Here is a 115,343-nt window from a genome sequence, read left to right as displayed (position 1 = left end):
CAGCTGGCGGGTGACTTCTTCCGCCGCTTCCAGGTTGGTCTGGAGCGCAGTGTCCTCGATGTTGTGCTCACGGGTCGATTTGCCCGAGTTCACGTCGATGGAGACGAGAGCTTCCGTCTGGTTGATGACGATATAGCCACCGGACTTGAGCGTCACCTGAGGCGAGAACATCGCATCGAGCTGCGGCTCGACGCCGTAGCGAATGAACAGCGGCGAGGCGTCGCGGTAGGGCTGGACGTTCTTGGCATGGCTCGGCATGAGCATGCGCATGAAGTCCTTGGCCTCGCGGTAGCCTTCCTCGCCAGCGACGAGCACTTCGTCGATGTCCTTGTTGTAAAGGTCGCGGATCGAGCGCTTGATCAGGCTGCCTTCCTCATAGACGAGGCTCGGCGCCGTGGACTTCAGCGTCAGGTCGCGCACATTTTCCCAAAGGCGCATCAGATATTCGAAGTCGCGCTTGATCTCTGCCTTGGTTCGGCTTGCGCCGGCCGTGCGCAGGATCACGCCCATGCCTTCCGGCACCTCCAGCTCGGAGGCGATCTTCTTCAGGCGCTTGCGGTCCGTCGGCTGGGTGATCTTGCGGGAGATCCCGCCACCGCGGCCGGTGTTCGGCATCAGGACGGAATAGCGGCCGGCAAGCGACAGATACGTGGTCAGGGCCGCGCCCTTGTTGCCGCGTTCTTCCTTGACGACCTGCACCAGAATGACCTGGCGGCGCTTGATGACTTCCTGGATCTTGTACTGGCGGCGCGACTGGCGGCGGACCGGCACTTCTTCCATGGCGTCTTCGGCGCCGACCGTATCGACGGTATCTTCGCCATCATGATCATGGTCGTGATCATGATCACCGGCGTCATGGTCGCCGTTCTCATGTGCGTCGTGATTGCCGTCTGCGTGGGTGTCAGCCTCATCACCGGACGCGTCTACCGCGTCTGCGGATTCGGAAACCGTGTCCTCTGCGCCCTCGACATTCGCGGCCTTGGCCCGACCGCGCGAACGTGACCGGCTGCGCGGCTTTGCCTTTTCTTCGGTGTCGTCGCTGTCGAAGCCGGAGCCTTCTTCTTCCAGAAGCGCCTGACGGTCGGCGACAGGGATCTGGTAGTAATCGGGGTGAATTTCACTGAAGGCGAGGAAACCGTGCCGGTTTCCGCCATATTCGACAAATGCAGCCTGGAGGGAAGGTTCTACCCTCGTGACCTTTGCCAAGTAGATGTTTCCGCGAAGCTGCTTTCTGTTGGCGGCTTCGAAATCGAATTCCTCAACCCGATTGCCACGCACGACCACAACCCGGGTTTCCTCCGGGTGGCCTGCGTCGATCAGCATCTTGTTTGCCATGAACGATTATCTCCACGGCAGCCGCTGAGGTCGCGCAAAACCTGCGCGTGTCGCTCAATGCGAAGGCGGTTGCCGTACTGGTTTCAAAGAAAGAGAAAGGAGGGCGTGCGCCGGGCGCGGACGAGCAATCGGCAAGAGCGGCCGCCGAAGCGGGGCCTGTCCTTGTTCCGAGTGCCATTTGCATCGCGCGATCCTTCAGGGGCAACGCAAGCCCTTGTGTTAAGTCGTTGTCACCTGCATGGAATTCTGAGGTCGTCCGGGAGCCGTCCTGAAACGGTGCCCATGGTCCGCATCCATGCGCCACGGATTGGCCGCCCTGCTCCTGCTGCCCCTCTGCTGAAATCGACTTTGAAAAAAATCTGCAGGCGGGCGCAATAAAGGGTCGATGCCGGGTTCAGTGCGATGTGTTCCCGCCGGTTCAAGGGCGGTCGCGAACCGCGACCACTTCGGGGACGCTAGGGAAGGATGGCCTCATCCTGCTCCCTGACTGCTCCCGGTCTGTCACGCTCGGACAAGATGACATGTGGAAAGCTCTTCCATTCCGTCATCAGGGAAGGTATCGGCACTGGACCGAAATCCGTAAGGTACTTTTACGGTCCAAACTTCCCGTTTGCAAGCAATGTGAACGCTGTGGGACGTTTTAGAAGTTGATCCCCCCGGCCAACCTGATAGGTGAGGGGGCAAACAATGCCAGCAATTGCACGGTAAAATGGCGGTAAGCTGTGAAAAAACGGGCCTAAAGCCCTTTGTCTCCATTCCTTTTGGCTGTTTGGCATTTGTGCTGACGGTTCTCCTTGGCGTGCTTTTTTCAGCCCTCGGAGCATCCCTTCCGGCCTATGCACAGGACCCTCAGAATGCACCCGCCGTGGTGGATGCGCGGGTTGCAGGTGATGATGTCCGCACCCGAATCATTGTCGATCTGGAACGCCAGGTGAATGTTGCGATCTCGGCTCTTGCCGATCCCTACCGGCTGATCATCGATCTTCCCCAGGTTCGTTTCGAGCTTCCAGAAGACGCTGGCAGCGAGGGACGGGGGCTGGTGTCCGCCTGGCGCTTCGGCCTGTTTGCGGCGGGCAAGTCCCGCATCGTTGTGGACGTGACCGAGCCGGTCGCCGTCGACAAGACCTTCGTCATTCCGGCCGTGGATGGTCAGCCCGCCCGCCTCGTGATCGATCTGGTGAAGTCCAACCGGGAAACGTTTCTGAAATTTGCCAGCTCCAGCCGGGAGGCGCTGCATCAGGGCGCGACGTCCTCTAAGGCAGACCGGATCGAGACGGATGAAAAGAAGATCCGTCCGGTGATCGTGCTGGATCCAGGGCACGGCGGCATCGATACGGGCGCGCGCGGCGTGGACGGAACGCTGGAAAAGGCCGTGGTTCTGGACTTCTCGAGCATTCTGAAGCGGAAGCTTGAGGAAACCGGACGCTACACGGTCCACCTGACCCGCGAGGATGACACGTTCATCCCGCTCAGCCAGCGCGTTCAGATCGGCCACGATCTGGCGGCGGATCTGTTCATTTCCATTCATGCGGATTCCGTGCGCCGTGGCGGCGAGACCGTGCGCGGCGCGACGGTCTATACCCTGTCTGACAGAGCCTCGGACAGTCTTGCCGGTCAGATCGCGGAAAGTGAAAACAGCTCCGATATCATCGCCGGCGTGGTGCTGGCGGATGAGCCTGCGGAAGTAACGGACATCCTGATCGATCTGGCTCGCCGTGAATCGCGCAATTTCTCGGTGTTTTTTGCCCGAACCCTGGTGGATGAGCTGAAGAGCGCCGTGCGTCTGATCAACAACCCGCACCGCTCCGCAGGTTTTCGGGTGCTCAAATCCCATGATGTGCCCTCGGTCCTTGTCGAACTGGGCTATCTGTCAAACGAATTTGATGAGAAACTGCTTGTGTCGGACAAGTGGCGTGAGCGGATGGCAGATGCGATGGTGGAAGCCGTCGATGCCTTCTTCCGCATGCGGGTCGCGCAAGGCGCGGGACAACCCGCAGCCAACTGATCTGTTTGATGTCTTGCGTATAATGAGAGACGGCTTCGCCTCAGCATCGCCATATTGGTGGAAGAGGAAGGCTTTAATGAAAAGTTACGGTTGGGGGCGGTGCGTTCCGCTAGGTTCTTGTGCTATGGGACCCCCAGCAAACCCGGTCTGGGAAAGACGAGCCCGCGCATGAAATTTCTGGTTAAATTTTTCGGCTATCTGTTTGGGATCGGCACGGCCCTTGGCCTGGTGATGGCGGCAGGTCTCTGGATCTATCTTGAGCACCTGACACAGGATCTGCCCGATTACACGGCGCTGAAGAACTACGAGCCGCCGGTGATGACGCGCGTCCATGCTGCCGATGGCAGCCTGATGGCCGAATATGCCAATCAGCGCCGCATGTTCCTGCCGATCCAGGCTATCCCGGACATGGTCAAGGAAGCCTACATCTCTGCGGAAGACAAGAATTTCTACCACCACATGGGGATCGACCCGGAAGGGATCGCCCGTGCGGCCGTCCGTCTGGTCCAGAACATCGGTACGGGCCGCCGTCCGGAAGGTGCGTCGACGATCACCCAGCAGGTCGCGAAGAACTTCCTTCTGACCAACGAACTCTCCTATGAGCGCAAGATCAAGGAAGCGGTTCTGTCCCTGCGCATCGAGCAGGCCTACACCAAGGACGAGATTCTCGAGCTCTACCTGAACGAGATCTACCTGGGCATTGGCGCTTACGGTGTTGCCGCGGCCTCGCTGCTCTATTTCGACAAGTCGGTTCACGAGCTGACCCTGGAAGAGGCTGCCTATCTGGCGGCTCTGCCGAAGGCGCCGAACAACTACCATCCGTTCCGTCAGCGTGATCGTGCAATTGCCCGCCGCAACTGGGTGATCGACCGCATGGTCGAGAACGGCTATGTGACGGCTCAGGCTGGTGAGGAAGCCAAGGCCAAGCCGCTGAAGGTGACCCCGCGCGAAACCGGCACCCAGCTTCTGGCTGCCGAGTACTTCACCGAGGAAGTGCGCCGTGAAGTGGCCTCCATCTTCGGTGAGAAGCGCCTCTATGAAGGTGGTCTTTCCGTTCGCTCCACCATGGATCCCCATCTTCAGGTCATCGCCCGCAAGGCGCTGATGGATGGGCTGATGCGCTTCGATCACGAGCGCGGCAGCTGGCGTGGTCCGGTCCAGACGATTGAACTGGGCGCTGACTGGGGCGCGGATGTCGGCAAGGTCGAAGCCTTGTCGGATCTGCCCGAGTGGAAGCTGGCCGTCGTTCTGGAAAGTGGCTCGTCCCAGGCCAAGGTCGGCATCCAGCCGTCTCGGCTTGTCAACGGCAAGCTCTCCGACGAGCGCGTGACTGCTGATCTGTCTCTGGACGGCATGAAATGGGCCCGCATCAAGGGCCGCGCACCTTCTGCGGTTTCGGAAGTTCTGAACCGCGGTGACGTGGTCTATGTGGAAGAGAGCAAGGTTGCTCCGGGCGCATATGAACTGCGGCAAATCCCGAAGGTCTCCGGCGCCATCGTCGTGATGGATCCCTATACCGGCCGCGTGCTGGCCCTGTCCGGCGGTTTCAGCTTCGCGCAGAGCGAGTTCAACCGTGCAACCCAGGCCCATCGCCAGCCGGGCTCGTCGTTCAAGCCGTTCCTTTATGCTGCCGCTCTCGACAATGGCTATACGCCGTCGTCGGTGATCATGGATGCGCCTCTGGAAATAAGCCAGGGACCAGGACTCGGCACATGGCGTCCGCAGAACTATGCGGGCAAGTTCTATGGCCCGTCGACCCTGCGGACCGGCATCGAACTGTCGCGAAACGTCATGACCGTGCGTCTGGCGCAGGACATGGGCATGCCGCTGGTCGCCGAATACGCCAAGCGCTTCGGCATCTACGACAACATGCTTCCGGTTCTGTCCATGTCCCTCGGGGCAGGGGAGACGACCGTGATGCGCATGACCGCAGCCTATGCGACCATCGCCAATGGCGGGCGCCGGATCCAGCCGACCCTGATCGACCGTATTCAGGACCGGTATGGCCGCACCATCTACAAGCATGACAGCCGCATCTGCGAGACCTGTTCCGAAGATGACTGGCATGGCCAGGCTGAACCGGAACTGATCGATGACCGCGAGCAGGTGCTCGATCCGATGACCGCCTACCAGATCACCTCGATGATGGAAGGTGTGGTCCAGCGCGGTACGGCAACTTCCGTCAAGGTTCTCGGCCGTCCGGTCGCCGGCAAGACCGGCACGACCAACGACGAGAAGGACGCCTGGTTCATGGGCTTCACCCCGGATCTGACCGTTGGCGTCTATGTTGGTTTCGATACGCCCAAGCCGATGGGCCGCGGGGCAACCGGTGGACATGTTTCTGCGCCGATCTTCGTGGACTTCATGAAGGAAGCCATGGCTGGCAAGCCGCCGGTCGAGTTCCGTGTCCCCAAGGGCCTGCAGCTGATCCCGATCGACCGCCGTACCGGTCTGCGGGCCTCTGCCGGCGCACCGGGATCGATTCTCGAAGCCTTCAAGCCGGGCATGGCACCGCCGGACAGCTACTCCGTCATTGGCTTCCAGGACGAGATGGGCGTACCGCGCACCGTGTCTCCTGAGGCAGGTCAGGCGGTTCTGAGCGGAACCGGCGGTCTCTACTGAGGCCTTTCCGGATCTTGCGGTTTACAAGGGCGTCTGCCTGCGGGTAATGTCCGCCACCAATTGAAGCCCGGTTCAAGGCCGGGCTTCTTTTCATTCAGCCCTGAGGGGCTGGTCTTTTCAGCACTGAAGCGAGGTATCCGATGCGCGCCGAAATGCAAGGCATCGTCGACGAAATCAAGCAGGCCATAAGCCTGCTGAGGAGGCATCTTTGACTGGGATCAGGCCCTTGTCAGACTAGCCGAACTCAATGCCCTCTCCGAGGATCCGTCCCTTTGGAATGATCCGTCCAAGGCGCAGAAGCTCATGCGTGAGCGTCAGCAGCTTGAAGACGGCATCAATGGGGTCCGTGGTCTGGAGCAGGACCTTGCCGACAACATGGAGCTGATCGAACTCGGCGAAATGGAAGGCGACAAGGACGTCGTCCAGGAAGCCGAGGAAGCCCTGCGCGGACTTGAGAAGCGCGTGCGCTCGCTCCAGCTGCAGTCGCTCCTGTCCGGCGAAGCCGACGGCAACGATGCCTATCTGGAAATCAACTCCGGGGCTGGTGGCACCGAAAGCCAGGACTGGGCTTCGATGATGCTGCGCATGTACCGCCGCTGGGCTGAACAGCACGGTTACAAGGTGGATGTGCTGGAATTCCATGATGGTGAAGAAGCGGGCATCAAGTCTGCGACCCTGCAGATCAAGGGTGAGAACGCCTATGGCTGGCTGAAGACCGAATCCGGTGTTCACCGCCTGGTGCGAATCTCTCCCTATGACAGCCAGGCGCGCCGTCACACCAGCTTCTCCAGTGCCTGGGTCTATCCGGTGATTGATGACTCGATCGAGATCGACATCAACGAAAGCGATTGCCGTATCGATACCTACCGCGCGTCTGGTGCCGGTGGTCAGCACGTCAACACGACCGACTCGGCCGTGCGTATCACGCATATCCCGACGAACATCGTGGTTCAGTGCCAGACCGAGCGTTCCCAGCACAAGAACCGTGCAACCGCATGGTCGATGCTGCGCGCGCGCCTCTATGAGGCCGAGCTGAAGAAGCGCGAAGAAGCGGCCAACAAGGAAAACGCTTCCAAGACCGATATCGGCTGGGGTCACCAGATCCGCTCTTACGTCTTGCAGCCTTATCAGCTCGTCAAGGATCTGCGCACTGGCGTCGAAAGCACCTCGCCGTCCGACGTTCTGGACGGCGATCTGGACCAGTTCATGGAAGCGGCGCTGGCTCAGCGCGTGTTCGGCGGCGAAGCTGCCGAAGTGGCTGACATCGACTGATCAGGCCCTTGAGCTTTGAAAAATGAAAAAACGGCGCCGGATGATCCTGGCGCCGTTTTTGTTTCTGGGAACCTCAAAGGTCAGAGATAGGCTGCGAGCCGATCTCCGGCACGCACAAAGGGCTCCGGGTCCACCGCCGTGTCATCCACGCGCACCTCGTAGTGGAGGTGGGGGCCGGTGGAGCGGCCGGTGGTGCCGACATTGCCGATGACGTCGCCAGCAGTCACATGATCACCTTCCAGCACCAGGAAGCGGCTGAGGTGGCCGTAGCGGGTCACCAATCCATTGCTGTGACGGATCTCGACCATCTTGCCATAGCCGCCGGAGTAACGGGCCTTGATCACCGTGCCGGGCGCTGTCGCATAGACCCGTGTGCCGGACGGAGCCTTGAAATCCATGCCCGTGTGCATGGCGATGCGGCTGAGGAACGGGTCAAGGCGCGGGCCGAAGTCGCTGGAGATCTGCTCGCTTTCCAGCGGGCGGGCTATCGGCAGGCGGCGCGCAGCATTCTTCAATCTGGCGAGCTGGACCAGGGATGCTTCCGCAGTCTCGACCCGGTTCAGGAAAGCCTCATCCTGATAGGGGACAAAGGGACCGCCGACGTCTGCAGCAGGGGCGGGAATAGAAGGCACTGCCGACATGGCAGAGGCAAAGCCGACGCCGAGCGGGCGAGTTTCCTTCAGGATACCTTCGATCTGCCTACGGGTGGCGCGGGTGAGGGCGGTCAGGACCACGGCGCTTTCCGCATCCATCGCGGCGATGTCGTCCTCGACCTTGCCGAGCGCTGCCTGCTTGTCCTTGGCGGAGGAACCCGGGGCGGAGGAACCCGGCTGAGCGGCATTTTGCTGTTCATTTGCCGGTATCGCGCCGAAGGGCGTGGAGCCGCGCAGACCGAGAGCCTTCATCGGATCATCGACGAGCTCTGCCTCGCCGCCCATGGCGGAGCCTTCTTCCTTCAGGAAATCGGCGCCTTCCTCCTGAAGTGCCAGCAGAGGCTTCGGGCTCGGCAGGGTGCTTGTGTCCGGCATCAGAATGCCGTTGCTTTCTGCCGTCTGGATCAGTTTGGAGACGATCTCGTGCCGCTTGCTGAGCGCCTGCTGACGGCGGATCAGGTCTCCGACCCGCAATTCCACGGTTTCCCTGTCCAGGGCCTGACGGCTGTTCAGCCTGTCGATTTCAGCGCGCAGCCGGTCGATGCGGTCCTGATAGCTGTGCTGCAGGAGATCGATCCGGTTTGTCTCTGCCTCGACAACCGATTGGTACCAGAGAGAGGAGGACGCTCCGACAGCGCCCAGAAGGGCGAATGCGGCAACCGCTGCAAGAAGGACCTTCCTTTGCCGGACCATCTTTCGGGGCGTGGCCGCGGCCGGCTTTGCAAAGGCGTGAGGCTGCTGCTGTTGCCGTTCCGCCTGCTGTCCGGTCTCTCTTTCATGTGTACGGTACACAGTCAACGGACTACCCATTTCTTGGTGGTGTCTGATTGCCGTTGATTAGAGAGTGTTAAGGTTAATTTTCTTCTTAAATGACGTGCGGACGATCACCTGAAGATCAAAAAAGGGAACGCCGATACCGCCGGCGTCCCCTGTAATATTTCTCAGGATGTTCTAGAGATTTCAGAGCTTTGCTGCAGCTTCCAGAACCTCTTCGGCGTGGCCCGCCACCTTCACTTTCCGCCAGACACGAGCGATCTCACCCTTGGAATCAATCAGGAAGGTGGAGCGTTCGACGCCCATGTAGGTCTTGCCATACATGGATTTCTCAACCCACACGCCATAGTCCTGACAGGTGGCTGTTTCAGGATCGGAGGCGAGGCGAACGGTGAGTTCGTGCTTGGCCTTGAACTTGTCATGCTTGGCAGCGGTGTCCGGCGAAATGCCGATCACGGTGATGTTCTTTGCGGCGAACTCGGCACTCAGGCAGGAGAAGGAGAGGGCTTCCTTGGTGCAGCCCGGGGTGTCGTCCTTGGGGTAGAAATAGACCACGACCGGATGACCGGAATAATCCGAGAGGCGCAGGGTTTTGCCTCCGTCTCCGTCCAGTTCAAAACCCGGAGCCTTCTGCCCCACGGTCAATTCGGTCATTTTGCCTTCCTTCCGTCACAGTCAAGAGTTTTATGCGCGGGATACAAGCCGCTTTGCACACGGTGCCAATCGCTTTTTCATCCGGCCTTCAGTTATCTTAGAGCCTGGATCGGCCGATTCAATGTCTGCGCCGTTTCCTTGCCGGATCTGGTGGCTCTTGACCAGATTTGCAATGACCCTGCCGTACAGGACAGGTGTCGCAGAAGAACAAAGCTGGCCTCAGGGCCTTTGAGGAAATTCAGGGCTTTATGGAAAACGGTGTGACGGAAGAGGACAAGAGGATAGGACGTAAACGCGTCCGTCCCCGCGTGTCCCACTGTCTTTGCGTTTTCCTGCTGCTCTTCAGCGGATTTCTCGCCTGGCTGTTCTTCGGTGGTCCGGTTCATGTGCCGGCGCTTGCCCAGTTTCTGGCCTCCCAGGTCAGCAAGAACGGGGTTGAGGTCTCTGTTGCCGATGCGTCGCTCGATTTCACCTTCGGCGATGGCGTTCTGGTGGTGCTGCGCGATGCGGAGGTCAAGGTGCCAGGCGATGTCGGCACCGAGGTCATTCTTCCCCGCATCGAAGCGCCCGTCGATATTTCTGCTCTTTTGACCGGAACCATTTCCTTCTCGAAGCTTGAGCTCGAGCGCCCCCGGATCATTCTGGATCTGCCGGAGGAGCAGCGCGCGCTTCCGGCCATGGGCAGCCTGATGGAAGCGGTCGACAGGGTCGGCGCCTTGATCGAAACCGATTTTACCCGGCGCGACCTTGAACTTGTGGAACTCCACAATGGCGAGGTCGATTTCCTCGGGTCCCTGCCTCGTTCGATCAAGGGCATCGATGCCACCATTCGCCGCAACCCTCAGGAAGGCTTGAGGGCGAAGGCGACCGTTGCCGGCCGTTTTGGTGCCTGGGATCTTGAAATGGTGCGCACCTCAGGTGCCGATCACAACCGGCGGCGTCTGGCCCTTCTTGTCCGGGACATCACGATGGGGGAGTTGCTCGACCCTGAGCTGGACGTGAAGTCCGGCACTGGGCTCGGGCTGCCGCTGTCTGTCCGGTTCGAGAGTTTCTTCTCGGAGAATGGCGAGTTTGAAAGCTCCAACTTCGTCGCCCGAATGACGGAAGGCTGGTTCCAGCTCGGCAAGACATCCGTGCGCTTTGACGATGTGGCCTTCGCCCTGAAGTGGAATGCGGGCGATCCTTCTGTCGAGATTACTCCTTCCCATATCAAGTACCGCAACACCCAGCTGAATTTCACAGGGCAGGCCCATCCGGCTGCTGCCCTTGATGGAACCTGGGATGTGGATCTCGGCACGTCCTGGGCCCAGTTCGGCTCCAGTGACGTGAGCGAACAGCCGATTGTTGTCGATGATATCGAGGCGAAGCTGAACCTGGATCCCAAGGAACGGCTTTTGAAAATCAACCAGCTCGCGCTCAAGGCCGGCAATGCGGAGCTGTTTGGCGTCGGATCCGTGGATCTTCAGGAAGACGGTCCGTATCTGGCTGTCGCCGTTGAGGGCAAGGATCTGTCCGTCGGTCTGGTCAAGCAGGTCTGGCCGATCACGATCACGCCGCCCGCCCGCCGCTGGATCATCGACCGGGTGCAGGATGGCTTGATCGGCCATTTCAGCCTGGATGCCGCGATCCGTCCGCCCGCATTCAACTCTGCGGATCCGGATCCGGGCTGGGCAGGAAACGACCTGACCATGTCGATGAGCTTCACCGGCGGCAAGATCGATGCGATCGGGGAAGTGCCTCCGATTGAGGATCTTGATGGAACTCTCAAGATCGAGAACGAGGTGCTGACGGTCGATGGTGTCGGAGGCAAGGCCCAGGCAGCAGACGGTGGCCTTGTCCAGCTGCCTGAGGGCCAGTTCAAGATCCTCCATCTGCGCGAGAAGGACGACAAGGTCGGCGTGATCGATCTGAAGTTGGACGGCAGCGCGCGCGACATCGGCTGGATCTTCAATCAGGCGCCATTCGGTGTCCTCAACCGTGTGGACTTATCTCCGGACGGCTTAAGCGGGACGGGCGCAGTTCAGATGAAGGCCGAGTTTCCGCTCAACCGGAACCTCGCTCTGGATGAGGTGGACTGGTCGGCACAGGCCGAATTCAAGGGATTTTCCACTTCCGAACCGATCCGTGGTCATCTTGTCTCCAAGGCCGCTGTCACCCTGAATGCGGACCGCAGCCATGTGGAAATCCAGGGCAAGGGCCAGCTGGACGGGTTGCAGGCGGATATTGACCTTCTGCTGCCGCTGGAGGGCTCCAAGGTCAAGGCCCGGCAGGGTGTTGTGGTCAGTGTCTCTGCGAAGCAGCTCAAGGAGCGCGGCATCGATCTGACCTCCTTCCTCAGCGGTGAGCTGCAGGTGACCGTTTCGGAAGATGCGGGAAAGCAGACTTACGACATCGATATGGCCAAGGCTTCCATCAAGCTCGCGGCGCTCGGATGGGAAAAAGGCTCCGGCGTTCCGGCCAAGGTCAGCTTCAAGCTCGCGGATGCGGATGACAAGCGCGTCCTGCAGGATCTGGAGCTTGTCTCCGAAGGCGTCGATATCAGCGGCACGATCACCCTGTCCTCGTCGGGGGAACTGGAAGAAGCGACCTTCTCCAGGTTCCAGTTGCGGGCAGGCGATGACGCGGCCCTGACCGTCCGGCGGGGCAATGCGGGACGTTACCGGGTCAACATGACCGGCTCGGAATTCGATGCGCGTGGTCTCATCCGCAGCCTCGGCAAGACCAAGGCCGAAGATGACAAGATCAAGGACTTCTCCAAGGGTCTTGTCATCAACATCAATCTCGACCGCGTCGTTGGTTTCAACAACACGCGGATCGACAAGTTTGCCGGACTGGTGGAAACCAGCAAGGCTGGCCTGAAATCCGCGGATCTGACCGGGCTCGTTCAGGGCCGGACGGCCTTCCGGTTCGGTGTCGGCGACGCAGGTGGTACTGGCGTGCGCACCGCCGAAGGCGAGTTTGATGACGCTGGTGCGGTTCTCCGTTTCCTCGACACTTATGACCGCATGCGCGGCGGGCGCGGACGCCTGCACGCCACCGCGACCAAGGGTGACAATTGGGATGGCACGGTCGATATCACGAACCTGTCCATCACCGAGGACCCGGCGATCCGCAAACTGGCCGAGCGTCCGGACATCCTGCGCTATCGGGATCAGGGGGCAGTCGTTGGCAACAGCAACCGGCCGAGCAACGTCAACCGCGGCGGGGAGGCATCCTTCGACACGCTCAATCTCGCCTTCAGCCGGGACGGCGAGACCGTCACCATCACGCGCGGGGCGCTCAAAGGGGCGGTGCTTGGCGGAACGGTCAGTGGCACCATGAACCTTTCCTCCCAGTCGCTGGATCTGACCGGCACCTTTGTTCCCATCTACGCGCTGAACAACATCTTCGCCAACATTCCCATACTGGGCTTTGCCCTTGGCGGTGGCAGCGGTGAGGGCCTTATCGGCGTGACCTACCGCGTGACCGGACCGATGTCCGATCCGGTTCTCTCGGTCAATCCGATCTCGGCGATCGCCCCGGGCATCTTCCGCAAGATGTTCGAGTTCCAGGGCTCTCAGTAGCCCTGACAGATCTCTGCCAGACATGAAAAAGGGAGGCGCAGTGGCCTCCCCAATTCACGGTGTTCTGACAGCTGTCCGGTTCAGGCTTCCGCTCAGGCCGGGCGCACCAGAACGTGTTTCTTCTTGCCAAGGGACAATTTCACGACGCCTTCCTCGGTCAGGTCGGCAAGCGTGATCATGCGCTTGTCATCCTGCTCCGCCTTGTCGTTGATCCGCACGGCACCGCCCTTGATGTTGCGGCGGACGTCGCCGTTGGAAGCGCACAGGCCTGCATCGACAAAGGCGCTGAGGATACCAAGGCCGGCTTCCAGAGAGGCGCGCGGGATCTCGATGGTCGGCAGGCCTTCGGCCATGGCGCCTTCCTCGAAGGCCTTGCGGGCGGTTTCGGCAGCCGCTTCCGCCGCTTCCCGGCCATGGATCATCGCGGTCGCTTCGGTCGCAAGAACCTTCTTCGCTTCGTTGATCTCAGAGCCTTCCAGCGCGGCAAGGCGGGAGATTTCGTCCAGCGGCAGGATGGTGAAAAGCTTCAGGAACTTCTCGACGTCCGCGTCTTCCGTGTTGCGCCAGTACTGCCAATAGTCATAGGGCGACAGCTGTTCGGCATTGAGCCAGACGGCACCGGCAGCGGTCTTGCCCATCTTGGCGCCGGAGGAGGTGGTCAGCAGCGGTGCGGTGAGGGCGAAAGCGTCAATGCTTTCCTTGCGGCGGATGAGATCCACGCCCGAAAGGATGTTGGACCACTGGTCAGAACCGCCCATCTGCAGGCGGCAGCCGGTCTTCTGGTAGATTTCCAGATAGTCGTAACCCTGCAGCAGCATGTAGTTGAACTCGAGGAAGGACAGATGCTGCTCGCGTTCGAGGCGCAGCTTGACGCTGTCGCGCTGGATCATCTGGTTGACCGAGAAGTGGCGGCCGATGTCGCGCAGGAAGTCCATGTAGTTGAGCTTCAGGAGCCAGTCCGCATTGTCCATCATGATGGCATCGGCCGGACCGTCGCCGAAGGTCAGCAGCTTCTCGAAGATCTTCCGGATGCCGGCCTTGTTCTCTTCGATCGTCTCGTCGGAAAGGACCTTGCGGCTTTCGTCCTTGCCCGTCGGGTCGCCGACGCGGGTGGTGCCTGAGCCCATCAGCGCGATCGGACGGTGGCCGGTCTTCTGGAGCCAGTAGAGCATCATGATGGTGACGAGGGAGCCGGCATGCAGGCTCGGCGCCGTGCAGTCGAAGCCGATATAGGCTGTGACCGTTTCCTTGCACAGCAGGTCATCGAGGCCTTGATGGTCGGAAAGCTGGTGCAGGAAGCCACGCTCTTTCAGAACCTTCAGAAACTCGGACTTGTACTCGCTCATCGTCTTCTCATTCCCATGACGGCATGCCGGGGCGCTGGCGGCGTCCAGACGTTCAAAACACACGGCTGTTGAGCCAAAGCCTGCCTATATCGGATGTGACGGCAAATTTCATCGGGTTGAGGCAAAAAAAGCCGGGAAGGAGGTGAAGCCGTAATCGAAGGTTGCGCATTCTCCCGCCGGCACTATGTCTGAAGGCACAAGTGGCATCAGTCTCAAGCGTTTCTGGGAGGAACAGAATGGGCAAGCGGATCGTATTTACCGGCGGCAGCGGCAAGGCCGGGCGTCATGTGGTGCCCTATCTGATGAACCAGGGTCACGAGGTGTTCAACCTCGATCTGGTGCCGATGGAGCATCCGGGCGTCAATACGCTGATCACCGACCTGACGGACAGTGGCCAGACGTTCAACGCCCTGTCGATGCATTTCGGCTTTGAGGGACTGGAAACCGGCAAGGGACCTGCGCCCGTTGATGCGGTGGTGCATTTTGCCGCCGTGCCGCGCATCCTCATCCATCCGGACAATGTCACCTTCCAGCGCAATGCTGCCTCGACCTACAATGTGATCGAGGCTGCCGTGAAGCTCGGCATCCGCAAGATCATCATTGCCTCGAGCGAAACCACCTATGGTGTCTGCTTTGCGGAAGGGGACAAGGACTATCACGCGTTTCCGCTGACCGAGGAATACGATGTTGATCCGATGGACAGCTATGGTCTGTCCAAGGTCGTCAACGAGAAGACCGCCCGGGCCTTCGCCATGCGTTCCGGGGCGGACATCTACGCGCTTCGAATCGGCAATGTGGTCTCGCCGGAAGACTACGCGAACTTCCCCGAGTATCTGGCAAACCCGCCCATGCGCAAACGCAATGCCTGGAGCTATATCGACGCCCGTGACCTGGGGCAGATCGTGGATCTGTGTGTCCGTAAGGATGGTTTGGGGTTCCAGGTCTTCAATGCGGTCAATGACACGATCACGGCGCGAGAACCTGCCCGGGAGTTCCTCGCCAAATACGCACCGGGCACCCCCGTCACGGGCGAGCTTTCCGGCCATGACGCTCCGATCAGCAACCGCAAGATCCGGGAAGTGCTCGGTTTCAAGGAAGAGCACAACTGGCGGAACTATGTGCCGGAAACAACCAAGGGCTGACTTCGCCTGAAGGGGCGAAGACATGATTTGGGCGGGTGAAACGCTGTCAGGTTGCACTGCACCTTGAAAAGACGGGCAGGGAGGATCATCCTCAAGTTCCGGACATGAGTTCCGGGCTCTCTATCCTCCTCCCGGAATTTCCTGATGACTGCTGATACTTCCCGCCGCCTAGCCCGTAGCCATGGTCTGATCTGTGGCGATATGGCCCCAGGCGCCCGCAACACCATTTGTGATGTTCCCGGCGTGCGCGTCGGTCATGTGACCCAGACCCAAGGCAATCTCAGAACCGGCTTTACGGCCCTGGTGCCTCATCAGGGCAACGTCTTTCGCGACAAGCTTCCCGCCGCCCTCGAAGTCATCAACGGCTTCGGCAAGAGCGCGGGCCTGATGCAGGTCGAAGAACTCGGCACGATCGAGACGCCGATCCTTCTGACCAACACTTTCGCAGTCGGCACGGGCATCAATGCACTGATCCGCAGGGCGATTGCGGAAAACCCGGAAATCGGCCGCTCCACTGGAACGGTCAATCCGGTGGTGATGGAGTGCAACGACGGCTATCTGAGCGATATTCAGGCCATGGCTTTGACAGAGGCTGATGCCCTCGCGGCGATCGCGGTGGCGGGCGAGGATTTCGAACAGGGCAATGTAGGGGCCGGCACGGGCATGAGCGCCTTCGGCTTCAAGGGCGGGATTGGGTCTGCCTCACGGGTGTTCGAGATCGGCGACAAGCCGCATGTTCTTGGGACGCTGGTTCTGGCGAATTTCGGCCGTCCCGGTGATCTGACCCTTCCAGATGGCCGAAAGCCGCATCCTGCCGACGCGCGCCAGACAGAAGAACGCGGATCGGTGATCATCATCATGGCAACGGATGTGCCTATGTCGACCCGGCAGCTGAAGCGCGTCGCCAAGCGGGCAGGGGCAGGTCTCGGACGGCTGGGCGCCTATTACGGCAATGGCAGCGGCGATATCGCCATGGCCTTTTCCACCGCCGGCCGGATCCAGCATTACGAGAACGTGCCCATTCTGGAGCGCAAGGTGCTCTGGGAAGAGCTGATCGATGTCCTGTTCAAGGCCGCCGCAGAAACCACTCAGGAAGCGGTGCTGAATGCCATGATTGCAGCCGATCCGATGAAGGGATACCGGGGCCACAAGCGCCCGAGCCTGCGGGACTGGCTGTTGCCGGGGTAAGGCGCTGTTCAATCAACGGAAGTGGAGCCGTCGAGACTGTTGGAAGTTTGAGCAACTGAATAACAAAAAGGCCGGGCAAATGCCCGGCCTTTCCGTTTGCCGATCCGAATGGGATCAAGCGGAGTAGTACATGTCGAATTCCACCGGGTGCGGCGTCATTTCGTAGCGCATGTTTTCTTCCATCTTCAGGTCGATGAAGCTGTCGATGAAGTCGTCATCGAACACGCCGCCGGCCTTCAGGTACTCACGGTCTGCATCCAGAGAGGCGAGAGCTTCGCGCAGGGAGCCTGCAACGGTCGGGATCTCGGCCAGTTCTTCCGGCGGCAGGTCGTAGAGGTTCTTGTCCATTGCGTCGCCCGGGTGGATCTTGTTCTTGATCCCGTCGAGGCCAGCCATCAGCATGGCTGCGAAGGCGAGGTAAGGGTTCGCGGTCGGATCCGGGAAGCGGACTTCAACGCGCTTTGCCTTCGGGGAGGACGTGAACGGAATACGGCAGGAAGCCGAACGGTTGCCCGAGGAATAGGCCAGCAGAACCGGTGCTTCATAGCCCGGGACCAGACGCTTGTAGGAGTTGGTCGACGGGTTGGTGAAGGCGTTCAGCGACTTGGCGTGCTTCAGGATACCACCGATGTAGTACAGGCACATTTCGCTGAGGTCGGCATAGAGGTTGCCGGCGAACATCGGCTTGCCGTCTTTCCAGATGGACTGGTGGCAGTGCATGCCCGAACCGTTGTCACCGAAGATCGGCTTCGGCATGAAGGTTGCGGTCTTGCCGTAAGCGTGAGCGACCTGGTGAACCACGTACTTGTAGATCTGCATGTGGTCGGCGCAAACGGTCAGGGTGTTGAACTTCACACCCAGCTCGTGCTGAGCAGCAGCCACTTCGTGGTGGTGCTTTTCAACGGAAACGCCCATTTCAGCCATGACGGTCAGCATTTCAGAACGCATGTCCTGGCAGCTGTCGATCGGCGGAACCGGGAAGTAGCCGCCCTTGACGCGCGGACGGTGGCCCAGGTTGCCGGTTTCGTATTCGGTGTCGAGGTTGGACGGCAGTTCGTCGCTGTCGAGCTTGAAGCCGGTGTTGTACGGCTCGGACGCGAAGCGGACGTCGTCGAAGATGAAGAATTCAGCTTCCGGGCCGAAGAAGATGGTGTCGCCGAAGCCGCCGGACTTGACGTAGGCTTCTGCCTTCTTCGCGATGGAGCGCGGGTCGCGGTTGTAGGTTTCGCCGGTGCGCGGATCAACGATGTCGCAGACGATGACCAGGGTGGTCTGTGCGAAGAACGGATCCAGGTGCGCGGATTCCGGGTCGAGGATCAGGGTCATGTCGGAGGCGTCGATTGCCTTCCAGCCAGCGATCGAAGAACCGTCGAATGCCACGCCTTCAGCGAACATGTCCTCGTCGACGAGGGTCACGTCCATGGTGACGTGTTGCAACTTGCCGCGCGGATCGGTGAAGCGAAGGTCAACGAACTTTACGTCCTTTTCCTTGATCAGGCTAAGCACGTCAGAAGCAGTGGTCATCTTGATATCCATCCCTTGTGGTTATCTGCTGTGATCGTTTTGGTTCAACCCGGTCCGCTGCCGCTTGAGCGGGTGTTCTCTTGGGAGGCAGGGTGAACCGGGCGGGGTGGCCGGATCGGCCGGTTGATCGGGATCAGATGGCGTCTTCGCCGGACTCGCCGGTACGAATGCGCACTGCTTCCTCGATATTCGAAACAAAAATCTTGCCGTCGCCGATACGGCCGGTCTGAGCGGCGGACCGGATGGCTTCGACAGCCTTTTCCACCATATTGTCGGTCAGCACAATCTCGACTTTCACCTTCGGCAGGAAGTCGACAACATATTCAGCGCCACGGTAGAGTTCGGTGTGGCCCTTCTGGCGGCCAAAGCCCTTGGCTTCGGTCACGGTGATGCCCTGAAGGCCAACCTCCTGGAGAGCTTCCTTCACTTCATCCAACTTGAAGGGCTTAATGATCGCCTCGATCTTTTTCATCACCTTCTGTCTCTCTCCGAATTTATTGGCCGAATTGTCTGGTTGGATCCGGTTTCCCGGGCCTTGGTACGCTGGAGGCGCATCGGCATCCTGTGCACGGCCTGATCATTTGCACAAGCCGTGCCAACTGTAAGATCGGTACGAAAACGCCGAAAAAAGGGGCATTCCACAGGCATCATGCTTCGGCTCAAAATCGTTTGCCGGGTGAATTGTGATTAGTTTGTGAGCATTATGGTCATTTAATGTGCAGTTTTGATGTAAGTGCCTGCCGGACTCAGCAAGAAATGGGTCCGTCCAGCTTTTGCGGGATATCTGAGGTGGCCGATGCCTGAGGTTGCCGAATGGGATCTTTTCATGCAGCCGCATCAAGCGTAGGCAGAAGGGGCGGGCCATGTGGCGGAGCTCGCAGGATAGATGAATAAGGCGGAAGCGATGGCGGATCTTTGGACAGACGGAGCCTCTGGCGGTGGTGCAAGCCCTGCGGCAAAGTTGGGCGCCAATGGCGGCAACGAGCTGCTGACACCTGCCCAGATGGCGGAAGCTGACCGTCTGACCATCGCCTCGGGGATTTCCGGCATCACGCTCATGAATGCGGCAGGAGAGGCTGTCGCCAATGCGGCGCAGTCCATGCTGACCGCAACGGATCTTCCCAACGTCCTGATCTTGTGCGGGCCGGGCTACAATGGCGGCGACGGTTTCGTCGCGGCCCGCCTCCTTCACCAGCGGGGGCTCGAGGTCAAAACCCTGCTTCTGAAAAAGCCCGGATCGCTCAAGGGGGATGCAGCACTCGCCTTCGAGGAAATGCGCGAGGCAGGGGCGCCCACTTGGCAGGCTCTGACGCCGGCGTCCCTCAAGAAGGGGCTCTCTGAGGCGGATCTCGTGATTGATGCCTTGTTTGGCGCCGGTCTGGACCGTCCCCTTGAGGGCGGCATGGCCAAGCTGGCGGAGATGGTCAATGCGGGCGGGGTGCCTGTCCTGGCGGTCGATCTGCCCTCCGGGGTCAACGGGGCGGACGGATCTGCCGGAGGCGGTGCGATCCAGGCGGCCAGATCCGTGACCTTTTTCCGGCTGAAGCCGGGGCATCTGCTGTTTCCGGGCCGTTCCTATTGCGGCGAAGTGGATTGTGCCCAAATCGGAATCCGGCCGGCCGTGCTTGAGGAGATCGTGCCGGAGCTGACGCTCAATGATGACAGGCTCTGGTGTTCTCATTGGCAGGAGCCGGTCGTCAGTGGTCACAAGTATGATCGCGGTCATGCCGTCGTCTTTGGCGGCCCCATGCATTCGACGGGGGCTGCAAGGCTCGCGGCAGAAGCCGCGCTTCGGGCAGGGGCCGGGCTGGTAACCCTTGCCTGTCCGCCCTCTGCGCTCATGGTCAATGCCTGTCATCTGACCGCAATCATGGTGCACCCCTTGCGTAAAGGGGAGGCCGGGGAGGCTGAGGGGGAGGAAGCCGGTTCTGCCGGGCCGATCCGCGATCTCCTGTCCGACAAGCGGCTCAATGCGGCGCTGATCGGTCCGGGGTTTGGCGTTGGTCCGCAGACGCGTGAATGTGTGATGGCCGTGCTTGGATCCGTCGAGACGGCCGTTCTCGATGCGGATGCGCTGACCTCCTACAGCTCCTCGCCGGAAGCCCTGTTCTTTGCCATTGCCGGATGCCGGGGCTCTGTTGTCATGACGCCGCATGCAGGCGAGTTCCGCCGTCTGTTTCCGGACCTCTTTTCCCTCGACAAGCTGTCTGCTGCCCGTCAGGCCGCCCAGCGGAGCGGGGCCGTGGTCGTGCTCAAAGGGGCGGATACGGTCATCGCGGCGCCGGATGGGCGGGCGGCCATCAACAGCAACGCACCTGCCTGGCTGGCAACGGCCGGATCGGGGGACGTGCTTGGGGGTATTGTTCTGGGGCTTCTGGCTCAAGGCATGCCGGGCTATGAGGCGGCTGCCATGGCTGTCTGGATGCATGGCGAGGCAGGAAGCGAGGCTGGTCCCGGTCTGACCGCGGAAGATCTGCCCGCCAGTTTGCGTCCGGTCATACGCCGGCTTGTGGAAAAGGCCGGGCAGGGGCGCAAGGAAATCCGATGAATGGTCTTGTGAACCAGAAAGCGCCGGTGCTATAGAGGCCCCGCTTGCGCATCGGGCTTCATCGCCCGGTGAAACGGGCATGCGGATGTGGCGGAACTGGTAGACGCACTGGATTTAGGTTCCAGCGCCGCAAGGCGTGGGGGTTCGACTCCCTTCATCCGCACCACTTTTTCCCGAGCCTTTGCCCTTCCTGCCGCTTGAGCGCGTTGGGTGATGCTCGGCACGGACCCGGCGTGATGGCCTAAGTTTCCCTAAATTCTTGTCTTCCAATGATGGCCATGACTTCGACGGCCGTCTCGGACACTCTATAGAAGATGCTGTGAACGCCACAAAGGCTGCGCCTGTAGCCAGGGCGAATGTGGTCTGCTGACGGATAAAGATAGGGATTGCCGCAGAGCTGATCAAAATGCTTGAGCAGCATGTCGTAATATAAATCGGCGCGTTCCTCTCCCCATTGTCGATAGCCGAATTCATAGATTTCGGCGAGGTCTCTGGCAGCACTCTTGCTGAGCGCGAGCCTATATCTCTGCGGCATTCTTGAGCCTTGCCTTGATCCCGGCGCGGATCTGATCCGGTGTCTGGTCTGCCGGGCCGCTTTCTTCAGCCGCAATCAGTTTCTTGCGGATCTGCTCCGTCTCCCTTGCCCTGCGGATCAGGTCGTTGATCACTTCGCTCTTGCTTGCATATTCTTCGCTTTCGACCTGCTCCTTCAGCCATTCGTCGTTCGGCCGGGTCAGGGAAATGCTTTGTCTGGACATAGCTGGTATTCCCGATGCTGGTTCTGAAGTGGTGTGAAGATACACCCAAAATGCACCATGCCTCAATCTGACTTCAAACAGGCGAGGACAAGGGCCCGCTATGGTTTGGCGGGAGTTGGCTATCCTGTGGTTGTATCTACACTTGGCTGGATGCGTTTGCGTTGAATATCGGGCAGGGGGCAACTTGAGGACTTGGCTGCTGCGTTGCAGCAACATTCTCTGTTCCTCCGGCCGGTCCGGCTAATCATCGGGCAGGGCTGTTTTTCGCCTTTTTCACGGGGCTTTCGCCCGTCAAAACCCTGCTCTGCCCTTGACACTTCCGGGGGGACGCTTTATCGCGCTCACATCGTGCGTCTTGGGCTTTGTTCAAGGCGTGCGCTGCCCTTTAGAACGCTTCTGTGAAAAGGGGAGCCGGCAGCGCGGCACACGCGATTCCATAGAAACAAACATCCGGGGCGGTCAGCCGCTACGGACCGAGGACGAAGCAAAACCCATGCAGGTAACCGAAACCCTCGCCGAGGGCCTCAAGCGAGAGCTTAAGATCGAAATCCCGGCTGGCGATCTGGCCGCCAAGCTTGATTCCTATCTGGACGACATGAAGTCCAAGGTACGTATCAACGGCTTCCGTCCGGGCAAGGTGCCGGTTGCGCATCTCAAGAAAGTCTACGGCCGTCAGGCCATGGCAGAAATCCTGTCGAACACCATCCAGGATTCCAGCCAGAAGGCTCTTGAAGACCGCTCCGAGCGTCCGGCTCTGACCCCGGCGATTGATCTGACCGACGACGAAGCTGAAAAGATCCTGGCCGGCGCTGCTGACCTGTCTTTCACCATGTCCTACGATGTCCTGCCGGAATTCGAGATCGCGGATTTCTCCTCGATCGAAATCGAACGTCCGGTGGTCGAGATCGCTGACGAGGAAATCGACAGCCAGATCGCAGAAATCGCGAAGAACAACGTGCCCTTCGAGCCGAAGAAGGTGAAGGCGAAGGACGGTTTCCGCGTGACCATGTCCTACCTCGGCAAGATCGACGGTGAGCCTTTCGACGGCGGCGCTGACGAAAACGGCCAGCTGGTTCTCGGCTCCGGCCGCTTCATCCCGGGCTTCGAAGAGCAGCTCGTCGGCGTGAAGACCGGTGAAGAAAAGACCATCGAAGTCACCTTCCCGGAAGACTACCCGGCTCCGAATCTGGCCGGCAAGGTTGCGACCTTCGACATCGTCGTCAAGGAAGTTGCAGCTCCGGGCGAAGCCAAGATCGATGACGACTTCGCAAAGGGCCTGGGCCTCGAATCCCTCGACCAGCTGAAGGAAATCGTCCGCGGTCAGGTTGAAGGCCAGTTCGGCATGATGACCCGTCAGCGCGTGAAGCGTCAGCTTCTCGACAAGCTGGACGAAGTCTACTCCTTCGATCTGCCGGAAGGCTTGCTGAACTCCGAGTTTGATTCGGTCTGGCGCCAGGTCGAAGAAGACATGAAGCGGAACGGCAAGTCCTTCGAAGACGAGGACACCACCGAAGAAGCTGCGAAGGCTGACTACCGCAAGATCGCTGAGCGCCGCGTGCGTCTCGGTCTGGTCCTGTCCGAAGTTGGTGAGAAGAACAACGTTCAGGTCACCGACGAGGAAATGCAGCGCGCTCTCTACGACCGCGTCCGTCAGTTCCCGGGCCAGGAAAAGCAGGTCTTCGACTTCTACAAGAACAACCAGCAGGCTCTCGCAACCCTGCGCGCTCCGATCTACGAAGAGAAGGTCGTCGACTTCATCCTTGGCCAGGCCAAGGTGACCGACAAGTCCGTCTCCAAGGAAGAGCTGGAGAAGCTGGTCGCTGACGAAGACGACAACGCCTGATCTGGCGGTTCGTCACCTAAAAAATCAGCGGACGCGCCTTTGGCTTTAACCTTGCCTTCACGGCGCGTCTGCGATGACTTTGCGAATGAGGCGACATCCCCTATGTAAGGGATGTCGCTTTTTTCGAGTCAGGCGCTGGGTCGCACCGACGTGACCGGTTCCGCTCCACTTCCTGAAGTCAGTCTGTGCCGCGGCGGGTATGGATGTCTCAAAGCATATGGATGAAGTATGAAGGATCCTGTCGAACTCTACATGAACACTCTCGTTCCGATGGTTGTCGAACAGACGACGCGCGGCGAGCGGGCCTTCGACATCTATTCGCGCCTTCTCAAGGAGCGGATTATTTTCCTCACCGGTCCGATTGAAGATCACCTGGCGACGCTCGTGTGCTCGCAGCTGCTGTATCTGGAATCGGAAAATCCGAACAAGGAAATCGCGCTCTACATCAATTCGCCCGGCGGTCTGGTGACCTCGGGTCTGGCGATCTATGACACGATGCAGTTCATCCGCCCGGCGGTATCGACCCTTTGCATCGGTCAGGCGGCTTCCATGGGCTCGCTGCTTCTGGCAGCTGGCGCCAAGGATTCGCGCTTCTCACTGCCGAACGCCCGGGTCATGGTCCACCAGCCGTCTGGCGGGTTCCGTGGTCAGGCTGCCGACATCATGCTTCATGCCCAGGAAATCCTGAAGATGAAGCGCCGGCTCAATGAAATCTACGTGAAGCACACGGGCCGTTCTCTCGATGAAGTCGAGGAAGCACTCGAGCGCGACAATTTCATGACCGCTGAGCGGGCCAAGGAATTCGGCATTGTCGATAATGTGATCACCGATCGCGCCAGCCTCGGCGCCTGATCAGTCTCACGATTTGTCCACGGATGGTCTGCCGTCCGTGGACAACGCAAGGATCGTCCGGATACCGCGGCTTTTCAGGCTTCGCCTTAAACCTATATTGATTTTTAGGGGCGAAGCATGGACACATCGGGAACCGTGATGTTGTATAATCGGTCCGCAGCGGCACTTTCGAGCCAGATTGCCTAAATTTGGCTCGATCTAGACAGATAAGGGAGGTTCGCCTCCTCTTGAACTCGGGATTGAATAAATGACAAAGGCCAGCGGCAGCGACTCCAAGAACACGCTCTACTGCTCGTTTTGCGGCAAGAGCCAGCATGAAGTTCGCAAGCTGATCGCCGGCCCGACTGTTTTCATCTGTGATGAATGCGTCGAGCTGTGCATGGACATCATCCGCGAGGAGAACAAGTCTTCTCTGGTGAAGTCCCGCGACGGCATTCCGACGCCACAGGAAATCCGCAACGTCCTCGATGACTATGTCATCGGTCAGGGCAGCGCGAAGAAGGTCCTGTCGGTCGCGGTTCACAATCACTACAAGCGCCTCAACCACGCCTCCAAGAACAATGACGTGGAACTGGCGAAGTCGAACATCCTGCTCGTCGGTCCGACCGGCTGCGGCAAGACCCTTCTTGCCCAGACCCTGGCCCGCATTCTGGATGTTCCCTTCACCATGGCGGACGCAACGACCCTGACCGAAGCCGGTTACGTGGGTGAAGACGTCGAGAACATCATTCTCAAGCTGCTCCAGTCCGCCGACTACAACGTCGAGCGTGCTCAGCGCGGCATCGTCTACATCGACGAAGTGGACAAGATCAGCCGCAAGGCCGACAATCCGTCCATCACCCGCGACGTGTCGGGCGAGGGCGTGCAGCAGGCCCTGCTGAAGATCATGGAAGGCACCGTTGCCTCTGTTCCGCCCCAGGGTGGCCGCAAGCATCCCCAGCAGGAGTTCCTGCAGGTGGATACGACCAACATCCTGTTCATCTGCGGCGGTGCGTTCGCAGGTCTCGACAAGATCATCTCCGACCGCGGCACCCAGACCTCGATTGGCTTCAAGGCTCAGGTCCACGGACCGGAAGACCGCCGCATCGGCGAACTCTTCACGCTGCTGGAGCCGGAAGATCTGCTGAAGTTCGGCCTGATCCCGGAATTCGTCGGCCGTCTGCCGGTCATCGCGACCCTGGAAGATCTGGACGAAGAAGCCCTGGTCACCATCCTGACCGAGCCGAAGAACGCCCTGGTCAAGCAGTACCAGCGTCTGTTCGAGATGGAGTCGGTCGAGCTGAGCTTCCACGACGAAGCGCTCAAGGCGATTGCCCAGCGGGCGATCGAGCGCAAGACTGGTGCCCGCGGGCTGCGGTCGATCCTCGAAGCCATCCTGCTCGACACCATGTACGAGCTGCCGGGCCTCAAGGGCGTCAAGGAAGTTGTGATCTCCGCGGAAGTGGTCAAGGGCGAAGCGCGTCCCCTCTACATCTACGAAGACCGGGAAGAAAGCTCCGCAACGAGCGCCTGATCGGGCACTTCGCGCAGCGTGAACCGGTGATCCGGATTCCTTGCAAGGATTTGAAATGCCGCCTCCGGGCGGCATTTTTTATGGGAAAACGGCAAATTCCGCCGGGTTTTCCACGGGCTTTGGAGTCGTCAACAGGCTGGGTGACTGAGTTTGTGCACTCTCCTTGACACCGGGCAGGCAGGTGTCCACCTAATAAGGCAACGTGACGGCTAAGCGTTCTGGATTCATGCCCATTCGGGGTGGTCCGGTTCGGCCTTCGCGGGCACCTCCCGCCCGCTGCCGTCTGAAAGTATCCCGAGCCGCCACTTCAGATGGGACCGGGATGCGCAGAGAAAGGAATGGAAATGAGCGAAACAGAAATCCGCTCTGTGGATGAAGACGGTACCGCCGTCTATCCTGTGCTGCCCCTCCGCGACATCGTCGTCTTCCCGCATATGATCGTGCCGCTGTTCGTCGGCCGCGAGAAGTCCATAAAGGCTCTCGAAGAGGTCATGACGACGGACAAGCACATCCTGCTCGCCACCCAGGTGAATGCCGCCGATGATGATCCGAACCCGGATCAGATCTATGAGGTCGGCACTCTGGCCACGGTTCTGCAGCTCCTGAAGCTGCCGGACAACACGGTCAAGGTCCTGGTCGAGGGCGGCGCGCGTGCGCGGATCGACAGCTACTCCGACCGCTCCGACTATTACGAAGCAACGGCCACGGTTCTCCCTGAGAAGGACAATGAGAACATCGAGGTCGAGGCACTGTCCCGTTCGGTCGTGGCCGAGTTCGAGAACTATGTGAAGCTGAACAAGAAGGTTTCACCGGAGGTTCTTGGCGCGGTCAACCAGATCGAGGACTATTCCAAGCTGGCAGACACCATTGCCTCGCACCTGGCTATCCGGATTCAGGAAAAGCAGGAGATCCTGGCGATCGTGTCCGTGGCCGAGCGTCTTGAGCGTATCCTCGGCATGATGGAGAGCGAAATCTCCGTCCTGCAGGTGGAAAAGCGCATCCGCTCCCGTGTCAAGCGCCAGATGGAGAAGACCCAGCGCGAGTACTATCTGAATGAGCAGATGAAGGCCATTCAGAAGGAACTTGGCGACGGCGAAGATGGCCGCGACGAGATCGCCGAACTGGAAGAGCGGGTCAAGAAGACCAAGCTGTCCAAGGAAGCCCGTGAGCGCGCGGCTGCCGAAATCAAGAAGCTGAAGCAGATGAGCCCGATGTCGGCGGAAGCCACCGTCGTGCGCAACTACCTCGACTGGCTGGTCGGCATTCCGTGGGGCAAGAAGAGCAAGGTCAAGAATGATCTGGCTCTGGCCGAAAAGGTGCTTGATACGGATCACTATGGCCTGGAGAAGGTCAAGGAGCGTATCGTCGAGTATCTCGCCGTGCTCAGCCGCGCAAACAAGCTGAAGGGTCCGATTCTGTGCCTTGTCGGCCCTCCCGGCGTCGGCAAGACCTCCCTCGGTAAGTCCATCGCAAAGGCGACCGGCCGTGAATTCGTCCGCATGTCCCTTGGCGGCGTGCGTGACGAGGCCGAGATCCGTGGTCACCGCCGCACCTACATCGGCTCGATGCCCGGCAAGGTCATCCAGTCAATGAAGAAGGCGAAGAAGTCCAACCCGCTCTTCCTGCTCGACGAAATCGACAAGATGGGCATGGACTTCCGTGGTGATCCGTCCTCTGCGCTTCTGGAAGTGCTGGATCCGGAACAGAACGGCTCCTTCATGGACCATTACCTCGAGGTGGAATACGACCTGTCGGACGTGATGTTTGTCACCACGGCCAACACGCTCAACATTCCGGCTCCCCTGATGGACCGTATGGAAGTGATCCGCATCGCCGGCTACACAGAAGATGAGAAGGTGGAAATCTGCCGCCGTCACCTCATTCTGAAGGCCGAGAAGGATCATGGCCTGCGCGACGGGGAATTCTCGATCACCGACGAAGCCCTCCGTTTCGTGGTTCGCCGCTACACCCGTGAAGCGGGCGTGCGTAACCTTGAGCGCGAAATGGCGACCCTGGCCCGTAAGGCGGTCAAGGACATTCTCATGACCGAAGCAAAGTCGATCACTGTCGATGAAGCCATGGTCGAGAAGTACCTCGGCGTGCCGCGTTACCGCTATGGTCAGGCGGAACTGGAAGATCAGGTCGGTGTCGTCACCGGTCTTGCCTGGACGGAAGTGGGCGGCGAGCTGCTGACCATCGAAGGCGTCATGATGCCCGGCAAGGGCAAGATGACGGTCACGGGCAACCTGCGCGACGTGATGAAGGAATCGATTTCCGCGGCTGCATCCTATGTGCGCTCGCGTGCGATCGACTTCGGCATCGAGCCGCCGCTGTTCGACAAGCGTGACATTCACGTCCACGTTCCGGAAGGGGCAACCCCGAAGGATGGTCCGTCTGCCGGTATCGGCATGGCAACGGCCGTGATCTCCACCTTGACCGGCATTCCGGTGCGCCGGGATGTGGCCATGACGGGTGAAATCACCCTGCGCGGCCGGATCCTGCCGATCGGCGGTCTGAAGGAAAAGCTGCTCGCGGCTCTGCGCGGTGGCATCAAGAAGGTGATGATTCCGGAAGACAACGCCAAGGACCTGGCGGACATCCCGGACTCGGTGAAGAACCTTCTCGAGATCATCCCGGTTTCCGGAATGGACGAGGTTCTGAAGCACGCTCTGGTTCGGGTTCCGGAGCCCATCGAATGGGACGAAGCCCAGGCAGCTGCCGCTGAGAAAGCCGCCAAGAAGGCCGCTTTGGAGGACGAATCGGCGGGCATCATTGCCCACTGATTTTCCCCTGAACCTGTGAACAAGTGGAAAGCCCCGGCAAAACCGGGGCTTTTCTTTTGAATAATCCCAAAAAATGGCGGTTTTCTGCGAAAAAATGACTTGCGTTGGCGGCGATTTGGGCCGACTTTCCGGCAACGGCGCCGATGGGAATCGTCGGCCAATTGCCGTTTCTTAGAAAGGTATCTGCTATGAACAAAAACGATCTGATCGCAGCCGTCGCAGAAAAGACCGGCCTCACCAAGGCTCAGGCTGGCGAAGCTGTCGACGCTACGTTCGACGCCGTCACTGAAACCCTGAAGGCTGGCGACGAAGTCCGTATCATCGGCTTCGGCAACTTCTCCGTTTCCGAACGCGCTGCCACCGAAGGCCGCAACCCGCGCACCGGTGAAACGATCCAGATCCCGGCTTCCAAGACGCCGAAGTTCAAGGCCGGCAAGGGCCTCAAGGACGCTGTGAACGCCTAAGGCTGTTCAACGGGCTTCCATGCCTTTTTAACCCCGCGTACGTCTGTACGCGGGGTTTTTTGCTTTCCAGAGGCCTTTGGAATTTCGAAACTCGGTGACCATTCAGGACGGGTGTCCAGAAGGGGGTCGAGAAGGGCACCCGTGCAGCGCTGTTACCAGTTGTTCAGAACCAGCTCGCCTTGAGCAGAACAGCTATAGAAACCGGCCGTTGGCCCGAATGCGTGAGCCAGTGCAAGGGCGACCGCAGGTCTTGCGCCCATTTCAGGAGAGTGGCCAGCACCATTGCCCGTCATGTCCGTGGACGTCAGGCCCGGGTCCACGGCATTCACCTTGATGCCGTCACGCGCCAGTTCCTTGGCAAGCTTTACGGTCAACATGTTCAATGCCGTCTTCGATGCACAGTAGCCAGCGAATCCGACCCCCCAGGTCTCGCTTCGCATGTCCAGGGCATCATTCAGCGAACTGAGGCCGCTGCTCATCATCACGATCCGGGCAGCTTCTGACTTCCTCAGCAGCGGCAGAAAGGCCTGAGTGACGCGCAGCGCGCCAAACACATTGGTCTCGAACATCTGCCGCATCTCGTCGATAGATTCTTCTGCGAGAGACGGCGGCGGCCCATACATCAGGCCGGCGTTATTGACGAGAATATCCAGACTGCCATTTGCCTGCTCGAGCGTCGCCACGGCGGAGGAAACACTGGCGGGATCCGTGACGTCGAGCTGTACAGCCTGTGCCTTGATCCCTTCGTCTTGCAGTTGGCGCGCGGCGGCTTCCCCGAGCGCGAGCTTTCGGCAGCCGAGCCAGACCACCAATCCATTCTTGCCGAGCTGCCTGGCGATGGCGAGGCCAATGCCCTTGTTTGCACCTGTAATGAGAGCGGAGGAAGGTGTCATTGATATGCCTTGTCGATTTCAGTTACGATGAAAAGGCATATACTACGATTTTCGTACTATTCAATCTTCGTATTTTGCGATGAGCTCCGTCAGGCGCAGGAAGGTTGCGCGATCATCGCTATCGAGCGCATCAAGCATCGCTCTGCAAGAGGCGCGATATCCGTCCATGTAACCGGCAACAGCCTCCTGACCGTTGGGGGTGATCGTCAGAGCGACAGACCGGCGATTGGCTTCAGGGCGCTGCCTTTCAATCATGCCGCGGCGGACCAGACGGTCAGCGGAAGAGGACATGGTAGTCATCGCGACCTGAAGGTGCCGGGCAACGTCACCCAGGCTGCATTCGGGGCGCTCGTTGATGAACAAGAGTGCCTGAATATCGAGCGCATTGAGCGCGTTCTGCAGGGCTGCGGCTGCCTCCGCGACCTTGAAGCGGCGGGTGAACCGTTCAAAGGCGATGGCAAGTCTTTCAGTTTGTTCAGGTGTCGGTTCTGTCATTCCGGAGTTAAAGCATTTCTGCCAGGCAAAGGTAAGTCATGGGTGCGAGCATATCCTGAAGTGAAACCCCACTTGCGACCCGGGAAGGCGGACGTTTCGGCAGGCGATTTCTCCTGTCTGATCCTTGTCGGAAGATAAAAAAATGCCCGGTTCAGAACCGGGCAGTGGGGGTAGTGGCCCGAAAGGTCAGGCCGGAGGAGACGCTGAAAAGGGTGGCTGGGCCTGATGGCCCAGCTGTTCACGTGGGCTTGTCAGCTTTTCACGTGAGCTTGATCGTGTTCTGCAGGGCTTCGCCCTTGGCCAGGCGGTTGATATTTTCTGCCATGGCGTGGCGGCGGCGGTTGACCGTGCCGTGGGTCCAGCCGGACATGTGCGGCGTCATCACCACATTGTCCAACTCGTGGAACGGATAGGCCGATGGATGCGGGTTCGGATTGCTGCCGTCCGGATAGACATACCAGGTGTCGATGATCGCGCCGCCGATCCGTTTTTGCGAAAGAGCCTCAAAAAGCGCCTTTTCGTCGATCACAGGACCACGGCCGACGTTCAGAACCGTTGCATCCGGTTTCATGGCGGCGAAAATATCCGCGTTCACAAGGCTTGCGGTCTCGGCGTTGAAGGGCAGGGTGTTGACGATCACGTCTGCCTGACCTGCAAAGGCCTTCAGATCCGACAGGGCAAAGGCTTGATCGAACAGGCCGGTATCTTGCGGCGTGGACCGGTTCGCAACAATGACCTTCATGCCGAAGGCCTTGGCCCGGGCAGCAATCGTCTTGCCGATATGGCCGAAGCCGATCAGGCCGATGGTCTGGTCGCCAAGCTCCGTGCGCAGGGCATCCGTGCCGCCGGACCGGTAGGCCCAGTCGCCCTTGCGCAGGCGTGCGTTCGCATCGGCCAGCGGCACATGGCGCAGAAGCAGTGCCGCCATCACATATTCCGCAATGGCTGCATCATGACCGAAGCAGTTGCACAGGGTCGTGCCTGCAGGAACAAGCGAGAGGTCGATGCCGTCATAGCCCGCGCCCGGAAGCTGATAGAGCTTCAGCGTATCGGCCACCGGCATGCCGGCGGCAAGCTGGACGCCGATGATCACGTCTGCCGCAGCATAGGCTGCGCGGTCTTCCGCACGGGTCAACGCGTCGGGAAGCTCGATGATCTCATGAGGCTCCGACAGGAGTTCGGCAAAACCCGGCACGAAACTGCAGGCATTCTGGCCGTGGAACACGATTTTCATGGAAAAGTCCCTTCTCGGGAATTGAATTGGGAAGGCAGGGCTCAGTCGTTGAAGGCGAGCTGCACCTTCATGGATTGGCTGCGGTCGGAGGCCAGCTTGAAGGCCTCGTCAGCCTGTTCTGCCGGAAGGGTGGCAGAAATCAGAGGCGAGAGATCGACAGCGCCGCTGGAGATGAGCTGTACGGCCCAACCGAATTCAGCGTCGAAGCGGAAGCTGCCCTTCAGGTTGACTTCCTTGGCAACGACCATGTTGAGCGGCAGCGGGATGTCGCCGCCGAGCCCGACGGTGATCAGCGTGCCCCCGGGCCGAACGACCTCAAGCGCAGTCGCAAGCGCCTTGGCACTGCCGGAACATTCGAACACCACGTCGAACAGGCCCTTGCGTTCACCGAAGGGGGCAAGCGCATCCGGGGTCTGAGCCAGATTGAAGGTCTGGCTTGCACCAAGTTTGGAGGCAATGGCCAGCGGCGCATCGGCCAGATCCGAGGCTGCGATCTGGGCTGCCCCTGCATGGCGTGCTGCGGCAATCACCAGGTTGCCGATCGGCCCGCAACCGGAGACCAGAACGGATTTTCCGAGCAGCGATCCCGCGCCGGCAACCGCATGGAGGCAGACGGCAAAAGGCTCAGCACAGGCAGCAAGACCGAGGTCGAGCGTGTCCGGCACCTTGTAGACCTGTTCTGCCGGCAAGGTGACCTCGTCGCGGAACAGGCCCTGCATATGGGGAAAGCGCATGGCGCTGCCGAAAAACCGCATGTCGAGGCACTGGTTGCGCTGGTCGCGCAGGCAGAAGTGGCAATGATTACAGGGCATGCTCGGATTGACGGCAACCGGATCGCCCGCCGCCACACAGGTGACGCCGGCACCGGTCTGCAGGATCCGTCCGGCCACCTCATGGCCGAGAATCATCGGTTCCTTCAACCGGATCGCACCGAAACCGGCGTGGTGATAGTAATGCAGGTCCGAGCCGCAGATGCCGCCTCGGGAAATCTGGACGCGGACTTCGCCCGGACCCGGCTCGGCAGCGGCAGGCCGCTCTTCAAGACGAAGGTCATGGGGCTGGTGAGCAACGATTGCACGCATGATGACTGCTTTCTGGAGACCTGACCTGTTCCACGCGCCGGGCTGTCAAGGGCGGGGAACAGGGACAGGCTTTGAGACCGGACGGCTTAGAGGACAGAAATCATTCCGCCGTCGACGTAGATGATCTGGCCGCTGACATAGTTGGAGGCCGGGGAGGCGAGGTAGACGGCGGTGCCGACCAGCTCTTCCGGCTTGCCCCAGCGGCGGGCCGGCGTGCGGCCCTTCACCCAGGCGTCGAACTGCGGATTGTTGATCAGGGCTTCGTTCATGTCGGTGAGCATGTAGCCTGGGCCGATGGCATTGACCTGGATGCCATGCTCGGCCCATTCGGCGGTCATGGAGCGGGTCAGCATCTTGATGCCGCCTTTGGCCACCGTGTAGGGGGCAACCGTGGCGCGGGCCAGTTCGCTGGTCAGCGAGCCGATGTTGATGATCTTGCCGCTCTTGCGGGCGATCATGCGCTTGGCAGCTTCCCGGCCGACGACGAAGGCACTGGTCAGGTTGGTATCCATCACCCGCTGCCATTCTGCCGTTGAAAGCTCAACGATCGGCTTGCGCAACTGGATCCCGGCGTTGTTGACGAGGATGTCGATGGCGACACCCTCCCGGTCGAAGGTTTCGAAGACATCGACCACGGCCGCTTCATCGGTCACGTCGAAGGCGGCCGTGCGCACGCTGTAGCCCTTGGCGCGGAGGTCCTCGGCAGTGGCCTCCAGGCGGCTGGCATCGACCCCGTTCAGGACTAGGGAGGCGCCGGCTTCCGCCAGACCTGTTGCGATGGCAAGCCCGAGGCCGCGCGAGGAGCCGGTCACAAGGGCCGTGCGGCCGGTCAGATCGAAGATGTTCATGGCATATCCAGTAAGGTTAGCGGCATCTCTGGATCAGAGGACCGACGTGCGGCCGCTCAGATCCGGACGGTCGAAGAAGGACGGCAGCAGCTCGACGCCGAGGCCCGGGCCCTCCATCGGATAGACGTAGCCGTTTTCGATCTTCGGGACAGCCGTTACCAGCTCGTTGTACCAGCCGCGGTAGAAGGCACGCACGGATTCCTGGATCAGCGTGTTGGGCTGGCTGAAGGACATGTGAATGGCGGCGGCAAAGCCGACCGGGCCGATGCAGTCATGCGGGGCAAACGGGCGGTGCCAGGTTTCGGCGAGCGCGGCAATCTTGCGCCCTTCGGTAAGACCACCGGTCCAGCACAGATCGACCATGACCACATGGGTGGCATTCTGGTCCAGCATGTCCTTGTAGGGCCAACGGGAGCCGAGGGTTTCACTGGCGCAGGTCCACACATCTGTCGACGCCGCATATTCCCCAAGTGCCTGAGGCGAGTTCATGCGGATCGGATCCTCGTACCAGGTCGGGGAATAGGGCTCCAGCGCCTTGGCGATCTTCTTGGCGGTCGGCAGGTTCCAGAGCGAATGGAACTCGACCATGATCTCCATCTTGTCGCCCACGGCCTTGCGGATCTTCTCGAAAGGCTCGATGGCGGTCTTCATCTGCTCGGCCGTGATGTACTGGCCGCGGGTTTCCTGGGCATGGGGATCGAACGGCCAGATCTTCATGGCGGTGATGCCCTGTTCCAGCAGGTTCTCCGCCAGTGCATCCGCGCGGGTCATGAAGCCGACCAGATCCTCGTAGGGGCCTTCATCATCGCCCAGGTTCCAGTTGGAGACCGGCTTGATGTTGTTGGTGCGCACATAGCGGTAGCCGGCACAGGTGTTGTAGACGCGGATCTTGTCCCAGCACTGGCCGCCCAGCATCTGATGCACCGGCAGGCCGCAGACCTTGCCGAAGATGTCCCACAGGGCAATGTCGATGGCAGAGGCCGCTCGGTATTCGGCACCGGTCGAGGACTGGGCCATCGGCAGCGACACCATCTCCTTGTGCAGGGCTTCGATGTGCAGCGGGTTCTTGCCCAGCAGGCGTCCGGACAGGGTGTCGTGGATGTGTGCCTCGACGGCGCCCGCGCCATAGAAGGTTTCGCCAAGGCCGGTGATGCCCGCGTCGGTTTCGACATGTACCCAGAGAACGTTGGCGAATTCTTCCAGGCGGTAGGTTTTGATTGCAGTAATTTTCATCGGAAGGCTCCGGAGCACATCAGCGTGCAAGATTCGGGAGGAAGAGCGAGATCTCAGGGAAGGCCAGCAGCAGGGCCAGCATGAAGAGCTGGATCAGGATGAATGGCCAGAGAGCCCTGTAGATCACGGGAAGGGTGATGTCGGGGGGAGCCACGCTTCGCAGATAGAAGGCAGCCGGACCGAAGGGGGGCGACAGGAAGGCGACCTGCATGGTCACGGAGAAGAGCACGCCGAACCAGACCGGGTCGTAGCCGAGCACCGTGACGATGGGCACGAAGATCGGCATGCAGAGCAGCAGGATTCCGATCCAGTCCATGAACATGCCGAGCACGACGAAGATTGCCATCATCAGCAGAATGGTCAGGAAGGGCGAGATGTTCAGGCCAAGGATCACATCGGTGACAAATTTCTGACCGCCGGACAGATTGTAGATTGCCACCATGACGGCCGCGCCGAAGGTCACCCAGAGGATGATGCCGCAAGCCCGGAGCGTCTGGGTCAGTGCCTGGGCAAGCATGGCCACGGTCAGTTCGCCACGTACCGCAATGATCACGATGGTCATGCCGACTGCGATGTTGGCTGCTTCCGTGATCGAGGTGATACCGCCGTAAATACAGCCGAACACGGTCAGGATCAGGATGCCCGTCGGCAGGACGCCGCGCAGGAAAGCCGAGAGCTTGAACGGCTCCTGTTTGACTTCTACCGGCTTGGGGGCCGCATTCGGGTCCAGCCAGCAGCGCACGGCGATATAGATGAGATAGAACAGGGCCAGCAGGAAACCGGGCAGGAATGAGCCCAGGAACAGCTTGTGCACCGAGACGTCAGCCGTCAGGCCATAGACGATCAGAACGATCGATGGCGGGATCATGGTACCGAGCGAACCGCCCGCACAGACGATGCCGATGGCAAGGTTGCGGTCGTATTTCAGGCGCAGCATCTGGGGCAGGGCAACCAGACCGAGAAGCACGATTTCGCCGCCGATGATGCCGCTGATGGCAGCCAGCAGAACGGAAATGACCAGCGTCACATAGCCGATGCCGCCGCGCACCCGTCCGAAGACGCTGTTGAGCGCATCATAAAGATCTCTCGCCAGCCGGGAGCGTTCCAGTAGCGACGCCATCAGGATGAACATCGGCACGGACAGGAAGCTGTATTCGGTGGCAAGGCCGTAGACGGTCTTGTGCGCGATGGCCAGGACCGGCAGGCCGAACTTCAGATAGGCAACCACCATGGCGAGCGAGCCGGCGGCAAAGGCCAGCGGTACGCCGATGGCCATCAGGGTGAAGATGCCCAGAAGCAGGATGATGGAAATTGTCAGGATGGTCATGGCAGCCTCAATCGATCCGGTCGCTGCCTGGCCGCGGATGCTGGCTGGCGCGCAGGAAGTTGACGATTGCAAGGACAGCCATCAGACCTGCCGCAACGACGACGAAGGGTTTGACGATGGCCGGGATGGGCGGGTTCCACGCAGTGCCGAAACGCTCGAAGGTGACGAGGGCACGCCAGGCTGTGGGCGCGCCGAAATAGGCAAGGCCACCACAGAAGACCAGCGTGGAAAGCAGCGTAATGAGGTCGAAGAAACGGCGGACGAGGCGGGGCACCGCATCGTATATCACCGAGATCCGCAGGTGATCGTCGAGTGCCATGACATAGACGCCGGCGATCAGGTAGACGATCGCGGACAGGAACAGGGCCATTTCATTGACCCAGATCGTCGGGCTGCCGAAGATATAGCGCACTACGACCTCGTAGAGCGTGATCGCAACAATCACGAGCAGGGGCGAGGCTAGCAGGGCCGCTTTGGGACAGAGTTTGTGGTCTGAATTCTCGGAGGGAGCCGGCATGAAATCCTCGTCGGTCTGAAGGTCAGTGGACGGCCGGAACGGTCTGCCTTGGTCCGCGCAATGGGCCAGAGCCAAGGGCCGGCATTGAGAGCATGGACAGGCACATGTGCTTCGAGCGCACTGTTGCAGGGCAGAATCCGGACGCAAGCGGGCCAGCGGCGGAGTTTCAGGGCCGCCGGCCCGCGTCTTCAAGGGCGGTTAGCCCCCACAGTCAGTTCTCGGGTCAGTCGAGGATGCCGAGCGACTTCATGTAGGCAACGTGGGAATCATAGGCTGCCTGTGCTTCCGGGCTGCGGGTTGCCCAGTCTGCCCAGACTTCCTGAGCCACCTTGCGGAAGGCCAGACGGTCTTCCTGGCTCCAGTCCTGCAGGGTCACACCGGCTTCCTTCAGCTCGGAGGCTGCCTTGCGGTCGTTGATTTCCGACTGGGTCGCCACTTCGATGGCGATGGTGTCGATCGCAGACTGCAGGATGTCCTTCTGGCTGTCCGAGAGGCTGTTCCACTTGTCGAGATTGACGGTCACATGCTCAATCGGCATGGAGTGGAAGCCGGGATATGTAGCGAACTTGCCGACATCATAGAGGCCGAGGCCCTTGTTGACGGCGAGGGTGGATGCATCCGCACCAGAAACCGTGCCGGTGGTCATGGCGGTGAAGACTTCACCGAACGGCATCACCACGGGGGCAGCGCCCAGCTTCTGGAAGATCTCGGATTCCATGCCGGGAGGAGAGCGGAACTTCCAGCCCTTCAGGTCATTGATGCCAGCAAGAGACGTGCTGGAGCCGAGGGACTCCGGCGTTGCGACAAAGGTGCCGATCAGGTGCATGTTGAACTGTTCGTAGAGCTTGTTGGCAAGCTCCAGTCCACCAGCATTCTTGTACCAGCCGAGGATCTGATAGGGGGTGGAGTAACCGCCCATCACGTCGCCGTAGAACTGGAAGGCCGGATTCTTGCCGGTGACATAACCAGCGCCGGTCGCGTCACCATCGATGATGCCGGTTGCGGCAGCTTCAAAAGCTTCGGACGACTTGATCACGGAAGAATCCGTCAGCATCTCGACCTGGAGCGTGCCGTTGGACATTTCGTTTGCGAGCTCGGCAAAACGCAGCAAGGCCTTGCCCTGAAGCGACGATGCGCTGTGGTGCGTCTGGAAGCGCAGGGTGGTCGCATCCTGCGCAAAGCCGGATGCGGGAATGACGGTGGCAAGGCCAAGCGCAAGCGCTCCGGCAAGACCGGTGCGGAACAAATTCATTCTGATTTCCTCCCATTTCAACAATGAGGAGCTTTCTACGGCGCCTCATTAATATGTCGTGAAATATCACGACATTTTAAACGCCGCAAGCGGGCGCGGCTTCCATTGGGGAAGGAGGAGGAGGGTGTGGCGGTTAAGTATTTGAGATTGTACGGATAAATTGGATTGAAATTGACGAAGTCAAAAATGCCGGAGGGGACATGTGAGCGGGGCCTGGCTTCCGGAAATGCCGCCTGTTTGGACTTGATCCGACTGCTCGGGGCAACCGGTGCCGCGCCATCACCAAGCGAGGGAGGGGCAGACGCGGGCCAGGGCGGTTATTAGAGCGTGACAAACGGCTCGATGCTGCAGTCGAGCAGGGAGGGATCGATTTCCTTTTCGATCACGTCGAACATGGAGTTGACGAATTCGATCAAGGCATCGGAGGCTGAGACGGCTTCCTCCACATGCCGGTTGGCAATGGCATTGAGCACGGCAAGGTGATGGTCGACCGTGCCATCCAGGCTGAAATTGCCGGAGGTGTGGTTGTGGTGGATCCAGCCGATCCGGCGGAAGATCGTGTGCAGGGGCCTGAGGGTGTGAACCAGAAATGGCTCGTTTCCGGCTGTTAGAATCAGCGTGTCGATGCGCCTGTCGAAATTGTTGAAGTCATCGATGGTGATTGTCGACCGGCGCTCCCGGATCACCCGCGCCAGATGCAGCATCTGGTTGCGCTGGGCCGGGGAGGCGTTTTCAGCAGCCAGCTTGATGACGAAACGCTCGAGGTCCCGGCGCAGGCGCAAGAGCATCCGCTCGCGGGCAAGGTCGATCGGTGCGATCTGCAGACCGTGGCGGGGGCGGATATGAATGAGCGTATCTTCCGCAAGTCTTCCGACCGCCTGATGAACCGGCGTGCGGCTGATGCCGGTCAGGGTCTGCAGGTCCTGGATGGAGAGAAACCGCCCGGGGCTGAGTTCGCATTTGACGATCAGGTCTTCGAGCCGCTCATAGGCCTGTTCGAACAGATTGACCGAATTCCGGCGCTTGGGTTCACTGGCCTCCTGATCAATGGCATCTTGTGGCTTGGAATCCTTGCGGGGGCGGGCCATTGGTCCGAATATCCTTATCCTGTCGGACCCAGGGCGACTTCGTCCTCCGTCCAGTCATCTGTAAAATATCGTGATATTTTATATGACGTTGCTGCCCTCTGTCAAAACAGGGGTGTGACCATGGACACCTGATGGGAGATCCATGGGACGGTCCTCTTGACGTGAATTCGATTTCCCTGCCAGCAGACTCCTCTTCGGCTCCTTGACACCCTTGCGGCCCGTGCCTAAGTGTTTGTCGTTCTCAGGGCGGGGTGTAATTCCCCACCGGCGGTGAAAGCCCGCGAGCGCCGTTCTCCGGAACGGGTCAGCAGACACCGGTGAAATTCCGGGGCCGACGGTTATAGTCCGGATGAAAGAGAAAGCAGTCACGTGCCTGTCCGGCGCGAGGCTGCAGGCGTGCTCTGGGATCTTGTCATTTGGAAAAGGATTCAGAGCCATGACAAAATCCCCTACCTTTGCCTTCATCAAGGCTCGCTGGCATGCAGAGATCGTTGATCAGGCCTATGCCGGCTTTACCCAGCGCCTTGCCGAGCTGCTTCCGGCTGCCAAGGTCGAAAGCTTCGATGTGCCTGGCGCTTTCGAAATGCCGCTCCTGGCCAAGAAGCTGGCTGAAACCGGCCGCTTTGCCGGTATCGCAGCCTCCGCACTCGTCGTCGACGGTGGCATCTACCGCCATGACTTCGTGGCCCAGGCCGTCGTGTCCGGTCTCATGGATGCCCAGATGGCGACCGGCGTTCCGGTCTTCTCCGTCTCTCTGACGCCGCATCACTTCCAGCCGAAGGATGAGCACGAGAGCTTCTACCATGCGCATTTCGTGCATAAGGGCCGCGAAGCAGCGGATGCTGCCGTTCAGGTCTATGAGCTGAATGAGCGGGTGTTCGGCGCTTCGGTCAGCGCTGCGGCCTGATCTTGAAGCGGACAGGAATTTGACGGACTGCCGCCTGGCAGTCCTGACCACACTCTAATAGGCGCGTTCCGGTGAGACCGGGCGCGCCTATTTTGCAATCAGGACCTTGATACCCCGATGCTCGAATTCCTTTGCGGCGGCGTCGGAGATGCCGTCATCGGTGATGAAGGAATGAATGAGCTCCAGCGCCCCGAGCCGGGTAAAGGACGACCGGTTGATCTTGGTGCTGTCGGCCACGAGATAGACGTGGCTGGCCGCGCGGATCATCGCTTCCTTGAGCTGCAAATCGGCAAAGCTCGGATAGGTGAGGCCTGCATCCAGAGCGACGCCGGCGGTGGCCAGGAACAGCTTACCGGCAAAGATCGAGCGGAAATATTCAACCGACTTGTCGCCGGACAGGGAAAGAGTGGGCGGCTTGAACTGACCGCCCGGCATATGCACTGCGTTGCCCGGAACGGATCCGAGAATGACGGCGATGTTCAGCGCATTCGTGATCACGGTCAGGTTGCTGCGGCCGGTCAGGCGCAGGGCCACTTCGGTGGTGGTGGTGCCTGCATCCAGGATCAGGGTTTCGCCATCGGCCACCTGATCGGCGGCCAGTGCGCCGATCTTGCGCTTGCGGTCCATGTTCTCCTGATGATGGAGGGACATGCTGGCCGATTGGGTGCGCACGGAGTTGAGGTAGGCGCCGCCGTGCTCGCGGGTGATCTGGCCGTCGCGTTCCAGCCGCTCCAGATCCTGCCGGATGGTCGCCTCTGAAACCTCGAAGGCGGCCGACAGGTCGCGTACACGGGCTGAGCCTTCTTCCTCGATCCATTCGAGAATGCGCTGGCGCCTCGGTTCTGCCAGGAGCCGCACCGTATTTTCGTTGCGGTCCGCGCTGTGTTTCTCGTTCACTCTCATGCCCCTTCGGCCTGCAGGCATCGGCCCGCCGCACAATGAACCCTCCTACTCTCAAACCTTATGAGGAGCAAGAGTTCCGGCTTTTGCCGACTATCGGCTTGCCGCTGCCTCCTGTGACAAGGCAACGCGGGTTTGCAACCGGCTTTGTGCCTGGTCGATGACGACGGCCGCGATGATCACGAGCCCCTTGATGACCATCTGCCAGAAAGAGGAGACCCCCATCATGATCAATCCATCAGACAGGATGCCGATGACGAAGGCTCCGACGATGGTGCCGCCGATGCGGCCGCGCCCGCCGGACATGGAGGTGCCGCCCAGAACCGCCGCCGCAATGGCGTTCAGTTCGAAGAACTCTCCCGTTGCCGGGTGGGAGGCCTTGAGCTGGGACGCGATGATCAGGCCGACGAGCGCTGCCATCAGTCCGGAGAACATGTAGACGAACATCTTCACCCGCCTGACGCGGACGCCGGAGAGAGCTGCGCCCCGCTCATTGCCGCCGACCGCATAAATATGACGGCCAAGTGGTGTGCGGCTGGCGATGTAGGAGGCGGCGATTGTCACGATGATCAGCATCCAGATCATGACCGGGATGCCCAGGAAGCTGCCTGCGCCAATTTCAGGGAAGCTCGAGGAGCCATAATCTGCCGTGCCGTTCAGGTTCGGAAAGGTCCGGCCTTCGGAGGACAAGAGAGCGGAGCCTCGGGCCACATAGAGCATGCCCAGGGTGGCGATGAAGGGGGCGACGTTGAACCTTGTTATCAATGTACCGTTGATCCAGCCGACGAATATGCCGACGAGGCAGACGATCAGCATCACCTCAAGGGTATTGAACTGGATGGACCAGCCGAGGCCGACATCGATGCCATTGAGCAGCAGCCAGCCGGCGACCATGCCGCAAAGCCCGACGACCGACCCGACGGACAGGTCAATCCCGCCTGTAATGATGACGAAGGTCATGCCGATGGCGAGGAAGGCATTGATCGCGACATGCTTGGAGACGAGAACCGCATTGGCGGTGCTCAGGAAGTTGGGCGCGGCGAAGGAGAAATAGGCCAGCACCAGGATCAGGGCCACAAAGGTGCGGGCCTTGAGCAGAAGCAGAAGCCAGTTGATCTTCTGCGGTGCCGGCGCGGCGGTTGCGGTGGTGGCGGTCATGCTGCGTGTCCCTTTTTGGTCTTGTCCGGCGTGGCGGCAGCAATCACCTGCGCAGCATCAGCGCCCTTCTGGAATTCACCGGTTACCCGGCCGTCGGCCATGACGAGAATGCGGTCGGAAAGCCCCAGAACCTCTTCCAGGTCCGAGGTGACGAAGATGATGCCAATGCCCTCGGAAGCGAGCTGGCGCATGGTCCGGTAGATCTCGGCCTTGGCCCCGATGTCGATGCCGCGCGAGGGCTCATCCATCATCAGCACCTTCGGTCCGGTCATCAGCGCCTTGCCGATCACCACTTTCTGCTGGTTGCCGCCCGACAGCGAGGAAACCGGGTTTTCGGGGCTCGCGACCTTGATCGTCAGGCGGCGGATATAGTCGCGTACCCGGTCAGCCTCCGCTGAAAGGCTCATGTGGAAGATCCGGGTGAAGCTCTTCAGGGACGACAGGGTCAGGTTCTCGCGGATCGACATGATCTGCACCAGGCCGTCGCGCTTGCGGTCCTCTGGCACCAGGGCTATGCCCCGGGCGATGCGCCTGTCGACGGAGGCCTCCCGCATCTCGCGGCCCTCGACAAAGAAACGCCCGCCAGAACCCGGATGCTGGGCCATGACGCATTCCAGGAATTCGGACCGGCCCGCACCCATCAATCCGTAGACGCCAAGGATCTCGCCGGAGCGCAAGGACAGGGACACATCATCCACCAGCCAGCCGCCGCCCATCTTGGGCAGGGAAATGTTTTCTGCCCGGAAAACCTCTTCGCCGAATGCGTGACCCGTGCCCTGGGAATAGTCCTTGGATTTCTCGCCGATCATGGCGCGGACGATCCAGGGAATGTCGACGCCTTCCATGGGACGCGATCCGGTGATCTCGCCGTCGCGCAGAACGGTGATGTAGTCGCCGACCCGGATCAGTTCTTCCAGGCGGTGGGAAATATAGACAATGCCGACGCCCTGGGCCTTCAGCTCGTCGATGATGCGGAAGAGCACTTCCACCTCAGCAGCTGAGAGGGCCGATGTGGGTTCATCCAGAATCAGGATCCTGGCGTCTTCGGCCAGGGCCTTGGCGATCTCGATGATCTGCTGCTGGCCGATGCGCAGGAAACCGAGCCGCATTTCCGGATCAATGTCCTGTTCCAGGCGCCCCAGCAACTCGCGGGTGCGGCGGACAACGGCGCCCTTGTCGATGTCGAAGCCGAAACGCAGGGGCTCGCGGCCCATGAAGACATTCTCGGCCACGGTGAGATCGGGAAAGAGGTTCAGTTCCTGAAAGACGATGCCGATGCCATGGGCTACCGCGTCATCCTTGTGGCGGAAGTGAACGGCTTTGCCACCTATCAGGATCTCGCCTTCTGTCAGGTCCTCTACACCGGCAATGACCTTCATCAGGGTCGACTTGCCTGCGCCGTTTTCACCGACCAGCACATTGACCGCGCCCATGCGGATGTCGAAGTCGACGCCCTTGAGGGCGCGGGTGCCCGGATAGACCTTTACCGCACCGCGGATCGACAGGCCGACCGGATGCTCCGCAGAAGGGACGGGCCCGGTCATGGCAGGACCTCGATCTTCGAGGGGGTAACGGTGAACTCCTCATCCGCTTTCTTGAGCGGCACGACACCGGTGAAGCGGACCGTGCGTCCGGTCAGATCTCCGTCCGGAACGGAAATGCGTTTGGACAATTCGTCATTGATCGCCCGGCCGAGCTTGGCGAATTCGATCTGGTCGCGGAAGTCGTCGAAATTGTAGAAGGCGGCAATGTCACGCATGGCCGATCCCTTGATGACCGGGCCAAGCTGCACCGTCACATCCTGCTGATTGTCGCCATCGGTATCGAGGCCAATCCAGCGGGCGCGGCTGTCGAGCTTTGCGCTGACCACCTTGCCTTCTCCCTTGACCGCAAAGTTCCAGGCAGCGCCGGCGCCAGCTCCCCGGTTGCCATGAGCCTTTCCTGCTGCATCAAGACCACCGGCAAGGGCCTTGCGCAGGTCGGGAAGGGGCAGGGCGGTGTCATTGACGAGGGGAAGAAGCTTGCTTTCGAACGTGTCGGCAATGCGCTGGGCCGTGCGGGCATCGTCGCCCGAGGCATCTGCCGCGATTGCCTTCTCGCCTTCGGGTTCGTTCTTGACGATCTTGCATCCGGCAAGCGCAAGGCTCGCTGCAAGCCCGAGCGCAAGCAGAGGAAACGGTTTCATGCGGTCACCCTGAGAGTAAGGTCCGGGTCGATAAGGTCCGGTGCACGGGAAGACCCGTGCACCGGATGGTCTGGGCTGCGGCCAAAGTGTGCAGCCAGATCAGTTGCTCAGGGCAAATGTCTCGAGTTTCGAGGCGTTGCTGTCGTCGATCAGGACGCAATCCATGAGCTGCTTCTCATCAAGGCCGGTGGAGCCGCCCTTCAGGTACTTGTCGGCCTGGGTAACGGCGAGCTGGGCCTGGCTGTAGGCTGGCTGCAGCACGGTGGCCTTGATGCCACCGGCCAGAATGGAATCGCGCACGTCGTTGGAGCCGTCGAAGCCGACGACGATGACATCCTTGCGGCCCGCAGCTTCAAGAGCTGCCCAGGCGCCCATGGCCATGGTGTCATTGCCGGAAATCACGCCCTTGATCTCCGGATTGGCCTGCAGCATGGATTCCATCACCGCGTAGGCTTCGGTCTGGGACCAGTTTGCGGTCTGCTGGGCGACCATCTTCAGGTCCGGATACTGGTCGATTACATCATGATAGCCCTGGCTGCGAATGCCGGCGTTGGTGTCGGATTCCTTGCCCAGCAGCTCGGCATACTGACCGCCTTCGCCCATCAATTCGACGAACTTCTCGGCGCCCAGCTGCGCGCCCTGATAGTTGTTGGAGACGATCTGGCTGACAGCAACGCCGGTTGCCGTGATCTCGCGGTCGATCAGGAACGAGGGGATGCCTGCGTCCTTGGCCTTTTGCACGGCGGAGACGGAGGCGTCAGCACCGGCATTGTCGAGAACGATTGCCTTCACGCCAGCCGCAATGGCGCTGTCGAACAGCTCTGACTGCTTGTTGGCGTCGTCATCATGGACGAGCACCATCGTTTCATAGCCAAGTTCCTTGGCCTTGGCAGCAGCGCCGTCGGCTTCCGCCTTGAAGAACGGGTTGTCATGGCTCGGGGTGATGATGGCAATGGTGTCCGCGGCAACCGCAAGGCCGGGGGCGACCCAGGCAACGCTGAGCGCAAGCGCGGACGCAAGAAGAATGCGATTGAGTTTCATTGGTAGTCCTCCCAGAAATAACGACGCCTCCCTGACGCCGTCCTCCGGGGCGTAATCCTTGATGAAATTGACGCTATGTCAACATATTTCCTTTCGATTTTTTTCGTTTCTGAAAAAAGTAAAGATTTTCAAGTGCTGACGGCTGGTTGTGGTCGCATGGCTTTTACTCTCTCATGAATGGAGGTGTGCTGCTCCTCTGGGTGTGTTGGCTAAAGTCGACGCGCGGCGAGGCGCGTGTCTTCCGGTGAGGCGGTGGTCATGCTCTGGAATGCTGCGATGCGGAAATTTTCGCGATTTTTGGCCGCTTTCGGTGCGGTCTGCATTTTTTCTCCAGCTATTATTTGGGTCGAGATGTGGAGGCTGGGCGCTGACATTTTTGTTTATGGGCGTCATTTGCGCTCGGTTGTCGCAGACTGCCTTTCAGGTGTTGATTGTTAGGCGGGAAGTGTGATGGCGTGAGGAAGCTGGAGTGATCTGCCTTGTATTCTTTCGATTTTCTTTGAAATAAGCAAAATTTGCGATTTTATGCCGCGCTGCATTATTTCTAATGTACGAAAATTTCAGGATTATTTTAATTTCGTTAATTGAATCAGATGTTTGAGGGCTATTGAAATTTTTGCATTCAAAAACAATAGACAGGCAAACGAAAATAATCGAAAGTCACCGCGATCTGGGAGGAGAATCTTGCATGAGTAACGCAGTGCGTAAAAAGATGACGCTTGGGGTTGTGATCGGCAGCCGGGCCTTCTTCAGTCCTGCCCCCTGCAAAGCGGCTCGCGATGAAGTTCTCGCGCAACTGGAAGCTCTCGGCGTGGATGCTGTCATTCTGCCCTTTGAGGCAACGGCGAACGGAGCGGTTCAGTCAATCGAGGATGCCAAGCTTTATGCGGATCACTTCCGCAAGAATGCAGAGCGCATCGATGGCCTCGTCATTTGTCTGCCCAACTTCGGCGATGAAATTGCGGTCGTGGAACTGGTCAACCGGGCCAGATTGAACGTCCCGATCCTGCTTCAAGCCTCCAACGACGAGAATGACAAGGTCAGCGTATCGCAACGGCGCGATGCCTGGTGCGGCAAGATTTCCGTCACCAACAATTTCTTCCAGTACGGAATTCCCTTCAGCGAGACATCGAGCCACACGATGGACATTTCGAGCGCCGCCTTCCGTGCGGATCTCGAGAAGTTCGTGTCGGTTTGCCGTGTGGTGGGTGGTTTGCGCGGGGCTCGTCTTGGTGCGATCGGTGCCCGGACAGCCCCATTCCAGACCATGCGGTATTCCGAGAAGCTCTTGCAGCAGGCCGGTGTCACCGTCGTGACGGCTGATATGTCCGAACTGATCGGGCGTGCGTCGAGCCTTTCGGCGGACGATGCGGACGTGGCGGCGATCATCGCCAAGATCCAGGGCTACGGCAACGTTCCGGCGCATATCACCCGCGATCAGCTCGCCACACAGGCCCGCTGGACCGTGACAGTGAACCGCTGGATTGCTGAAAACGAATGTGACGCGAGTGCGATCCAGTGCTGGCGGTCGCTGCAGGACAATTTCGGCTGCGCGACCTGCGTGACCATGTCCATGATGGGTGAGGACCTGATGCCGTCGGCCTGTGAGGTCGACATCATGGGGGCGCTGTCCATGTATGCGCTGGCTCTGGCCTCCAAGGCGCCTCCGGCCATTCTTGACTGGAACAACAACTTCGCCCACGAGCCGGACAAGGTCGTGTCCACCCATTGCGGCAACTTCCCGAGATCCTTCATCGGCGACACGCCTGAAATCGCGGAGCTCGACGTTCTGGGTGAAAGCATCGGCCGGTCCAAGTGCTTCGGCGCGGTCAAGGGCAAGGTCAGGGCCGGAGAGATGACCTATTTCCGGGTGTCTTCTGACGACACGGCCGGTCATCTCAAGGTCTATCTGGGCGAGGGGGAGTTCACCGACGATCCCTATGGCATGGATGGCGGAATTGCAGTCTGCCGGGTGCCGCGTCTGCGCCAGCTGATGAATTTTGTGACCCAGAACGGTTTCGAGCATCACGTTGCGATGGTCCGTGGCCATCACGCTCCCGTTCTCAATGAAGCTCTCACGCGCTACCTGGGCTGGCCGTTTTACGACCACGATACGCCGCCCGAACCCCAACTTTTCCATCCCCGGAGGTTCTGATGACAGACCGGTCCAACACGGTTGCCACCATCAGGGACAATGCACTGTGGATGCGCCGCAAGGCCTTCACAATGGTCTACAACAAGCAGCTCGGTCATCCGGGCGGCGACTTCTCGTCCATCGATGTGCTGGCGACGCTGTTCTTTGGCGTGATGCGCTTCGACCCGGCCAACCCGCGCAAGGCGGACCGCGACCGCTTCGTGATGTCCAAGGGCCATGCGACCGGTGCGCTTTACACCGGACTGTGCAAGGCCGGCTTTTATCCGGAAGAGCTTCTGGAGACCTACATGGGGCCGGGCTCGCGTCTGAACGGGCATCCGAACCGCCAGTATCTGCCGGGCGTTGAGGCCAACACCGGGCCGCTGGGCCATGGTCTCCCGATTGCAACGGGCATTGCCATTGCCGGTCAGATCGACGGCGCCAGCTACCGGACCTTTGTGCTCACCGGCGACGGCGAGTTGCAGGAAGGCTCCAATTGGGAAGCGGCCATGACTGCCGGACACAGGCATCTGTCGCACCTGACCGTGATCGTGGATCGCAACAGGTTGCAGCAGGGGCAGGGCACCGAGGAGACCTCCCGCCTCGATCCCCTGCCTGAGAAGTGGCAGGCCTTCGGCTGGGATGTCTTCGAAGTGGATGGCCACAATCACGAATCCTTGCTGGATGTTCTTGGCGCAGCGCCGGGGGATAAGCCGCGCTGTGTGATTGCCAACACGGTCAAGGGTAAGGGCGTTTCCTTCATGGAAAATCAGGCGAAATGGCATCACGGCGTTCCGGATGCAGAACAGTTCGCGCAGGCAATGGAGGAACTGGTCTGATGGCTCACGCAGCACCTTCCCCAGCAGGCTACAAGGATTGCCGCAATATCTGGGCCTCGACGCTGGAAAAGCTGGCCGAGGAAGATCCCCGGATCGTGGTTGTCGTCAATGACTCCATCGGCTCGTCCAAGCTGAATGCCTTTGCATCCCGCTTTCCGGAGCGGACCGTCAATGTCGGCATTGCCGAACAGCTCATGGTCGGCGTCGGCGCGGGCCTTGCCAATGGCGGCAAGATCCCCTTCGTCTCCGCTGCGGCCTGCTTCCTTACCGGCCGTGCCCTTGAGCAGATCAAGGCGGATGTTGCCTATTCCGGCTACAATGTGAAGCTTGTCGGCCAGTCGCCGGGAATTGCCTATGGCGAACTGGGCGCGACCCACCATTCCATCGAGGACCTGGCCTGGCTGCGTCCCATGCAACAGATCGCCATCGTGGTGCCTGCTGACAGCTGGGAAACAGAACAGGCTCTTCGCTGGGCCGCGACCTATGACGGACCAGTCTTCATCCGCGTCTCGCGCATGCCGGTGCCGGATCTCGACATTCCGAACCGGGTCTTCGAGCCGGGCAAGTCGGAACTGGTGCGCGAGGGCTCTGAAGCAACGATCATCGCCAATGGCACGACCGTGCATCTTGCCGCCGCAGCGGCCGATCTTCTGGCTCAGGAAGGTCTTTCGGTGCGGGTCGTCAACATGGCGACCGTGCACCCGATCGACGAGACGGCCCTTGAGGCAGCTGCCCGGACGGGTCTGATCCTGACGGTTGAGGAAGCCAGCATTCGCGGCGGTCTTGGCGGGGCGGTTGCCGAATGGACGGCGGAAAATCATCCGGTCCGGGTGGAGCGCATCGGCTTTGACGGGTTCCGGTCCACCGGCTCCGTCGACTATCTCTTCGAGCAGGCCGGTCTGTCGGCAGAGGGAATCGCGGCGCGTGTGCGCGGTGCGGTTGGACGGAAATGAACCTGATCCTCGCCATCGATCAGGGCACGACCAACACCAAGGCCGTGCTGTTCGACCAGCATCTCTCGGTGCTGGATCGTGCGAGTGCACCTCTCAAGTCCACCTATCCTGCGGGCGGGTGGGCCGAGCAGTCGGCTGACGATATATGGGCCTCTGTTGCTACAGTCATTGCGACCATTGTGGAGCGCAACAGCGGATCTCCCATCGATGGCATTGCGATTGCCAACCAGCGCGAGACCCTTGTTGTGTGGGATGCCAAGACCGGTCACCCCATCGGCCCGGCCATCGTCTGGCAGTGTCGCCGCACGGCGAAGGTCTGCGCGGAGCTGGAAGCTGCTGGCCATGGGGCCGTAGTGCTGGAGCGCACGGGCCTTGGCATCAATCCGCTGTTTCCAGCCTCCAAGCTCGGTTGGGTCATGGCTAATCGACCAGAGGCTGCCGCGCTGGCAACTTCCGGGTATCTGCGTGCGGGAACAGTTGATGCCTGGCTTGTCTACAAGCTGACGGGCGGGGCGACTTTTGCCACGGATCACTCGAATGCGTCCCGCACGATGCTGTTTGATACGGCGAGCCTGACCTTTTCGCCGGAGCTTTGCGCAATTTTCGGTGCGCCCCTGTCTGCGCTGCCGGAGCCGCGTGCCTCCGATGCAGGTTTTGGCGTGACTGCGGAAGGGACGACTGGTCTGCCTGCGGGAACGCCGATCTGCGCGGTCATGGGCGACAGCCATGCGGCGCTCTTCGGCCACGGAGTAACCCAACCGGGCGTTGCCAAGGCAACCTTTGGCACCGGTTCGTCCCTGATGGCGCTGACGCCGGAACGGGTGGTCTCCAGCCATGGACTGTCCGGCACCATCGGCTGGAGCTGCCAAGGTCAGACCCACTATGCCATCGAGGGCAACATCACCGTTTCTGCCCAGGCGGCGGAATTCACAGCACGCATGCTTGGTGCAGGAAGTGCGGCGGCCCTGTCTGATCTTGCCCAGACTGTGCCTGACGCAGGCGGGGTGACATTCGTCCCGGCGCTTGCCGGGCTTGGCGCTCCCCACTGGGACGACAATGCGCGCGGCGTCGTGGCCGGTCTCTCGCTTGGGTCGGAGCCTGCTCATGTGGCGCGCGCGACCTGTGAGGCCATTGCCCATCAGATTGCCGATGTGTTCGAGGCGATGGAGCAGGATGCCGGGCACCGGTTTGACACCTTGCGGGCGGATGGCGGTGCCTCTGCCAATGACTGGCTCATGCAGCTTCAGGCCGACCTTCTGGGCCGGACCGTCGTTCGCAGCGACATGGCTGAAATTGGCGCGCGTGGAGCCGCCGCCATGGCACTCAGATCTCTGGGAGGAGATGTGCCAGGCGTTCAGGACTCGGGGCAAGCCTTTGAGCCTCAGATGAAATCAGCAGACCGGCAGCGGGCCAGAACGATCTGGCGCGAGGCGGTCACCATGGCCCGGTACGGGCGGAATTGAGCTGATCGGGGCGAAGGAGCGCCCCGTTGAGAATGGATGATCACGCACAGCGGGAAGGCGCTGTTGTGACTTGGGAGGAAATCATGATGAGAAGCAAGTTCCTTTGCGGTGCGGCCCTGCTTGGCGCGGCAACCATCTGTGCGACCGCTGGTGTTCAGGCGCAGGAAATCAATTTCTGGACGATCAACTTCTCGAACCAGGCCGCTAACAAGGCGCTGGAATCGATCGCTCAGGAATTTGAAGCCAAGCATCCGGGCGTTGATGTTGTCTTCACCCAGCGCGCTGTCGATGAGCACAAGACGGCCCTGCGCGTTGCGGCAGGATCCGACACCGGTCCGGATATCTATTTCAGCTGGGCTGGCCTCGGTCTGGGCGGTGAATATGTGCAGGCGGGCATGTCCGTGCCGCTCGACGACTATTACAAGAAGTACAACTGGAAGGACGAACTGCTTCCGACCGCCGCAGCCTTCGCCGATGATTTTGCCGAAGGCATGCATGGCGTGCCCTTCACCTTCAAGGGTGAAGCGCTCTATTACAACAAGACCCTGTTCGAAAAGGCCGGTATCACCAAGGAGCCGGAAACCTATGAAGAGCTTCTGGCAGCCGCCGGCGCACTGAAGGAACAGGGCATTCCAGCCATCACCTTTGGCGGAACGGTCAACTGGCACGTGATGCGCCTGATGGACGTGATCCTTGAAACCAAGTGCGGCGCCCAGACCCACGACGACCTGATGGCGATGAAGGCCAGCTGGTCCACGACGCCATGTGCTGCAGATGCCTTTGCCGAGCTGAAGACCTGGTCCGACAATTACTTCCTGAAGCCGTTCATGGGCATCAGCCAGCAGCAGTCCTTCAGCCTGTTCGTTGCCGGCCGCGCGGCAATGATGCTGGAAGGCAACTGGCTGGTGCAGCAGCTCTCCGAAGCATCCGATCTGAACAACTACGGCCTGTTCCCGTTCCCGACCGGCACCAAGCGTCTCTACGGGTTTGCTGAGTACAACTATGTCAGCAGCAAGTCCAAGAACCCTGATCTGGCCGCTGAATTCCTCGACTATTTCATCTCGACCGACGTTCAGCAGCGCTATCTCGGCACCATGGCGACCAGCTCGATCAACTCCAAGGTCAAGTATGAAAACCAGCGTCCGCTGGAAGTCGAGTGGAACGAGATCTTCGGCGCCTATGACCAGATGTTCGTGAACGGGGATCAGGCTTTCCCGGGCAATGTGACCACCGAGTATTTCCGGGTCATCAACGAAGTCGCCTCGGACAACATGGAGCCGAAGGCAGCCGCCGACGCCCTGCAGTCGTTCATCGACAATCTCTGATTAGGTCTCGGACCGGGGCAGTCTTTCCGGATCGCCCCGGTCCCCGAACGACAGAAAGGGAGCGGACTTCATGTCAGCCTTGTTTCGGAAGATGGAAGACCGTCCCTGGCTCTTCCTGGCTCCGGCTGTGATCGTCTATGCCGTTTTTGCTCTCTGGCCGATGGTCGACGTCACGATTGTCAGCTTTCAGAAATGGAACGGGCTGGACGCCAACCGGCAGTTTGTCGGGCTGGCGAACTACCAGTATATCTTCCTGCAGGACCCGGTGTTCTGGACGGCTTTCATCAACACGGTGATCTGGACGTTCTTGTCCCTGATCTTTCCGCCAGCCATCGGGCTTGCACTTGCCATTGGCCTGAACCGGGAGATTGCCGGTCGTTCTGCCCTGCGCGCCGTGTTCTATCTACCGGTCATCATCGCTCCCATCGCTGTCGCGACCATGTGGCGCTGGATGTATGACCCGTTCTTCGGCCTCTTCGCACAGACCCTGACGGAATGGGGTCTGCCCGTTCCGGATTTCCTCGGCCAGAAGGACACGGCCCTTTACTACGTGTTCGTCGCCTATGTCTGGCAGCAGGTCGGTTTTTCCATGGTGCTGTTCCTGGCCGGTCTTCAGAGTGTTGATCGTTCCCTGGTGGAGGCCGCGCAGATCGACGGGGCAGGGCGCTGGAAGATTTTCCGCCATGTGACCGTGCCCGCGATCATGCCGACGATCACCATCGTCCTGGTTCTGTCCCTGATCCATTCGCTCAAGGCCTTCGATATCGTCTACGGCCTGACTGGCGGCGGTCCCGCTCAGTCGACACAGATGCTTGCGCTCTGGGCCTTCTCCCAATCCATGAAGGCATTCGATTTCGGACGTGGCGGCGCGGTCTCCGTGGTGCTGCTGGTCATCACCGTTGCGATCGTCATTCCCTATCTGCGCTGGTCGATGAGCCGGGAGGTTCACGAATGAGAGATCATCTCAACACCATCCGCAAGGATCCTTTGCTGCTTGTCCTGTGGCTTGCGCTGATCTGCTTCGCGGTGATCTGGATCGCCCCCTTCGCCTTCATCGTTTTCACGTCGCTGAAGGGCAATGGCGAGATCATGAGCACGGGGCCCTTCGCCTTGCCCACAGAACTGCGACCGGACAATTATGATGTCGCGTGGAACCGTGGTGGCTTCAGCCGGTCCTTCTTCAACTCCGTCTTCGTCAGTGCCGTGAAGGTGCCGCTCGGCATCGCCCTGTCGGCAATTGCCGCCTATGCCCTGGCCAAGATGCCGGGCAGGTTCAACCGGCTGGTTTTCCTGCTGATCGTGTTCGGCACGATGATCCCGTTCCAGGTCATGCTGGCGCCGATCTTCACGCTGGTGAACAAGATGGGACTGGTGGACAGCTATGCCGGTCTGATCCTGCCGTATCTGGCCTTCGGCGTGCCTTTCCAGGTGTTCATCCTGCACAGTTTCTTCCGGGGTGTGCCGAAGGAGCTGTCCGAGGCCGCCCTGATCGACGGGGCAGGGCACTTCACCATCTTCCGCCGGATCTTCCTGCCGATTTCGCTCCCCATTCTGGCGGCGCTCTTCATTCTCGACTTCGTCGCGACCTGGAACGAGTTCGCCATGGCTCTGGTGATCATGCAGGACCAGTCCAAATGGACCCTTCCGCTGGGACTGATGTCGTTCCAGGGACAATTCTCGAATGAGTACGGACAGCTGAATGCGGCCATCGTGATCACGGTGCTGCCGGCAGTGCTCGTCTATCTCATCTTCCAACGTTACTTCGTCTCCGGCTTGGCCGCAGGCGCCGTCAAAGGGTAAAGAGGTCAAAATGCCAGCTCAAACAGTCGAAAAGTGGGATATCTTCGAAGCCGCCTTCGAAGGGCCAAGCGAAGGCAATCCCTATCTCGATGTCGCTTTTGATGCCGTGTTCCGCCACAAGGCCCGCGAGATCCGTGTTCCGGGCTTCTACGACGGCGAGGGAACCTACCGTCTTCGTTTCATGCCGGAGACCGAAGGGGACTGGACCTTCGAGACCCGTTCAAAGACGCCGGCGCTGAATGGCAAGACCGGCAGCTTCTCCGTCACCGCGCCGTCCGAGGGCAATCATGGCCCCGTGCGTGTGCGCAACAAATTCCACTTCGCCTATGCGGATGGAAAACCGTTCCTGTCTTTTGGCACCACTTGTTACGCGTGGACCCATCAGCCGCTGGAAGAGCAGGAAAAGACGCTCGAAACTCTCGCCAAGACGGGTTTCAACAAGATTCGTATGGGCGTCTTCCCGAAGGACTATCCCTATAACACCAACGAGGCGCTGCACGACGTCTATGAAGTGGTGAACGGGAAGCGGGACTTCGATAAGCCGAACTATGACTCCTTCCGTCATTTCGAAACCCAGATCGGCAGGCTGCGCGATCTGGGGATCGAGGCGGATGTGATCATGTTCCACCCCTATGACCGCTGGGGCTATTGCGACATGAGCGAGGAGCAGGACTATCGCTTCGTCGCCTATATCGCGGCGCGGTTCGCCGCCTACCGGAACCTTTGGTGGGCGCTGGCCAATGAATATGACTTCATGATCGACACCAAGCCGATGGAGCGCTGGGACCGGTTCTTCCAGATCCTGGAAGAAGACGATCCTTACCGCCACCTCAAGTCGATCCACAATGGCCATGCGGATGCCAATTATGATCACCGCAAGCCCTGGGTCTCCCATACCTGCATTCAGAATCCGAATGTGAAGAACACCCAGGTCTGGCGCAACACATGGGGCAAGCCGGTCATCAATGATGAGCCGGAATATGAAGGCGACATCATCCAGTGCTGGGGCAACCTGACACCTGAAGAGCTGACGCACCGGTTCTGGATCACCATGATGCGCGGGGGCTATGCCGGTCACGGCGAGACCTATTCTCATCCGGATGACCTTCTGTGGTGGGCAAAGGGCGGCGTTCTGCATGGGGAGGCCTGGAAGCGCATCGCCTTCCTACGCCAGGTGCTGGAAGAAGACGTGCAAAATGGCTTCGAGCCGATCGGCCCCGAGAACCTTTGGCCCTGGCACCGGATTTCCGGCGCAAAGGATGGCGATACGACCATCATCTATTTCGGCGAGCATCAGCCCGTCATCTGGACCCTCGGTCTTCCCAAGGTCGATGGCAATTATCAGCTCGATCTGATCGACGTCTGGAACATGACGATCACCCCGCTGGAAAAGGTCAAGGCCCCCGAGAACCATCCGATCCGTCACGGCGAAATCATGCGTCCGCGTGAGCCGGATGCAGCTTTCGCCGTCGAGCTGCCCCGGCGGCCGTATCTCGCAGTCCGTTGCAGAAAACTGAGCTGAGCCATGTCCCACGTAGATATTCGCGATCTCCGCAAGTCCTATGGCACTGTGAATGTCATTCACGGCATTGACGTGGACATCCAGCAGGGCGAGTTCGTCGTGCTGGTCGGGCCGTCTGGATGCGGGAAATCCACGCTCCTGCGGATGGTGGCAGGTCTGGAGGCTATCAGCTCCGGTTCGATCTCCATCGGAGGCCGTGTCGTCAATGACGTGGCACCGAAGGACCGGGACATCGCCATGGTGTTCCAGAACTATGCGCTTTATCCGCAGATGACCGTGGCCCAGAACATGAGTTTCGCTCTGGAACTCGCTGGCGAGAGCAAGGATGTCATTGCCGGGAAGGTGGGCAGGGCAGCCGAGATTCTCGGTCTGAAACCCTTGCTCGACCGCAAGCCGTCTGCCCTGTCCGGCGGACAGCGCCAGCGGGTGGCCATGGGCCGGGCGATTGTACGCGATCCGCAAGTCTTTCTCTTTGACGAGCCGCTGTCGAACCTGGATGCAAAGCTGCGCGTCCAGATGCGCGCCGAAATCAAGGGCCTTTGCGCCCGTCTCGGCACGACCACAATTTACGTCACCCATGATCAGGTGGAAGCCATGACCATGGCGGACAAGATCGTGGTGCTGAACGGCGGCAAGGTCGAGCAGGTCGGGGCGCCGCTGGAACTCTATGATCATCCCCGCAATGTGTTCGTGGCCGGGTTCCTTGGATCTCCGGCAATGAACCTCTGGCCGGTCGAAGCGATCGCCGGTGGCTTGAAGCTTCCGGGCGGAAGCATCCTTCCCCTGGACGGGCGCCATCCGCTGCCCCAGCCTGGTACGAAGCTGACGCTCGGAATTCGTCCGGAATCACTCTTGCCGGTAGCGGATGGTCCGATCCGGGCGAAGGTTGCCCTTGTTGAACCGACCGGTGCAGAAACGATTGTCGCTGTCACGGTTGGAAGTGAAACCGGTACGGTGCTCCTGAAGGAGCGCTTCTCTATGCCCGTTGGAACGGACATTGGCCTCGCGCCGGTGGCTGGCAGCCTTCATCTCTTCGATGCCGCCACAGGAATGGCTCTTCCGGTCAAGGCATCCTGAGGCTTCCTCCCGAAGAATTGCACTGCCGCCGGACCTGCCTGCGGCAGCGCAGCTTTTCTGCAAGGCAAACACCGGGGCAAGGAGCATGGGGATGACTCGGGAAGCGGGCCCGAGCTTGCGGGCTTTGCGAGCGGCGTCAGGGACATGTCGAAGCCTTCGCGGGCCGGTTCAGGCAAGTTTGTTAGCCTGTTGACAAGTTTGGAGATCCCTCTTGCACTGAAAGCGGAAACCTCCTACAAGCGCCTCACTTGAACGCGAACGCGTCAGGGCGATTAGCTCAGTTGGTAGAGCGCCTCGTTTACACCGAGGATGTCGGGAGTTCGAGTCTCTCATCGCCCACCATTCCTTCCCCTTGAAATCATTGAATGTTGTTGCGCTGCAAGGCGTTGTGCCTGTTTGGCGTGACAAGTCTGCAGTGGTTTGCGTGAGGTGAGACGAGTGCCGTCTAGGGCTCTGCCCGGCATTTAGAGACGGGCCGGGCTGTCGTAGCCGCGGTGCAGGGCAGCGCCTCAATCAAAGCCGGGATCTGGCCGGTTTGCTCGCGCTGCTTTTAGCCAGATTTTCCTGCCGCCTAGGCATGGCAGATGGGTTGAGACGCTCCCGGATCGGGAGCGTCAGGATGTGTCCTTGTCATCTCGCTGGAGCGTTGACTAGGCGAGTTCGGGCTGACGTCTTTCGGTTGCCGCGTGCATGAACGGCAAGGTGCTTGACTGTACCGGTTCCTTGCAGGCCCGGTAGGCATGAACCATCCGTGATACGCCTTCCTCGACCGTGATGCGGGATTGCCAGCCGAGCAGGGACTTTGCCCGTTGTCCTGAGCCGACAAATCCATGCACGTCAAAACTCCGCGGGCCGGTGTGCCGGATCTCTGCATTGGTACCGGCCAGGCGGACACTCAGCTCGGCAAGTTCCGTCAGGCTGGTGCCGGTGCCGGAGGTGAACTGGATCGGTTCGGGAGCTTTCCTTTCCTGTTCCACCAGATGGATCAGCCGGACGATGCCATCGACGACATCGTCCAGATAGTTGAAGTCGAAGACATGGCTGCGGCCTTCGACGGAGAGCGTGCGGCCTTCCACAGCGGCGCGGGCGAATGCCGGAACGACCCGGTCCGCGTGGTCGCTGATCCGGCCATAGACATTCGAAAAGCGCATGATGCCAGCCGTCAGCCCGGCATCCCGGGCTGCTTCCATCAGTTCTTCTCCGGCCAGTTTCGAGCGGCCATAAACATTCATCGGTCGTCTTGCGGTTGTTTCGTCCGCCAGATGGATTTCATGGGGGCCATAGACCTCCCGGCTGCTGCCAAAGAGGACGAAGGGGCGGCTTGTGGCGGCCAGGGCCGCGTTCAGCACATTGCGGGTGCCGCCGACATTCACCTCTTCGCACAGGTCGGGGAATTGTTCGCCCCAGAGCACGCGGGAGACCGCCGCCAGATGAATGATCCCTGCACAGCCTGAAACGGCATCGGTCACCGTCTCGATGTCGCGTGTGTCGCCGCGCCAGGAGGCCGTCGTGTCTGCTGCGCTGTCCAGTCCGCGAACCTCCCTGCCGTCCGCCTTGAGGGCGTCAATGAGTGCTGATCCGATAAGTCCTGAGCTTCCTGTGACGAGAATGGGACGTGCCATGATGTTGTCCATAGGTAGATGTGCGGAATGCGGGTCGCCTACCTTGCGTGCCGTTGGTTTTCTTGAAAGCAGAAATCATGCCGGTTTCAGAAACCTGAGGCGGGGGAGGTTTCTGCCATGGCCAATCTCAGGTTTTACCTCAGGGGCTTCTGGCGCGAGGCATTCCTCAGGGCAAATTTTGTCCCGTTACACTGGGAAATAAACTCCAGTCATCTGGTTCGGACCGGCAGCTTTTTCCTGCCTGCAACTGCTTCATCGCAGCGGGAAGGGCGGATTTGCGCCAAGTGGATCTGGCATGCCGGTTGCAATGCTTGCGTGCGGCCAATCCGGCTGTTTTTTGGTGCGATCTTGGCGATAACCATTTCTGCCTCCACATCTGTGGTGACTTCCTATTCTGGTATGATTTCGTCGAGCGGATCGGCCACGGATGGGATTTATGCAGAAACATCCGCAACAAGTGACCCGGCAGCTGCTTCCACAACCGCTGCGGTCATGACCACGTCCAGCCCGCTGCTCAGCTATGATGTCTTGCTGGCGCAGCAGGAAGCCGACCCGGATGTGGACTATATCAAGACGCTGACTTCGACCCAGATCCGCCAGCTCAGCAAGACGGATATCGCAGCTCTGTCCAGCGCACAGATTGTTGCCTTGTCCGCGCGCCAGCTGGCTGCGCTGACGAACACGCAAATCACCGCCCTGAGCACGTCCCAGATCGAGGCGTTCCAGCCGACCCAGATCGGCAATCTGACCAGTTCCGCCCTGAATGCCTTTTCCGCAGAGCAGTTTGCGGCCCTGTCCGCGTCGGATATCGCCAATCTGTCACAGGGGCAGCTGCGCGCCTTGCCGACGAGCAGGCTGACGAGCTTTTCTCTGGACCAGTTTTCCGCCCTGACGGAAACACAGCTTTCGGTCTTGTCGACGACGCAGATCCGGGGCCTGACGACGACCGAGATCGGGGCGCTGACGTCCACGCAGGTCGGGCGCCTTGCTGCCACCCAGATGCAGTCCCTGACGGCGGCCCAGATCAAGTCAATGAGTGTTGATACCCTTTCGGCGCTCACCACCACACAGTTCCGCAGCCTGAGCAGTCTGGCTGTCGCGAGCCTGACCACCGCTCAGTTTGCGTCCCTGACTGCGAACACGATTGCCGCCCTGACCACTACGCAGGCCAAGGGCCTTGCGGTCTGGGAAATGGCGGCCTTGACCAGCGAGCAGCTGTCGGGCCTGTCTCAGACCCAAATTGCCGTCATGTCCAGCCGTCAGGTCCAGGCCCTGACTGTCGAGAGCCTTGGCAGCTTGAGCCGGACGCAATTGTCCGGCCTGACCGCAAGTCTTGTCGGGTCCCTGACCGCAACCCAGATTTCGAGCCTTTCGGCCTCGCAGATCGGCGGATTTTCCAATGCGCAGGTTCTCGGACTGACGTCTGCGCAGGTTCCCTACCTGTCCGATAGCCAGCTTAACGCCCTGACCTCCACGCAGTTCGGCCGGCTGACCACCTCTGCCATCGCTGCGCTCAGCGGGCAGCAGGTTTCGGGCCTGAGTGCCCAGCAGCTCGGCGCCCTCAGCTCTGTTCAGATCACGGCCCTGTCGGACACGGCGATTGCGGCCCTCACGAGCACGCAGATCAGTGGTCTGACGACCACCCAGACGCAGGGGCTGACCGCCGCCGATCTTGCCAGTTTCAATGCCCTTCAGTTTGGAGCGTTGACGGACGGCCAACTGTCTTCCCTGACGGCCAATCAGATCAGGTCGCTGGGTGAAAACCAGATCGATACCTTGACCGGAAGCCGACTAGCGGCTCTGAATTCCGCGGCATTTGCTGGTTTGTCGGCAAAGCAGGTTTCCTATCTGGACCAACAGCAACTGGCCTCCCTCAGCACAGCGCAGCTGCAGGCGATCACCGCAACCAGTTTTGCTGCCTTGTCCCCCACGCAGCTTGCGGCTTTCGATGCGACTCAGATCAGCCGCATGAGCAATGCCCAGGTCAAGGCCCTCACTGTGCCTCAGCTGGAGAGCCTGACCACGAGCCAGCTGGGCGGACTGAGACCTGTTCAGGCCGCAGCGATCACGGCGACGGCGATCAAGACGCTTTCTCCGGATCAGCTTGGCGCTTTGACGACCAGTGCGATCCGCTATCTGGCCGTTCCTGCGATCGGAGCCCTGACCACCGAGCAGGTGCAGGGACTTTCCGGGTCCTTCCTGTCTTCGCTTTCCGGATCCCAGCTCAGAGGGCTTACCGGAACGTCCATGTCCTTGCTGGACAAGGAGCAGCTGGGATCCCTGACCGCCAGTCAGCTTGGAGAATTGGTGACCACGCAGATCCGCGGACTGACTGCGGATCAGGTCGGTGCCTTCAGCCTGGACCAAATTGCAGCGTTGAGCACCACGGCCATCGGTTCCCTGTCGAATGCACAGGTCTCGGCGCTGAGTGTCACCCAGTTGGCCGGGATGAGCACGACGCAGATCTCGTCTCTGTCCGGGGGCGCCATAGCCGGTTTGTCCAGCGATCAGTTGGCGGGGCTCAGTCTTGACCAGATCGCCTCCCTGACGACTTCGCAGATCAAGAGCCTGACCAAGACCGAAGTCTCCGGCCTGTCCGCAAGCCAGTTCCAGGCCCTGACGACGCAGCAGATTTCGGCCCTGGCTGTCAACGCCTCCGGGCTCACCTCGGAGCAGGTCGCATCTCTTTCCGGTGACCGGCTCGCAGCCCTGTCAGCCACGGGCATTGGCGCTCTTGGCGCCAGTCAGATCAGCGCATTGAGCGGCGAGCAGCTCTCTGCCCTGACGGCCGCACAGGTCAAGGGCTTCTCGAGCCTCGCCATCGGTTCCTTGAGCAAGAGCCAGTTCGATGCCCTGGGCACGACCCAGATCTCCGCTCTGCTCGGGGCGCATGTCGCCGGGCTAACCTCACAGCAGATCTCTGATCTGAGCGCGGGACAGCTGTCTGCGTTTTCGAGTGCCGCGCTCGGGGCGCTGAATGCGGGACAGACCGAGCTGCTCACTCCTGAGCAGGTGGCCGGTCTTTCCGCGAAGCAAGTTGGTGCACTTTCGGCGACTGGCCTTTCCGGCCTGAGTTCTGCGGCATTGGGAAGCCTGAGCACCGATCAGGTCCGGGGGCTGTCCTCTACCCAGATTTCCACGTTGTCCTCCGGGCAGGTTTCTGCCCTGACTGCTGAACAGCTTGGCGCGCTCAGCGCGGTGCAGCTTCGGGGCGTGACTTCTGCACAGAGCGCTGCCTTGACAGCACAGCAGCTTGCCGCGCTGTCGGCAACCCAGACGGCCAGCCTGACGTCCACTGCGATCGGCGGCTTGAGCGAGACCGTCATTGCGTCTCTGGATCCTTCGAGAATTTCCGCGCTGACGGTCACTCAGATCAAGGGGCTGAGCGACGATCAGGTTGAAGCCCTGACCGCAGAGCAGGTGTCCGCGCTTACCGAGGCGCAGGTTTCCTCCCTGACCACGCCTGCGCTTGCAGGGCTGACCGGGACCGCTCTTGCAAGTCTGACAAGCAAGCAGGTTCAGGCGCTGACGACGTCGCAGATCCGGTCCCTGAACGCGACACAGTTCGAGCAGTTCAGCGCGGCCCAGATCGATGCCCTGACCACGAGCCAGATTGCCGGTCTCGCCGCAGCGCAGGTCGGGCTGCTGACGGATGCCCAGGTGGCGTCCCTGACATCCACCCAGCTGGGTGCCTTGTCTGCAAACGGCGTCCGTGGGCTCAGCCGAACGGAGCTTGCCAATCTCACAACCACCCAGCTTGCCGGACTGACCTCGACTGCGCTTGGCGGTTTGGCCACGACGCAGCTTCAATCCCTGACGGCACCTCAGATTTCGGCTCTGTCGGTCACCCAGCTCAAGGGGCTGGGCAGCGCCGCCGTGGGGGCTCTCAAGGCAACCCAGATCCAGGCCCTGAGTGCGGAGCAATTGGGCTCTTTCTCGACAACCCAGATTGCCGGGCTGGAAGACGATGACGTTGAAGCGCTGTCCACCGACCAGATCGCGGGCCTGACAAGGACACAGATCGGGGCGATGACGACCACCGCACTCGATGGATTGACGTCCGCTCAGGTCGCCGCTCTGAACAGCTCCCAGTTGAGCGGACTGGGTGTTGCCCAGGTTGCCTCTCTCGACGCTGCCCAGGTGGGGGCTCTAACCTCTTCTCAGATCACAGGCCTGAAGAGCACGCAGATCGCCTCCCTGTCCTCGACTGGCGCTGCGGGTCTCACAGCCGCTTCCCTGGCGGCGATGTCGACCACTCAGATCGCTTCGCTTTCTTCAGCCGGGCTCAAGGCCCTGTCCAGTACGGTGATCGGATCCCTGTCTTCGACGGCATTGAGCGCATTGACGCCGACGGCGATCGGCCAGCTGACAGGATCTCAGCTTTCCGCCCTCGGCACCGGCCAGATCGCGGAGTTGACCAAGACCCAGCTGCAGGGCCTTGGCAGCAGCGGTTTGGCGGCCTTGAGCAGTGAGCAGCTCGGAGCCTTTTCCTCAAAGCAGTTTGCAGCCCTGACGGCCTCGGCCTTGTCGGGACTGACGGCCAGCCAGGCCGCATCGCTTGATGCCTCCCGGATTACCGGATTGAGTGCCACGCAGATGCCCGGCTTGTCCACGTCGGTGATCGGAAGTCTTCAGCCTGCCACCTTGTCCGCATTGTCCACCCATCAGGTTGCCGCGCTGTCGTCAAGCCAGGTGGCGGCACTGACCGCGGAGCAGCTGCCTGCACTTTCACAGACGCAGGTGAGTGCCATCACAACTTCGGCCATCTCGGGTCTGTCCGCGTCCGGCCTTCAGGCCCTTTCGGCAAGTCAGTTGGCAGCGCTAAGCCCCGAACAGGTCGCATCCTTGCCAGGCGCGACCCTGGCAGAAACCGGGCCGGACTTCCTTGGCCGTCTCGATGATGGCCAGTTCGAGGCTTTGACCGCGACCCAGATTTCCGCTTTGGGCACAGCACAGATATCGGCGCTTTCGCCAGAGCGCGTTGCAGGTCTGAGTACTGCACAGTTGCAGAAGCTTTCGTCCAGCCAGTCCGCGGCCCTTGGTCTGGATCAGATCGAGGCGCTGTCAACCAGGCAGATTGCGTCGCTGACATCGTCTTCCCTGGCCGGTCTTTCGGGCGCCCAGGTCAATGCCCTGAGCGCCCGTCAGCTTGCTGCGCTTTCGGAAAAGCAGGTCGCAGCCCTGTCCACGACCGCCATTTCCGGCTTGAGTGCCAGCACGCTTGCGGCCCTGACCACCGCACAGTGGACCAGCCTGACAAGCTCCCAGGCGGGAAGCCTGACGGGAACGCAGATCGCCTCCCTGACGCCTGCCCGGGTCGCTGAACTGACGGCTTTGGAAATCGGTGGCCTGAGTTCTTCTGCCGCCGCCGCTCTGACGAATGACCAGATCGCAGCCTTTTCCACCACGCAGATCGCTGCATTGAGCCGGACGGCCATTTCCGGAATGAGCGCAGGGCAGATCGGCGCATTGTCCAGCGACCAGTTGAAAGCCCTGACGGCCCGCCAGGTTGATGGCCTTGCCACGACGACTGTCGCCGGGCTGTCCACCACCACCTTGTCAGGCCTGACTTCGACCCAGTTTTCAGCCCTGTCCGCGACGGCTGCGGAAGCCCTGACCACTGGCCAGATTGCGTCTCTCAGCACCACCCAGATCGGCAATCTTTCGATCTACGCGATGAGTGGCCTGAAGTCCGAGCAGGTTGCCAGCCTGACGACCACCCAGATCGGGGCGCTCAAGACGAGCCAGATCGCCTCCCTGTCCGCATCTGGCGTAGCGGGATTGACCGCAACCCAGATCGGTGTCCTGGAAGCGACACAGCTGGCCGCCTTGACGGCAGATGAGATGGGCAGTCTGACCGCGCAGGCCACCGCTGGTCTCAACGCGACGCAGATTTCCTCGCTGACCACAACCCAGATCGCGGGCCTTGAGGCCGCGGGCCTGTCCGGCCTCGGTGCGGATCTGGTATCTGCTCTCAGCACCACACAGCTTCATGCCCTGTCGAGTTCTGCCTTGGCCGGATTGACGGCCACCCAGGTTGCTGCTCTGTCGCCGGCACAGTTTGAGAGCATTACCTCGACCATGATCTCGGCGCTTGCGCCAGCGACCATTGCAGGCCTCAGCGAGCAGCAGATCGACGCGCTGACCATCACCCAGATCAGCGGCCTGACCTCCAGTCAGGTCGGCTCCATTTCGACAACCGCGCTGGCAGGGCTTGCGCCATCCGATATCGCGGCGATGAGCGTGATACAGCTGGCCGGTCTCGTGCGCGTCCAGCTGCGCGCCTTGTCCCTGGCGCAGTTCGGTGCCTTGACGACGCAGCAGATTGCCTCCCTGAGCACGGCTCAGATTTCGAACCTGACCAGCACGGAGCTCTCCAGCCTTTCCGAGAAGCAATTCTCGGCTCTGACCTCGAACCAGATCTCGGCCCTGACACCGACCCAGATCAACGCCCTGTCGACCACCTCGATCGGATCCTTGAGCTATGCGCAGCTGTCCGGTCTGACCTCGACGCAGATCGGGGCCTTGAGCACCGGAACAATCTCCAGTCTGACAACGCAGGCCATTCATGCGCTCACGCCCCGTCAGATCGAAAGCTTCACCGACACACAGATTGCCTCTATGACCGAGGCGCAACGCGAGGCCATGGCCCTGGCCGTTTCCTGACGGCCAATCGCGTAAATGTCCCGGCGGCGCCTCCGGGCGAAGGAGTTTCTTGAATGGCTACCGAAACCAGCCTTTCCATCATGGAAGTCATCAATGCTGCGGAAACGCTGAAGTCCAGTGGGGCCCATGCGGCTGCGGAAGTGCTTTATACGGCCTGGGTCAGTCAGAACCCCGAGGATCCGCTGCTCTATGCGGTGCTGTTCAACCAGGCTGTCCTCCTGTCCGAGACCGGAAAACTGGCAGCTGCAAGAGAGTGCCTGGAGCGCTCGATCGCGCTGAAGCCTGACTTCCACCCGTCCTACATCAATCTGGGCCGCGTGCTGGAAGAGCAGGGGGAGGTGGGGCAGGCCATCGGCCGCTGGAACACGATTCTCGAACAGACCCTTTCCGTGAACGCGGCTGCGCTGGCGTCGCGGATCACGGCCCTGAACCAGATCGCCCGTCTGCTTGAGGCCACATCCCAGGACGAGCTGGCCGAGACCATGCTCCGCCAGAGCCTGGAGCTTGACCCGCACCAGAGCGAAGTTATCCAGCACTACATTGCCTTGCGCCAGCGCCAGTGCGAATGGCCGGCGCTTCAGGTGGTGGAGAGAGTGCACAAGCGCCAGCTTGTCGAGGCCATTTCGCCCCTGTCCGGCGCAGCCCTTTCTGATGATCCGCTGCTGCAGCTTGCCGTATCTGCCGCCTATAACCGGCGGGATGTTGGAACGCCTGCCCAGCCCATGACAGCCTGGCCAAAGGCGATGCAGCACGATGGCCCCTTGCGGATCGGCTATCTGTCCTCCGATCTCAGGGAGCATGCGGTTGGCTATCTGATGACCGAAGTGCTCGGCCTGCATGACCGGTCAGCGGTGGAGATCTTCGCTTATGACTGTGGACCGGCTTCCGATGACCCGCTCTCCAGAAATTTCCGTGCGACGACCGACCATTGGCGCCGGATCTCGGAGCTGAACGACGCGGACGCTGCCCGTCTGATTGCCAATGACGGCATTCAGATCCTTGTCGACGTCAATGGCTATACCCGCGAGGGGCGCACACAGCTCGTGTCGCTGCGCCCTGCGCCCGTTATCGTCAACTGGCTTGGCTATCCGGGCACTCTGGCGAGCCCCGCCCATCACTATATCATCGCGGACGGGATCACGGTCCCGGAAGACGCCGAAGATTATTACTCGGAAAAGGTGGTCCGTCTTCCTTGCTACCAGCCCAACAGCCGCGACCGGGTCTTGTTCGAGGGGACATTGACCCGATCCGATTTCGGTTTGCCGGAGGAGGAAACGGTCTTTTGCTGCTTCAATGGCAGCCAGAAGATCACGCCCCATGTCATGGACCGCTGGCTGACGATCCTGGCAAAAGTTCCCGGCAGCGTGCTCTGGCTGCTGACCGGCGGGGAGAACACGGATCAGCGCCTGCGGAGCTATGCTGAAACCAAGGGCGTGTCCGGTGACCGGCTGGTCTTTGCGGGCAAGCTGCCCAATGCACAGCATCTCGCCCGCTATCCCTTGGCAGACCTTTTCCTTGATACGTCCCCTTACGGGGCCCATACCACGGCGTCTGATGCCCTATGGATGGGCGTGCCCGTCCTGACGGTGGCCGGCAGGTGCTTTGCTGCCCGGGTGTGTGCAAGTCTGGTGGATGCGGCAGGCCTTCCGGACCTGATCTGCGAGACGCCGGACCAGTATGTTCAGCAGGCAGTGGCACTTGGTCGTGACCGGAGTGCTCTCGACAGGCTCAAGCAGCAGCTCCGGGAAAACCGGTCATCGTGCCGGCTGTTCGACACGCCCGGCCTGGTGAAGGGGCTTGAGACGCTTTACGCGCAGATGTGGGGAGAATGTCTCGACGGCCGTCTGCCGCAACCCGATCTTGCAGATCTTGAGGCCTTGATGGATGTGGCCGCCCGGATGGATCACGAGGGCAAGGACATGCTCAGCGAGCCGGACTATCGGGGGCTCTGGGCCAGGCAGCTTGCCGCCCGCCATGTCAGCCGCCCAATGACAGGCCCGCGGATCAAACGGCTCATGGGGGCAGGTTGACGATCCTGTTGCCGGGGGGAGGCGACGGAGTTGCATTCGAGGTGAGGGGGTTATGCCGGGTGGAAGGCAATCCTGCTGCGCGTTCGACACCCAGGCCTGGGCACTCTTGCCGGCTCGCAGGGGAGGATGTGCCAAAGCCCGAATTGGCCATTGGGATATCGGCTAGAGCTTGAGGGTCTCCTTGCGCATTTCCTCAAACTCTTCCTTTAGGTAGGTCTCAAGCGATTTCCCTTCCTGTCCCTCGGCCCAATTCTCCAGGGAAAGGCGCAGGATGCCGACGGACACCATGGCCACTATCCGCATGGCATTCATGCGCGACTTATCAGGCCACAATTCGCGCAGGGCTTCGAACGCCGTCTGTTCCAGTTTCAGATATTTGGACTGGTTCATGGCGAGAAGATATTCGCTTGAGCGAATGATCCGGTAGATGGCGATGGACTTCTGAGGATCCAGATTTGCAATCAGTTTCAGGTGCGCGTTTTGAAGGACGTCGAAAGGATGCTGCCCTGAAGGCTCGGCGAGGATTGCTGCCCTGAAAGTTTCGGGAAGCTCTCTCTGCCAGGTGGCAAGGATCTCTTCCTTGGATTTGAAATAATAGAAGAAAGTCCGCCGGGAAATGCCGGAAGCCTCGGCGATGGCGTCAAGGGTCGTGGCGTCATAGCCATTTTTTACGAAAAGCGTCAGGGCAGTGTCCGCGATGCGATCAAGCGTTTCGCGCCGCTTCCTCTCGCGCCAGCCTTCCTGAACTTGGTCTGTTTCAATCATGACTGATCGATATCAGAACCTGCACGCCCTGTAAAATTACACTTATTGCAATATTGCACTGAGTGTAATATTTTAAGGGTGTGGTTTGAACGAGTTCGGGAAGTGAAATGAAGCGAGTGCAATACAACCGCTATGGCGGTCCGGATGAGATGTATCTTGGCGACTTTACCCTGCCGGATGTTTCGGAAAGAGAGGTGCTGATCTCGATAAAGGCAGCGGCCATTAATCCCTTCGACTGGAAAATTCGTCAGGGAATGATGAAGTTCGTCACCGGCAGGCGGTTTCCCCGGGCCATGGGCACGGATTTCTCCGGTGTCGTGGAAGCTGTCGGGGAGAGTGTTACGCATCTTGCTGCGGGTGACGAAGTCTTCGGAACAATCGACTTCAAGAAGTCTGGCGCCTTTGCCGAAATGGCCGTTGTTGATGCGGCGACCGTTGCAAGGAAGCCTGCGCGGCTTTCGTTTTCCGAAGCCGCCAGTCTGCCTGTTGCGGCAATGACGGCCTGGGCCGCAATCATGAACAGAAACGTGGCGGGCGCGGATGTCTTCATCAACGGCTGCAATGGCGCCGTTGGTTCCTTTGCAGTTCAGCTTGCTCAGTCACAGGGCGCCCATGTTGCAGGAGCTTGCGGGCCTTCATCGCGCTCAATCGCGAAGGCTGCAGGCATCGATCCCGTGTTGGCTTACTCCGACATCGAGACCATGGCTCCGACCGCAAAGTTTGATGTGGTTTTTGACACGCTTGGGACGCTGAATGTTCGCAATGGCCTTTCGATGCTGAAGCGCACGGGGGTCTTTGTCGACATCAACCCGACTTTGGGAAGGGTGCTGCGCGGGGTCTTGTCCCGCCGCTACAAGCTCGCGTTTGCCACCCAGGGCATGAAAAACCTGCCGAATATTGCCCAGTTGGCAGCTGACGGGGTCTTGAGACCCACGGTCGGGAGCGAAGAGCCGTTCAGTAACGCGGTCGCCGCTATTTCCGGGCTTGAGGCGGGCCGCAGGGCAGGGGGCAAGATCGTTCTCGTGATCTAGCCCCGGAGGGGGATGGCGGCGCTCTCCTTGAATGCCGGACTGGCAGGCTTTTGTGAGAGGACCCCTTGCCCCGATATTTTCAGATAATCGATCGTAGACGTAGGGACATGATGATGACGCTTTCTGGAACCGATACCTTTGAGCTTGGAGATACCTCTGTCCGCCGCATTGGCTATGGCGCCATGCAATTGGCGGGCTCGGGTGTGTTCGGGCCTCCAAAGGACCACGGGCAGGCCTTGGCTGTTCTTCGCGAGGCCATTGAATCTGGTGTGAACCACATTGATACCAGCGACTTCTATGGCCCGCACATTACCAACCAGCTGATACGCGAGGCCTTGTCACCCTATCCGGATGATCTCGTCATCGTCACCAAGGTGGGGGCTGATCGCGGGGAGGATGGGTCCTGGCTTCCCGCGCAAACCCCGGCTGATCTGGAGCGGGGCGTGCATGACAATCTGCGCAATCTCGGCGTGGATGTGCTGGATGTTGTGAACTTGCGCATCATTGAAGGCGCGGGATTGGCTCCAGTTGAGGGCTCGATTGAAGAGCGGTTCACCGCTCTGGCCAGTCTTCAGCAGAAGGGGCTGATCCGCCATCTCGGTCTCAGCAATGCAACAGCTGATCAGGTCAAGGAGGCGCAGCGGATTGCTCCCGTCGTATGCGTGCAAAATCACTATAACCTCGTGCATCGTGCCGATGACGCCTTGATCAACACGCTGGAAAAGCAGGGGGTCGCCTATGTGCCGTTCTTCCCGCTGGGCGGGTTCAATCCAATCCAGTCATCGAAACTGTCGGATCTGGCTGCTTCCCTGGGGGCCTTGCCAATGCAAGTGGCTCTGGCCTGGTTGCTGGCGCGTTCTCCCAACATTCTCCTGATTCCAGGAACGTCCCAGGTTGCGCATCTCAGGCAAAACCTTGCAGCCGCCGATATTGTCCTTCCGGAAGACGTGCTTCTCGAATTGGAGCATCTTGTCTGACAGGGTCTGATGTGTTGCCGGTGTCAGGCAAAGCGCTTGGCGCCGGCAACGCACAGCACGACCACCAGCGTGACGGCCAGCATGGGCCAGGCGATGGCTTCGTGCAGGATCAGGGCGGACAGCATCAGGCCGAAGAAGGGCTGCAGCAACTGCAGTTGTCCGACACCTGCAATGCCCCCCAGGGCAAGGCCCCTGTACCAGAAGATGAAGCCCACCAGCATGCTGAAGACCGAGACATAGGCAAGGCCGGACCAGGCCGGCAGGCCGATGGCGGTCCAGTCTCCGGGCCAGGTTGCCAGGCAGATTGCCGCCATGACCGGCAGGGACAGGATCAGCGCCCAGGAGATGACCTGCCAGCCGCCGAGACGGCGGGACAGCGCCGCGCCTTCCGCATAGCCAAGCCCGCAGAGCAGGATGGCGGCAATCATGAAAAGATCGCCGGTCAGTGAACCGACGCCGCTTTGGGCGAGGGCAAAGCCGGCAACGGCAGCCGCCCCCAGGATGGAGAACAGCCAGAACAGGGGTTGGGGTCTTTCCCCGCCGCGCAGCACGCCAAAGGCTGCGGTGGACAGCGGTAGCAGGCCCACGAAGACAATCGAATGCGACGCGGTGACATGCTGAAGTGCCAGCGCCGTCAGCAAGGGGAACCCGGCAACAACGCCGAGGGCCACGATGATCAGGGAGATCAGGTCCCCGCCTGACGGTCTCTTCTGCCTGAGGGCAAACAGGCACGCCGCGGCGAGGGCGGCGGCGATGACGGCACGGGCCGAGGTGAGGAAGAGCGGCGCAAAGTCTGCCACCGCCATCCGGGTTGCCGGCAGCGAGCCGCTGAAGATGAGGACACCCATAAGGCCGCTGCCCCAGCCTGCCGCCGACTTTTCCATGAGACTTTGCCGTTTCCGATCGTGTTCTTTCAGGACGATCTTGTCTTAGGCTGCCAAGGCTGGATTGGGTAGAGACATTACGGTACAATTTTGCAAAATTGTATGGTTTCAATCATCAATACAGATGGGCGAGTGGTCTTGGTATCATGGAAGCGGACAAGCCGACACGAACGGAAGCGCTGATGGAAGTGGTGCGGATGCGGATCGCAAACCGTTCGCTTTCCCCCGGCGACCGTTTGCCGTCGATCCGGGACTTTGCCCGTGACATGAAGGCATCGCCTTCGACGGTGGCAGAGGCCTATGCCCGGCTGGAGGCCGAGGGGGTTCTGCGGGCGCGGCGCGGGGCCGGGTTCTATGTGACCGGCGTGGATCTGCCACCGATGGCGCTGGCGGAGATGGGGGAGCCCAGAGAGCAGAGCGTCGACCCTTTCTGGGTGTCCCGCCTGTCTCTGGATGCAAGGGCCTCGGATCTCATGCCGGGCTGTGGCTGGCTTCCGGCCAGCTGGATGCCCAATGGCGCGATCCGCAAGGGGCTGAGGGCCATGAGCCGGGGCGAGGCAGCGCTTCTGACCGACTATGGCAGCACCAGGGGCGCTCTGGAGCTGCGCCGCCTGCTGATCGGCCGCTTCGCCGAGGAGGGGCTTCCGGCAACCGCGTCTCAGCTCATGCTGACGGGGTCCGGCACACAGGCCATCGACCTGATCTGCCGCCTGTTGTTGCGGCCGGGGGATACGGTTCTGCTGGACGATCCCTGTTACTTCAATTTCCAGGCCTTGTTGCGGGCGCATCAGGTGCGCATGGTTTCCGTGCCCTTTACGCCGGATGGTCCCGATGTTGAGCTTTTCGGGCAGATCGTGGCCGCGGAAAAGCCGCGTCTCTACATCACCAATTCGGCGCTGCATAATCCGACCGGCGCGTCTCTTTCTCCCCAGACGGCCTATAGGGTCCTGAGTGCCGCCGCAGCTCATGGCATGACGATTGTCGAGGATGACATCTTTGCGGATTTCGAGCCTGCGCTGTCGCCCCGCCTGGCGGTTCTGGACGGGCTCAGCCGGGTCATCCGCATCGGCAGCTTTTCAAAGATCCTCTCCGCCTCGATCCGCTGCGGTTATATCGCCGCCCGGCAGGACTGGATCGATGGCCTGACCGATCTTCAAATCGCCACCAGCTTTTCCGGCCCCAGTCCGGTGGCCGTCTCCATCATCACGGGCATCCTGACTGGCGGCAGCTACCGGCGGCACATGGATGACATCCGCCAGAGACTGACCACGGCGCGTGAGGAGACAGCCTCGCGGCTCGCCTCGCTGGGGCTTGTGCCCTGGGTCATCCCACGGGGCGGGTTCTATCTCTGGTGCCGGTTGCCGGAAGGGCTGACATCCTCGGATGTTGCCCGGCGTTGCATGCAGGAGCGGGTGATCCTCGCGCCCGGCAATGTCTTCAGCGTGACCCAGAGCGCCGGTCCCTTCCTGCGCTTCAACGTGGCCCATATGGCCGACAACCGGATCTATGCGGCTCTGGAGAAGGCAATGAAGGCCTAGGGGGAGTTTGTTTTGTCCGTACCTGTCCAGCGCTTCCTTGCCGGACCGGCTTGTCACATGGGGCGGAAAAGAGCTATTTGTTCTTCTTATGTTCTGTTTTGTCGATGCGTTCCTGGCGTTCATAGTAAGCTGACATCATGCGGACTGATCTTTTCTCCTGCTTTCCCTTGCGCGTTGCCCGGGTCCATGAGGTCCATGGTCCGGGAAGTTTCGGTTTTGCGGCTGTCTCTGCGGCTTCCAGCGAGGGGACCGTTCTGTGGGTGCGCGAGGCCTGGTGTCCTGAAGCGGTAACTCCTGCCGGGCTGGCGCCGTTCTTCGACCCAGGGCGCGTGCTTCTGGCTTCGTCCCAAAACCAGACCGACAGCCTTGCTGTTGCCGAAGAGGCGCTCAAGGCGGGGGCGGTTGCCTGTGTGGTGATCGAGATCACCCAGCCGCTCGGCCTCCGGGAAGGGCGCAGGCTTCAACTGGCTGCCAAGGCGGGGCATACGACCGGCTTGTGCATCACGCCGGAGGGCATGGGGTCCAACGCCTCGGAGAGCCGCTGGCATGCGGCTCCGGTCTTTGATGCAGCGGGTGGGGACTCGACTTTCATGCGCTGGGAGATTAAAAAGAACAAAACAGGAACAATTGGAGCCTGGCATGTTCGATGGTCTCCGGAAACGCATCGTTTGCATGTGGTTTCCCCGGTTGGCGAGCGACCGGGTCTTGCGGGCGCGGCCGGTTGAAGCGCCCTTCGTCTTGACGCTCACGCAAAACAACACAAACCGGATCCACTGCCTGAACCGGCAGGCGGAGCGGGCGGGGCTGTCGCGCGGGATGAGCTTTGCTGACGCGCGGGCCTATTGTCCCGAGCTGATCAGTCATCTTGCCCGGCCCGATCTGGATGCGCGGTTTCTCTCCACCTTGCGGCGCTGGGCGACCCGCTATTGCCCCTCGGTCAGCATTGAGGGAACCGACGGCTTGATGCTGGATGTCACCGGGGCCACCCATCTTTGGGGTGGGGAGGCGGCCATGCTGGAGGATATGCGGGCGCGGGCGGCCCGTGCCGGGCTCAGCCTGCAGGTTGCCTGTTCCCATTCCCGTGGCGCGGCCTGGGCGCTCACCCATTATGGTCAGGCGGACATGGCGCTGGAGGCCTTGCCCGTGGCAGCTCTCCGGCTTGAAGGCACTCTGGTCACGGCGCTTGAGCGGCTGGGCCTGCGCACCCTTGCCGATCTGGAAGCAACGGCCCGCGCGCCTCTTGCCCGCCGGTTCGGTCCCCAGTTGCTGACGCGTCTGGACCAGGCTTTCGGACGGGCCCCTGAAGCGCTCGCGCCGGAAGGCGACCCGCCGCATTACGGCGTGAGGCTCAGTTTTCCGGATCCGATCGGTCTGACCGGTGATGTGATGCTGGCTCTGGAGCGCTTGCTGAAGCCGCTTTGCGCCAAGCTCAGGGCACAGGAGGCCGGCGCCCGCTGTCTTGTGCTGACTTTCCGCCGGGTGGATCAGGAAAGCGAGGACGTCCGGTTGCGTCTTGCCGCGCCCATGCGCGATCCGGACCGGCTCCTGCGCCTGTTCGAGCGCGGGGTTGGCGAGGTGGAGGCCGGGTTCGGCATCGACCAGATGCGTCTTGAGGCAACTCTTGTGGAGCCTTTGCCGGTGGAGCAGCTCAGCACGGCGCAGACCCGGGCCGGAGAGGACAGGCTCAGTGATCTGATTACCCGGATCGGCACCCGCATCGGCCTGGAAAATGTCCAGCGGTTCCAGCCCTTCGACAGCCATATCCCCGAGCGCAGCTTCACCACTGCGCCCGCTGCCTTCAACGAGCCGGTGTGCAGCTCTCATCGCGGGTCCGTGCGTGCTTCAGGGCCGGCAAAAGGGACGTGGGGCGCTGGGCGGCAGCGGCCCTTGCGTCTGTTTCCCCCAGTGGCCATTGCCGGGACCGGTGCGCAGCCGCCCAGCCAGTTCCGCTGGCGCCGGATGGCCTTTACCACGGCCCGGGCCGAGGGGCCGGAGCGTATCGCCCCGGAATGGTGGCAGGAGGATGACAACTGGCGCCTGGGTGTCCGGGACTACTGGAAGGTGGAAACCCGGCAGGGACACCGGCTGTGGCTGTTTTATACACCGCAGAACCCAGGCTGGTTCGTGCAGGGAGAGTTCGCATGAGCCTGCCTGCCTGTCCGGTCATTGCCCTGTCAGAAGCTTTTCCCCAGCGCTATGCCGAGCTCTGCGTGACCTCGAATTTCACCTTTCTGACCGGTGCCTCGCATCCGGAGGAGCTGGTGTTCCAGGCGGCTGAAATCGGTCTTGAGGCGATCGCGATCACCGACCGGAACACGCTGGCCGGGGTCGTGCGGGCCTACAAGGCGTTGAAGACCCTGCGCAAGAGCCTGGAGGAGGCCGCAAGGGAGGGAGAGGACAGGGCGCAGGACAGGGCACAGAACGACAATCATGCCGGTCTGCCGCCCATGAAACCGGTGCGTCTGCCCAAGCTGATCATCGGCTCGCGCCTTGTGCTGCGCGATTGCCCGCTGGAGTGGCTGGCCTTGCCCCTGGACCGGGCAGCCTATCACCGTCTGTCCCGGCTGTTGACCGAAGGCAAGCGCCGGGCGGACAAGGCAGGTTGCCATCTGGACCTTGCTGACCTGGAGCGGGGCTGCCAGGGCATGATCCTGATTGCTCTGCCGCCGGGGGACCTGGCGCAGGCCGAAGCCCCCCTGAAAGCGCTTGTGCGCCGCTATCCGGGGCAGGTCTTCCTGGGCGCCCCGCCGCGGTATGACGGCTCGGATCAGGCGTGGTTCGATGCCTGCGCGGCCTTGGCCTTGCGCAGTTCGGCGCCCATGGTGGCGGTGGGCGATGTTCTGCTGCACCGGGCTGCCCGGCGCCAGCTGGCGGATGTTCTGACGTGCCTGCGCGAAGGGCTCACCATTGACCGGATCGGCACGCGGGCCCTGCCCAATGCGGAACGCCGCCTGAAGGGGGCGGAGGATATGGCGCGGCTTTACCGCCATTACCCGGCGGCCCTGCGCCGGACTTGCGAGATCGCGGCCCGCTGCGCCTTCGACCTGTCCGAACTCAGCTATGAATATCCGAACGAGATTTCCGGCACGGAAACGCCGCAGGACCGTCTGGAGCGCCTGTCGCGGGAAGGGCTGGCCCGCCGGTATCCGGAGGGCGTGCCCGGCAAGGTTCTGGCCTTGATGACCAAGGAGCTGGCTCTGGTTGGCGAACTGGGCTTTGCCGCCTATTTCCTGACAGTCCATGACATCGTGCAGGAGGCCCGTTCGCGCGGCATCCTGTGTCAGGGGCGCGGGTCGGCAGCCAATTCGGTACTCTGCTATCTTCTCGGCATCACGGATGTCAGCCCGGAGGTGATCGGCATGGTGTTCGAGCGGTTCATCTCCCGTCACCGGGGGGAGCCGCCGGATATCGACGTTGATTTCGAGCATGAGCGCCGGGAAGAGGTGATTCAGTGGATCTATGGCAAATACGGCCGCCACAGGGCGGGGCTTTGCGCCACCGTGATCCATTTCCGTACCCGCGCCGCGATCCGGGAGGTGGGCAAGGTCATGGGCCTGTCCCAGGATGTGACGGCGGCCTTGTCCGGCCAGATCTGGGGGCAGTCCAACAGCGGCGCGGACACAGGGCGGGTGCAGGAACTCGGGCTTGATCCCAAGGACCGGCGGCTGGCGCAGACCATCCGCCTGATCGGCGAGATCATCGGTTTTCCGCGCCATCTCAGCCAGCATGTTGGCGGGTTCATCATCACCCGTGGCCGGCTGGATGAGCTGTGCCCCATCGAGAATGCCGCGATGGAAAACCGCACGGTGATCGAATGGGACAAGGACGACATTGATGCTCTGGGCATTCTCAAGGTCGATGTCCTGTCCCTTGGCATGCTCACCTGCCTGCGCAAGAGTTTCGAGCTTCTGGAGCAGCACGAGAAGCTCAGCCTGTCTCTGGACACTGTGCCGCAGGAGGACCGGGAGACCTACCGGATGCTGCAACGGGCCGATGCGGTCGGGGTGTTCCAGGTGGAAAGCCGGGCGCAGATGAACTTCCTGCCCCGGATGAAACCGGCGACATTCTATGATCTGGTGATCGAGGTGGCCATCGTCCGGCCGGGGCCCATTCAGGGCGGCATGGTCAAGCCCTATGTGCGCAGGCGCCAGGGGCTGGAGGATCCGGTGCCCTTCGGCCCGGCTCTGGAGGAGGTGACCCGCAAGACCCTTGGCGTACCTTTGTTCCAGGAACAGGCCATGCAGATTGCTGTGGTCGGGGCTGGCTATACGGCGGAGGAGGCAGATCACTTGCGCCGCTCCCTGGCCTCGTTCCGGCGCATGGGCACCATTGGCAATCACCGGGAGAAGTTCATTCTGGGCATGAGGTCCAATGGTTACAGTCAGGAGATCGCAGAGCAGTGCTTTTCCCAGATCGAAGGCTTTGCCGAATACGGCTTTCCGGAAAGCCACGCGGCCGCCTTTGCCATGCTCACCTATGTGTCCTCCTGGCTGAAGTGCCACCATCCGGCGGTCTTTGCCTGTGCCTTGCTCAATTCCCAGCCGATGGGCTTTTATGCCCCGGCTCAGATCGTGCGCGATGCCCGTGAACATGGGGTGGAGATCCGGCCGGTCTGCGTCAACCACAGCCAGTGGGACAACCTCCTGGAGCGCCGGGGTGATGGCACGCTGGCCTTGCGGCTCGGCTTCCGGCAGATCAAGGGATTCCGGTCGGAAGACGCAGGCTGGATTGTGGCGGCCCGGGGCAATGGCTATCCGGATCCTGAAAGCCTGTGGCTGCGGGCAGGGGTGGGGCCTGCGGTGCTGGAGCGGCTGGGCGAGGCGGATGCCTTTTCCGGCATGGGGCTGACCCGGCGCGATGCCCTGTGGCAGGTCCGGGCCATCCGCTCTCCAGCGCCTTTGCCGCTGTTCTCGGATCCTCTGGATGGAGAGGGGCTGCGGGAGCCTTCGGTCACCCTGCCGGCCATGCATCTGGGCGAAGAGGTGGTGGAGGACTATGTCGCCATGCGCCTGACCTTGCGGGCTCATCCGATGGAGCTTTTGCGCCCGGCCATTGCCGGTTTGACGCCCCATGACCGGCTGGCGGCCGCCCCCCTTGTCCGCACCACTGTCTGCGGTCTGGTCATCACCCGCCAGCGTCCGGGCACAGCGTCCGGCGTTATCTTCCTGACGCTGGAAGATGAAACCGGCGTGTCCAATGTGGTGGTCTGGCCCAAGGTCTATGAGCGGTTCCGGCGCATTGTCATGGGTGGGCGGCTGCTGAAGGTGACCGGGCGGCTGGAGCGAGAAGGGATCGTGGTGCATCTGATTGCCGACCACATCGAGGATCTGTCCTTCAAACTGTCGGAGCTCGGTCATCCGCTCGATACGGCCATCGGCATTACCCAGCCGCAGGCCGATGATGCCCCGCGTGCGCCGCGCTACGGGGTCAGCGCCCGCCATCCCAGAGAACAGGCCAAACGGCTGTTTCCGAGCCGGGATTTTCACTGACAGGCTGGAGGGGCGGACAGGGAGACAAAGCGGGGAGGGGAGGAGCAAAGCACGGAAGCTGCAGTCATAAGACCTGATGGCGGCAGGATGATCCGGTGCGGGAGGATGTCTGCCGCTGGTGGCAGTGGAGGACACCAGCTGGATGAGCTGACGCCTGCAGCAGGGCGGATAATATCCTGGGGCAAGGGAGGGCGAACGCCTGGCAAGGCTGCGTGTCCAGCCTCTGGCTTGAAGGCTGGATCTTGAAAGGCTGGATCTGGCCGGTTGCAACCGGCCAGATCCAGGATGTCGTGGAGGTGTCTGGCAGACGTTATCCTGCAGACGTGCCTGCGAAATCAGACCTGTGCGAGGGCCTGGTCCAGATCGGCGATGATGTCCTCGGCGTCTTCGATGCCGACGGAGATGCGCACCACGTCCGGGCCAGCGCCTGCCGCCGTCTTCTGGGCGTCGGAGAGCTGGCGGTGGGTGGTGGAGGCCGGGTGGATGATCAGGCTGCGGGTGTCGCCAATGTTGGCCAGATGCGAGAAGAGCTGGACATTGGAGACGAGGCCGACACCGGCGTCATAGCCGCCCTTCAGGCCGAAGGTGAACACCGCGCCGCCGCCCTTGGGGCAGTATTTCTGCTGCATGGCGTGGTGCTTGTCGCCCGGCAGGGCGGCGTAGGAGACCCAGGACACCTTCGGATGGGCCGTGAGGTGCAGGGCGACCTTGAGGGCATTGTCGCAATGCTTCTGCATGCGCAGCGGCAGGGTCTCGATGCCATTCAGGATCATGAAGGCATTGAACGGCGAGATGGCAGGCCCGAGATCGCGCAGGCCCAGGACCCGGCAGGCGATGGCAAAGGCGAAGTTGCCGAAGGTCTCATGCAGCACCATGCCCTGATATTCCGGGCGCGGCTTGGACAGGAGCGGGTAGCGGTCGTCAGCGGACCAGTCGAAGCTGCCACCGTCGACGATGATGCCGCCCATGGAATTGCCGTGGCCGCCCATGAATTTGGTCAGCGAATGCAGGACGATGTCCGCACCATGCTCGATCGGCCGGCAGAGATAGGGCGAGGCCATGGTGTTGTCGACGATCAGCGGAATGCGCTTGGCCTTGGCAATGGCCGAAATGCCGGCAATATCCATGACAACGCCGCCCGGATTGGCGACGCTCTCGATGAAGATCGCCTTGGTGCTCTCGTCGATCGCAGCTTCAAAGGCTGACAGGTCGTCGGCTTCGGCCCATTTCACGTCCCAGCCGAAGCTCTTGAACGAGTGGTTGAGCTGGTTGATGGAGCCGCCATAGAGCTTCTTGGCCGCAACGATGTTGTCGCCCGGCTGCATCAAGGTGTGGAAGGCAAGAAGCTGGGCCGAGTGGCCCGAAGCCGTGGCGAGAGCAGCCGTGCCGCCTTCCAGCGCCGCGACGCGTTCTTCCAGAACAGCGGTCGTCGGGTTGGTGATGCGGGTGTAGATGTTGCCGAAAGCCTGCAGACCGAAGAGGGACGCCGCATGATCCACATCGTCAAAGACGAAGGATGTGGTCTGATAGATCGGTGTGGCACGAGCGCCGGTTGCCGGGTCCGGCTGGGCTCCTGCGTGGATCGCCAATGTCGAAAAGCCAGGGGCGCCTTCACTCATCGTTATTTCCTCCAAGTCTGAACTGGCGGCATACTGGCCGATGCCGGTGCAGGCGTAAAGGGGGCGCGGATTGCGAATTCCCGTCTAAATTGTCACGGGCCTTGCCCAAAATGCGGAGGGAGAGGAATATCATTTCGTTTGGCCGGGCAAACGAGTGCCGGGCGAATGCTGCTCGCATATCGGGTGTCCGCACACCCTGCCCATGCCTATGCCTGAGGCTCCAGCAACAAGGAGCAGACGCATGGGAATCTTGTCCGGAAAAGTCGCCATCATCACCGGTGCATCCTCAGGAATAGGGCGGGCCGCCGCCAGCCTGTTTTCGCGCGAGGGCGCGTCCCTGGTGCTGAATGCAAGGGGTGGGGCTGCGCTGGACGCCGTGGCGGAAAGCCTTCGCGATGAGGGCGGAGATGTGCGCATCGTCATGGGAGACGTCAGGTCCGAGGACACGCATGTTCGTCTGGTCGAGCAGGCAAGGCAGGCCTTCGGCCGCCTGGATATCGCCTTCAACAATGCTGGAACGGTCGGGGCAATGAAGCATTTGGCCGAGCTGGACCTGTCCGACTGGCAAGCGACACTGACCGTCAATCTGACCAGCGCCTTTCTGGCAAGCCGCCATCAGATCCCTGCCATGCTGGAGGGCGGCGGCGGATCTCTTGTCTTCACCTCAAGTTTTGTCGGGACCAGTGTCAGCTTTCCCGGAATGGCGGCCTATGCCGCGTCCAAGGCGGGGTTGCAGGGCCTCGTGAAAGGGATCACGGCGGACTATGGCGCGAGACAGATCCGGGCGAATGCCCTGTTGCCGGGCGGAACGGATACGGGAATGGCGGGTGATCAGGCCCAGAAGGACTGGGCGGCAGGGTTGCATGCGGTCAAGCGCATCGCCCGGCCCGAAGAAATCGCGCAAGCAGCCCTCTTCCTGGCTGGCCCCCAGTCCAGCTTCGTGACCGGATCGGCCTTGTTCGCCGATGGGGGCAATTCTGCGGTGAAGTGACGATCGGAGAAGTAGTGGCCTGGCAGGTGATGATCAGGGAACGCAGGCCGTGAAGCCAGCGTGGCAGGCAATCTCGAGCCTGCCACGCCCATTAGATTGCGGTCAGTTGGCGGCAGTGGCCGTGACATGGAGAGGGAAGGATACCGTCAGGAAACCAGCAGTTCCTTCGAGCCGGTTGCGGGTGGCAAATTCCCGGTAGACCTTCGCCCTTGCGGAGACAGGGGTGTTGCCGACGTTGAAATTATAGGCTGCGGTGATACCGAGAGCGGCGACCCGGCCCTGGAAGTCGCCGAGCTTTGCGCCGCGGCCGCTGTCGCCGGAGATCTGGTCATAATAATAGCCGACGACGCCCGCAGAGAATTCCTTGGTGATCGCCTTGGAAATGGCGGCCTCCAGGTGGAATTCCGTACCTGTCCGATAGTCGGTTGCCTGGTTTTCCCCGTTGAAGGTGATGCCTGCCGCGGCAGAAAGGTCCCAGCCGGTTGCAGGGTCCAGCCAGGTCACGGCAGCATTCAGGTCAAGGCCCCAGCGGTGGAAGGCAAGATTGGCGAGTTCGCCCTTCTGGTAGTTGCCGATCGGAACGTTGGCGAGAAAGCCCGTGGTCCAGTGGAAATTGCCATGATCCCAACCGAGTGAGGCGCCGACCACCGGGTCGCCGATGGTGAAGACCGTATCATCCCTTGCGGCGCCGAAGCCCGGGCCGGGCAGGCTCAGGGAGGCATCGATGGACTGGCCGCCCCAGGGCAATGTTCCCATGATGGCAAGGCGTCCGCCGAAGACCGAACTGGGCAGCACCCAGACACCGCTCATCAGATCGATATAGGCAGTGGCATCGACATCGGCGATGAGGGTGCCAGCCACGGGCAGGCTGCGGCTGGCAGAAGCCGAGCCGGAATAGAAATAGGTGTCATTCTGAAAGAAGACGCCGGGAGGCGGAAGAATGCCGGCGAGAGGGCCTTTTGTGCCAAGAAGGTAGAAGCCGACACCATTTTCCGCTGCCTGAAGCGGCGCGGGGGCGGTGGCTGCCATCCCGGCGCCGAGAGCAAGCAGGGACAGGGCCTTTGTCCAGCGTGAGTGTTTGGTTCCAGCCTTCCGTGTCATTTCGTGCCCTCCATGCTTGTGCGGGCTGCGCCGATTCCCGCACTGCGTCTAAATCTGATTAACCGTCAAATGCGGGAAAAAGGAAAGTCTGCACCCCGCGGGTGGCAAGGGTTTTTCCCGTTTCTTGTCTGCCGCGCAGATGGCTGGCCCATCAGCCCGCATTCGCGGCAGTCGATTCCTTCAGGTCTCTGGTACGTGCCAAGGGGCCTGAGGGGGCGGGCAAGCGGTTGACGCGGCCCGATATTTGAAGACCCCGCACCGGACAGGATCCAGTGCGGGGCGTCTGTTTGTGCCGGGTGCAGCGCTCTCACAACAATCGGAGGGGAGAGCTAGCCCGCAAGAGGGAGCGGGCTTATTGCGCGCTCGGGTTGGCCATCATCTTTTCCATGATCTTGGCGGTGCTTGGCGAGAAGCTGGCCTGACGGGCCGGGAATTCCTCGAAGGATTCCACGAACTTCGAGACAACCCCGAGGGCAGGGGAAATTGCCCAGCTGCGGTTTTCCTGCCATTCGTCGAAACCGCGCGCCTCATGGAACCGCTCGAACGGATCCAGATCCAGGCGGGTGATCTGTGGGGAGGTCATTTCATACTGCTGACCGTTGAACCACCGATCCTGTGCGGTGAACAAGAACTTCCACTCACCGTAGCGCAGTCCATGGAAGGTGGTTTCGGTGAAGAAGAAGAACTCCATCCGGTTGCTCTTGCCGGACTTGGTCAGGATCGGGGTCTGGTCATAGCCGTCCAGATGCACCTTGTAGGTGGTGTCGCCAATCTTCCGGCCTTCCAGCAGTTCCTTCTTGAGGTCCGGCTGGCCCAGCTGGGACATGATGGTGGGAATCCAGTCTTCCATGGTCATCAGTTCACCGGTGGTGGTGCCGGCCGGAATAAGGCCCGGCCACTTGACCATCATTGGGACCTTGAAGCCGCCTTCATAGCCGCCGACACCCTTTTCGCCGCGGAAGGGCTGGTTGCCGCCATCCGGCCAGGAATTGGAGGCCGCGCCATTGTCGGTGGAGAACATCACAACGGTGTTGTCGGCCACGCCCAGCTCATCGAGCAGGTCGAGCAATTCACCAACGTCATCGTCCATCTCGGTCATGCCGTCCGCATAGACATTGCCTGTGCCGGTGATGCCTTCATAGGCTTCGGACAGATTGGTGCGGTAGTGCATTCGGGTGGTGTTGTGCCAGACGAAGAAGGGCTCTTGCTTGGCAACCGCGTCCTTGATGAAACGCTTGCTTTCCTCCAGCACATCCTGATCCAGGGTCTTCTGGCGCTCGCTGCCGAATTCACCCAGATCCTCGATCTTCTGGCTGCCGTCTTCCAGCGCCCATGAATGGGTGATGCCGCGCTGCGCCATGCCGGCGTCTTCGACCAGCTTCTTCGGATAGTCGACCTGTTCGACATATTCACCGGCATTCAGGTGATAGAGAATGCCGAAGAACTCGTCGAAGCCATGGGCTGTGGGCAGATGTTCGTCCCGGTCGCCCAGGTGGTTCTTGCCGAACTGACCGGTGGCATAGCCCTCCGCCTTCAGCATATTGGCAAGGGTCGGATCTTCCTTCTGAAGGCCGATGGGTGACCCGGGCAGGCCAACCGTGCTCAGGCCAACACGGAGCGGATATTGCCCGGTGATGAAGGCGGCTCGGCCTGCGGTGCAGGAGGCCTGGGCATAATGGTCCATGAACAGCATGCCGTCCTTGGCAATGCGGTCGAGGTTCGGCGTCTCGCAGCACATCATGCCCCGGTGATAGGCGCTGATGTTCCACATGCCGACATCATCACCCCAGATGATCAGGATGTTCGGCTTCTTGGCCGGCTGCGCAAAGGCGGAGCCCGGGAAGGCAACCGCCAAAGCCGCGCCAAAACAGGCGGAAAGGGCCTTGGTCGTCAGTTTTGTCATTTGAAAACTCCAGACAGAAACGGGTGGAGGGAGATGCGGGGGCGGCCCCCCGCATTCGGCCGCGTCACTGCATGCCCTTTTCCATGAATTGCTGGACGATGTTGGACATGTCGAAGGAGGCACCACCTTGAACCGGCGGATAGTCGGCAAGGGATTTCAGGTGCTGCTGCATGAGCACATTCATGGGCTGCATCAGCCAGGACACCTTCTGCATCAGATGGCCGTAGGCATCTGTGCTGGAATAGCTCTCGAAGGGGTCCATGCGCAGGTTAAAGACAAGCGGCGCCGTCCGTGGAACAAGGTTGGCGTAATAGTCTTCCTTGGTGGAGAAATGCAGCTTCCATGGACCCATGCGGATCGCCGTCAGCTTGCTCTCGTAATAGTGGAAGATGCTGTTCCGGTTGGAGTTGTCCTGCTCGCCTTTCCAATAGGCCAGGTTGTTCACGCCATCGATGAACTGCTTCTTTTCCTCCATCACTTCCGCGTTCACGTCCTCGATGCCGGCGGCTGCCGCGAGGGTCGTGAACATGTCCTGATGAGCCTGAATGCCGTTCAGGGTCTTGCCTTCCGGCAGGACGCCCGGCCAGCGGACCATGGAAATGACCCGGACACCGCCTTCATAGGTGGTCATCTTTTCGCCCCGGAACGGGGTGGTCGCGCCATGGGGCCAGGAGGAATGTTCCGGACCATTGTCGGTCGAGTACCAGACGATGGTGTTGTCCGCGAGGCCCTGCTGGTCCAGCCAGTCCAGCACCAGTCCAATGTCGTGGTCGTGCTGGATCATGCCCGAGCCGTGGTAGTCGGCCTCGGAGGAGTAGGTTTCCGCCGCATAGCGCCACTTGTCGTTGAGACGGGTGTAGAGGTGCATGCGCGTGGTGTTGAGCCAGACGAAGAACGGCTCGCCGGCATCCTTCGCCTTGGCCATGAAGGCTTCGGCTTTCGGGATGACCTCGTCCTCGTCGAAGGTCTTCATCCGTTCCTGGGTCAGCGGACCGGTGTCTTCGATGGTCTGCTTGCCGATCTTGCCGAAGCGGGGCTGCTCGGTCGGATCATCCACATCGGTGGCAAAGGTGTGCAGGACGCCGCGGGTGCCGAACTGGGCCTCGTATTTCTCCAGACTGCCGGAGAAGGCTTCGCCGAAGCGCTGATAGTCGCGCTGCTCTGCTTCTTCCTGGGTGTTCAGGTGGTAGAGGTTGCCGAAGAACTCGTCAAAACCATGGACGGTCGGCAGGTGCTCGTTGCGGTCGCCCAGATGGTTCTTGCCGAACTGACCGGTCCGGTAACCCACCTGTTTCAGCTCTTCAGCAAGCGAAGGTGAGGCGGCCTGAAGGCCAAGGGCCGATCCGGGCTGTCCGACCGTGGTCATGCCGGAGCGGATGGGATATTGGCCGGTGAGGAAGGCGGCTCTGCCGGCCGTGCAGCTCGGCTGGGCGTAATGGTCGGTGAAGCGAAGCCCTTCGGATGCGATCCGGTCAATGTTGGGCGTTGTGTAGCCCATCGTTCCGAGCCCGTAGGCAGAGACATTCTGCCAGCCGATGTCATCGCCCCAGATGACCAGGATGTTCGGTGGCTTCTTGTCCTGGGCAAAGGCGCTGCCCGGGATGCTTGCCAGCACGGCAGCAATGGCAAGCGACGCGGCTGCAATCGGATTCCTGAGGCACATTGGATCAACCTCCCTGTTGCAAAGGCATTCAATCCGGAAGGTGCGTTCCTCATATTCAAAAGGAAGGCGGGATGACCATGTCGCGGGCGGTTGCTGTGGCCAGTTGATTGCCTTGCCTTCGGAACGGACTACACCTTTAGGAAGCTAAATTCTTCAGAACAACCAGTATAGGTTGACCCTATCTCTCTTCCGTAGGGTCGTCCAGAAGGATTTTGAAAGATATTGTCTTTCTGGGATAGGTTCCGGTCTGATTTTTCGATATTGCTAAAATTTAAAAGTAATTTTTGAGAAAAGTTACTTTTCTTATCCATTGAAAATGAGGGTCTGATGATGGTGAATTAATGAATTCATTGGACTTGTCTGTTTTTCTCGAAATTGCTTCTGAATACTCACTCGAGTTCCAGAAAATCCCAGTTGACGAAACTCCCGTTCTGACCACCTGATAGATCCCCTCCGGCGGCCTTGATTGCGCATTTCGCCGGCAGCGTGTGGGTGCTTCGGGGATTTCATTGAATGACAATTCGCAGTTTCACCATGACCAAGGACATCTTGCGGTTTGAGGGCAGCGACAAGGCTGCCTATTGGCGCAAGTTCTCAATGCTCCTGACACTGGCGGTCGTCATCGCGACCATGGGTCTGATCCGCAATTCGAGTGCCGTTATCATTGCTGCCATGCTTGTGGCGCCCTTGATGACGCCCATTCTGGGCATTGCGTCCGCAATCATCATGGGATGGGTCGGGCGAGCCGTCCGCCTGATGGTCATCGTCTGGGCGGCGGCCGGCATGAGCGTGCTGATCGCCTGGTTTCTGGTCTGGATCGCGGATGTGCCGCTTGGCATTCTCATCCCGAGCGAGGTGATCAGCCGCAGCGACCCGGGCTCTGAGGATCTGGTGATCGCGCTGGCAGCCGGTGTGGCCGGGGCCTATGTGCAGATCCGGAAATCGGAGATCAGCCTTTTGCCAGGCGCGGCCATCGGTGTGTCGCTGGTGCCGCCGCTCGCGGCGGCCGGCATCTTGCTCTATTACGGCGAGGTCTGGCGGGCCTATGAAGCGGCGTTCCTGTTTGCGACCAATTTCGGCGCAATCATCCTGTCCGCCTGCATCGTCTATCTGACCCTCGGTCCTCGCCAGAAGGTTCTGCAGAGCGACCGCCGCCGGGTCGGCTTCACGCTCGGGTTTGCGCTGACCTTTGCCTTCCTTGGCGCGATCATCGCTCACCTGTCGACGGCGACCTACTACCGTTACAACGAAACCAAGTTAGAGGCGGCGCTCGCCAGACGGATCAACTCGTGGGCAGGACCTGTGCCCGTGGAAGTCCTGCGGGTTGACGTGAAGATGCTGAGCAAGCGCGGCGAGGTCTGGCTGCTGGTCGACCTGCCGTTCGAGGCGCAGTATTCCATCTCCTCGACAGCCGATCTGGTGCCGGCCCGTCTGAAGGAAACGCCTTTCCGGGACATTGCCAGCGAAGTGCTGGGGCCGGACTATGTCGTGACCCTCCGATACCAGACCCGGATTTCCTGGAATGTGGGCGGAGGAGAGGCAATCCATGAATTGCCGCCATCTTCCATCACATCCGGCAGTGGCGGCTGACACAGCGGCAGTCGCGAACGCGGCAGGCCTCAGCCTCCCGCAGGGCAACGATTGCTGGTGCTCCGATCAACCCAATCTGTCATCCCCGCCTTCGCAGGGATAACGGCCAATGCAGGTTTCGGCTTCAGCGCTGTCTCAACCCTTGAGTCCGCGGTGCTGGAAGCCGCCCTTCAGCACGGGGCGCTTGGAGGAAAGGGTGCGGGAATTGACCCCGGCCCAGCCGATCTCGCCGGAAAGGCGGCCGTATTCGATCTTCGGGCAGCGGTCCATGACCACCTTGATGCCCGCGTCTTCAGCACGCTTGGCAGCTTCCTCATGCTGGACCGTCAGCTGCATCCAGATGACCTTTGGCAGGCCACCACGTTTGTCCTTTGAGGCGATGATGTCGTCGACGATCTCGGCGGCGGCTTCCGAATTGCGGAAGATGTCGACCATGTCCGGCACGCCCGGCAGATCATCGAGGGAGGCATAGACCGTCTTGCCGAGGATCTCCTTGCCGGCCTGTCCGGGATTGACCGGCCAGACCTCATAGCCCTTCGACAATAGATACTTCAGCACGAAATAGGACGGGCGAACCGTATTGGCGCTGGCGCCTACCATGGCAACGGTCTTCACCTCGTCCAGAATGGCCTTGATATAGGTGTCGGAATAGCTGTCGTGGTTCATGGTGTCTTTCGTCGTGCTCAAGGGGGCTCGCATCGAGCCAGTCAGGCGGGGCCTTGCGGCGAGGGGCAAAGAAAACCTCATGCTGCCAGCCGCGGCAAGCTGTTCTTTCGTTCGCGAGAGGGGATTTGTGCCGCCGTTCACGCAGGCGTGAGCAGTGCGGCCAAGAAGCTGCTGGAGCCTTGGCGGCATTTCGCTAGTCTGAAAGACATGTGGAACACCGGATGCCTTCAGCGGATCGCTGGCGCTCTGGCTGCCCCGCGGGTGGTCGCCCTTGCCGTCGTGCCGGTCCTGCTCCTTCTGCTGTCTGTGTCCGCAAGGGCGCAGCAGGCGGATGGTCTGCGTGTCGACGTCGCTCTCGTTCTGGCGGTCGACGTGTCCAGGTCCATGTCCCCGGAGGAACTGGAGATCCAGCGGCAGGGCTATGCGGCTGCCATCGCAAGTCCGCAGGTGGTGCAGGCGATCAGTTATGGCGCCTATGGCCGGATCGCGATCACTTTCTTTGAATGGGCGGGCATGGCCCATGTGCGCGAGCTCATCGGTTGGACCGTGATCGAGACGGAGGCCGATGCGCAGGCGGTGGCCGCGCGGCTTTTGGAAAATCGCGGTGCGAGCGCCAGCCGCACGTCCATTTCAGGCGCAATCCTTCACGGAACGGAATTGCTCAAGTCCGTCCCCTATGCGTCCGACCGGCTCGTGATCGACATTTCGGGCGATGGGCCCAACAATGACGGCATGATGGTGACCCTGGCCAGGGATGCGGCAGTGGAGAACGGCATCGCGATCAACGGACTGCCCCTGATGACGACCGGCGGCTTCTACTCTGGCTTCAGCATTGACGATCTGGACGTCTACTATCGCAATTGCGTGGTCGGCGGTCCGGCGAGTTTCGTCATTCCGGTGAATGACTGGAAGCAGTTTCCGGAAGCGGTCCGGCGCAAACTTGTGCTGGAGATTGGCGGGCTGACGCCAGAGAAGGTGCCGGACGTGGTGCCTGTTCACGTGCCTGTGCTGCCGGGTCCGCTCGTTGCCCCGATGATCAAGGCGCAGTTCTCTGCACGCGCCAATGCTTATGATTGTCTGATCGGCGAGAAGATCTGGGAACAGCGCCGGCAGAGGTTCTATCTGGATCCGTGAGAGTATTGACTGAAGAGCGGCTTTGCGGAGAGGAGAAAGCTAGCTGGGTTACGAACAGACCTTCTTCCGCGCCTTCCCGGACGCAGCGAAGCGGAGATCCGGGATCTCCGAAGGACGTTGTGCCTTAGAATAACGGTCCCGGCTCAAGGCCGGGACGGCCCGAAAAGGTTGGAGGCGTTCCTTCAACAACCTCGCAACTTCCAAGGCGCTCCCTTATTTCAGCTGTCCGTCCATTCGGGTTTGCGCTTCTGCAAGAAGGCGTTGATGCCTTCTTCGGCGTCTCTTGCCATCATGTTGTCGACCATGGTCTGGGCGGCAAAATCATAGGCTTCCGACAGCGGCATTTCGAGCTGGCGGTAGAAGGCTTCCTTGCCGATCTTGACCGTGTGGGCTGACTTGGAGGCGATGACCTCGGCGTATTTCTGCACCACCTGGTCGAGGTAGTCGCGCGGAACGATGCGGTTGATCAGGCCGAAGTCCTTGGCGGTCGACGCATCGATGCTTTCGCCGGTCAGGAGCATTTCCATCGCCTGCTTGGGCGAGGCATTGCGGGTCAGGGCAACCATTGGCGTGGAACAGAAAAGCCCGATATTGACCCCCGGCGTGCAGAAGGTTGCCGTATCGACGGCCATGGCCAGGTCGCAGGAGGCGACAAGCTGGCAGCCTGCCGCTGTTGCAACACCGGTGACGACAGCGATCACGGGCTTGGGCAGACGCACGATCTGCTGCATCAGGTCAGAGCACTGGCGCATGATCGCTTCATAGGTGGCGCGGCCACCATCAGCCTCGCCCCGGGCCGCGGTCAGTTCCTTCAGGTCGTGGCCGGCGCAGAACACCTTGCCTTCGGCCCCCAGCAGCACGACCCGGATGGCCGGGTCATTTCCCGCCTTGGTCAGCTCTGCCGAAAGCGCGCTCATCATCTCGCGCGACAGGGCATTCATACGCTCCGGGCGCTGCATGACAATGCGGTAGACACCATTGTGGAGCAGGGTTCCCAGCATCGGCTTTTCGCCCGTTTCAACGGCGGCGGCATCGGACATGGCGGCGGTTCCTCTTGTCGGTTTTGGGCCGGTCTTTGGCGGCACTTTACCCAAGAGGGCAAAGCATGGCGACTGGGACGATAGGAGAAAGCCGGGGAGAAGGCTGTGGGCGGGGAACCGGCCACGATTGGAGCGTGCCGAGCGGTCCCGGCGCGAGGCCGGGACGGCTCGTGAAGCAAAGCCCTCGTTTCAGGCGACCAGCTTGTCGAGCTTGGCGGCGCAGATGAAGTCGTTCTTCGTCAGGCCTCCAAGCTCATGGGACGTGAAGGTGATGCGGCAATAGCCCCAGCCGAAGGCGACATCCGGATGATGTCCGTCCCGGTCGGCATTGTAGGCTGCCAGATTGGCCAGATAGACCGCCTTGGCAAAGCCTTTCACCTTGAAGGCGCGCTGGATGGATTTGGCTTCTGCGTCCATGGTCCAGTCCGGATGAAGCTCGCTCATCAGGGACCGGGCTTCCCCGGCGGGCAGGGTGCCGCCAATTCCCTGGCAGGGTTCGCAGGCAGCTTGGGCAAGATCTGATGCGCTCATGTCAGGCACTCTTTTCCAGCGGGTAAAGGGGGGCGAACAGTCCAAGGGACTGCGCCTTGCGGATGTCGGCCGTCAGGTCCCGCTCGGCGGCCCTGAACAGATCGTCGATGTCTTCCAGAACGTAGTAAAGCGGCTGGTGAATGTCGATCCGGTAAGGGGTGCGCAGGATGTCGATGACATCGAAGGGGCGGCGGACGACCTCAGGGGCCGCGACACTGTGGGGCAGTTCGGTCGGCGATGACGCAAGGCCGGAGCCCAGCGACTTGTAGACCCCATTCACCTTTGTCAGGCCGAATTCGATGGTGAACCAGTAGAGCCGGATCAGCCAGGAATAGTCCTTGGCTTCCAGTTTTTGCCCGGCTTTGCCGATCGCTTCGGAAAAGGCCGCAAAGCGCGGGTCGGTCAGCATCGGCGTGTGGCCGAAGATCTCGTGAAAGATGTCCGGTTCCTTGATGTAGTCGAAGTCCTTGCGGCTGCGGATGAAGGACGCTGCGGGGAACGTGCGGTCAGCCAGCATGGAATAAAACCGGCCGAAGCCGATCAGGGCCGGGACCGGCTCAACCTTCCAGCCGGTGTGGGTTCGAAGCACGTCCGAGACTTCCGAACACTGCGGCACCCGGTCTGCAGGCAGGGCCAGCTTGTCGAAACCCGTCAGATAGTCGGGGGCGGCCATCTTGCGGACATTGGGCTCCTGGCGGGCATAGAGGTCCCGCCACACACCGTTCTCCTCTTCGGTGTAGGCGATCCGTCCGTCCGGGCCGGGAATCTTCGCGGTATATGCGCTTGTCTTTGCCATGGTGAGTTCCTCCTCACTGACAAAGATAGGCTTGATCCTGCGGTTTTATCGTTCTCATTTTGCTCCACATGATGCATTCTTGAAAAGAAAACGCCACTAAGCGGAAGTTCGGGGAGGAATTTGCCGGTGGATCTGGACAGTCAGGACAAGAAACTGCTCGCGCTCTTGCAGAAGGACGGACGGGCCAGTGCGAAGGATCTTGCCGAACAGGCCGGCATGTCCGTCTCGCCCTGCTGGCGCAGGATCAAGCGGCTGGAGGAAGCCGGGGTGATCGAGAAATATGCCGCGATCCTCAATCCGCGCGAATTGGGCTTCCATGCCATGGCTTATGTGCATGTGTCGCTGATGAACCATGGCCCGGAAACGATCGCGGCCTTCGATCACATGGTGCAGACCGAGGACCGGGTGATCGAATGTTCTTCGATTACGGGGGACGCGGATTACGTGATGAAGGTGGTTGTGCGGGATCCGGAGGATCTGGAGGCCTTCATGATGAAGAAGCTGCTTGGGCCGGGACTGGTGCGGGCCTCGCGAACCAACTTCGTGCTTCGAACCGCCAAATCCGGCCCGTCGATGCCCCTGGGATGACCTGTGGGCGGAAGGCGCAATGCTGCCTTGCCTTTCCCTCAAATTGACGTTTAGGTTAAGTCGCAAGGAAAACTGGCTGAAATGCCTGTGCCTTGCATCAATCGGGGAGGGAGGTCCTGATGACGCCGGTCATGTCCGTGGAAGAACTGTCGCGGTTTCTGGATGAGGAATTTCCGCAAATTCATGCGGGCGGAAAGGCCTATTTCGTCGAGAGTATTTCACCCGGCGAGGCGGTGTTGCGTCTGAAGGCGACGGAGGCGCATCTGCGGCCGGGAGGCACGATCTCCGGCCCCTCCATGATGGCTCTGGCGGATCTTGCTGCCTATGTGGTGATCCTGGCCCATATCGGGCCCGTGGCTTTGGCGGTGACCACGAACCTCAACATCAATTTCCTGCGCAAGCCAGCTCCAGGCGATCTGTTGTGCACCTGCCGTCTGCTGAAGCTCGGCAAGCGTCTTGCCGTGGTGGAATGCGGCATCGCCGGGGAGGGGGATGAGGACTACGCTGCCCATGCCACGGCGACCTATTCCGTACCGCCGCGGTAAGCTGCCGTCTCTATTTCGCAACTTCCATGTCCGGCGCGTATTCAACCGTCTGGTTCCGGCCGCGCCGCTTGGCCTCATAGAGCGCTGTATCGGCGGCATGCAGGGCGAGGCGCTCTGTGTCGGAACGGGTCGTGACATAGGCACCGACGCTGACACTGATGGTGTGATCAATGTCATCCTTTTCAAGCCGGGCAGCAATGGCTGCGGCAAGCCGTTGGTGCACCTTGCGCAGTTCGGCGATCGTTGTGTTCGGGCACAGGACGATGAACTCGTCTCCACCATAGCGGCCCACGAGGTCACTGCTGCCACGCAGGGATTTCATCAGGGCGCTGGCGATGTGCTGCAGCACCTGGTCCCCATAGGCGTGACCGAAGCGGTCGTTGAGCTGCTTGAAATGGTCGATGTCGACAAACAGGATCCCGAGGCCGGATGGGTCATCGTGGCTGGAAAAATAGGTTTCCATGAACTCTGAAAGCGAGTTGCGGTTCAAGGTTCCAGTCAACTGGTCAAACCTTGTCAGCTCCAGCAGCTTGCGGTCTGCCAGAAGAACCTGCCGGGTGCGGAGCCCGAAGGCGGCGACGGGCAAGAGCACGACGATCAGGGTGCCGATGCTGGTGATGGTGCCGACGAACTGGAATGCGCCTTCCAGCGTTTCCAGAAAATGCCCCATGTCGAGATAGAGTTCGATGACGCCGATGACTTCGCCATCGGCGGCAACAACGGGCAGATAGGTTTCAGAGATAGCGTGGTAGCGCTCGATGCTGGACTGATAGGCGTGCTCATGAAAGATGGTCGTAACCGGCTTTCCGGTGGCAACTGCCTTGGCAAAGGAATGTTTGTGCGACTCGTTTTCCTGCGCAGCCAGGGCTTCGCCCATATCGAAAGTGGACGACCGGCTGGTAAAGGTGCGCTTGCCGTCGGCATTGAAGAACTCGAAATGCAGTATGTCGCCCAGAACAAGCGGGTCATGGAGCCTCTGCAGGTGCTCTTCCGAGCCAAATCCGCTTCGGATCAATTCTCCAGCGCTAGGCAGTGCCCTGAACAACCGCTCTTTCCAGATTTGAGCCCTGGATTCGGCGTTCTCTTCTATGGAGGCGAGGATCTGTCTTTGCAGCAAGGCATCGGTGACGAGGGAAAAGGCTGCGACAGTTATAATGACGAAGGCAATGACTGAGGCGGCGATCAGATAGTGTTTCGCCAACGTTGTTTCGGCCTTGCTTTTCCGTGCTGCCGATCCTGAAAGTTGAACCCTGTCGTATCTCACCGGCGGCTCTGAGTAATGTGTCCAAGGAAACTCTCTAACCAGTTAGACCATATATCTTTTCTAGGGGTTAAGCGAGAAAGTTGTTTCATTGTAACAATTTACGAGGTTTGCTTGTTTTTATTGCCTCTGCGGAAGATTCTGTCGCTGTTCTGGTGGGCGCAAGGGGTTGGGGCGGCCAGTGGCAATGCCAAGTTTTGTGCGGTAATATAATACCGTTTTTTTAAGTAATTGAAAAACATAGTTATTTTAGATCAAGCTTCGACAAAACCAGCTTGACCGGCAAATTTGGCTGGCGTATAAGCTGCTCCGACGAATTAAGGTCCGTCTCGAGATCTCTCACTGGGAGGTTTTCGGCGGGCTTTTTGTTTCAAACCAAGTCATGGATCAAACTCATGAAGACCTTCTCTGCCAAGCCGGCTGAGGTCGAGAAAAAGTGGATCTTGATCGACGCTGAAGGCATGGTCGTAGGCCGTCTGGCTGCCTACATCGCCAACCATCTGCGCGGCAAGCATCTGCCGACCTACACCCCCCACGTTGACTGCGGCGACAACATCATCGTTGTGAACGCCGACAAGGTGGTTCTGACCGGCCGCAAGTACGAAAACAAGAAGTACTACTGGCACACCGGCCATCCGGGTGGCATCAAGGAGCGCACCGCACGTGCAATCCTCGAAGGCCGTTTCCCGGAGCGCGTCCTCCAGAAGGCCGTGCAGCGCATGATGCCGGGCGGTCCGCTGTCCAACGCACAGCTCAAGAACCTGCGTGTCTACGCTGGTGCCGAGCATCCGCATGAAGCTCAGTCGCCGGTTCTGGTTGACGTCAAGAGCCTCAACGACAAGAACGACGGCAAGAGGGCATAACGATGGCTGAGCTGCAATCCCTGGAAGATCTGGGCGGCGCTATCGAGTCCGCTGCTCCGGAAGCTCCGGTCCATGTCCAGAAGCTGGACGCTCATGGCCGTGCATACGCAACCGGCAAGCGTAAGGACGCTGTCGCCCGCGTGTGGGTCAAGCCGGGCACCGGCAAGATCACGATCAACAGCAAGGACTTCACCGCGTATTTTGCGCGTCCGGTTCTGCAGATGATCCTGCGTCAGCCGATCATGCTGACCGACCGCGATGGCCAGTACGACATCGTTGCTACCGTTGCTGGTGGCGGCCTGTCCGGTCAGGCCGGTGCCGTTCGTCACGGCATCTCCAAGGCTCTGACCCACTACGAGCCGGAACTGCGCGCCATCCTGAAGAAGGAAGGCTTCCTGACCCGCGACAGCCGTGTCGTCGAACGTAAGAAGTTCGGCCGCGCAAAGGCCCGCCGGTCCTTCCAGTTCTCCAAGCGCTGATTTCTCAGCCGCTTGCGGACTTCAAGAAACCCGCCGGAGCGATCCGGCGGGTTTTTTTGTCTGCCTGTCACGAAAATGAGCCGTTCAGTGACAAGTTAAGGTTATTTGAAAGTATTTGGTGCTTTTCAGCGACATACATTGGCAGTAGCCCTAAAACAGCCTCAGGACCGCTTCATCGGTTTCTGGTCCCGCTCATTCCCGTCTTGAGGATAATATTTGTGCTTCTGGTCTTTCTGAAAAATTGGCTCCTTCCTCCTTCCGTCTACCTTCTCGTTCGCCGCGTCTTGAACAAAAGATCTGTCGCTGCCGGAGGAATGGATGGGCTGCTGGCAAAGTGGCTGGACAAGGACAATGGCTTTTTTGTCGAACTTGGAGCCAATGACGGATACTTCCAGTCGAATACCTGGACACTGGAACGCAAGCGGAACTGGCGGGGCGTCTTGATCGAGCCGAGCTTGAACAACTTCCTGACCTGCATCGACAATCGGAGTGCTCGAAACCATTTCGAATGCTGCGCCTGTGTGCCTTTCGGGTTTGATAAGCCCATGCTCGAACTGACCTATTCGAACTTGATGACGGTCGCCGAAACGAGTGTTCTGGATCAGGAGGGGCATGCGAAGGCCGGACTGCAGAACAAGCTATCGATTGGCTATGCTGCGGAAAAGAACGCGGAGCTGATCCGCTTTGGAGCGGTCGCCCGGACCTTGACGGAGGTTCTGGAGAGAGCGTCTGCCCCGCAGGAAATCGATTTCCTGAGCCTAGATGTCGAGGGTGGAGAACTGAGCGTTCTCAAGGGGCTGGATTTCGAGAAGTACCGCTTCAACTTCATGCTGATCGAGTGCTGGAAGCTGGCCGAAATCCAGTCCTATCTGGCAGGGTTCGGCTATGAAGTGGTCGATAAGCTTTCCAAGCACGACTACCTGTTTGCACCTGCCGGGAGACATCCCGCTATGAACGTCTGAACGCCAGCCGGTCCCAGTGCCAGCTTGAGTAGTCACGCTTGTGTTTCACGGCATCTTGGCTAGGGTCGTGGGGCTTCGAGGAAGTGTCGAAGCGGTTTTTCTCTAAGGAGTTCGAAATGTCCCCCATCCGTCCGCGTCCGACTGACAATGCGGTGTTTGGCAAGAGCCTGACTGGTGGTTCTCACGAGCCGACTTATGGTGGTGTGCTGTCCTTCATGCGCCGTCGCTACACCCGCGATCTGACGGGCGTAGATGCGGCTGTCTGGGGCATTCCATTTGATGCTTCCGTTTCCAATCGTCCGGGTGCCCGCTTCGGTCCGCAGGGCGTGCGCCGTGCTTCGGCCATTTTCGACGGTGATCCGCAATATCCGTTCGAGGCGGATCCGTTTGAAGGCCTGTCCGTGGTCGACTATGGGGATTGCTCTTTCGACTATGGCCGCAATGCAGACATTCCGGGATGTATCGAGGCCCAGGCGCGGGAAATCCTGGATCAGGATGTGCATCTCTTTTCCATCGGCGGGGATCACTTCGTCACCTATCCGCTGCTGAAGGCGCATGTGGCCAAGCATGGCCCGCTGGCGCTGGTTCAGTTCGATGCCCATCAGGACACATGGCCCGACATGGGGGATCGGATAGACCACGGCACGTTTACGGGTCGGGCTGTGCGGGAAGGCCTGATTGACCCGGAAAAGTCGATCCAGATCGGCATTCGCACCCATGCGCCGGAAACCTGTGGCCTTGAGATCCTCTATGGAGAGGAAGTTGAACTGCTCGGTGTCAATGGTGTGGTCGAGATGATCAAGGACCGGGTCGGCTCATCCAAGGCCTATATGACCTTTGACATCGACTGCCTGGATCCTGCCTTTGCGCCGGGAACGGGGACGCCTGTGGCTGGAGGCCTCTCCAGCCGGGAGGCCCTGATGATCCTGCGCCGCCTTGGCAACCTGGACTTCGTCGGAGGCGACGTGGTGGAAGTCTCTCCTGCCTATGACCACGCGGACATCACCTCCATCGCGGCAGCAACGATTGCGCAACATTATCTCGGTCTTCTGGCTGAGAAGAAACGCGGCTAAATCGAACATCTCAAAACGAAAGGCCCTGCAGACAGGAATGGGCTGCAGGACTGAGATTGAGGATCGGGCGCGGCAAGTCCAAAGACTCAAGATTATGGGAAAAGACGGTTGTCATCCCTGCGAAGGCAGGGATCCAGTAACCAATTGAGATGGCTTCATTTTCTTTGAAAGTTGAACTGCGGGATACTGGATCCCGGTCTTGGTGCTCGGGCACCAAACCGGGATGACGTCGACGGGGCAACATTTTCGTCGCCGGTTTGAACCCTGCCGCCCAGAATTGGCCAGTAGGGCTTTTTCTTGCTCTGACAGATCAGATGCTGGACGTGGTCAGGCCGACTTCTGCAGGGATTTGCCTGCCTTGCCCGCCGCATTGTCATTCTGCGGCTCGGCCGTCCAGAACCGGTAAAGCGGGTGAGCGTCGCGCATCTTGTCGTAAAGCCGTGCCATGCGATTGAGAAAAACGAGCTTGGCCGCATAGGTGACGATCATACCCGAGATGCCGAGAAGCGGATTGATCTCATAGGCGCCATAGATCGCAGCGGCAAAGCCGAGGCCGGTCACCAGCGACAGGCTGAGGGCGACACGGGCTTCGTCTTGCGGAATGGCGACTGCTGCCCGGTTGATCCAGATCCGCTCACCATAGGTGGCGCGCGCGGCCCAGCTGTCGCGCTTGCGCGGGGCGGGGAAAAGGCGAGGATTGATCCAGAGCCAGACAAAGACCAGCAAGGTCAGTCCGGCTGAGGCCGCTCCGCCGATCCAGGCGTGACTTGCAATGGCTGCCAGCAAAAAGGGCAGGGTGGCCATCCGGCTGTAGACGCTCCAGGGGGAAGCATGCCTCTGCCAGACGCTTGGCGTCATGCCAAGCGGGCGGATCTGCCCGGCCTGCATCGGGGCCAGCGCCTGGATGGGACGTGAGAGCCTTTGCGGCTGCTGCATAATCGTGCCTCTGGCGGATTTCTATCCGTTGTTCTCCGGGACCTGTCCCGTGCCGTTGGGTTTTCCTGCTGATTTACCTTTGCGGCAAACTGGGCACAGGAATATTTCCCCGTTTATACAGGGAAATACACTCCGGTTCCAGATGCTGAGGCGGCTTGTCTCAGGCGGCGGTGAGTTCGCTCCGCCAGGGAGGATTGGCGCCTGCACGTGAGACGGTGACAGCGGCAACTTCGGCACCGAAGGAGAGGGCGGTGGCAATGGCTTCTGCGCTGGCCCCGGTCAGTGCCGCGCGGGTGAGGAGGTCATGCTCATGCAGGCTTGCGAGAACGCCGGCATTGAACGTGTCCCCCGCGCCGACCGTATCGACAACCACAACGCTCTTGCCTGCAATTGAAACTTCCGTGCCATCGCCCAGGAGGCCAAGAGCGCCATCCTTGCCTTTGGTGACGAGAATGATCCCCGCACCCTTGGCCTGAAGACGAGCGGCCTTTTCTGTCAGAGAGCCTTCGCCCGGCTCGAGCCAGTTCAGGTCTTCGTCCGAGACCTTGAGGATGTCGGCCCGGGCAATCATGCCATCCAGTCTTTCCCGGTAGCGCGTCTCGTTCTGGATGAAGCCTGGGCGGATGTTGGGATCGATCATGACGACCCTGTCGCCGGCCCGTTCTGCAAGGGTTGCGTAGGCGTCCGCACAGGGTTCGACGGCCAGACTGATGCCGCCCAGATAAAGGGCTTCGATCGAAGCCGGAAGATCTAGAAGGTCTTGAGGGGATAGCATCCGTCCGGCGGAATTCTCGTCATAAAACGTGTAGGTCGCGTGGCCATTGGTCAGCTCAACAAAAGCCATCGTGGTCGGGCGGCTCGAGGTGATGGACAGCGATACGTCAACGTGGCTCGCAGCCAGGCCGCTTGCAAGCTTTTGCCCGAAGAGGTCGGTCGAAAGGCCCGTCAGCATACCTGAGGGAGCGCCGAGCCTACCAAGAGCAATGGCCGTGTTGAAGACCGCGCCGCCGGCAAGTGGCAGATAGGCCATCTCTCCGCTGCCCGTTTGCGTCGGGATCATATCAATCAGGGCCTCGCCGCAGCACAGGATCATCGCATGTCTCTTTCGATCAAAATCGGCAGGTGGAACTGCCGAGGATATTTTTTCTCACCCTAGGCAGTTATTCATCTCGTGAGCAAGTGCCCACCCGTTCTCAGGCTGTTGAAATTTCCCTTGCTGCTTTACCGCCGAAATAGATTGAAGGGGTCTATATTTTTTCAATAACGTTGAAACTGCCACGTCATTTTCAAGTTTAATTAAAAGTGTTCTTAGGTTCCTTCAGGGAATTTTCAGCAATTCGGACTTAGTCTTCGTCCATGTTCGTACCGCCGGTCAATTTGGGGAGCTGGCGGGCGCGTCTCCTTCTAGGAGGACGCTGGCCTTGGTTTCCTGCCTTTGAGGAGTGGGGACATAGCAAAGAACGAGACCATGCAGGCTCAATCGCTTCCGCAGGCAGAGATGCTCGCGGAAAAGACGAAATGGCTGCGCCTGGTGGTCGATCAGGTCAGCGACTATCTTTTTGTCAAGGATCGCGAGTGCCGGTTCGTGTTTGCGAACCATGCCGTCGCAGAGGATCTGGGCATTGAAAATGCCTCTGACCTGTTAGGCCGGACCGATGCCGAAATTCACTCCCAGCAGCTTGCCCGCAAATATGAAACCGATGAACTTGAGGTTATGCGCACCGGTGTGCCCAAGATCGACTTCGAGGAATTCGTGATCTGTCAGGATGGCCGCCGCAAATGGGTGTCGTCCTCCAAATTTCCCCTGCGCGGCGAAGATGGTGTGATCTACGGCCTCTTCGGCATTTCCAGAGACATTACCGCCCGCAAGCGTACGGAGCTGCTGATGAGCGGTCAGGCGCGGATCCTGGAGATGATCGCGACCGGCCGCCCCTTGCCGCAAGTTCTTGATGCGCTTTTGACCATGATCGAGGAGCAGCTTGACGGGGTTCTCGGCTCCATCCTGCTGCTGGATGAAGCAAGCGGACGCCTGTTGCATGGCGCAGCGCCAAGCCTGCCAAAGGCCTATTGCGATCAGATCCACGGGGTGGAAATTGGTCCGGCGGTCGGTTCGTGCGGAACCGCTGCCTTCACTGGCAAACCGGTCATTGTCGACGACATCACGACCGATCCGCTCTGGGAGCCTTACAAGGCTCTGGCGGCACCATTCGGGCTGACCTCCTGCTGGTCGACACCGGTCATTTCTCATGACCGGAAGGTGCTTGGCACTTTCGCAATGTATCGACGGAGTGGCCGGATCAAAGATGTCGCTGAAAGCCAGCTGATTGCCGACACGGTGCGTCTTGCCGCTATTGCCATTGAGCGGACCCGGGCAGAGGAGCGCATCCGCTTCCTGGCGGGCAATGACATGCTGACCGGCTTGCCCAACCGGCGAGAGCTCGGCCGCAAGCTGGAGGCTCTGCTCTCTGAAGCCAAGCTCAGCACCTCGAAGCTTGCCGTGGTGTTCTGTGATGTCGACCGGTTCAAGTCGGTCAACGACAATTTTGGACATGCCATCGGCGATATGGTGCTGCAGATCGTATCCGAGCGGATCCGGGAAGTGCTGCCGGACGATCAGCTCATGATCCGCTTCGGCGGTGATGAATTCGTTCTGGTCATCACTGGTGATCTGGCGGAATTAGAGCCGCTTCAATCGCTTCTGGCCAGGATCCGGTGTGTGGTTGCAGAACCCATGCAATTTGCCGGACAGACTTTCCGGGTAACCTGCAGCATGGGAACAGCGGTTTTCCCGCGGGACGGGGAGACGGCGGAACTGCTTTTGCAGCATGCCGACACGGCCATGTACCAGTCCAAGAAGTCGGGCCGTGACACATTCCAGTTCTATGACCGCATGATGAGTGAAGGCAGCCTGATGGATCTGACCTTGCTCGAGGAAATGCGGGTGGGGCTGGAGCACAATCAGTTCTTCCTCGAGTATCAGCCGCAGTTCGAGCTGACGAGTGGCAAGCTGACGGGGCTGGAAGCGCTGGTGCGCTGGAACCATCCGCGGCTCGGAAGAGTGCCCCCGGGGCGGTTCATCGCGCTGGCGGAAGAAAGCGGTCTGATCGGGTCTCTCGGCAATTGGGTTCTCGAGGAAGTCTGCCGTCAGGGGCGTCAATGGCGTGACAATGGCCATGCCCCGGTCCTGCTGGCGATCAACGTGTCCCAGCGCCAGTTCAGTGATGCGAATCTGGTCGAGAGAGTGCGCAAGACCTTGTCTGCGAACGGGATCGAGCCCGGCTATCTGGAGCTGGAAATCACGGAAAGCCTGCTGGCTGAAAATCCCGAGATGGCAGTCGCGAGGCTGTCGGACATGCGCGCCATGGGCGTGAAACTGGCCATTGATGATTTCGGCACCGGCTACTCCAGTCTCAGTGCGCTCAGAAGGCTGCCACTGACGAGGCTGAAAATTGACCGGACATTCATTCAGAACGTCGCTTCCGATTCGGGAGATCAGGGCATTGTCCGGGCCATCGTTTCGCTCGGCCGGGAGTTGGGCCTCACTGTGATTGCCGAGGGAGTCGAGACGGCTGCGCAAAAAGAGTTCCTGCTGCACAGCGGCTGCGAATGCGGGCAGGGCTATCTGCTAGGCATGCCGATGGGCGCTGAGGAAATCGAGCGGCTGCTTTCTGGCGGTTTGCGCTCTCAGATCCATGAAATTGCTTCCTGATCTGACTTTTAAGGTTGGAAAGCTGAGCGCATTTCCTCTCAGCAGCGCCCATGAATTGCGTCGCGCTCTCTCCCGATCGAATTCAGGAAAAACGGCACTCCGCCAGAGCTCCAACTGGCGGAATGCGTTTTGGCTTCAGGCCTTGGCTCTCACATAGCTGCCGGGCGCGTCTTCCAGGATCTTGACCCGGTTTGCGCCGGGCTTGCGCGCCTTGACCTCTTCGCCATCCTGCTCACGGATCCAGGCATCCCAATGGGGCCACCAGGAGCCGGCATTCTCCGTTGCTGCATCCAGCCAGTCGCCAAGGTCTCCCTTGGGCGTTGCCCCGGTCCAGTACTGATATTTGTGCTTGGCCGGAGGGTTGACCACGCCTGCGATATGGCCGGAGCCCGAGAGGACATAATTGACCGGACCGCCGAAGCAGGAGCTGCCGAGAAAGACCGACTGGGGCGGGGCGATGTGATCTTCGCGAGTGGCCAGGTTGTAGATCGGGATCGTGACCTTGGAGAGATCCAGCCTCTGGCCGCCGACTTCCATTTTCCCCTTGGCCAGATTGTTCTCCAGATAGCAGTTCCGCAGGTAGAACGAGTGGTTGGCCGCAGGCATGCGGGTAGAGTCGGAGTTCCAGTAGAGAAGATCGAAGGGGAAGGGATCCTTGCCCTTCAGGTAATTGTTCACGACGTAGGACCAGATCAGGTCGTTCGAGCGCAACATGTTGAAGGCAGACGCCATTTTGGAACCGTCGAGATAGCCCTGTTCGGCCATCTTCTTCTCCAGCATGGAGATCTGTTCCTCATCCACGAAGACCTTCAGGTCACCTGCAAAGGTGAAATCGACCTGGGTGGTGAAGAAGGTGGCGCTGGCAATGCGCTTGTCGCCGGTTGCGGCCATATAGGCCAGAGTGACCGCCAGCAGCGTGCCGCCGACACAATAGCCGATGGCGTTGACCTCTTCCTGCTTGGTGGCCTTTTTGATGATGTCGAGGGTGTTGAGAATACCCTCCTTCATATAGTGCTCGAAGCTCTTCTCCGCCTGCCGGGCATCCGGGTTCACCCAGGAGATGACAAAGACCGTATGACCCTGGTCAACGCACCATTTGATGAAGGATTTCTCAGGGGTCAGGTCGAGAATGTAGAACTTGTTGATCCAGGGCGGGACGATCATCAGCGGGCGCTTGAGCACCTGGGGCGTCGTCGGCTCATACTGGATGACCTGACAGACATCGTTCTGGGCAATCACCTTGCCGGGGGTCAGGCCAAGATTCTCGCCGAGGGAAAACTTGCTCATGTCCGTCTGGCGGATCTTGAGGTCGCCGTGCCCAGCCCGGATGTCCTCCACCAGATGCTGCATACCCTTGACCAGGTTTTCGCCATTGCTCTCGACGGTCAGCCTGAGGAGCTCCGGATTGGTCATCAGGAAGTTCGACGGCGACAGGGCGTTGGAGATCTGGTTGACGTAGAACTCGGCCTTGTGCCGGGTGTGTTCGTCCAGATCCTTGGCGTCGAGAACCAGATCCTCGGCCCACTTGCTGGTGATCAGGTAGAGCTGCTTGATGAAGTCGAAATACTGGTTGTTTTCCCAGTCGGGATCGGCAAAGCGCTTGTCGCGGGAAGGGGGGCAGGCGGCAGGCTCGGTTGCTTCGCCCATCATGCGCTTGAGCGATGAATTCCACAGGGTGATATAGCCATTCATCAGGCGGGTCTGGGCCGCGACCGCACGCTCGGGGTCGGAGATCCAGTATTCTCCAACCTGCGCGAGGGTCTTGATGATGTTGGTCAGCTCGTCCGTGCCGTCCTGCTTCACCTCGCCCTTCTCGCGGGGCTCCAGATAGGCGGCGAGGGCCTTGCCAGCATTCTCGAGGGTCTTGGCCAGATTCTGTGCGAAGGCTTCCGGATTGTTGATGATGTATTGCAGCACCGGATGCTGCCGGTCTTCAGTCATAAATTCGGATCCCCTCCGACTAGTCCGGACTGACGCGCGGCCCGATTGGCCTGCGCCCGCCAACTCCCACGAAACCTTCCGTAACGGACAATCCAATGTCTTGCGTTGCGGGCGCTCAAGCGCCTCTTGCGGTGCAAGCCACCGATTTGTGTGACCGTACAAGGTATTTATGACATGATTTCCCTTGCGGCGTCGAATGGGAAAATACGGATTGCATCGCGTAGAAATTGCTGCGTTGCGGTTCTGAAGGCCCTGGCTTCTTCCAACCTGCCCAAATCCACCCTACATAGGGCGCGGCCCTCAGCCGACACCCCGTTTTCAACGTTTTCTGGACTTCCCGTGACGCGCCTTCCGATCCTTGCCCTCCTGGTCACACTTGCGCTCCTGCCTGCGGGCTGCGCTCTTGGCCCTGAATCCTCCCTGATCGATGCAATGCAGAGTGCTCAGGCAGGTGGGGTCCCCAAGCCAAAGGTCGTGACCTCGACCACGCCGGCCCCGCCCAAGTCGTCGGACAAGGCAGCAACCATCTCCCATCTGCGCGGACTGAGTGCGAGCCGTCAGAAAAAGCAGGACAATTCCATGCAGTCTTCGGTCGAAGAATTGCTGCTTTTGCGCCAAAAACAGCAGGGTGACCTTATGGAAGTGCCTGCCAGTGGCGGCATCTCTCAAAATTAGCTGTCTATTGCCTTAAAGACGGGTGCGCATTTTCCAAGGTGCTGATAAAAGGGCGCTGCCGCAGCCGGAGCGCAATTGGCTCTGCTGACGGAAAACAGCATTTTGCCGAGCGAATTTAAGGACCCGCGCCATGGAGGAATTCCACAAGACGAAACGGCTTCCGCCGTATGTCTTCGAACAGGTCAACCGTTTGAAGGCCAAGGCGCGAGCGGCGGGCGCGGACATCATCGATCTCGGCATGGGCAATCCGGATCTTCCGACCCCGAAGCATATCGTCGAAAAGCTGACCGAAGTGGTTCAGGACCCCCGGTCTCACCGCTATTCGGCCTCCAAGGGCATCAACGGGCTCCGCAAGGCACAGGCTGGCTATTATGCCCGCCGGTTCGGCGTGAAGCTGAACCCGGACACCCAGGTTGTCGCGACACTGGGGTCCAAGGAAGGCTTTGCCAACATGGCGCAGGCGATTACCGCGCCTGGCGACGTGGTGCTGAGCCCGAACCCCAGCTATCCGATCCACACCTTCGGCTTCCTGATGGCCGGCGCTGCGATCCGCTCCATTCCGGCTGAGCCCGGTCCGGAGTTCTTCCATGCGCTCGAGCGTGCGGTGATCCATTCGGTGCCCAAGCCGCTGGCGATCATTCTCTGCTATCCGGCGAACCCGACCGCCTATTGCGCGGATCTGGATTTCTACAAGGACGTGGTGGCTTTCGCGCGCAAGCACGAGATCTTCATCCTGTCGGATCTGGCCTATTCCGAGATCTATTTCGGCGACACTCCGCCGCCGTCGGTCCTGCAGGTTCCAGGTGCAATCGACGTGACGGCCGAGTTCACGTCCCTGTCCAAGACTTTCTCCATGCCGGGCTGGCGCATGGGCTTTGCAGTCGGCAACGAGCGCCTCATCGCCGCTCTGACCCGCGTGAAGTCCTATCTGGATTACGGCGCGTTCACGCCGATCCAGGTGGCGGCCACTGCGGCGCTGAACGGGTCGGACGAATGCGTTGCCGAAACCCGCGCGATCTACAAGAAACGCCGGGATGTGGTGATCGAATCTTTCGCCCGCGCCGGGTGGTCCATGCCGGCTCCCGAAGCCAGCATGTTCATCTGGGCGCCGATCCCGGAGAAGTTCAAGGCGCTCGGAAGCCTTGAATTTTCCAAGCTCTTGCTTGAAAAGGCCGAAGTAGCTGTTGCACCGGGCATCGGTTTCGGTGAATACGGCGATGACTTTGTCCGGATCGGACTGGTGGAGAACGAACAGCGTCTGCGCCAGGCTGCCCGGAACGTGCGCCGTTTCCTGGAAACAGCTGAAACGACGCTGCATAATCAGGTCCCGCTCGGGGCCTCCCGCTGACATTTAATAGATCTGGATTTGCGTGACTTATGGCTAAGGCGTTGAGACTGGGGATTGCGGGGCTCGGAACTGTTGGAGCGTCCGTTGTCCGTCTTCTGGCCAAGCAGGGTAACCGGATCGCGGTAAAGACCGGCAGAGCCGTTGAGGTGGCTGCGGTGAGTGCGCGCGATCCGAGCCGTGACAGGGGCTTGGACCTTACCGGAGCCACATGGTTCACCGATCCGGTCGAAATGGCCAAGTCGGATGGTATCGATGTCTTCGTCGAGTTGATCGGCGGAGACAACGGTCCGGCCGAGGCCAGTGTCCGGGCTGCGCTGGAAAGCGGCAAGCATGTCGTGACCGCCAACAAGGCGCTTCTTGCCAAGCATGGCGTCGAACTGGCAGCCCTTGCCGAAAAGAACGGCGTCAACCTGAATTACGAAGCAGCGGTTGCTGGCGGCATTCCGATCGTCAAGACCCTGCGCGAAAGCATGGCCGGCAACGAGATCGCCCGCGTCTATGGCATCTTGAACGGCACCTGCAACTACATCCTGACCCGGATGGAAGCCGAAGGCCTGTCCTTCGGGGAATGCCTGGCCGATGCCCAGCGTCTGGGCTATGCCGAGGCCGATCCGACCTTCGATATCGAAGGCTTCGACACGGCTCACAAGCTGGCTCTTCTGACCAGCCTGTCCTTCGGAACCAAGATTTCCTCCGATGATATCTATGTGGAAGGGATCACCTCGATCACGACCGCGGATATTCAGGCCGCTGATGAGCTCGGCTACCGGATCAAGCTGCTGGGCGTTGCCCAGCGGACCGAAACCGGCATCGAGCAGCGTGTGCATCCGACCATGGTGCCGAAATCTTCCGCCATTGCCCGTATCGATGGTGTCCTGAACGCGGTTGCTGTTGATGGCGACTTCGTCGGCGAGATCGTACTGGCAGGACCCGGCGCAGGCGGCAACGCCACGGCCTCTTCGGTCGCAGCCGATATCGCGGACATTGCCCGCGGCGATCTTTCGCCTGCTCTTGGCGTGCCGACGGCCGAGCTTGAAGACTATGTGCGGGCGCGCATGCGGCTGCATGAAGGCGGTTACTACATCCGTCTGTCCGTTCCGGATCGTCCAGGTGCCTTTGCCGAAATCGCCCGCAGCATGGCGGACGCAGGCATTTCGCTTGAATCCATCGTGCAGCGCCGGCGCGAGCAGATTGCTGGTGATGACGCTGAAGGATCACCCGAGGTTCGTCAGACCGTTATCCTGATCACGCATGAAACAACCGAAGTGGCGGTGAGGGAAGCTCTGGAAGCCATTTGTGCCAAGGGGGTGGTCGCAGGATCACCTCAAATGATCCGTATTGAGAAACTGTCCTCGTGAGGGGGTCATCCCCGGTCTTCGGGCCGGTGGGGTGGCAGGAGAACTGGAGAACCTGATGTCGAATGCTGAAGCCACCGCGTCGAGCGGCCTGGACCGAATTCTGACGCTGGAACTGGCCCGTGTGGCCGAGCGTGCAGCCGTTTCCGCAGCTCGTCTGCGTGGCCATGGTGACGAGATGGCTGCTGACCAGGCCGCTGTGGACGCCATGCGGCGCGAGTTGAACCGGCTTCCGATCGACGGCACCGTCGTGATTGGTGAAGGCGAGCGCGACGAAGCTCCGATGCTCTACATCGGCGAAAACGTCGGCACCAAGCAGGGCCCGAAGGTCGATATCGCCCTCGACCCGCTGGAAGGCACCACGATTTGCGCGAAGAACCTGCCGAACTCCCTGGCCGTGATTGCACTGGCTCCGGAAGGCGGTCTTCTGAACGCTCCGGACAGCTACATGGACAAGATCGCGATCGGACCGGGCTACCCGGCCGGCCTGATCGATCTGGATGCGCCGATTGCTGAAAACCTGGCGGCTGTTGCCCGGGAAAAGGGCGTGAAGATCCACGAGATCACCGCCTGCGTTCTCGACCGTCCGCGTCACGCCCGTCTGATCGAAGACATCCGCGCGACCGGTGCGGCCATCCGCCTGATCGGCGATGGTGACGTTGCCGGTGTGATCCACACCACCGACACCGAAGAAACCGGTATCGATCTTTATGCCGGTATCGGCGGCGCGCCGGAAGGCGTGCTGGCGGCAGCTGCCCTGCGCTGCATTGGCGGCCAGATGCAGTCCCGCCTCGTGATCACCCGCGATGAGCAGGTCGAGCGCGCGCACCGCATGGGCATCGACGACATCAAGAAGAAGTACACCCTTGAAGAAATGGCCGGCCCGGACGTTCTCTTCGCCGCAACCGGCGTGACCGACGGCAACCTGCTGCAGGGCGTGCGCTTCGGCCGGAACCACATCACCACCCATACGGTCGTGATGCGTTCTTCCACCGGCACCGTGCGCTACATCAAGGCACAGCACCACCAGCTGGAAAAGTTCCACCTGGATTGATCAAGACGCGGCGCCGGAGGCCCCTGGTCTCCGGCAGTCTCCCGAACAGCCTCCGGCGGTCTCGCGGATATGCTCCGGCCGGATGCAATGAAATCGGATGAAGCGATGAGATGGACCGGTCTGAACGGCCAGGCAAGGACGGCACGATGAACGGCCCGGCAGCGGATAGCAGCCCGGGCCGTGCCGTTTTGGGCGTATCCCGGTCCGCCAATGACAACACATGGCGCGAACGGCTGACCCAGGCCGAAGTTCTCGCCGCCATGACGATTTCCCAGCGCTCCGGCCTGCCGGATGTGCTGGCGCGGGTCATGGCTGCCCGTGGTGTCGTTCCGGAACTTGCCGAAGAATTCCTGTCGCCTTCCTTGAAGACCCTGATGCCGGATCCCTCCAGCCTTGTGGCGATGGATCAGGCTGTTGCCCGTGTTGCCGATGCGGTGCAGGCGGGAAAGCGGATCGCGATCTTCGGCGACTATGACGTCGACGGGGCGACATCTTCCTCGATCCTGGCGCGGTATCTGCGCTGGATGGGGCTGGAAACGGTCATTCATATTCCCGACCGCATCATCGAAGGCTACGGCCCGAACGGCCCGGCGATCGAGGCCCTGCGCGCAGGCGGAGCGGAGCTTCTGGTCACGGTCGATTGCGGCAGCACGTCTTTCGAGGCCTTCGGGGTCGCAAGCCGTCTTGGGCTCGATGTGGTCGTTCTCGATCACCACCAGGTTGGCGAGGAGCTTCCGGCGGTTGCGGCCCTGGTCAATCCGAACCGGCAGGATGATCTGTCGGGGCAGGGGCACCTTGCCGCCGTCGGCGTCACTTTCCTGTTTCTGGTCGGGCTGAACCGCGAATTGCGGGCTCGTGGTGCTTTCAACGGCCGGACGCCGCCGGATCTGATGTCGCTGCTGGACCTTGTGGCGCTTGGAACCGTGTGTGACGTGGTGCCTTTGCAGGGGCTGAACCGAGCCTATGTGACGCGGGGACTAGAGGTCATGCACCGGCGTGGCAACTCCGGTCTGTCGAACCTGTGCGATGTCGCCCGTGTCGGCGGCAAGCCTGCGGCCTATCACCTTGGTTTTCTTCTTGGCCCCCGCATCAATGCGGGCGGGCGCATCGGCGATGCAGCCCTGGGCGCTCGCCTCCTGACATGCGAGGACGAGAGCGAGGCGCGGGCGATTGCCGAGCGTCTCGATCAGCTCAATGCCGAACGTCAGGCCATGGAAGCGGTCATGCTGGAACAGGCCGGTGCCCAGGCAGCCATCTCCATCGATCAGCAGGATCCGGCAGTTCTGCTCACAGGCTCGGAAGACTGGCATCCCGGGATCGTCGGGCTGATTGCGTCCCGGTTGAAGGATGCCCACCGCCGCCCGGCCTTTGCCATCGCCTATGATGACAGCGGCAAGGGCACAGGCTCCGGCCGGTCGATCCAGGGTGTGGATCTGGGCAAGGCGGTCCGTCAGGCTGTGGATCTGAAGCTGCTGGAGAAGGGCGGCGGCCATGCCATGGCAGCCGGTCTGACCGTGCGCAAGGAGCGGGAAGGGGAGCTGATGGCCTTCTTCAACGAAACCCTGCGCGCGGATGTCGAGGTGGCTGCGTCTCACCGCGACCTGAAGATTGACGCCGCCCTGACGGCGACAGGGGCAAGCCTGGAGCTGATGGAACAGCTGGAGCGGGCTGGTCCCTATGGCGCCGGTCATCCGGAGCCCGTCTTTGCCTTTCCCGCGCATCGTGTGTCCTTTGCCGATGTGGTTGGCAACGGTCATGTGCGTGCAACCATTGCCGCGCCGGATGGCACCACGCTCAAGGCGATCGCCTTCAAGGCGGCTGACAAGCCTCACGGCAAGATGATGCTGGACGAGCGGGGCCGGAACCTGCATTTCGCAGGCACGCTTTCTGTCGATACCTGGCAGGGAACCCCCAAGGTTCAACTTCGCATTCTGGATACGGCTGATCCGCAAAAGGTCCGCGTTTGAGCCTGCTACGTGCAGTCCTTGCGGGCGGACAATAAAAACAGCCCTCGTCATTTATGCTTAATGGCCTTTAACCCTTTCGCAAGGAGCAGCGGGTTAGGGTCACCCTAGGTGAAGAAAACGCCAGGGACAGCAATGACCGCTCAGGATGAGTTGAAACAGATTTTTGCCGAGTTGGACCGGTCCACGGATCGGGTACTCGACGGGCTGGCTCAGGTGCGCAGCGGATCGAAACTGACTCGTTTTCGTCCTTCCCGCCTGTTGCTCGGATGCGAAATCGGGTCGGCTCTCGCCCTCGCAATGCTTCTCAAGCTCTGGCTGGAGCGCGGCTTTTATTGAGATAAGCTTCATCAGGTTTACCTTCCGCCGGAAATACGGCAACACTCCAGCAGGCTCAAAGGCCTGCTTTTTCATTTTCAGCAGACGGATTTTTCCATGCAGGACTATACGATCGCTCTCTGGTCTTTGAATGCGGGTGTTGTGCCTTCTTCCCTCGGCGCGTTCATCGAGCGCATCGAGGAGCGGATTCTGGAGGCCAAGTCCAAGGGGGCACGGCTTCTGATGATGCCGGAATATGCGATTGAAGCCTGTCTTGCGTTCAAGCCGGAGGGTCTTGAGCCGACGAAGGAGATGGCCTTTCTGGCGTCTGTTGCGATCGATCTGGTGGAGGGGTTGAAGCCGCTGGTCAAGAAGCATGGGCTGTCGCTGCTTGCAGGCTCCCTTCCTGTCGCCTCCGGGGAAGGGCACACCAATACGGCGGTGCTTCTGACGGCGGATGGCCGCGAAATCCGCCAGGACAAGCTGGCGTTGACGCCTGGCGAGAAAGACCCGGAAAGCTGGATGCTGACCGGCGGCAACCGGCTTTGCACCTTCGAACTGGATGGCTTGAAGATGGCGATCCTCATCTGCCTCGATGTGGAAATGCCGGGTCACTCCAGTTTGCTTGCCAGGGAAAATATCGACCTGCTGCTGGTGCCTTCCATGACCAGTTACCTCTCGGGCTATCATCGCGTGTTCGACTGCGCCAAGGCGCGGGCCGTGGAGCTGATGACGTCCGTCGCCGTTTGCGGCGTGGTCGGGGCTTCTCCGGCGTCCACCCAGAACGACACCAACGTGTCGGGTGCCGCGCTCTATGTTCCCTGCGAGGAGGAACTGGGGTTCACGGGCGTTGCGGCCAGCATTGCGCCGACGGGGGGAGAATCAGGTGAAGAGCCTTTCCTGATTGCAAACGTTCCGGTTGAATCTGTCAGAAAATTGCGCGGTGGAGCTGCGGAAGTGTGGCCGGGGGCCTGGTCAGTTGCACATGTGTGCATCACTGAGGCCAATATCGACCGCTTTTGACGGTTGAAGGGTTGAATCCTGTGTTTAGCCGACCATATCCTGTGGCCAGGGCAGCAAAAGCCTGCCTACTCTTTTCCATTGTCCATTTGGATCCGGGATCCGGCGATGACTTTGACCCTCTCTTCCAGGAGGGCCGCACGGCCATTCTTTCGTGCGGTAACCTCTCTTTTCCAGAAGCCGCCGCGCCTGCAGATTGCGGCGCTGTGTTATCGGCTCGTGCAGAGCGAGGGCTCTGAGAAGAAACAGGCTGAAGTGCTCATGGTCACCTCCCGGGGCACCGGCCGCTGGATCCTGCCCAAGGGCTGGCCGATCATGTCCCGCAAGGGCCACAAGACCGCCGAAATCGAGGCCTATGAGGAAGCTGGTGTTCGTGGCAAGGCGTCCAAGAAGCCTTTCGCGACATTTCAGTCCCACAAGGGGTTCAAGGGCGGCTTCGCCGTTCCGACCGATGTGCTTGTCTACCTGGTCGAAGTGAACGGGGAAACCCAGGACTATCCGGAGCTCGGACAGCGCAAGCTCAAGTGGCTCCCGGTCGAGGAAGCCATGCGGATTGCATCCGAACCGGGTATCATGCGTGTTTTGTCGCGTTTTGATAGTGAGATGGCTAACATTTTGGCCTCCCGGTAATCTTGGCAATTGACCTTTTGTGAGTTTCCGCTATCGCCTCTGGATCAAGATGGCTGAATGCCTCATCAGAACCAGAAGCGGGACCACCTTCAGGTATGACCAACTACAAGAAACCGACACTCGACAAGGACCTCGACAAGCTCGGCTACATGGAAGATGCCGCCGGCAATCTCAGCCGAAGGCTCGTTGCGCCTGGCGTCGCGCTTCTTTTCATCGTTCTGTCTGCCGTGATTGCAGGCGCCACTGGCATTGGTCAGCCGGGTCTCTTCGTCACGGTCGCAGCCGCTGCGATCGGGGCCTATATGGCGCTGAACATCGGCGCGAATGATGTTGCCAACAATGTCGGTCCTGCCGTCGGCTCCCGCGCCATGACCATGACCACCGCTCTGGTGATCGCCGCGATCTTCGAGAGCGCCGGCGCTCTGGTCGCAGGCGGGGATGTGGTCAGCACGATTTCCAAGGGCATTGTCGACCCGGCCAGCGTGGCCAATCCGGGCATCTTTACCGCCGCCATGATGGCTGCGCTCATGTCCTCCGCGCTCTGGATCAACCTTGCGACCTGGATCGGTGCTCCGGTTTCCACCACCCATTCAATTGTTGGCGGGGTGATGGGCGCAGGCATTGCCGCTGCTGGCTTTGCCTCCGTTCAGTGGGGCACCGTTGGCAGCATTGCGGCAAGCTGGGTGATCTCGCCGCTCTTTGGCGGCATTGTCGCTGCGGCCTTCCTGGCCTTCATCAAGAATTTCATCGTCTATCAGGATGACAAGCTGGCAGCGGCCCGGCGCTGGGTGCCGGTTCTGATCGCCGTGATGGCCGGATCCTTCACGGCCTATCTGGCGATGAAGGGCCTGAGCAAGGTTATCAAGATTGGCCTGGGTGAGGCTTGCGGCCTTGGCTTCGTGGTGGGGCTTGGGTCCTGGATCGTTGCACGCCCTCTGGTAGCCCGCCAGTCGAGGGGGCTTGAGAACCGCAACCAGTCCCTGCGCAAGCTCTTTGCCTTGCCGCTGATCTGTTCCGCCGCACTCCTGTCCTTTGCCCATGGTGCCAATGACGTCGCCAATGCGGTCGGTCCTTTGGCTGCCATCGTACACACGGCGGAACTGGGCGATGTGGTCGACCAGGTCAGCATTCCGCTTTGGGTCATGGCGGTCGGTGCTCTCGGTATTTCCTTTGGTCTCGTGCTGTTCGGACCGCGCCTCATTGACATGGTCGGTGCCCAGATCACCAAGCTCAACCCGATGCGGGCGTTCTGTGTGGCCTTGTCTGCGGCCATCACAGTGATCATCGCGTCTGCTCTGGGCCTGCCGGTGAGTTCCACCCATATCGCCGTGGGGGCGGTCTTCGGCGTCGGCTTCTATCGTGAATGGTACACGGAGAACTCCGCCCGCCGCATGGCCTACATGGAGCGCAAGCACGACACCAAGGTCAAGAAGGTCCGACCGCTCAAGAACCGGGAAGAACAGACGAGGCGCAAGCTGGTCCGCCGGGCGCATTTCATGACCATCGTCGCTGCCTGGGTCGTGACGGTTCCGGTCGCGGCTGTCCTTTCCGCCGTGCTCTATTTCCTTCTTGCGCCGTTCCTGGCCGGATAAGGCTCTGGTTCGGGCGAAGCAAGCCGGTGCCGGTCTGACCTTCAGACCATGCTTGCCTTGGCAAAGCGTTCCGACTGCTCGATGGCCAGCTCCGCCCAGACCGGCAAGTGATCCGACGCAATCTTTGCCGTTGCGGATTTGTGCACGCCTGCCGTCATCACCCGCACGTTCGGGCTGGTGATGATCCGGTCGAGGCTTGCCACCGGCATGGGCGAGGGGAAGCTGCGGCCCGGTGTCGTGACTTCGAAATGGGGTGAGAACAGCTTCAGGCTGGAGGCGCCGTCCCGCCACTCGTTGAGATCCCCAACAAGCACCGTTGGCATGTCATGGGCACTGGAGTGAATCTGGTCCATGATCGACAGGATCTGGCGCTTGCGGAACGTGCCGACAAGGCTGAGATGCATCGAGGCAATGCGGATGCGGATGCCTTTCACCTCAACCTCTGCCGTGACAGCGCCGCGCGGTTCCAGCTGGGGCAGGTCCAGACGGCTGCAGGAGAGGATCCGGGCAGATTTGCGCACCAGCAGCGCATTGCCATGCCAGCCGAGGCTTTTGCTGCGGACTGCCAGCGGCACGATCTGAAAATCGGTCTGATCGGCAATTTCCTCCGGACACAGGGTACTTTGACGGGGCCCAAAGCGCCTGTCAGCCTCCTGCAGGGCGAGTATGTCGCAATCCATCTCGCGGATCACCTGAAGCGTTCGTTCAGGACGCCGGCGCGCATCGACGCCGATGCTTTTTTGAATGTTATAGGATCCGATCTTGAGCATGGGGCCTGTTTGTTCGGTCTGATTGCAAGGTTTCAAGCAGCTTTATCCAAATTGAGGCGTTCCATGACGCTTTCAAGGGCCATGAGGCACTGAGGGTCAATTCCCGTGCCCGCATCCTCGCGCAGGATACCGAGAGCCTTGGCCACGGGCATGGCCGCCCGATAGGGGCGATCTGCGGTCAGGGCATCAAAGATATCGGCCAGGGTGACGATCCGCGTTTCCATGGAAATCTGCTTGCCGGATAGTCCGTCCGGATAGCCCTTGCCATCGAGCCGCTCGTGATGGCCGCGGGCAATCTGGGTCAATCCCCTGAAGGCGGTGCTGCGCGACAGGATCTGGTCCGAATAGACCGGATGATTGCGCATCGCGAGCCATTCCGTATCGGAAAGCTTCCCGGGCTTGTCCAAAATGGCATTGCTGACACCGAGCTTGCCGATGTCATGAAGCAGGGCGACCCGCTTCAGGGACTGGCGGTCTTCATCGCTGTAGCCCATCGCCTCGGCGATCATGTCTGTATAGATCGTCACACGTTCGCTGTGACCTGCCGTATAGGGGCTTTTGCTGTCGATCACCTCGGCAAAACCCTCGGCGATATGATCCAGCATTCCGGCGGTCACGATGCGGGTCGAACGGCCGGGGGCCAGCTCATAGACTTTCCGTTCCAGATCCGGGCTGGCCAGGTCTTCCCAGAATTGCTTGTCTGCCGAGGCGCTGAGGAAGGCAGAGACAAGGGCGGGATCGAACCAGCCGCCGGCACGAATGCTGATCTCGCGGCGGGCCGCTTCCGGCGTGGTGCTGGTCTGGAAGACGTCGGCCACCTGGGCCATCAAGGCAATTTGAGAGCTCACGGGTATGGCGGTGCCTGACAGCCCTTCCGGCTTGCCGGAACCATCCCAATGTTCATCCAGCGAACGGATGCCGGCGCAGACCGTCTCCGAAAACCCCATCTTGGCGGCAATATCCGAGCCTTTGTGGCAACGGGTTTCGATCAGCTCCGAAGTGATCTCGCCGCCATTTTGCAGGATATGAACGATGGCACGGACCCGTTCGGCAAGACCATGACTGAGACCCGTATGGGAGAGAACGAAGCGCAGCGCCTGGGATAGGCTGCCGTTGACGAACTTGTAATCGCGCTTGAGGGTCAGGTCGTCGGCCAGATAGAGTTCGCAGATCCGCGCCGCATTGCTTGAGCAGCCGAGATCCTTCAAGAGGATTGCATAGTAGATGTCTTCATGCAGGCTTTCGGGCAGGCCCGCAGCCTTGGCGACAGCCATTCCGATCCAGCAGCAGCGCAGGCTGTGGCCTCTCGGCTGACCTTCGGTCATGTCCAGCGCGTGGGTCAGGGCACCGATCAGGCCTGTCAGTGGCAGGTCAAGCGAAAGTGTTTGTGGAAGCATTCTAAGCGGCCCCGCATGTTCAACCGGGCCACGACACCAGAAAGCTCTTAAATAAGTCCTGTTTCGGGCGCTGAAATCCGTAGGTTTCCGGTCTTTTGCGAGCTTTCTTCCCATCGGATCTCTCCATGAGCTGCATGTCCCTCATTGGGTTTTCTTGTAGTGCAAGGTCAGCTATCACGGGTCTGCAAATGACACGGCTGCTTCGCGGCAGCGCATGGAGATGATTTGATGCAGACGAGAGCGGCTTTGGCGGTTGGGGCGGGCAAGCCCCTTGAGGTAACGACGGTGAATCTTGAAGGTCCGAAGGCCTTTGAGGTTCTGGTCGAGATCAAGGCGACGGGCGTTTGCCACACGGACGAGTTCACGCTGTCTGGCGCCGACCCCGAAGGCCTGTTCCCGGCGATCCTGGGCCATGAGGGCGCGGGCGTTGTCGTGGAAGTGGGCCCGGGCGTGACCACCCTGAAGCCGGGCGATCACGTGATCCCGCTCTATACGCCCGAGTGCCGCCAGTGCGAATACTGCCTCAACCCGAAGACCAACCTGTGCCAGTCGATCCGCTCGACGCAAGGGCAGGGCCTGATGCCGGATGGCTCCTCGCGCTTCACCACGATGGATGGCGGGAAGATCCTGCACTACATGGGCACGTCCACCTTCTCCAACTTCACGGTCGTGCCGGAGATCGCTCTGGCGAAGATCCGCGAAGACGCGCCGTTCG

91 protein-coding genes, 2 tRNA genes and 1 riboswitch (1 of these 94 running past the window's edge) are annotated in these 115,343 nt (G+C 60.5%); of the genes, 52 read left to right on the top strand and 41 right to left on the bottom strand.

The window, feature by feature from the left end; all coding sequences use genetic code 11:
* Positions 1-1,335, bottom strand: partial view of a ribonuclease E/G gene (locus BUA94_RS07470; protein ID WP_073011348.1) — the 5' portion only. Its footprint begins 1,314 nt before the window's first position; only the first 1,335 of its 2,649 coding nucleotides appear in the window; the start codon lies at positions 1,333-1,335; its stop codon lies off the left edge, out of view.
* Between the two features lie 778 nt (positions 1,336-2,113).
* On the opposite strand from BUA94_RS07470, the gene BUA94_RS07465 reads away from it, so the two are divergent.
* From BUA94_RS07465 to prfB, 3 genes are all read left to right on the top strand, one after another.
* Positions 2,114-3,340: an N-acetylmuramoyl-L-alanine amidase gene (locus BUA94_RS07465; RefSeq protein ID WP_073013718.1), complete on the top strand. Its 1,227-nt coding sequence runs from the start codon at positions 2,114-2,116 to the stop codon at positions 3,338-3,340.
* Positions 3,341-3,508: 168 nt separating this feature from the next.
* Positions 3,509-5,962 carry a penicillin-binding protein 1A gene (locus tag BUA94_RS07460; RefSeq protein ID WP_073011345.1) on the top strand — a complete coding sequence of 818 codons (2,454 nt, stop codon included), beginning with the start codon at positions 3,509-3,511 and terminating at the stop codon, positions 5,960-5,962.
* Positions 5,963-6,102: 140 nt separating this feature from the next.
* Positions 6,103-7,234, top strand: a protein-coding gene (prfB, locus tag BUA94_RS07455; protein ID WP_139251059.1) for a peptide chain release factor 2 whose coding sequence is annotated in 2 segments (ribosomal slippage) — positions 6,103-6,171 and positions 6,173-7,234 — 1,131 coding nt in all. Because the reading frame shifts where the segments join, the coding sequence is not laid out codon by codon here.
* Positions 7,235-7,314: 80 nt separating this feature from the next.
* On the opposite strand, the gene BUA94_RS07450 is transcribed toward prfB, so the two are convergent.
* Together BUA94_RS07450 and bcp are read right to left on the bottom strand one after the other, a co-directional pair.
* Positions 7,315-8,580: a M23 family metallopeptidase gene (locus tag BUA94_RS07450; RefSeq protein ID WP_175558016.1), complete on the bottom strand. Its 1,266-nt coding sequence runs from the start codon at positions 8,578-8,580 to the stop codon at positions 7,315-7,317.
* 267 nt (positions 8,581-8,847) lie between these two features.
* Positions 8,848-9,315, bottom strand: a complete 468-nt coding sequence (bcp, locus tag BUA94_RS07445; RefSeq protein WP_073011336.1) for a thioredoxin-dependent thiol peroxidase — start codon at positions 9,313-9,315, stop codon at positions 8,848-8,850.
* A gap of 194 nt (positions 9,316-9,509) precedes the next feature.
* Here bcp and BUA94_RS07440 point away from each other — a divergent pair, with 194 nt between their 5' ends.
* Entirely contained in the window at positions 9,510-12,878 is a 3,369-nt protein-coding gene (locus tag BUA94_RS07440) for an AsmA-like C-terminal domain-containing protein (protein ID WP_084081849.1), read from the top strand.
* A gap of 92 nt (positions 12,879-12,970) precedes the next feature.
* Here the strand turns inward: BUA94_RS07440 and tyrS are convergent, their stop codons facing one another.
* A complete protein-coding gene (gene tyrS / locus BUA94_RS07435) occupies positions 12,971-14,224 on the bottom strand; it encodes a tyrosine--tRNA ligase (protein WP_073011333.1) in 1,254 nt (417 codons plus the stop codon).
* Between the two features lie 236 nt (positions 14,225-14,460).
* Here tyrS and BUA94_RS07430 point away from each other — a divergent pair, with 236 nt between their 5' ends.
* Positions 14,461-15,366, top strand: coding sequence for an NAD-dependent epimerase/dehydratase family protein (locus tag BUA94_RS07430; RefSeq protein ID WP_073011330.1), 906 nt, complete (start codon positions 14,461-14,463; stop codon positions 15,364-15,366).
* A gap of 144 nt (positions 15,367-15,510) precedes the next feature.
* The gene (locus tag BUA94_RS07425; protein WP_073011326.1) at positions 15,511-16,554 is read left to right on the top strand and encodes a DmpA family aminopeptidase; all 1,044 of its coding nucleotides are present in this window, start codon (positions 15,511-15,513) and stop codon (positions 16,552-16,554) included.
* 114 nt (positions 16,555-16,668) lie between these two features.
* On the opposite strand, the gene glnA is transcribed toward BUA94_RS07425, so the two are convergent.
* The gene (glnA, locus tag BUA94_RS07420) at positions 16,669-18,078 is read right to left on the bottom strand and encodes a type I glutamate--ammonia ligase (protein WP_073013716.1); all 1,410 of its coding nucleotides are present in this window, start codon (positions 18,076-18,078) and stop codon (positions 16,669-16,671) included.
* Positions 18,079-18,211: 133 nt separating this feature from the next.
* Positions 18,212-18,550, bottom strand: a complete 339-nt coding sequence (locus BUA94_RS07415; protein ID WP_073011323.1) for a P-II family nitrogen regulator — start codon at positions 18,548-18,550, stop codon at positions 18,212-18,214.
* Positions 18,551-18,964: 414 nt separating this feature from the next.
* On the opposite strand from BUA94_RS07415, the gene BUA94_RS07410 reads away from it, so the two are divergent.
* The gene (locus BUA94_RS07410; RefSeq protein WP_268877514.1) at positions 18,965-20,626 is read left to right on the top strand and encodes an NAD(P)H-hydrate dehydratase; all 1,662 of its coding nucleotides are present in this window, start codon (positions 18,965-18,967) and stop codon (positions 20,624-20,626) included.
* An 81-nt stretch (positions 20,627-20,707) separates the two neighbouring features.
* Positions 20,708-20,792 (top strand) — tRNA-Leu (locus tag BUA94_RS07405).
* 75 nt (positions 20,793-20,867) lie between these two features.
* On the opposite strand, the gene BUA94_RS23965 is transcribed toward BUA94_RS07405, so the two are convergent.
* Together BUA94_RS23965 and BUA94_RS07395 are read right to left on the bottom strand one after the other, a co-directional pair.
* Entirely contained in the window at positions 20,868-21,161 is a 294-nt protein-coding gene (locus BUA94_RS23965; RefSeq protein WP_073011321.1) for a type II toxin-antitoxin system RelE/ParE family toxin, read from the bottom strand.
* A complete protein-coding gene (locus tag BUA94_RS07395; protein ID WP_073011318.1) occupies positions 21,145-21,384 on the bottom strand; it encodes a ribbon-helix-helix domain-containing protein in 240 nt (79 codons plus the stop codon). The genes BUA94_RS23965 and BUA94_RS07395 overlap by 17 nt, the downstream gene beginning before the upstream one ends.
* A 493-nt stretch (positions 21,385-21,877) precedes the next feature.
* Between BUA94_RS07395 and tig the strand changes: the two genes are divergently transcribed.
* The 5 genes from tig to BUA94_RS07370 all read left to right on the top strand — a co-directional run bounded on the left by tig (position 21,878) and on the right by BUA94_RS07370 (position 28,839).
* Positions 21,878-23,227, top strand: coding sequence for a trigger factor (gene tig / locus BUA94_RS07390; protein WP_073011315.1), 1,350 nt, complete (start codon positions 21,878-21,880; stop codon positions 23,225-23,227).
* A gap of 228 nt (positions 23,228-23,455) precedes the next feature.
* Positions 23,456-24,079 (top strand): ATP-dependent Clp protease proteolytic subunit, encoded by a 624-nt coding sequence (locus BUA94_RS07385; protein WP_073011312.1) that lies wholly within the window; start codon positions 23,456-23,458, stop codon positions 24,077-24,079.
* A gap of 247 nt (positions 24,080-24,326) precedes the next feature.
* A complete protein-coding gene (clpX, locus tag BUA94_RS07380; protein WP_073011309.1) occupies positions 24,327-25,592 on the top strand; it encodes an ATP-dependent Clp protease ATP-binding subunit ClpX in 1,266 nt (421 codons plus the stop codon).
* 344 nt (positions 25,593-25,936) lie between these two features.
* Positions 25,937-28,375 carry an endopeptidase La gene (gene lon, locus BUA94_RS07375; protein ID WP_073013714.1) on the top strand — a complete coding sequence of 813 codons (2,439 nt, stop codon included), beginning with the start codon at positions 25,937-25,939 and terminating at the stop codon, positions 28,373-28,375.
* 188 nt (positions 28,376-28,563) lie between these two features.
* Complete coding sequence (locus tag BUA94_RS07370) at positions 28,564-28,839, top strand: HU family DNA-binding protein (protein WP_073011306.1); 276 nt, start codon at positions 28,564-28,566, stop codon at positions 28,837-28,839.
* Positions 28,840-28,991: 152 nt separating this feature from the next.
* Here the strand turns inward: BUA94_RS07370 and BUA94_RS07365 are convergent, their stop codons facing one another.
* From BUA94_RS07365 to BUA94_RS07320, 10 genes are all read right to left on the bottom strand, one after another.
* Positions 28,992-29,732 (bottom strand): SDR family oxidoreductase, encoded by a 741-nt coding sequence (locus BUA94_RS07365; protein ID WP_073011302.1) that lies wholly within the window; start codon positions 29,730-29,732, stop codon positions 28,992-28,994.
* 60 nt (positions 29,733-29,792) lie between these two features.
* Positions 29,793-30,227, bottom strand: a complete 435-nt coding sequence (locus BUA94_RS07360) for a MarR family winged helix-turn-helix transcriptional regulator (RefSeq protein WP_073011300.1) — start codon at positions 30,225-30,227, stop codon at positions 29,793-29,795.
* Between the two features lie 259 nt (positions 30,228-30,486).
* Positions 30,487-31,461 (bottom strand): 2-hydroxyacid dehydrogenase, encoded by a 975-nt coding sequence (locus tag BUA94_RS07355; RefSeq protein WP_073011298.1) that lies wholly within the window; start codon positions 31,459-31,461, stop codon positions 30,487-30,489.
* Between the two features lie 41 nt (positions 31,462-31,502).
* Positions 31,503-32,543, bottom strand: a complete 1,041-nt coding sequence (locus BUA94_RS07350) for an L-idonate 5-dehydrogenase (protein ID WP_139251057.1) — start codon at positions 32,541-32,543, stop codon at positions 31,503-31,505.
* An 86-nt stretch (positions 32,544-32,629) separates the two neighbouring features.
* Positions 32,630-33,391 carry an SDR family oxidoreductase gene (locus BUA94_RS07345; RefSeq protein WP_073011294.1) on the bottom strand — a complete coding sequence of 254 codons (762 nt, stop codon included), beginning with the start codon at positions 33,389-33,391 and terminating at the stop codon, positions 32,630-32,632.
* Between the two features lie 33 nt (positions 33,392-33,424).
* A complete protein-coding gene (locus BUA94_RS07340) occupies positions 33,425-34,624 on the bottom strand; it encodes a mandelate racemase/muconate lactonizing enzyme family protein (RefSeq protein WP_073011292.1) in 1,200 nt (399 codons plus the stop codon).
* Positions 34,625-34,643: 19 nt separating this feature from the next.
* Positions 34,644-35,951: a TRAP transporter large permease gene (locus BUA94_RS07335; RefSeq protein ID WP_073011290.1), complete on the bottom strand. Its 1,308-nt coding sequence runs from the start codon at positions 35,949-35,951 to the stop codon at positions 34,644-34,646.
* 7 nt (positions 35,952-35,958) lie between these two features.
* The gene (locus tag BUA94_RS07330) at positions 35,959-36,468 is read right to left on the bottom strand and encodes a TRAP transporter small permease subunit (protein WP_073013713.1); all 510 of its coding nucleotides are present in this window, start codon (positions 36,466-36,468) and stop codon (positions 35,959-35,961) included.
* A 223-nt stretch (positions 36,469-36,691) separates the two neighbouring features.
* A complete protein-coding gene (locus BUA94_RS07325) occupies positions 36,692-37,720 on the bottom strand; it encodes a TRAP transporter substrate-binding protein (protein WP_073011288.1) in 1,029 nt (342 codons plus the stop codon).
* 320 nt (positions 37,721-38,040) lie between these two features.
* Positions 38,041-38,808, bottom strand: coding sequence for a GntR family transcriptional regulator (locus BUA94_RS07320; protein ID WP_073011286.1), 768 nt, complete (start codon positions 38,806-38,808; stop codon positions 38,041-38,043).
* Between the two features lie 233 nt (positions 38,809-39,041).
* A riboswitch (FMN riboswitch) is annotated at positions 39,042-39,173 on the top strand.
* A gap of 71 nt (positions 39,174-39,244) precedes the next feature.
* On the opposite strand from BUA94_RS07320, the gene BUA94_RS07315 reads away from it, so the two are divergent.
* Positions 39,245-39,715: a 6,7-dimethyl-8-ribityllumazine synthase gene (locus BUA94_RS07315; protein ID WP_073011284.1), complete on the top strand. Its 471-nt coding sequence runs from the start codon at positions 39,245-39,247 to the stop codon at positions 39,713-39,715.
* 87 nt (positions 39,716-39,802) lie between these two features.
* Here the strand turns inward: BUA94_RS07315 and BUA94_RS07310 are convergent, their stop codons facing one another.
* The 5 genes from BUA94_RS07310 to BUA94_RS07290 all read right to left on the bottom strand — a co-directional run bounded on the left by BUA94_RS07310 (position 39,803) and on the right by BUA94_RS07290 (position 44,999).
* The gene (locus BUA94_RS07310; protein ID WP_235860494.1) at positions 39,803-40,612 is read right to left on the bottom strand and encodes a DeoR/GlpR family DNA-binding transcription regulator; all 810 of its coding nucleotides are present in this window, start codon (positions 40,610-40,612) and stop codon (positions 39,803-39,805) included.
* Between the two features lie 96 nt (positions 40,613-40,708).
* Complete coding sequence (locus tag BUA94_RS07305) at positions 40,709-41,773, bottom strand: ABC transporter permease (RefSeq protein WP_073011278.1); 1,065 nt, start codon at positions 41,771-41,773, stop codon at positions 40,709-40,711.
* A complete protein-coding gene (locus BUA94_RS07300; RefSeq protein WP_073011277.1) occupies positions 41,770-43,317 on the bottom strand; it encodes a sugar ABC transporter ATP-binding protein in 1,548 nt (515 codons plus the stop codon). Before BUA94_RS07300 ends, BUA94_RS07305 begins: the two co-directional genes overlap by 4 nt.
* Positions 43,314-43,958, bottom strand: coding sequence for a DUF2291 family protein (locus tag BUA94_RS07295; RefSeq protein ID WP_073011275.1), 645 nt, complete (start codon positions 43,956-43,958; stop codon positions 43,314-43,316). Before BUA94_RS07295 ends, BUA94_RS07300 begins: the two co-directional genes overlap by 4 nt.
* A gap of 99 nt (positions 43,959-44,057) precedes the next feature.
* Complete coding sequence (locus BUA94_RS07290; protein ID WP_073011274.1) at positions 44,058-44,999, bottom strand: D-ribose ABC transporter substrate-binding protein; 942 nt, start codon at positions 44,997-44,999, stop codon at positions 44,058-44,060.
* Positions 45,000-45,687: 688 nt separating this feature from the next.
* Here BUA94_RS07290 and BUA94_RS07285 point away from each other — a divergent pair.
* The 10 genes from BUA94_RS07285 (at position 45,688) to BUA94_RS07240 (ending at position 56,454) form a co-directional block, all read left to right on the top strand.
* The gene (locus tag BUA94_RS07285; protein ID WP_073011272.1) at positions 45,688-47,154 is read left to right on the top strand and encodes an L-fucose/L-arabinose isomerase family protein; all 1,467 of its coding nucleotides are present in this window, start codon (positions 45,688-45,690) and stop codon (positions 47,152-47,154) included.
* Complete coding sequence (locus BUA94_RS07280) at positions 47,154-47,972, top strand: transketolase (RefSeq protein WP_073011270.1); 819 nt, start codon at positions 47,154-47,156, stop codon at positions 47,970-47,972. The genes BUA94_RS07285 and BUA94_RS07280 overlap by 1 nt, the downstream gene beginning before the upstream one ends.
* Positions 47,972-48,925 (top strand): transketolase family protein, encoded by a 954-nt coding sequence (locus BUA94_RS07275; protein ID WP_073011267.1) that lies wholly within the window; start codon positions 47,972-47,974, stop codon positions 48,923-48,925. Before BUA94_RS07280 ends, BUA94_RS07275 begins: the two co-directional genes overlap by 1 nt.
* A complete protein-coding gene (locus tag BUA94_RS07270; RefSeq protein WP_073011265.1) occupies positions 48,922-50,388 on the top strand; it encodes an FGGY family carbohydrate kinase in 1,467 nt (488 codons plus the stop codon). The genes BUA94_RS07275 and BUA94_RS07270 overlap by 4 nt, the downstream gene beginning before the upstream one ends.
* Before the next feature lie 80 nt (positions 50,389-50,468).
* On the top strand, positions 50,469-51,713 hold the full coding sequence (locus BUA94_RS07265; protein WP_073013712.1) for an ABC transporter substrate-binding protein: 1,245 nt from the start codon (positions 50,469-50,471) through the stop codon (positions 51,711-51,713).
* Between the two features lie 70 nt (positions 51,714-51,783).
* Positions 51,784-52,668, top strand: coding sequence for a carbohydrate ABC transporter permease (locus BUA94_RS07260; RefSeq protein ID WP_073011262.1), 885 nt, complete (start codon positions 51,784-51,786; stop codon positions 52,666-52,668).
* The gene (locus BUA94_RS07255) at positions 52,665-53,513 is read left to right on the top strand and encodes a carbohydrate ABC transporter permease (RefSeq protein WP_073011259.1); all 849 of its coding nucleotides are present in this window, start codon (positions 52,665-52,667) and stop codon (positions 53,511-53,513) included. The genes BUA94_RS07260 and BUA94_RS07255 overlap by 4 nt, the downstream gene beginning before the upstream one ends.
* Before the next feature lie 10 nt (positions 53,514-53,523).
* Positions 53,524-55,035 (top strand): DUF5060 domain-containing protein, encoded by a 1,512-nt coding sequence (locus BUA94_RS07250; protein ID WP_073011256.1) that lies wholly within the window; start codon positions 53,524-53,526, stop codon positions 55,033-55,035.
* A gap of 3 nt (positions 55,036-55,038) precedes the next feature.
* Complete coding sequence (locus BUA94_RS07245) at positions 55,039-56,112, top strand: ABC transporter ATP-binding protein (protein ID WP_073011253.1); 1,074 nt, start codon at positions 55,039-55,041, stop codon at positions 56,110-56,112.
* Between the two features lie 266 nt (positions 56,113-56,378).
* Positions 56,379-56,454: transfer RNA gene (locus tag BUA94_RS07240), tRNA-Val, on the top strand.
* 308 nt (positions 56,455-56,762) lie between these two features.
* Here BUA94_RS07240 and BUA94_RS07235 read toward each other — a convergent pair.
* Positions 56,763-57,734: an NAD-dependent epimerase/dehydratase family protein gene (locus BUA94_RS07235; RefSeq protein ID WP_175558015.1), complete on the bottom strand. Its 972-nt coding sequence runs from the start codon at positions 57,732-57,734 to the stop codon at positions 56,763-56,765.
* 209 nt (positions 57,735-57,943) lie between these two features.
* Positions 57,944-58,096 (bottom strand): hypothetical protein, encoded by a 153-nt coding sequence (locus tag BUA94_RS23560; protein WP_175558014.1) that lies wholly within the window; start codon positions 58,094-58,096, stop codon positions 57,944-57,946.
* Positions 58,097-58,226: 130 nt separating this feature from the next.
* Between BUA94_RS23560 and BUA94_RS07230 the strand changes: the two genes are divergently transcribed.
* Positions 58,227-64,400 (top strand): beta strand repeat-containing protein, encoded by a 6,174-nt coding sequence (locus tag BUA94_RS07230; RefSeq protein WP_139251055.1) that lies wholly within the window; start codon positions 58,227-58,229, stop codon positions 64,398-64,400.
* Between the two features lie 53 nt (positions 64,401-64,453).
* Positions 64,454-66,430 (top strand): O-linked N-acetylglucosamine transferase, SPINDLY family protein, encoded by a 1,977-nt coding sequence (locus tag BUA94_RS07225; protein ID WP_073011243.1) that lies wholly within the window; start codon positions 64,454-64,456, stop codon positions 66,428-66,430.
* A 162-nt stretch (positions 66,431-66,592) separates the two neighbouring features.
* Here the strand turns inward: BUA94_RS07225 and BUA94_RS07220 are convergent, their stop codons facing one another.
* Positions 66,593-67,195, bottom strand: a complete 603-nt coding sequence (locus tag BUA94_RS07220; protein ID WP_073011240.1) for a TetR/AcrR family transcriptional regulator — start codon at positions 67,193-67,195, stop codon at positions 66,593-66,595.
* 107 nt (positions 67,196-67,302) lie between these two features.
* Here BUA94_RS07220 and BUA94_RS07215 point away from each other — a divergent pair, with 107 nt between their 5' ends.
* Both BUA94_RS07215 and BUA94_RS07210 read left to right on the top strand, forming a co-directional pair.
* Complete coding sequence (locus tag BUA94_RS07215; RefSeq protein ID WP_073011237.1) at positions 67,303-68,226, top strand: NAD(P)-dependent alcohol dehydrogenase; 924 nt, start codon at positions 67,303-67,305, stop codon at positions 68,224-68,226.
* A 110-nt stretch (positions 68,227-68,336) separates the two neighbouring features.
* The gene (locus tag BUA94_RS07210) at positions 68,337-69,203 is read left to right on the top strand and encodes an aldo/keto reductase family oxidoreductase (RefSeq protein ID WP_073013711.1); all 867 of its coding nucleotides are present in this window, start codon (positions 68,337-68,339) and stop codon (positions 69,201-69,203) included.
* A gap of 23 nt (positions 69,204-69,226) precedes the next feature.
* On the opposite strand, the gene BUA94_RS07205 is transcribed toward BUA94_RS07210, so the two are convergent.
* Positions 69,227-70,087 (bottom strand): DMT family transporter, encoded by an 861-nt coding sequence (locus BUA94_RS07205; protein ID WP_073011234.1) that lies wholly within the window; start codon positions 70,085-70,087, stop codon positions 69,227-69,229.
* A 146-nt stretch (positions 70,088-70,233) separates the two neighbouring features.
* Here BUA94_RS07205 and BUA94_RS07200 point away from each other — a divergent pair, with 146 nt between their 5' ends.
* The 4 genes from BUA94_RS07200 (at position 70,234) to BUA94_RS07185 (ending at position 77,114) form a co-directional block, all read left to right on the top strand.
* Complete coding sequence (locus tag BUA94_RS07200) at positions 70,234-71,625, top strand: aminotransferase-like domain-containing protein (protein WP_073011231.1); 1,392 nt, start codon at positions 70,234-70,236, stop codon at positions 71,623-71,625.
* 137 nt (positions 71,626-71,762) lie between these two features.
* Complete coding sequence (locus BUA94_RS07195) at positions 71,763-72,350, top strand: ImuA family protein (protein ID WP_073011228.1); 588 nt, start codon at positions 71,763-71,765, stop codon at positions 72,348-72,350.
* Positions 72,265-73,770 carry a Y-family DNA polymerase gene (locus BUA94_RS07190; RefSeq protein WP_073011225.1) on the top strand — a complete coding sequence of 502 codons (1,506 nt, stop codon included), beginning with the start codon at positions 72,265-72,267 and terminating at the stop codon, positions 73,768-73,770. Before BUA94_RS07195 ends, BUA94_RS07190 begins: the two co-directional genes overlap by 86 nt.
* Positions 73,767-77,114, top strand: coding sequence for an error-prone DNA polymerase (locus BUA94_RS07185; RefSeq protein ID WP_073011222.1), 3,348 nt, complete (start codon positions 73,767-73,769; stop codon positions 77,112-77,114). The genes BUA94_RS07190 and BUA94_RS07185 overlap by 4 nt, the downstream gene beginning before the upstream one ends.
* A 335-nt stretch (positions 77,115-77,449) precedes the next feature.
* On the opposite strand, the gene BUA94_RS07180 is transcribed toward BUA94_RS07185, so the two are convergent.
* A complete protein-coding gene (locus BUA94_RS07180) occupies positions 77,450-78,733 on the bottom strand; it encodes an O-acetylhomoserine aminocarboxypropyltransferase (protein WP_073011219.1) in 1,284 nt (427 codons plus the stop codon).
* A gap of 241 nt (positions 78,734-78,974) precedes the next feature.
* Between BUA94_RS07180 and BUA94_RS07175 the strand changes: the two genes are divergently transcribed.
* On the top strand, positions 78,975-79,724 hold the full coding sequence (locus BUA94_RS07175) for an SDR family oxidoreductase (protein ID WP_073011215.1): 750 nt from the start codon (positions 78,975-78,977) through the stop codon (positions 79,722-79,724).
* A 102-nt stretch (positions 79,725-79,826) separates the two neighbouring features.
* Here BUA94_RS07175 and BUA94_RS07170 read toward each other — a convergent pair whose 3' ends face one another.
* The 3 genes from BUA94_RS07170 to BUA94_RS07160 form a co-directional block, all read right to left on the bottom strand.
* Positions 79,827-80,825, bottom strand: a complete 999-nt coding sequence (locus tag BUA94_RS07170) for a SphA family protein (protein ID WP_073011212.1) — start codon at positions 80,823-80,825, stop codon at positions 79,827-79,829.
* A gap of 352 nt (positions 80,826-81,177) precedes the next feature.
* A complete protein-coding gene (locus tag BUA94_RS07165; RefSeq protein WP_084081847.1) occupies positions 81,178-82,728 on the bottom strand; it encodes a sulfatase-like hydrolase/transferase in 1,551 nt (516 codons plus the stop codon).
* Between the two features lie 64 nt (positions 82,729-82,792).
* Positions 82,793-84,391: an arylsulfatase gene (locus BUA94_RS07160; protein WP_084081845.1), complete on the bottom strand. Its 1,599-nt coding sequence runs from the start codon at positions 84,389-84,391 to the stop codon at positions 82,793-82,795.
* 513 nt (positions 84,392-84,904) lie between these two features.
* On the opposite strand from BUA94_RS07160, the gene BUA94_RS07155 reads away from it, so the two are divergent.
* Positions 84,905-85,981 carry a DUF389 domain-containing protein gene (locus BUA94_RS07155; RefSeq protein WP_073011209.1) on the top strand — a complete coding sequence of 359 codons (1,077 nt, stop codon included), beginning with the start codon at positions 84,905-84,907 and terminating at the stop codon, positions 85,979-85,981.
* A gap of 135 nt (positions 85,982-86,116) precedes the next feature.
* Here the strand turns inward: BUA94_RS07155 and BUA94_RS07150 are convergent, their stop codons facing one another.
* Positions 86,117-86,647: a CoA-binding protein gene (locus BUA94_RS07150; protein ID WP_073011206.1), complete on the bottom strand. Its 531-nt coding sequence runs from the start codon at positions 86,645-86,647 to the stop codon at positions 86,117-86,119.
* A gap of 147 nt (positions 86,648-86,794) precedes the next feature.
* Between BUA94_RS07150 and BUA94_RS07145 the strand changes: the two genes are divergently transcribed.
* Positions 86,795-87,781: a DUF1194 domain-containing protein gene (locus tag BUA94_RS07145; RefSeq protein WP_235860492.1), complete on the top strand. Its 987-nt coding sequence runs from the start codon at positions 86,795-86,797 to the stop codon at positions 87,779-87,781.
* Between the two features lie 218 nt (positions 87,782-87,999).
* On the opposite strand, the gene BUA94_RS07140 is transcribed toward BUA94_RS07145, so the two are convergent.
* The 3 genes from BUA94_RS07140 to phhA all read right to left on the bottom strand — a co-directional run bounded on the left by BUA94_RS07140 (position 88,000) and on the right by phhA (position 90,148).
* Positions 88,000-88,821, bottom strand: coding sequence for an enoyl-CoA hydratase (locus tag BUA94_RS07140; RefSeq protein WP_073011203.1), 822 nt, complete (start codon positions 88,819-88,821; stop codon positions 88,000-88,002).
* 189 nt (positions 88,822-89,010) lie between these two features.
* Positions 89,011-89,352: a 4a-hydroxytetrahydrobiopterin dehydratase gene (locus BUA94_RS07135; protein ID WP_073011200.1), complete on the bottom strand. Its 342-nt coding sequence runs from the start codon at positions 89,350-89,352 to the stop codon at positions 89,011-89,013.
* A gap of 1 nt (position 89,353) precedes the next feature.
* Positions 89,354-90,148 (bottom strand): phenylalanine 4-monooxygenase, encoded by a 795-nt coding sequence (gene phhA / locus BUA94_RS07130; RefSeq protein ID WP_073011197.1) that lies wholly within the window; start codon positions 90,146-90,148, stop codon positions 89,354-89,356.
* A 126-nt stretch (positions 90,149-90,274) separates the two neighbouring features.
* On the opposite strand from phhA, the gene BUA94_RS07125 reads away from it, so the two are divergent.
* Positions 90,275-90,736, top strand: a complete 462-nt coding sequence (locus BUA94_RS07125) for an Lrp/AsnC family transcriptional regulator (RefSeq protein WP_073011194.1) — start codon at positions 90,275-90,277, stop codon at positions 90,734-90,736.
* Positions 90,737-90,855: 119 nt separating this feature from the next.
* On the top strand, positions 90,856-91,281 hold the full coding sequence (locus BUA94_RS07120) for a PaaI family thioesterase (protein ID WP_073011191.1): 426 nt from the start codon (positions 90,856-90,858) through the stop codon (positions 91,279-91,281).
* 10 nt (positions 91,282-91,291) lie between these two features.
* Here the strand turns inward: BUA94_RS07120 and BUA94_RS07115 are convergent, their stop codons facing one another.
* On the bottom strand, positions 91,292-92,482 hold the full coding sequence (locus BUA94_RS07115; protein ID WP_073011189.1) for a GGDEF domain-containing protein: 1,191 nt from the start codon (positions 92,480-92,482) through the stop codon (positions 91,292-91,294).
* Positions 92,483-92,937: 455 nt separating this feature from the next.
* On the opposite strand from BUA94_RS07115, the gene rplM reads away from it, so the two are divergent.
* From rplM to speB, 4 genes are all read left to right on the top strand, one after another.
* Positions 92,938-93,405, top strand: coding sequence for a 50S ribosomal protein L13 (rplM, locus tag BUA94_RS07110; RefSeq protein ID WP_073011188.1), 468 nt, complete (start codon positions 92,938-92,940; stop codon positions 93,403-93,405).
* 2 nt (positions 93,406-93,407) lie between these two features.
* On the top strand, positions 93,408-93,884 hold the full coding sequence (gene rpsI, locus BUA94_RS07105; protein ID WP_073011186.1) for a 30S ribosomal protein S9: 477 nt from the start codon (positions 93,408-93,410) through the stop codon (positions 93,882-93,884).
* A gap of 314 nt (positions 93,885-94,198) precedes the next feature.
* Positions 94,199-94,846 carry an FkbM family methyltransferase gene (locus tag BUA94_RS07100; RefSeq protein WP_073013707.1) on the top strand — a complete coding sequence of 216 codons (648 nt, stop codon included), beginning with the start codon at positions 94,199-94,201 and terminating at the stop codon, positions 94,844-94,846.
* A gap of 116 nt (positions 94,847-94,962) precedes the next feature.
* The gene (gene speB, locus BUA94_RS07095) at positions 94,963-95,919 is read left to right on the top strand and encodes an agmatinase (protein ID WP_073011184.1); all 957 of its coding nucleotides are present in this window, start codon (positions 94,963-94,965) and stop codon (positions 95,917-95,919) included.
* Between the two features lie 327 nt (positions 95,920-96,246).
* Here speB and BUA94_RS07090 read toward each other — a convergent pair whose 3' ends face one another.
* Both BUA94_RS07090 and BUA94_RS07085 read right to left on the bottom strand, forming a co-directional pair.
* Complete coding sequence (locus BUA94_RS07090; RefSeq protein ID WP_208980021.1) at positions 96,247-96,855, bottom strand: DUF6653 family protein; 609 nt, start codon at positions 96,853-96,855, stop codon at positions 96,247-96,249.
* 160 nt (positions 96,856-97,015) lie between these two features.
* A complete protein-coding gene (locus BUA94_RS07085) occupies positions 97,016-97,948 on the bottom strand; it encodes a carbohydrate kinase family protein (RefSeq protein ID WP_073011182.1) in 933 nt (310 codons plus the stop codon).
* Positions 97,949-98,323: 375 nt separating this feature from the next.
* On the opposite strand from BUA94_RS07085, the gene BUA94_RS07080 reads away from it, so the two are divergent.
* Positions 98,324-100,564, top strand: a complete 2,241-nt coding sequence (locus tag BUA94_RS07080; protein ID WP_084081841.1) for a sensor domain-containing protein — start codon at positions 98,324-98,326, stop codon at positions 100,562-100,564.
* A gap of 135 nt (positions 100,565-100,699) precedes the next feature.
* Here BUA94_RS07080 and BUA94_RS07075 read toward each other — a convergent pair whose 3' ends face one another.
* Positions 100,700-102,505 (bottom strand): PHA/PHB synthase family protein, encoded by a 1,806-nt coding sequence (locus tag BUA94_RS07075; RefSeq protein ID WP_073011180.1) that lies wholly within the window; start codon positions 102,503-102,505, stop codon positions 100,700-100,702.
* 339 nt (positions 102,506-102,844) lie between these two features.
* Here BUA94_RS07075 and BUA94_RS07070 point away from each other — a divergent pair, with 339 nt between their 5' ends.
* The 9 genes from BUA94_RS07070 to BUA94_RS07030 all read left to right on the top strand — a co-directional run bounded on the left by BUA94_RS07070 (position 102,845) and on the right by BUA94_RS07030 (position 112,461).
* A complete protein-coding gene (locus BUA94_RS07070; RefSeq protein ID WP_073011179.1) occupies positions 102,845-103,180 on the top strand; it encodes a hypothetical protein in 336 nt (111 codons plus the stop codon).
* Positions 103,181-103,310: 130 nt separating this feature from the next.
* A complete protein-coding gene (locus BUA94_RS07065) occupies positions 103,311-104,528 on the top strand; it encodes an LL-diaminopimelate aminotransferase (protein ID WP_073011176.1) in 1,218 nt (405 codons plus the stop codon).
* Positions 104,529-104,557: 29 nt separating this feature from the next.
* The gene (locus tag BUA94_RS07060) at positions 104,558-105,886 is read left to right on the top strand and encodes a homoserine dehydrogenase (protein ID WP_073011173.1); all 1,329 of its coding nucleotides are present in this window, start codon (positions 104,558-104,560) and stop codon (positions 105,884-105,886) included.
* A gap of 55 nt (positions 105,887-105,941) precedes the next feature.
* Positions 105,942-106,937, top strand: coding sequence for a class II fructose-bisphosphatase (glpX, locus tag BUA94_RS07055; RefSeq protein WP_073011170.1), 996 nt, complete (start codon positions 105,942-105,944; stop codon positions 106,935-106,937).
* Between the two features lie 146 nt (positions 106,938-107,083).
* Positions 107,084-108,904, top strand: coding sequence for a single-stranded-DNA-specific exonuclease RecJ (gene recJ, locus BUA94_RS07050; RefSeq protein WP_073013704.1), 1,821 nt, complete (start codon positions 107,084-107,086; stop codon positions 108,902-108,904).
* Positions 108,905-109,036: 132 nt separating this feature from the next.
* A complete protein-coding gene (locus BUA94_RS07045; protein WP_073011167.1) occupies positions 109,037-109,240 on the top strand; it encodes a hypothetical protein in 204 nt (67 codons plus the stop codon).
* 96 nt (positions 109,241-109,336) lie between these two features.
* Positions 109,337-110,242 carry a nitrilase-related carbon-nitrogen hydrolase gene (locus BUA94_RS07040; RefSeq protein WP_073011164.1) on the top strand — a complete coding sequence of 302 codons (906 nt, stop codon included), beginning with the start codon at positions 109,337-109,339 and terminating at the stop codon, positions 110,240-110,242.
* A 105-nt stretch (positions 110,243-110,347) separates the two neighbouring features.
* Entirely contained in the window at positions 110,348-110,869 is a 522-nt protein-coding gene (locus BUA94_RS07035) for an NUDIX hydrolase (RefSeq protein WP_073013703.1), read from the top strand.
* A 95-nt stretch (positions 110,870-110,964) separates the two neighbouring features.
* Positions 110,965-112,461: an inorganic phosphate transporter gene (locus BUA94_RS07030; protein WP_073011160.1), complete on the top strand. Its 1,497-nt coding sequence runs from the start codon at positions 110,965-110,967 to the stop codon at positions 112,459-112,461.
* Positions 112,462-112,502: 41 nt separating this feature from the next.
* On the opposite strand, the gene BUA94_RS07025 is transcribed toward BUA94_RS07030, so the two are convergent.
* Both BUA94_RS07025 and BUA94_RS07020 read right to left on the bottom strand, forming a co-directional pair.
* Positions 112,503-113,231 carry an endonuclease/exonuclease/phosphatase family protein gene (locus BUA94_RS07025; protein ID WP_073011157.1) on the bottom strand — a complete coding sequence of 243 codons (729 nt, stop codon included), beginning with the start codon at positions 113,229-113,231 and terminating at the stop codon, positions 112,503-112,505.
* A 32-nt stretch (positions 113,232-113,263) separates the two neighbouring features.
* On the bottom strand, positions 113,264-114,628 hold the full coding sequence (locus tag BUA94_RS07020; protein ID WP_073011154.1) for an HD-GYP domain-containing protein: 1,365 nt from the start codon (positions 114,626-114,628) through the stop codon (positions 113,264-113,266).
* Between the two features lie 228 nt (positions 114,629-114,856).
* Here BUA94_RS07020 and BUA94_RS07015 point away from each other — a divergent pair.
* On the top strand, positions 114,857-115,343 hold a 487-nt coding region (locus BUA94_RS07015), incomplete at its 3' end, for an alcohol dehydrogenase catalytic domain-containing protein (RefSeq protein WP_175558013.1).

This window comes from Roseibium suaedae (genome assembly GCF_900142725.1).
Taxonomy (GTDB): Bacteria; Pseudomonadota; Alphaproteobacteria; order Rhizobiales; family Stappiaceae; genus Roseibium; species Roseibium suaedae.
Note: the sequence above shows the minus strand (reverse complement) of the source record. Positions and strands in the feature narration are given on the sequence as shown.

Excerpts from the sequence above, each read along its gene's own strand:
- BUA94_RS07460 (WP_073011345.1), top strand. The coding sequence starts at position 3,509 with ATGAAATTTCTGGTTAAATTTTTCGGCTATCTGTTTGGGATCGGCACG.
- BUA94_RS07450 (WP_175558016.1), bottom strand. The coding sequence starts at position 8,580 with ATGGTCCGGCAAAGGAAGGTCCTTCTTGCAGCGGTTGCCGCATTCGCC.
- bcp (WP_073011336.1), bottom strand. The coding sequence starts at position 9,315 with ATGACCGAATTGACCGTGGGGCAGAAGGCTCCGGGTTTTGAACTGGAC.
- tyrS (WP_073011333.1), bottom strand. The coding sequence starts at position 14,224 with ATGAGCGAGTACAAGTCCGAGTTTCTGAAGGTTCTGAAAGAGCGTGGC.
- BUA94_RS07430 (WP_073011330.1), top strand. The coding sequence starts at position 14,461 with ATGGGCAAGCGGATCGTATTTACCGGCGGCAGCGGCAAGGCCGGGCGT.
- BUA94_RS07425 (WP_073011326.1), top strand. The coding sequence starts at position 15,511 with ATGACTGCTGATACTTCCCGCCGCCTAGCCCGTAGCCATGGTCTGATC.
- glnA (WP_073013716.1), bottom strand. The coding sequence starts at position 18,078 with ATGACCACTGCTTCTGACGTGCTTAGCCTGATCAAGGAAAAGGACGTA.
- BUA94_RS07415 (WP_073011323.1), bottom strand. The coding sequence starts at position 18,550 with ATGAAAAAGATCGAGGCGATCATTAAGCCCTTCAAGTTGGATGAAGTG.
- BUA94_RS07410 (WP_268877514.1), top strand. The coding sequence starts at position 18,965 with ATGAATAAGGCGGAAGCGATGGCGGATCTTTGGACAGACGGAGCCTCT.
- BUA94_RS23965 (WP_073011321.1), bottom strand. The coding sequence starts at position 21,161 with ATGCCGCAGAGATATAGGCTCGCGCTCAGCAAGAGTGCTGCCAGAGAC.
- BUA94_RS07395 (WP_073011318.1), bottom strand. The coding sequence starts at position 21,384 with ATGTCCAGACAAAGCATTTCCCTGACCCGGCCGAACGACGAATGGCTG.
- tig (WP_073011315.1), top strand. The coding sequence starts at position 21,878 with ATGCAGGTAACCGAAACCCTCGCCGAGGGCCTCAAGCGAGAGCTTAAG.
- BUA94_RS07385 (WP_073011312.1), top strand. The coding sequence starts at position 23,456 with ATGAAGGATCCTGTCGAACTCTACATGAACACTCTCGTTCCGATGGTT.
- clpX (WP_073011309.1), top strand. The coding sequence starts at position 24,327 with ATGACAAAGGCCAGCGGCAGCGACTCCAAGAACACGCTCTACTGCTCG.
- lon (WP_073013714.1), top strand. The coding sequence starts at position 25,937 with ATGAGCGAAACAGAAATCCGCTCTGTGGATGAAGACGGTACCGCCGTC.
- BUA94_RS07370 (WP_073011306.1), top strand. The coding sequence starts at position 28,564 with ATGAACAAAAACGATCTGATCGCAGCCGTCGCAGAAAAGACCGGCCTC.
- BUA94_RS07365 (WP_073011302.1), bottom strand. The coding sequence starts at position 29,732 with ATGACACCTTCCTCCGCTCTCATTACAGGTGCAAACAAGGGCATTGGC.
- BUA94_RS07360 (WP_073011300.1), bottom strand. The coding sequence starts at position 30,227 with ATGACAGAACCGACACCTGAACAAACTGAAAGACTTGCCATCGCCTTT.
- BUA94_RS07355 (WP_073011298.1), bottom strand. The coding sequence starts at position 31,461 with ATGAAAATCGTGTTCCACGGCCAGAATGCCTGCAGTTTCGTGCCGGGT.
- BUA94_RS07350 (WP_139251057.1), bottom strand. The coding sequence starts at position 32,543 with ATGCGTGCAATCGTTGCTCACCAGCCCCATGACCTTCGTCTTGAAGAG.
- BUA94_RS07345 (WP_073011294.1), bottom strand. The coding sequence starts at position 33,391 with ATGAACATCTTCGATCTGACCGGCCGCACGGCCCTTGTGACCGGCTCC.
- BUA94_RS07340 (WP_073011292.1), bottom strand. The coding sequence starts at position 34,624 with ATGAAAATTACTGCAATCAAAACCTACCGCCTGGAAGAATTCGCCAAC.
- BUA94_RS07335 (WP_073011290.1), bottom strand. The coding sequence starts at position 35,951 with ATGACCATCCTGACAATTTCCATCATCCTGCTTCTGGGCATCTTCACC.
- BUA94_RS07330 (WP_073013713.1), bottom strand. The coding sequence starts at position 36,468 with ATGCCGGCTCCCTCCGAGAATTCAGACCACAAACTCTGTCCCAAAGCG.
- BUA94_RS07325 (WP_073011288.1), bottom strand. The coding sequence starts at position 37,720 with ATGAATTTGTTCCGCACCGGTCTTGCCGGAGCGCTTGCGCTTGGCCTT.
- BUA94_RS07320 (WP_073011286.1), bottom strand. The coding sequence starts at position 38,808 with ATGGCCCGCCCCCGCAAGGATTCCAAGCCACAAGATGCCATTGATCAG.
- BUA94_RS07315 (WP_073011284.1), top strand. The coding sequence starts at position 39,245 with ATGACAAAATCCCCTACCTTTGCCTTCATCAAGGCTCGCTGGCATGCA.
- BUA94_RS07305 (WP_073011278.1), bottom strand. The coding sequence starts at position 41,773 with ATGACCGCCACCACCGCAACCGCCGCGCCGGCACCGCAGAAGATCAAC.
- BUA94_RS07300 (WP_073011277.1), bottom strand. The coding sequence starts at position 43,317 with ATGACCGGGCCCGTCCCTTCTGCGGAGCATCCGGTCGGCCTGTCGATC.
- BUA94_RS07295 (WP_073011275.1), bottom strand. The coding sequence starts at position 43,958 with ATGAAACCGTTTCCTCTGCTTGCGCTCGGGCTTGCAGCGAGCCTTGCG.
- BUA94_RS07290 (WP_073011274.1), bottom strand. The coding sequence starts at position 44,999 with ATGAAACTCAATCGCATTCTTCTTGCGTCCGCGCTTGCGCTCAGCGTT.
- BUA94_RS07285 (WP_073011272.1), top strand. The coding sequence starts at position 45,688 with ATGAGTAACGCAGTGCGTAAAAAGATGACGCTTGGGGTTGTGATCGGC.
- BUA94_RS07280 (WP_073011270.1), top strand. The coding sequence starts at position 47,154 with ATGACAGACCGGTCCAACACGGTTGCCACCATCAGGGACAATGCACTG.
- BUA94_RS07275 (WP_073011267.1), top strand. The coding sequence starts at position 47,972 with ATGGCTCACGCAGCACCTTCCCCAGCAGGCTACAAGGATTGCCGCAAT.
- BUA94_RS07270 (WP_073011265.1), top strand. The coding sequence starts at position 48,922 with ATGAACCTGATCCTCGCCATCGATCAGGGCACGACCAACACCAAGGCC.
- BUA94_RS07260 (WP_073011262.1), top strand. The coding sequence starts at position 51,784 with ATGTCAGCCTTGTTTCGGAAGATGGAAGACCGTCCCTGGCTCTTCCTG.
- BUA94_RS07255 (WP_073011259.1), top strand. The coding sequence starts at position 52,665 with ATGAGAGATCATCTCAACACCATCCGCAAGGATCCTTTGCTGCTTGTC.
- BUA94_RS07250 (WP_073011256.1), top strand. The coding sequence starts at position 53,524 with ATGCCAGCTCAAACAGTCGAAAAGTGGGATATCTTCGAAGCCGCCTTC.
- BUA94_RS07245 (WP_073011253.1), top strand. The coding sequence starts at position 55,039 with ATGTCCCACGTAGATATTCGCGATCTCCGCAAGTCCTATGGCACTGTG.
- BUA94_RS07235 (WP_175558015.1), bottom strand. The coding sequence starts at position 57,734 with ATGGCACGTCCCATTCTCGTCACAGGAAGCTCAGGACTTATCGGATCA.
- BUA94_RS23560 (WP_175558014.1), bottom strand. The coding sequence starts at position 58,096 with ATGGTTATCGCCAAGATCGCACCAAAAAACAGCCGGATTGGCCGCACG.
- BUA94_RS07230 (WP_139251055.1), top strand. The coding sequence starts at position 58,227 with ATGACCACGTCCAGCCCGCTGCTCAGCTATGATGTCTTGCTGGCGCAG.
- BUA94_RS07225 (WP_073011243.1), top strand. The coding sequence starts at position 64,454 with ATGGCTACCGAAACCAGCCTTTCCATCATGGAAGTCATCAATGCTGCG.
- BUA94_RS07220 (WP_073011240.1), bottom strand. The coding sequence starts at position 67,195 with ATGATTGAAACAGACCAAGTTCAGGAAGGCTGGCGCGAGAGGAAGCGG.
- BUA94_RS07215 (WP_073011237.1), top strand. The coding sequence starts at position 67,303 with ATGAAGCGAGTGCAATACAACCGCTATGGCGGTCCGGATGAGATGTAT.
- BUA94_RS07210 (WP_073013711.1), top strand. The coding sequence starts at position 68,337 with ATGATGACGCTTTCTGGAACCGATACCTTTGAGCTTGGAGATACCTCT.
- BUA94_RS07205 (WP_073011234.1), bottom strand. The coding sequence starts at position 70,087 with ATGGAAAAGTCGGCGGCAGGCTGGGGCAGCGGCCTTATGGGTGTCCTC.
- BUA94_RS07200 (WP_073011231.1), top strand. The coding sequence starts at position 70,234 with ATGGAAGCGGACAAGCCGACACGAACGGAAGCGCTGATGGAAGTGGTG.
- BUA94_RS07195 (WP_073011228.1), top strand. The coding sequence starts at position 71,763 with ATGCGGACTGATCTTTTCTCCTGCTTTCCCTTGCGCGTTGCCCGGGTC.
- BUA94_RS07190 (WP_073011225.1), top strand. The coding sequence starts at position 72,265 with ATGTTCGATGGTCTCCGGAAACGCATCGTTTGCATGTGGTTTCCCCGG.
- BUA94_RS07185 (WP_073011222.1), top strand. The coding sequence starts at position 73,767 with ATGAGCCTGCCTGCCTGTCCGGTCATTGCCCTGTCAGAAGCTTTTCCC.
- BUA94_RS07180 (WP_073011219.1), bottom strand. The coding sequence starts at position 78,733 with ATGAGTGAAGGCGCCCCTGGCTTTTCGACATTGGCGATCCACGCAGGA.
- BUA94_RS07175 (WP_073011215.1), top strand. The coding sequence starts at position 78,975 with ATGGGAATCTTGTCCGGAAAAGTCGCCATCATCACCGGTGCATCCTCA.
- BUA94_RS07170 (WP_073011212.1), bottom strand. The coding sequence starts at position 80,825 with ATGACACGGAAGGCTGGAACCAAACACTCACGCTGGACAAAGGCCCTG.
- BUA94_RS07165 (WP_084081847.1), bottom strand. The coding sequence starts at position 82,728 with ATGACAAAACTGACGACCAAGGCCCTTTCCGCCTGTTTTGGCGCGGCT.
- BUA94_RS07160 (WP_084081845.1), bottom strand. The coding sequence starts at position 84,391 with ATGTGCCTCAGGAATCCGATTGCAGCCGCGTCGCTTGCCATTGCTGCC.
- BUA94_RS07155 (WP_073011209.1), top strand. The coding sequence starts at position 84,905 with ATGACAATTCGCAGTTTCACCATGACCAAGGACATCTTGCGGTTTGAG.
- BUA94_RS07150 (WP_073011206.1), bottom strand. The coding sequence starts at position 86,647 with ATGAACCACGACAGCTATTCCGACACCTATATCAAGGCCATTCTGGAC.
- BUA94_RS07140 (WP_073011203.1), bottom strand. The coding sequence starts at position 88,821 with ATGTCCGATGCCGCCGCCGTTGAAACGGGCGAAAAGCCGATGCTGGGA.
- BUA94_RS07135 (WP_073011200.1), bottom strand. The coding sequence starts at position 89,352 with ATGAGCGCATCAGATCTTGCCCAAGCTGCCTGCGAACCCTGCCAGGGA.
- phhA (WP_073011197.1), bottom strand. The coding sequence starts at position 90,148 with ATGGCAAAGACAAGCGCATATACCGCGAAGATTCCCGGCCCGGACGGA.
- BUA94_RS07120 (WP_073011191.1), top strand. The coding sequence starts at position 90,856 with ATGACGCCGGTCATGTCCGTGGAAGAACTGTCGCGGTTTCTGGATGAG.
- rplM (WP_073011188.1), top strand. The coding sequence starts at position 92,938 with ATGAAGACCTTCTCTGCCAAGCCGGCTGAGGTCGAGAAAAAGTGGATC.
- rpsI (WP_073011186.1), top strand. The coding sequence starts at position 93,408 with ATGGCTGAGCTGCAATCCCTGGAAGATCTGGGCGGCGCTATCGAGTCC.
- BUA94_RS07100 (WP_073013707.1), top strand. The coding sequence starts at position 94,199 with ATGGATGGGCTGCTGGCAAAGTGGCTGGACAAGGACAATGGCTTTTTT.
- speB (WP_073011184.1), top strand. The coding sequence starts at position 94,963 with ATGTCCCCCATCCGTCCGCGTCCGACTGACAATGCGGTGTTTGGCAAG.
- BUA94_RS07090 (WP_208980021.1), bottom strand. The coding sequence starts at position 96,855 with ATGCAGCAGCCGCAAAGGCTCTCACGTCCCATCCAGGCGCTGGCCCCG.
- BUA94_RS07085 (WP_073011182.1), bottom strand. The coding sequence starts at position 97,948 with ATGATCCTGTGCTGCGGCGAGGCCCTGATTGATATGATCCCGACGCAA.
- BUA94_RS07080 (WP_084081841.1), top strand. The coding sequence starts at position 98,324 with ATGCAGGCTCAATCGCTTCCGCAGGCAGAGATGCTCGCGGAAAAGACG.
- BUA94_RS07075 (WP_073011180.1), bottom strand. The coding sequence starts at position 102,505 with ATGACTGAAGACCGGCAGCATCCGGTGCTGCAATACATCATCAACAAT.
- BUA94_RS07065 (WP_073011176.1), top strand. The coding sequence starts at position 103,311 with ATGGAGGAATTCCACAAGACGAAACGGCTTCCGCCGTATGTCTTCGAA.
- BUA94_RS07060 (WP_073011173.1), top strand. The coding sequence starts at position 104,558 with ATGGCTAAGGCGTTGAGACTGGGGATTGCGGGGCTCGGAACTGTTGGA.
- glpX (WP_073011170.1), top strand. The coding sequence starts at position 105,942 with ATGTCGAATGCTGAAGCCACCGCGTCGAGCGGCCTGGACCGAATTCTG.
- recJ (WP_073013704.1), top strand. The coding sequence starts at position 107,084 with ATGAACGGCCCGGCAGCGGATAGCAGCCCGGGCCGTGCCGTTTTGGGC.
- BUA94_RS07045 (WP_073011167.1), top strand. The coding sequence starts at position 109,037 with ATGACCGCTCAGGATGAGTTGAAACAGATTTTTGCCGAGTTGGACCGG.
- BUA94_RS07040 (WP_073011164.1), top strand. The coding sequence starts at position 109,337 with ATGCAGGACTATACGATCGCTCTCTGGTCTTTGAATGCGGGTGTTGTG.
- BUA94_RS07035 (WP_073013703.1), top strand. The coding sequence starts at position 110,348 with ATGACTTTGACCCTCTCTTCCAGGAGGGCCGCACGGCCATTCTTTCGT.
- BUA94_RS07030 (WP_073011160.1), top strand. The coding sequence starts at position 110,965 with ATGACCAACTACAAGAAACCGACACTCGACAAGGACCTCGACAAGCTC.
- BUA94_RS07025 (WP_073011157.1), bottom strand. The coding sequence starts at position 113,231 with ATGCTCAAGATCGGATCCTATAACATTCAAAAAAGCATCGGCGTCGAT.
- BUA94_RS07020 (WP_073011154.1), bottom strand. The coding sequence starts at position 114,628 with ATGCTTCCACAAACACTTTCGCTTGACCTGCCACTGACAGGCCTGATC.